The following is a 109,228-nucleotide window of genomic DNA, read 5'->3' on the forward strand; positions in this document are numbered from 1 at the left end:
ATCCAATATTGCCAGATTGTCATTCATCGTGAAGTCAGCACGGTCTTGCTTAACCAATTGAATCGCTTGCGCCATACCATCGACAGGAACGATTTCTGCGCCGTAGCGTTCTGCAAGCTCACCATAGTTGCTGCTCAGTGATTGCGCAGTACGCAGACCTTTTAAACCTTCCCACGAGCTATAACGATTGTCATCAGTCGGTGCTAGTACAACCGCGCCCGACCAGCTATAAGGCATGGCTTTGTCATACTTAGCCAAACGCTCAGGCGTGGTCAAGCTTACTTGATTGGCCACCATATCGAAGCGTTTTGAGTCAAGACCTGCCAGCATAGCATCCCACTGGGTCTCTTTAAATTCGACGTCTACGCCTAGTTTATCCGCAACCGCACGTGTCACTTCGACATCATAGCCAGTTAGCTTGCCACTCTCATCATGATAAGTGAATGGCGGATAAGTACCCTCTGTACCGACGTTGATGGTGCCACCATTATTGATACGTTGCAGCAAATCAGAGCCACCCGTCGCGGCACTGTCTGTCGCATTGGTTTCTGCTTCATTGGTAGTAGACTGACCACAAGCGGCAAGTAGCATAGTACTGGCGGCAAGTGCTAAAAGAGTACGACGTTTCATAAGACGTCCTTATAAGAGTGAATGAATAATGCAAAAAGGTATCGTGCCAATAAAACCATAGCAACAAATAAGGATAAGACCAGCACAGGCAAATACTATAATAAAGTATTTGCGCCGCATTATTTAGCTTTGGCTGCTCGATTTGAGGATGCTCAGCATATTTTTCAATACTGTTTCTATATTATCTTTGAATTTTTGGACATTTTTTAGGCAGATATTAACGTTATTATTGCCAATTAAATAGCCATTTATTCATATACTAGCGCACTTCAGAAAGAATAAACGTACAAAAACAGTGAGCATGCGTAAGACTATTATAATTCACCGGAGAATTGATAACGATCGCCTGCATGCCACATCTTCACAAAGGTCAATACTCGACCTGCTGAATACGTCTGACGACGCAATACCAATGTCGGCGACTGCGGTGCGATTTGCAATAGCGCAGCTATCTCATCTGGTGCCGCCAGTGCACGAATGGTATAGCGACCGCGCTCCAGTGGACTTTTGGCAATGAGATAATCACTGGTATTGACCACACTAAAATCCTGCTCAATAAATTCTGGCACCTTTTGAGCAGCCACCCAGCGCTCTTCGAACTGTATGGGCTGACCATCCGCAAAGTGAATGATTTTTACCTCGTATAAAACAGCAACGTCGCTAATACTATCTGCGCCAGTACTGTCATCCATTACGGTTGTATCAGCGTTTGTGTTAGCGCTTGTATTAGAAAACTCAGCTACTTCATTAATATCAAATTTACGCCGTAATTCATCATCCAACATCGCAGCCGTAAGTATGCGTTTACTTACCACTTGCGCCTGATAATCACGGTTGGCAGATTTTAAATCCTGCGCGATATTACGCACTTCTACAAAAGTGTGATTGAACTGCTGCTGGGCGACAAACGTCCCCGACCCTTGCCGGCGCTCCAATACTCGCTCTTCGCTCAGCTCTTTTAGCGCACGATTGACCGTCATACGCGATACGCCAAATTCTTTTGCCAACGCCATTTCTGTAGAAATTGCATTGCCCGCTTGCCATTTACCAGAGTGTATATTGTCTAATATGGCGTTTTTAATGCGCTGATATGCCGGAATCGTCTTTGTCATGTCCGTGTTTAACCGTTAGTTTCACCAATAATAATAGCGCCATAATATCACGAGATAACGTCATGAACCTTGGCAAAACACTGTGACATTTATCTATCTACCAAAACCCTCACAAAAATAATTGAGTCATTTATAAAAAATTGCTTGCATGAAAAAAGTATCTTTGATAATTTGTATATACAACTTTACAGCAGTGCTAAAAAATCTGCGTCATCTAATCGATGTTCCGCTGAATTTATAGACTGACGGTAAAACACTTACTTTGATTACTTTATCGTCTTAACAGATATCACAAGGATATGATAATGACTACTGACCATGGAACCAATAAAGAGACTAAGCTGACTCGCCGTGATGAGAGCCGCGAAATCGCCGCGCCCACTGGCAGTACTCTACATTGCAAAAGCTGGCTGACCGAAGCGCCTTATCGCATGCTGCAAAACAATTTGCATCCTGATGTGGCCGAAAACCCTAAAAGCTTAGTCGTCTACGGTGGTATCGGACGCGCAGCCCGCAATTGGGAAAGCTACGATCAAATCTTAGCGTCATTAAAAGAATTGGAAGACGATGAAACTTTATTGGTGCAATCTGGCAAACCAGTTGGCGTGTTTCAAACGCACGAAAATGCACCGCGTGTATTGATTGCAAACTCTAACCTTGTGCCGCGCTGGGCGACGTGGGAGCATTTTAACGAGCTCGATCGCAAAGACTTGATGATGTATGGTCAAATGACGGCTGGTAGCTGGATTTATATTGGCACCCAAGGCATCGTGCAAGGGACATATGAGACCTTTGTGGAAGCAGGTCGTCAGCATTATGATGGTAGCTGGGCAGGTCGTTGGATTTTAACCGCTGGGCTTGGCGGTATGGGCGGCGCACAGCCACTAGCCGCGACCTTTGCAGGTGCGACTTCATTAAACATCGAATGTCAACAGTCTAGTATCGATTTCCGCTTGCGTACTGGTTATGTCGACAAGCAAGCAGATAACCTTGACCATGCTTATGAACTGATTAAACAACATACCGATGCGGGTGAAGCGGTCTCTATAGCCCTACTTGGTAATGCAGCAGATATCTTGCCAGAGATGGTCAAGCGCGCCAATGCTGGCGGTATGAAGCCTGATCTAGTGACCGATCAAACCTCAGCGCATGACTTGATCAATGGTTACTTGCCAAGTGGCTGGACAGTGGAAGCATGGAAAGCTGCACAAGAAGATTCAGAGCAACATGCAGCATTAACCAAAGCCGCCGCTCAGTCTTGTGCCGTACACGTACAGGCGATGCTAGACTTGCAGGCAATGGACATTCCAACGACCGATTATGGTAATAATATCCGTCAGGTGGCTTTTGATGAAGGCGTTAAAGATGCCTTTAATTTCCCAGGTTTTGTCCCCGCTTATATTCGTCCGCTGTTCTGCCAAGGCAAAGGCCCCTTCCGCTGGGTGGCGCTGTCAGGCGATCCAGAAGATATCTACAAAACCGATCAAAAAATTAAAGAGCTGTTCCCTGAAAACACCCATATCCATCGCTGGCTCGATATGGCAAAAGAGCGCATTCAGTTTCGGGGTTTGCCTGCCCGTATCTGCTGGTTAGGATTGGGTGAGCGTGACAAAGCAGGGCTCGCATTCAATGAAATGGTCAAAAACGGCGAGTTAAAAGGCCCTATCGTCATCGGCCGCGACCACTTGGACACAGGCTCAGTGGCTAGTCCAAATCGCGAAACGGAAAGCATGAAAGACGGCTCAGATGCGGTATCTGACTGGGCATTATTGAATGGTATGCTCAACGTCGCAGGCGGCGCAACTTGGGTATCGCTGCATCATGGCGGCGGCGTTGGCATGGGTTACTCGCAGCACTCAGGTATGGTCATTGTCGCAGATGGCACTGATGCCGCTGCCAAACGCTTGGCGCGGGTACTGGTCAATGATTGCGGCTCAGGCGTTATGCGTCACGCCGATGCAGGCTATGAGCTGGCGATCAAAACAGCCAAAGATTATGGTCTAAATCTGCCGATGATTAAGTAGCATCACCTTTATCCTTATAAGTGATTACTTGACATAAGGATATCATCGACATTTTATCAAGGAGGATAATATGATTGAGCAAAATACGACATTAAATCTCAAGGATGCAGTAGCGACACCAACTGAAGCGCTACTGTCCAAACCTGTAGCGTTACTGCAGTTGATAGTCTTTAGTGCTATCGGTTTGGTCATGTTTTTTGTGCCATTTACCATTGGTGAGAAAAGCACGATTTTGTTCGATCATGGGGCAACTTATCTGGTCACTCAGCAGCATACATTGTCTGTGACGTTGTTGTTTTTACTGATGATCTTTGGGGTAAGCAAGCCATTTATAGACGGCTCATGGCGTAAAAACATCACCCACATGATTATGACTGCTTTTAAAATCATTGGTCTGATACTGGCAGTGATGTATGTTGCTGACGTAGCGCCTGCCTTTATGATGGAAAAGGACATGCTGCCGTTTTTGTTTGAAAAACTGGCATTACCAGTCGGTATGATTGTACCGCTTGGCGCATTAATTTTAGCATTTTTGGTGGGTTTTGGTTTGCTCGAGATGGTCGGTGTGCTCATGCAGCCGATCATGAAACCTATCTGGAAAACCCCAGGTTCATCAGCGATTGATGCGGTCGCATCCTTTGTTGGTAGCTACTCTATCGGGCTGCTCATTACTAATCGTGTCTACTTGCAAAAGCAATATTCAGCGCGCGAAGCCATTATCATTGCGACTGGCTTTTCGACCGTATCAGCGGCATTTATGGTCATTGTTGCCAAAACGCTTGGTCTAATGGAGTTTTGGAACCTGTTCTTTTGGTCTACGCTAGTGATTACCTTTATCGTCACTGCGATTACTGCTCGTATTCCACCCATTAGCCTTGTTGATGATAGCGTTGAACGTCCCACTTTAGACCATAAACGTGGTACACGTCTGGCGGCAGCATTTGATTTGGGTTTGTCCACTTCACGCCGTGCCACTGACCTAAAAACAATCTTATGGTCTAACTTTCGCGATGGGCTGACGATGGCAGCGGCGATTGTGCCTTCTATCATCGCGGTTGGCTTGACAGGATTGATATTAGCAAAGTATACGCCTGTATTCGATGCTTTAGGCTTGCTTCTTTATCCATTTACATGGCTTAGCGGCTTACCAGAGCCTCTGGTTGCCGCCAAAGGTATGTCAGCGGGATTGGCTGAAATGTTCTTGCCAGCACTGCTCCTCAGTGAGGCTGATATATTGACTCGCTATGTTGCAGGGGTCATCTCTATTAGCAGCGTGTTGTTTTTCTCTGCCATGATTCCTTGTGTGCTTGCCACTGAAATACCATTATCTGTCGGCAAAATGGTCATTATCTGGTTTGAGCGTGTGGTACTCAGTATTTTATTGGCTGCCGCATTCGGACATCTAGCCATGTACTTCAACTGGATTGGCTAAAGAAACAAATTTAATAACAGGTATTACGTTAACTAAAAACATTTAAAAAACGTCATTTCAACAAAGACATGAATCAAAAATAATATAACCCATATGTCTTACAATACTAGGATCACCCTATGAACGATATCAAACAATTAATGCTACACCCTCGCCAGCTTAGCTTTAAGATGCTACGTGATATCTATGAGCAGCCTGTCATATTGACATTAACTGAGAGTGCTTATGAGGCCATCGATGCCTCACATGAAGATGTGCGTACCATCATTGCACGAGACAAAAGCGCATATGGTATCAACACTGGTTTTGGCCTGTTAGCAAAGACCCGTATCAGTGATGATCAGCTTGAGCTACTTCAGCGCAACTTGATCGTTTCTCACTCAGTAGGCACTGGTGAAGCACTTCCTGCCAGCGTGGTACGACTGATTATGGTGATGAAAGTGGCCAGCCTAGCACAAGGTGTATCAGGCGTACGCCGCGAGGTAGTGGACAGCTTACTTGCCTTAATCAATAATCAAATCACGCCAAACATTCCGGCTAAAGGCTCTGTTGGTGCCTCTGGTGATTTAGCGCCTTTATCACACATGACGCTTGCAATGATGGGTGAAGGTGACGTGTTTGTCGCTGGCGAAAAAGTGCCTGCAGCAGAAGCGCTAGCCCAGCATGGACTTGAACCAATTATCCTAGCAGCCAAAGAAGGTCTCGCACTTATCAACGGCACGCAAGTCTCAACCGCATTGGCATTACGGGGTTATTTCTTAGCGCGTGACTTGCTGGAGACAGCGACTATCGTTGGCTCCCTGTCAATTGATGCGGCCAAAGGATCGGACTCACCATTTGATGCGCGTATTCACGAAGTACGTGGGCATCATGGTCAAATTGAAATCGCCAAAGCTCACCGTCAACTCATTAAAGGCAGTGCCATTCGCGCCTCGCATGACGGCGAGCAGGATGACCGAGTACAAGATCCTTACTGCCTGCGTTGTCAGCCGCAAGTCATGGGTGCCTGCCTTGACATCATTAACCAAGCAGGAAAAACCTTATTAATAGAATCTAATGCGGTGACCGACAACCCACTTATCTTTAATAACGAAGATGGTCCTGTAGCCATATCAGGAGGTAACTTCCATGCTGAGCCAGTCGCTTTTGCCGCTGATATTCTGGCCTTGGCAATCGCCGAGATTGGTTCTATGTCTGAGCGCCGTGTCGCTTTGCTAATCGATGCGACGCTGTCAGGTGGTCTACCGCCGTTCTTGGTCGACAATGCTGGGGTAAACTCAGGCTTTATGATCGCCCATGTGACCGCAGCCGCACTGGCATCGGAGAACAAATCTATCGCTCATCCGGGTAGCGTTGACAGTATCCCAACCTCAGCCAACCAAGAAGATCATGTGTCAATGGCGACCTATTGCGCACGCCGCCTATACGAGATGGTACAGAATACTGCCACCATTATCGGTATTGAGCTATTGGCTGCCGGTCAAGGGATTGATTTTCATCGCGGATTAGAGACTTCAGAGCCTTTAACAGTGGCACACCAGAAACTGCGTGAGAAGGTGACTTTCTATGACAAAGATCGCTACCTAGCGCCTGATATTGAAGCGGCCAAGCAGTTGGTATTAGACGGTACGCTTGCTGAGCACTGGCAGTCATTACGTAGCGACTGGTATGAGCCTAAATAAGCGTTAGATAATTGAAAGGAATTAGCAATGGCCATGACGATAATTAGCACAACCGTGAGTCATACAGCGGCTGACATGACACTATGGACAGGCCGTGCAGAGCCATTTGAGACGGCGCGTGCCCGCTACTGGTATCAGCTCGCAAAGCCTTACGAGGATCAAAATATTGGGCTAATTGGCTTTGCTTGCGATCAAGGGGTTAGGCGCAATCAAGGCCGCGTGGGTGCACGAGCTGCCCCGCCTCTGATTCGCCGAGCGTTTGCGACACTGCCGGTCATCGCTGAGTTGCAAAAACGTTTTGATGGTCAGTTATCAACATTGCTAGGTGATGCAGGCGATATCTATTGTCATGACGATGATGACTTTGCTGCGCACACTCTTGAACAAGCTCAGCTCAAATATGCGGATAAAGTGAGCGCTATCGTCAAACAAGGCAGCTTACCCATCGGGCTTGGCGGCGGTCATGCCATCGCTTATGGTAGCTTTTTGGGATTGTGGCAGGCATTAGAAAATGAAAGCGAAGCAAATGCCACGCCTACCATCGGCATCATTAATTTTGACGCCCATCTTGATATTCGTCAATCTGATGTGGCGACTTCTGGTACACCGTTTCGCCAAATTGCCGAGCATCTTGACGCACATGTTCAGCCCTTTCATTATTGCTGTATTGGCGTCAGTCGGTTCTCTAACACGGCGGCGCTGTTTGATCGCGCCGAGCAATTGGGCGTGCATATCATCAGTGATGAAGACTGCCATTATCAGCCTCGGCAGATACTTGCCGATCAGGTTATAAGCTTCATCAATCAAGTTGATGTGGTTTATCTGACCATTGATATGGACTGCTTGCCTGCCAGTGTTGTGCCTGGTGTGAGTGCCCCAGCTGCTTATGGCATTGAGCTTGGTTTTGTTGAACGCATGGTAAAAACCATTATGGCTACTGGTAAAGTAAAAATGGCCGACATTGCCGAGATTAATCCCACCTTTGATATTGATGCGCGTAGCTGCAAAGTTGCGGCAAGACTATTAGCGACTATTATAGAGCAGCATTTACTGACTCTACAAATAAAGACTTATGAATAAAACTTTAAAGATGAATTTTATATATTCACCTGACTATCAGTATTAAGCAGGAGCTTATTATGAACAACTCTAGCGCACAGATACTCGACAAATCTATCAATACTACAGATGATAAAGACATCCTAACATCGTTTGACCACATCATTATCAATGCCAATCTTGCGACTTTCTCAGTGCAGTATGGTTCTGGCATGTATACAGATGAACATACAAATAGCATCCCATATGGTCAATTAAACAATGCTGCTATCGGTATTAAAAATGGCAGCATTGCTTGGATTGGTGAGCACAATCAAATCACTGCTCATCTGACTCACTATCAAGACCACCAAATCACAGACGTAGATGGTAAATGGATAACTCCTGGACTTATCGACTGTCACACTCATATCGTCTATGGTGGCAATCGCAGTAACGAGTTTGAGGCACGTTTGCAAGGCGCTAGTTATCAAGACATTGCGGCACAAGGTGGCGGCATTGTCTCAACTGTCACTGCCACCCGCGCTGCCAATATTGAGTCGCTATTTGCACAAAGTGAGAAACGCTTAATAGCACTTATGAAAGAAGGCGTCACCAGTATCGAAATCAAATCGGGCTACGGCTTAGATTTAGACACGGAACGCAAAATGCTCACGGTTGCTCGCCAGCTTGGTGACAAGCACAATATCCATGTGAGCACCACTTATCTAGCAGCGCATGCCCTACCACCTGAATACAAATCTCACATGCAGGACCGCTCGGATGATTATATCGAGCAAGTGTGTACATGGCTACCAATTCTACATGCAGAAGGCTTAGTCGATGCAGTCGATGGCTTTTGTGAAAATATTGCCTTTAGCACTGAGCAAATCAGACGCGTTTTTGAAGTCGCGCGCTCATTAAACCTACCAGTCAAACTGCACTCTGAGCAGTTGTCTGATATAGGTGGCACCGCCTTGGTTGCTGAATATAAAGGGCTATCAAGCGACCATTTAGAGCATTTATCAGAAGACGACATCAAAAAAATGGCGGCCAGTGATACCGTTGCAGTTCTATTGCCCGGTGCATTTTATTCCCTGCGGGATACCAAATCGCCACCCATTGAGGCATTACGCAGGCACCAAGTACCTATCGCTATTTCAACTGACTGCAATCCTGGCACCTCACCGCTTACCTCATTATTGCTTGCGATGAACATGGGCTGTACGCTATTTTGCTTAACGACTGAAGAAGTTTTGGCAGGCTCAACCGTTTATGCAGCACAAGCGCTGGGGCTATCTAATAAAGGTAAAATAGAAGTTGGCTGTGATGCAGATTTGGTCTTATGGGATATCGCCCGCCCTGCGGATTTGGCTTATCAGATGGGACTAAACCCTATTAACGGTATTATGGTTCAAGGCAAGTGGCGTGAGACAGTATAGCGAATTTATCTAACTACTCACATTAAAAAAGCCCCAGTCATTGAATGATTGGGGCTTTTTTAATAATAAATGCACAGCTTTGCTATCTCATTTTCAAAAAACTGAGTAACAAGAAAAACGACTATTAGCGATATCTATCATATCTGTCTGTCTGTCTGTCTAACTTACTTAGCTATTTCTTAAACTTATTGTTAAATACACTGCCAGTATTGGCATCAACATTTAGCCAAACGATACTATTACCTTTGAGGATATCAGCTTCATAATAGGACGCATGATCACTATAATCTCGGTCGTTTTTAAACTCAATCTCGATAACACGGCCGCCCGATTGTTTTTCAGCAATTTTCATTGCCTGTTTAACATCAATCTTCGCTTGTTTAAGTGCCTTATAATCTACCAGATCATCACTGTCTAATCGTTCCACATCCGTACTAATCACTCTACCATTCATGGCGTCAATTTTGATTTCATAGTTTCGGCTACTGGTTACAAATTCCATCTCATACACACCGCCTTGCGCTTTATCATCATCGTGATCAAAGCTGGCACTCATCAATAGACCAGATGACTTTTTCGCCGCAATATTTATTGCTTGTTGTAAGCTTATTCTACTGGCTTTGGCGGCTTGGACCTCACTTGCTAGCGGTTGCTGCGTAGATGCATAGATTGTCGTAGTTAACATAGCCGCACCCACTACTACTGCAGCACGAGTACTCAAAGTCGTTAGCGAAAATGGCTTGAAAGTCTTGCTCATAACGGTCTCCACAAAATTAATCTTATTGAGTGTTCTAAAATTATTATCTTTTAAAAAACACATATTATCAATAGGTCAATCGTATCACTTCATAAAAACCACTTTGACTGTCCACGGTAGGGTTCATCCATAAAAAACGCGCCTATCGTTAAAACAGACGCGTTATTCGTTAGTAGGTGGCTATGATAAAAGTGCTTAGTTTAAAATACCGTAAGCGACCAATGCATCAGCAACTCGTTTAAAGCCAACGATATTTGCACCAGCCATATAGTTGATATAGCCATTATCCGTTTGACCATACTGTTCTGAGGCATCAGCTGCACAGTCATGGATATTTCTCATGATATTTTTGAGGCGCAAGTCGATTTGCTCAAAGCTCTTATACTGACGGACTGAGTTTTGTGACATCTCAAGCGCAGACACTGCTACACCGCCCGCGTTTGCGGCTTTACCTGGGGCATAATGCACCCGGTGCAAACGAATATAGTCGATGGCTTCAGCAGTCAATGGCATGTTGGCACCTTCGACAACGTATGTAATGCCATTTTCAACCATGAGCTTGGCATCTTCTTCATTGACTTCGTTTTGCGTCGCTGATGGAATCGCGATGTCGCCTTTGAATTGCCACGGCTTTTGCTGCGCAAACCACTCTCCACCATAAACATCGACGTACTCAGCCAACGGTTTGCTTTTTGCTTTTTGTGCCTTGAGCCAATCAATTTTTTCTTGATTCAGACCCGCTTCATCATACAAAGTCCCTTGTGAGTCTGACACAGTGACGACGATGCCGCCCAGCATATGGGCTTTTTCAGCAGCATGTAATGAGACGTTACCAGCACCTGAAACCAATACTCTCTTACCTTTGATATCGTCATTTTGCGCCGTAAGCATGTTTTCTAAGAAATACACCGCGCCATAACCTGTCGCCTCAGTACGCATCAAACTGCCACCGAAGCCAACGCCTTTACCGGTCAAAACACCGCCATATTCGTGCGTTAAATTCTTATACATAGCAAACATATAGCTGACTTCACGCCCACCCACGCCAATGTCACCAGCGGGCACATCGATGTCTTTATTCACATAGTGATGTAGCTCACGCATAAAGGCATAGCAAAAACGGCGGATTTCACTGTCTGTTTTGCCTTTGGGATCAAAATCAGAACCACCTTTACCACCGCCCATTGGCAATCCAGTCAAAGCGTTTTTGAATATTTGCTCAAAGCCTAAAAACTTCAAGACAGATTGGTTGACAGTCGGATGAAATCTCACGCCACCTTTATAAGGACCTAAGGCATTGCTGAACTGGACACGCCAGCCGCGGTTAACCTGAACTTCACCTTGGTCATTTTCCCAGTTAATACGAAAAGCAATAACGCGGTCAGGCTCAACGAGGCGCTCAAATATTTTAAAAGTATCATATTCTGGGTGGGCGTCGTATAACGGCGCAATCGTAATTGCAACTTCTTTTACCGCTTGAACGAATTCAGGTTGATGGGCGTAACGCGCTTCGACTTTTTCGATGGCCTGACTGATACTCATATCTTTTCCTTAGGGTAAAAATGGTGATCGTGCTTACTTACACCGATGTCACGTCGTATGACAACAAACGAGAGGATTGTAGACACTGGTGTAAAACTGAAATTGCCCCGACACGCTGGCTTGTGTAGAGACAAATGGGATTAAAAAAGCTGACTGAATTTATGCCTAGATGCCACATTCAGAGACAAGAACATTTTTTATCCCATAATATATATCATTTTTGAGGCGTATAAGTCTAGTAAATATCACCATCATGAAAAGTTATAAGCGATTTTTATTGACACAGTCTAGAGTACGCCTTTACATAGCACCTTGAGACGCCGACTGATGAGCTTACAGATCTCATTGATTGTGCTAAAAATAGTCCTGTATTACTAAAAAACCTTCCTTTTCCTAATCGGTAAATAAATCAAATATTAATGGAAATTTGTGTATTGATAACCGTTAAGTAAAGACGAAAGGTCAATAACCAGCACCAAACGGTATAAAAAACCCGAAAACTTGGCTTTTTGCTTGAGCTGATGTATATCAATATTGACAGCAAGGGTTTATAATAGCCGACTTAGTCAACATTTATTCTCCACCATTACTAACTGTTATTTTATCAATTGAATAACCCGTCATAGAGAAAGCGATATGCGTACAGATTCATTCCAGCAAATCTTGGAAGACCTAAACAGCTCATCAGCCGATGTTGAAGCATCTGCCCTTATTTCTAACGATGGTCTGATGATTGCCTCAGCACTACCAACGGGCGTTGATGAAGACCGTGTTGGCGCTATGTCAGCGGCTTTATTGTCATTGGGTGACCGCGCAGGTCGTGAGTTGGCACGTGGTAGTATCGATCGCATTATGATTCAAGGTGAAAAAGGCTACGTGATTATGACCTCATCTGGAGATGAAGCGGTACTTACTATTATGGCAAAACCGAATGCAAAACTTGGTTTGATATTCTTAGATATCAAGCGTGCCTCAGAAGCCCTTGCAAAACTTATCTAATTGTTAAATTTGGATTTTTGTCGATAACATATTTTTTATTATTTAACGTCATATAGCACATAGCGCGACTGATAAATATGACTTTAAATCAAAATGAAGTGACTGTCTCATAAAAAATATTTAAGATGGCACACATTATTTGTATGGAATAATGGCCTGATAAATATTGGGACAACGACTGAGCTGAAAGGCAACATGATGTTATCGACAACTACCATACCAGATTGGTTTTTTAATCATTATAAATATAACGATAAATAAAGGAGATTACGATGGGTTCTCCAATCCCTGATGCACATAAGCCTGATATGCCCGCTGAGCAGATTACTCTGACTTATTATGATGGTACATCGCGGACTGTCTATGATACTGGTATTGAACGCCCTTATCCTGATGGCAAGCTGATTGTATCGCGCACCGATTTGGATGGTGTGCTGACTCACGTCAACGATGCTTTTGTCGAAATCAGTGGCTAAAGCGTTGATGAGCTTATTGGTCAGCCACAATCTATTTTACGCCACCCTGATATGCCAAAAGCCGCTTATAAAGATTTGTGGGATACCGCAGCGGCTGAGCAAAAATGGCATGGCTACGTTAAGAATTTATGCAAAGATGGTAGTCACTATTGGGTCTATGCAACCGTTGTGCCAAACATTCGTCGCGGCGAAACAGTGGGTTATACCTCGGTACGCCGTAAGCCATCGCGTAGCAAAATCGAAGCTGCTATGGCTCAGTATGCCCAAATGAATCAAAATGAGGAAGGCTAAATCATGACGACACACAATATGTTAATCGCCCCTGATTTTTCTCCTGAGCGTTTTGCAGGCTGGCACATGTTTAATATTTTGATTCAAAAACGTGCCAACTTAAATATGCATCTGAATATACCTACCTCACATGCTGAACAAGAGCAAATCATTGAGGCAGGTGACATTCAAGTTATCTATGCCAACCCATTTGATGCAGCTACTTTGATCCGTGAACAAGGCTATCGCGCTGTTGCACGCCCTATCGGCAAATCGGATGAGATGGTCATTGCTGCTGCGGCAAACAGTGATATCAAGCGCTTAGAAGACATTAAAGCGGGTGCGACCGTAGCAATGGCAGACAACCGTGATGTTAAGCTGATTGGCTTACGCTTGCTAGAAGCTGTGGATATAGAAGAGTCTCATCTTAACTGGGATATCACTGAGACTTATCAGGCAGCCGCCCGTAAAGTCATCAAAGGTGATGCTCAAGCGGCTTTTTTCTTGGCAGAGATTTTTCATAGCTTTTCACGCTTGACCAAAACTCAGCTGTCGGTGTTGATCGAAAGTGATTTGGCAGATATTAGCCATGTATTATTGATTAAAGATGGTTTTCCTGATACAGAAATATTCATGAATGCGATCCTGAACTTGCATAATGATGACGATGGTAAAGAAGCATTGGCTGAACTTGGCATGCCTCAAGGGTTTGAAGCCATGGACGAAGAAGATGCTGAATTTATGATAGATTTGATGCAAACTTTACTTGATTAATTATTAATTACTACTTATTAATTGGCACGTTGCACCGTTTCGCTTAGTGAAGTCATAGCCTATTGTCGCTCAATAGTGGCTATATCATTTTGACCATACGATATTAGCCATAAGCTGTTAGCCATACAATAGACACTATGACTTAAAGGACACTATTATGTCTGATTTAGACCTTATCAAAGAAAATGAGATGGAAGCGCGCCGAGTATTTCGTTTATATTCGCGTAAAGTGTTTTTGGCACCCAATAACCGTCATTTTCATGAACAACGTATCAATGCCGCATTACTTTTAACCGAAAAAGAGCCGCTACAAGGTGCCGTCGCAGACTTTTTTTATGGCTGTTGGTATGACATTCCTTACGATGTAAATAATCTGTTTACGCGTATTAAAGATCGCTTGTACCCTCATGTCCAGCAAGGGTTTCGCGACTGTATTAGTAAGAAGCGATATATTCAACGCAATAGTATGCTGGCGACTCGCTGGAGTGTCCTGATATCGCCGTCTCTCAATGAGCAAAAACAGCGATTGCTTATCAGTAGCGATGACGCCAAAGAAATATCCAAAGACATCACCGCTGAGCTCATGCAGGCGCGTGAAGATAAGGATTGGGGCACGATTGAGCAGATCGAAAACGAATTCTTTGCTCACTGTATCGCTCGCAATGATCGACTTGCCTTCTCGTTAGTATGGTTTCGCTTGGGTAAAAGCGACTGGCAGTTCGATGAGCGCTGGAACAACTGTCAACAGCATCTTGATCAGACCATCAAGACCTAATTTATCGCCGATTTAACCCTTTCATCACAATGGTAGCCGCTATGTCCTCTTACTTAAATGCTGATAAAACGTATCTAACCCTCACTCCAGCCGGTATTTTTGAGGCATTTTCACAAAGTGAGCCCACTGATGAACAGCTGTCATTACAAGACTTAATGTCCTATGGGGAGACGTTGCTCGCCGCTGATTGGCTTGAACGTTATTCTGACGAATGGCTACAGAGCTTTATAGAACACGGCTGGATCGAAAAGCTGTCTTTGTTGTTACCCGCACCCAATCTGCCGTTGGACCAGTTTTTACCGTATGTGGTTGCCAGCTTATCCGGTAAACGCCGTGCCGCTATTGGCTCTGATGAAGGGTTTTGCCTAGCACGAATCGGTTACAGCCAAGAAGAAGCGGACATGCTAAGTGTTGCAGCTGCTGACTTTTCAGGCTTTATGATTCGCCAAAAACAACGTGGCTGGGCGGTCGAAAGCCAAGCCATCTCGTTTTTTCAACAAGTTGACTTGTTGATTCCTGAGACCAGCTTTGTGTTCTTATGGATTGATGGTTCAGGTTACGCCCTCATCATCGATGGCGAGCCTTTGACTAATAGCCGCGCCTTTGTTGAGATGGTATGGGCATTGAAAACATCTGGATTAAGATTTCTTAGTTAATTCAACCAAACCACTTGATATATCAGTATGACACGCTGCCATACTGACCAGTGCGCTTATATCAAACCAAGCGCACTTCTTTCAATCTCTCACATCTGCTTTACTTTCAATATATTTTTTTCTTTCATCTTCTGCTGTAGCCGATTTAATACGATTTGTATACAAGGATAAAGTACTACAAATTGCACTTAGCCTTTACGCATGGTTAAGATGTGATATTCAAATAAATTATGAAATAAAAAAAAGACGCTTTAAATAGCGTCTTTTTTATTTGTTGCTAGGGCGTGTCCTCATTTCAAAAATGGTGATAAAAATGAGTTAAATTGCCGTCAAACAAGGAAAATAGCGCAGATAATATCGGGATATTAACCAGCTATTTAACGATGTTTGGCAAAATTTAGCCATTTTTAGCCCGTTTAGATATGATCAATTGAATTGAGGATACGCCCTAGAACTAAGCTTATATATTGCGCACCACAATTGATTGTATACGTGAATACATAATTAAGGATATGCCATTAGATATCAACTCGACGGCTAACAGTATGCCAAGAATATACGTTGCTGATTGCGGATAACTGGTAAATATCATGATAGCCAATATAATCGAGAGCAGCCCTGAGAGTAATATTGGGACAAAAGCCACTGTCCGACGGAGACCGAAAGCAACAACAACTCTGACTATACCTGTTGCCATAAATAAAATAGCAATTACCATGGTCAAGGTTAATATGCCTTGCAACGGATCTTGTAATAATTCAATACCAATCAATACACCAAGTACACCGCCGATGGCCGCCAGCACTTTTCCAGTGGTGCTATGTGCTCGAAATAGGGCAATGAACTGTAAAACACCCACCAAAAGAAATATAAAACCTGCTAACTGCTCAGCGGCTAAAGTGGCACTAAGAGGATTAAAAAATGCAAAGATACCGCCAAGAATACTAATGATGCCAATGACTAACCACAGTGTACGATTCATAAGACGACCTTATTTTACATTTAATAGAAAATAAATTATATCGCAAACCTTACCTTGTGTTGTATAACGGTAGTAATATCTTCGAGTAGTCCTGTTAATATCAGAGTGTGGGCATTGATTTGTGGTCACAAGCCTGCTAACTGATTGTTCCACTGTTGCCGTGTAATGTTATACAGTACATGCTCAGCCAGCCGATGGTTAGGGTCAAGGGCTGGATGGTAGAAGTTGGCTCGGGTATTCATCATGCCAAGGCGCTCCATAACCAATTGCGAGCGCTTATTGATAACCGCTGTGAATGACACAACCTCATCGAGCGACAGCTCAGTAAAAGCGAAATTCAGCGCCGCACGTGCCGCCTCGGTAGCATAGCCCTGTCTCCAATAATCTTTATGTAATCGCCATGCAATCTCGACAGCCGGGGCAAAAGACATATCTGCGTGAGTATCATTCAAGCCAACAAAACCGATAAAATCATCATATGTTTTGGTGCTATTTTTTAAACATACTGCCCAAAGCCCCCAGCCTTGATTAGCGATAAGCTGCTGGCATTTACTAGCGATGATGTCACTTACTTTAGGCGTTAATAACTTGGGAAAATACTTCATTACCTCAGGATCAGCATTTATTTCAGCAAAAACAGCAAAGTCACTTGCTTGCCATTGCCTAAGGTAAAGACGTTCTGTTTCTATCACATTTATCATTTTTATCACTTATGGATTGACACTGTTAATACTATTTATCCAGCCAGCCTTTTTGCTTGGCATGAGCAAGTTGCTCAGGAGTATCGATATCATAGCTCAGTTGATTATTAACAACGGTACTTATCTGACTGGGCGGCAAACCTCTAATTAAATAACGCAGCCCTTTATCGCCTACCAGCAATGCTTGCCACTCTCTGAGTAAATCACAATCAATCGTTAAAGGTAGTCCGATAACATTTTGCTTTAATGCAGTGGCAGCAGACGTTTCATTTAAACTCCTATTATTTAAATGCTGCCAGCTACCATAAGTACTTGCCACTACAGACCGCTTATCTGCTAGCAGTTTTGCCAAATGCTGCTCATCGAGTAAAACTTGATCAACACCCATAATGACGACGCGCTCGATTAATGAGCTTGTCAACTGCGTGACTGCCTCAATAGCCAAAGTCAAACTATACGCCATACCTATTTCAGGCGTAGGATTTACGACCATTTGAATCATAGAGTACTGAAAAGCCAATTCATTCATCGCACTGGCTATTAATGGTTGATTATCAGGAATGACTATAATAATTGCTTGCGGTTTTGTAGAAAGTGCGAGTTTGGTCATGAAGCAAATTAAGGGTTCGCCATCTTTACACAGTAACTGTTTTGCTTGACCTAAACGCAGGCTCAGTCCACTGGCTAATATAATCACTGCATGATTTGAAAGATTTAAAGGATTTGTTGGCTTTAGATGAATAGGCATTGAAAGATATGAGTCGCTGCTCATGACAAACTTATCGATGCACGAGCACTTGTAGCAGTCGTCTCTATAGAATCAGTATGCGTAGAAAATAGCGTTGTAAAGTTAGTATTTGAAAGATGAGTGTCTGAGTTTTCTGCTGATAGGTTTTGATTATGCACGACCGCATTGACTTGTGCCATGATACCCAGTGCTAAGGCTTCAGGTCCATCTCCGCCCAGCTTATAGCCAATCGGATAATGCAGTTTTTTGATACCTAGGTTTAAACTGGCAGGATTTGTAAACCTTGTACTAATTTCTTCAATTAAGCGCTCGGTACGGTAGCGTGGTCCTAGTTGTCCAAGATATTTATAGTGATTAGCATGCTCTAATAATACGCCAAGGCGAGCACGGTCTTGGCTGAGACTATGCGACATCAAAGAAACGGCAGCATTTTTACTTAGTTTTAGTAAAGTGTCACTATCATTTAACGCCAGTACCATCACGCTATCTGCCTGAGGAAAACGCCGCTGCGTAGCATATTGCGCTCGACTGTCTACCACTGTCACATGCCAATCTTGCAGCTTTGCCATCGTAACTAGCGGCATCACATCATTGCCAGCACCACAAATCAGCAAGCGAATTTGTGGTTGTAGGCACTGAATCAGCCATTCTATGGCTAAATCGTCATTGTCATCTTTTACAATGACGTACTCAGCATTTTTATGGAGCAGTTTATATTCGGATAAAATTTCAACTGCATTGATAACTGTGCTTGAAGCATTAGATACCACTTTATCTGAATTATTAGCGTCGATAGCGGTGAGTTTTCCTAACTTGATATAATTATCTAGGTTAAGACGCAAACCAATTTGAAGTTGAGAGTTTGGATTATTTTGGTTATTAAAATTGATTGTAGAGCGGATTAAAGTTGCTACCGTTACCGGCTGCTGAGACTGACGAACCTGACTGATGACATTTAACAAAGGCATTGCCGTTGCCAACCGTTCAAACAACACGTGTACGCGCCCATTACAGCCTAATCCAAAATTTAACTCGTCCAAATCAATATCTTGTTCATCGTATTTATGATCTGTGCCCTTATTATCACTGCCTCTATCAAAGTCAAAATCATCTTCTGATACTCTTGCTGGCACATTACCATTTGCAGCATATTCGATATCATCACCCGTTTGGTAAACTTGCACGTTTGCACCATCACGTGTGAGCCAAAAAGCACGTTTGATAATATGTGGCTCCAAACAGCCGCCGCTAATCATCCCGACCGAACGACCATCTTCACAGATGAGCATAATCGCGCCTGCGCGGCGATAGGCTGACCCTTCGGTACGCACGACGGTTGCTAGTACAGCATCAACCTGTTGTTGCTGAGCCTCACGTGCCAGCTTAAGAATATCAGCAATTTGATTCATAACGCCTCTTACTTTAATTATTGATGTCTATATACAGTCTATATCCATCATGACCAACTTATAAAACCCGCTAACGAATACAATTAGCGGGTTTATATTGTCCATCTATTTGACTAAGAACCTACTCTGGTAGTTCATAAAGTAATTTCTCGAGGGTAATAGGAAAGTCATAAACTCGTACACCCACGGCGTTGTAAACGGCATTAGCAATAGCAGCGGCAGCACCGGCAATCGCCGTTTCACCTATACCTTTTATGTGCATTGGATTGGTATACGGATCGTCCTCTTCTACCAAGATAACATCAAGCTGAGGGACATCCGCATTGACTGGGACATGGTATTCTGCAAGATTATGATTACATAGCCGACCGTCACGCTTATCGTGAATCACCTGCTCCATCAACGCAGAACCAATACCAAATACCATACCGCCGTAGCACTGCGAGGTCGCGGTTTTGTGATTGAGGATACGCCCTGCTGCAAAGGCACCAGTCATACGTTTAACGCGTATCTCACCAGTCACTCGGTGTACAGCGACCTCGGCAAAATTAGCACCAAATGACGCTTGGCGATGACTTTTTGCATTTTTACCCGGTGCAATTTGACCTTTGGCACTGAGTTTTTGGTCATCATATTGAGCGACGATATCGGCTAATAAATGAGTCTGGAAATTACTAAAGTCATATTCTTTCGATTCAATTAGTGAGATTCCTGTTATTTCAGCTAATTTGTCTTTTAAATCAGCCACTTTATCTACGATATTATCGCCCAAACCTGCTACTTTTTGTTTTCCTGCTTCTATAACGGTTTCTGCAAAGTTAGCATCATGCTCACCTATCTGCTTAATTTGACCGTTATCCAGCTGAATGGTGTCAGGGTATAGACCGACTTTTTCTGCGATCATTTCACGTAGCTGCTGACAAGCAAGGTAAATACTACTGCCTGAACTGGCAGCGCCCATACTGCCCCCTGAGCCTACCGCAGGTGGCAAACTGGTATCACCAAGCTTCATTTCAATATGATCTATTGGTAGCCCTAATAAATCTGCAGCAACCTGAGTAAATACGGTATAAGAACCTGTACCGATATCGGTCATGTCTGTCTCAATCACAGCTTTGACGCCTAGTGCTTTTGAGTTATCTATTTGCAGGGTCGCCCGTGCTTCTGATGGCGCTAAGCTGTTGCCGCGAGCTGCCGCTGCCATACCCATACCCATCCACCAATCACCTTCTAAGCGACTGGCAGGCTTAGCATTGCGTTGATTCCAGCCAAACTGTTCAGCTGCTTGATCGATACAAGCGATGAGCTTACGCGTGGAAAACGGGACACCTTTACTAGGATCTTGCTCAGGCTCATTACGACGGCGCAGCTCGACAGGGTCTAGGTTGAGTTGCTCTGCCAATTCATCCATCGCACACTCAAGGGCAATCTGCCCCACTGCTTCACCGGGGGCACGCATTGAGCCTGACAATACTTGGTTCATATCTACTTGCTGATAATTAACTCGGCGATTATCACCGCGATACAGATAATGCGTAGAGAGCGCTGCTGGCTCAAAAAAGGCTTCTCCTGGCAAATTACTAGAGACCGTCTCATGAATCATGGTGTCGATAATACCATCTTCACTACAGCCAATTGCGATGCGTTGACGCGTGTTTGAGCGTCTAATCGTTGCCTCCATTACTTGCGGACGTGTCATAGTGATTAACACGGGACGACCCAAGTCCTTTGCAGCTAGTGCGGCGGCTATCGATTCTGGAGAAATCCCAAGCTTGCTACCAAAACCCCCACCGACATAACGAGCGATTAATTGCACATTATCTGCATCCAAATCCAATGCATCAACGATTTGCTTTTTGCATGAAGCAAGCATCTGATTAGAGGAGTACATGATCAGCTTCTCACCTTCCCAGTGAGCAAGCGTTGCATGAGGCTCCATCGCTGCGCTGTTTTGACTTGGCGTATGATAAAAGCGGTCAAGGGTTACTGCAGCATTTGCGAGGCTTTGTTCTGGATTACCCTTTTCTGAATTTTTATCCGAACCTTTTTTTTCATTAACGTTATGAGCATTTGGCAGCTCTGTCGTAAAGTTCAATGCCGCCTGCTCAGTCTCATCCTCATAAGTCACTTTGAGAGCTTTTGCACCTTCGGTCGCCGCCTCAAACGTCTCAGCAATGACAACCGCAATCGGCTGACCATGATAAAAAATTTCACTAACGCCTTGCTTAGGTGATTTGGTTGCACCGCCCTGTTGGGCATTGCGTAAAAAGTGCTCAGGATCGGTCACCACTTTAATAATATCAGGAATAGCCTCTAAAGAGCTGCTATCAATTTGCTTAACACGCCCTTTAGCAATGGTTGCACTCACCAAGACACTATAGGCTTGATTGTCTAAATGAATCTCTGCCGTATAAGGTGCTTGACCACTGACCTTGAGTGACCCCTCAACTCGGTTGATGGGTTTGCCCACCAATTTACTCGCTGTTTTATCAAAAAGCGACTCAACAGGCTCATTCATCATCATTCCTTTGGTCGGTTCTGACGGAAATACTGAGTCCAATAATGACATGATTATGCTCCCTTGCCCGCTAATGCGCGTTGAATAACTTGTTTGAGTAGACGACGAGTCAGCGGTATTTTAAAATCGTTTTGACCACTACCTTTAGCCTCTTTCAGTAATAAGTCCGCTGCTTGTTTAATGATATTTTCGTTGCCATCAGTACCCATTAACAACGCCTCAACGGATTCGTTACGCCATGGCTCAGTCCCAATACCGCCGAATGCTAGGCGAACTGTGTCCAAACGCCCATTATCAGTCACGTCTATGATCGCGGCACAAGACACTAAGGCAAAAGCATAGGACGCGCGATCACGCACTTTGCCATAAGTGTGGATACCGCTGACAGGCGCTGGCAACACAACATGAGTGATAAGCTCACCAGACTCTAAAATGTTTTCGATATGTGGCGTGTCTTTTGGCAAACAATAAAAGTCTTTAATCGCGATTTTACGCGTTGAACCATCCGTTTTTAACGTCTCAACAGTGGCATCTAATGAGCGCATCGCGACGGCCATATCAGATGGATGCTGGGCAATACAGGACTCGCTAGTACCCAAAATTGCCAACGTACGATTTTCGCCACGTATCGCTGGGCAACCAGAACCTGGCTTGCGTTTATTACAGGCGCTGTCTGTCTGATAAAAATAATAACAACGCGTACGCTGTAATAGATTACCGCCCGTCGTCGCTCTATTACGCAACTGTCCCGTCGCACCTGCCAAAATCGCCCGTGATAGCACTGGGTAATTGGCAATCACCTCAGGATGCGCGGCCAAGTCGCTATTGGTCACTAGCGTACCGATGCGTAGGCCACCATCTGTAGTCTTCTCAATTTGAGCTAATGCTAAGCGAGTGATATCCACCAGCTTAACTGGCGTTTCAATCTCTAACTTCATCAAATCTAAAAGGTTGGTACCCCCTGCGATAAATGAGGCGTCTTTTACACTAGCAGATTGGGCTGCCTGCTCTGGCGCGGTAGCACGGCTATACTCGAAACGTTTCATGAGCGATCTCCTAACCTGCTAGTTGCCGTCTTATTCTTCATAGATTGACTACCTAGCTGCGCTTCACTAGGTGGTGGCGACCAAATACCCGTCACCTCTGATTTTTGTACTGCGTCAGTTTTAGATGAATTATTCATTTCATTTTCTAGTATTTGTGAAATGGCCTTAATAATATTGGGATAAGCAGAACAGCGGCAAATATTGCCACTCATACGCTCAGCGATTTCTTGAACCAGCAACCCATTAGGATTTTGCAAATCTGTAGTGACATGACTGGGCCAGTTTTGTTTAATTTCATCGATCAGCGCTGTTGCTGAACAAATTTGCCCAGGGGTACAGTAACCACATTGAAACGCATCATTATCTTTAAAGGCTTGTTGCAACGCTGACAAAGATTCGGGCATGCCAATACCTTCAATCGTGGTAATGTCATCACCATCGTGCATAACTGCCAAGGTCAAACAGGCATTGACCCGACGCCCATTGATAAGTATGGTACAAGCGCCGCATTGACCATGGTCACAGCCTTTTTTAGGCCCCGTAATTTTGAGGTGCTGACGACAGACATCGAGTAAGGTCGTGCGTGAATCAAGATTGTCGAGCTGATAATCTTGCTTATTAATGGTTAAGTTCAAGGTAGGCATGCTGGCTTCTCGCTGGCAGATAATCAGAAAAAATAGGGTTAAACGCTTCTTAAAAGTCGCGCTAATCGATTTATTATGACTTATCAAAAACGTTGTTTTGTTTTTACTTTGTAGTTATTACAGTGTAGTTTTTAATCTATGAAAACTTTACTTCTAACTATTCTATCTCGCTTATTCACTATCAATTTTATAAATGAAACTCAAAAACTCATTTTATTAGCAAAAAAATAGCGCTATAAACATGCCGTTTATAACGCTATTTGAGTTCAATATAGTCAGTTAAAAATACCAGTCGGGCATTACGCTTTAGTAATTATGCTCGCTTCACTCAATCGAGATTTTGGCAAATCTGCATTAAAATCGTCTTCACTACGATAACCAAGTGAGATAACGGCAACGGCTGTGTAGCCTTTGCTACGTAGCTCAAACTCTTCATCGAGTGCCTTTAGATCAGCGCCTTCCATCGGTACGGCATCAATGCCTAAAGTAGCAGCACCCAGCAATAATGCACCCATATTTAGATACACTTGCTCGACCAGCCAATGTGGCTCGTCTTTTTGCTCATAACGGCGAATGTCCAAAAACATTTTGCGCACTTGATGCATTTGCTCTTTGAATTTTGGTTCTGCGAAGCGACCATCCACCTCTTCTTTATCCAATACTTCATGCAAAAATTCATCATCAGCATAGATACGACTACAGAAAATGATAACGTGTGAGGCTTGCTCTACCTTTGCCGTGTTGAAATCAAACATTCCGGTGGTGCCTTTAGCAATTCGCGCCTTGCCAGCCTCATCATCAGCGATCACAAAATGCCAAGGCTGAATATTAGTGCTTGATGGGCTAAGTCGCAGGATATCCTTTAAACTTTGAAAGTCTGCTGCTGATATTTTTTTATTGGCATCAAACTCTTTGGTGCTGTAACGCCAGTTCATGGCTTCAGTGATGTTTTTCATTTATGACTCCAAGATTTTTAGTACCGCCACTTTAAGTAAAAACCCGTTTGATGACCGTTACAGATTGGTTAAGTAGTCACCTATTTTGTTATTAAGTCACTTATGCGTCAGTACATTGCTGAGTTATTTGAGCCGCCATTTGAATAGTTATTTAAGCAGATACTTAGTAGACAGAGACTCATTAAACAGTAACTTAGACGATATTGTAATTGTCCCCTCATTCTCTTAGCATTGATAATGAGCATTGATTTATAAGGCGGTCGACCACAGACAGCTTATATATAAAATAAATACTGAATTAGGCAGATAGATATGGAACATTCAAAGCAGTTACCCTCAGAGCAGCCACTACGCATCGATATCGTCTCAGATGTTGTTTGTCCTTGGTGCGTCATTGGTTACCGCCAGCTGGCAGAAGCCCTCAAGCAAACCAACACCGAACACGAGATTCACTGGCATCCGTTTGAGCTTAATCCAAATATGCCAAGCGCAGGACAAAATATGCGTGAACATATTATGGAGAAATATGGGTCGAGCAAGCAAGAATCTGATGCTAGCCGTGCTCGATTAATGGAAGCGGGTAATGAGGTTGGCTTTACGTTTAACTTTAACGATGACACACGTATGCACAACACGTTCAATTTGCATCAATTATTGCACTGGGCAGATCAGCAAGGTCGCATGCATGACTTAAAGCAGGCGTTATTCATCGCTCATTTTACCAATGGTCGCAATATTTCTGACAATGCTGTGCTTGCTGATATCGCAGCAGAGATTGGACTAGATCGTGATGAGGCACTAGCCGTATTAGCAGACCAAAGGTTCGCTAAAGAGGTGCGCGCAGAAGAGCAACATTGGCAACAACAAGGCATTCAAAGCGTGCCAGCGGTAATTCTTAATAAGCGCCATCTGGTTAGCGGTGCGCAAGGCGTGGAAAATTTCAAGAATATCTTGCAGCAGTTGGCTGACATGCCAGACTAGGTTTTTTGGCAAGATTTCGTTTGCTATTCATAAAAGGATCCCTTATGTCTTCTGATACATCTCTCCCTATTATCGTGTTTGATGTCAATGAGACGCTACTCGACATTACCACTCTTGAGCCATTATTTGCTCGCCTATTTGGCAATAAGATACTACTAAGAGAATGGTTTGCGCAATTGCTGCTATATTCACAAACCATGACGTTATCAGGACTTTATACGCCTTTTGACGAGCTTGGCGTCAGCGCCTTACAGATGACCGCTGATATTCATAACGTTAGGCTGATAGATAGCGATATCGACGAATTAAAAGAGCGTATGAGCAAAATGCCTGCTCACCCTGATGTAGTACCAGCATTAACCAAGCTGCGTGAGGCAGAGTTTCGACTGGTAACGTTGACCAACTCAGCAAATAGCGCTTCCCCGACCCCGCTTGAAAAAGCCGGCATCAGCCATTTTTTCGAACAGCCCTTTAGTGTTGAGGCTGTCGGCAAATTCAAGCCTGCGCCTGAGACTTATCAAATGGTCGCTCATGCATTGTCTGTTGACGTATCGGATTTGTGCCTTGTCGCTTGTCATCTTTGGGATACAATCGGCGCGCAAGCGGCTGGCTGCCAAGGGGCGTTTCTCACGCGACCGCACAATGCTTTATTATCAGCGCCAAACGTTCCAGCGCCAGACTTTGTAGCAGCAGATCTAACCACGCTTGCCGAACAAATAATTTTTTCCACTAAAAATAATTGCCAATGCCAAAAAATGCCGCCCTATATAAGGACGGCATTTTTGGTTTAACATACTGCTACTTTATGAGGCTAAATCTATAATCACTATTATTAATAATGATTTTTAAAAATGAATAACCGTACGGATACTCTCGCCTTTATGCATCAAATCAAACGCTTCGTTGATATCCTCTAATGGCATGGTATGGGTAATGAAATCTTGTAGTGGAATCTCACCAGCCAAATAACGCTCAACATAACCTGGTAATTCACTGCGACCTTTTACGCCGCCAAATGCTGAACCGCGCCAGACGCGACCAGTCACTAACTGGAATGGGCGAGTCGAGATTTCTTGTCCAGCACCAGCGACACCGATGATGACCGACTCGCCCCACCCTTTATGGCAGCACTCAAGCGCCGAACGCATGACATCGACATTACCGATACACTCAAATGAATAATCAACGCCGCCATCAGTCAATTCAACGATGACTTCTTGGATTGGCTTGTCGTAGTCTTTTGGGTTAATACAGTCAGTCGCGCCAAGCTTTTTAGCCAGCTCAAATTTGCTCTCATTGATATCAATAGCAATGATACGACTGGCTTTTGCCATTGCCGCACCGATGACCGCTGATAGACCAATACCGCCGAGACCGAAGATTGCGACCGTCGCACCCTCTTCTACCTTGGCCGTATTCATCACTGCACCCATACCCGTGGTGACACCGCAACCAAGCAAGCAGACTTCTTCTAGTGGTGCTTCTTTGTTCACTTTCGCTAAAGAAATCTCAGGCAACACGGTATATTCAGAGAAGGTTGAGCAGCCCATATAATGATAAATTGGCTCACCGTCTTTATAAAAACGCGTGGTGCCATCTGGCATTAAGCCTTTACCTTGAGTCTCACGTACTGCTGAGCACAGGTTGGTTTTGCCTGATAGGCACATTTTACATTCGCCACATTCTGCTGTGTATAAAGGAATGACATGGTCGCCAACTTGCACACTGGTGACGCCTTCGCCGATTTGCTCAACGATACCGCCACCTTCATGACCCAAAATTGCTGGGAACACGCCTTCTGGGTCTTCACCAGATAAAGTAAATGCATCAGTATGACAGACGCCGCTTGCCACGATTTTTACCAATACTTCGCCTTTACGGGGCAGCATCACATCCACTTCTTCGATAGATAGTGGCTCATTTGGACCCCAAGCAATGGCGGCTTTTGATTTAATAAATTTATCTGACATCGTTATCTCTCTTTTTAATTCATTTTATGGGTTATTAAGCGCAGACCTCTATTCAGCTTATCTTGCTTGTTGAATGGAGGCAAGCGGCAGTTGTAGCAGTCTGTAAAGCTTTATACTGACTATTATAGTTTTTTCTATAGCGATAACAATGTGCTATATTTGCAAATATCTTTTACACAGTGGTAATAATCATGCGCTGGGATGGTATTAGCGAATTTGTTTATGTAGCAGATTACGAAAGCTTTACGCGGGCGGCAAAAGAATTGGGCATTTCTACCGCGCAAGTCAGTCGGCAGATAAGCGCGTTAGAGAAGCGACTGAATCTTAAACTGCTGTATCGCACGACGCGTAAGGTATCGCTGACTGAAGAAGGTCGCGTGTTTTATCAACATTGCCGCGGGGTACTCGATGGCTTGGATGCCGCTGAGCAAGCAGTAAGCAATTTACAATCAAAGCCGCAAGGTAGGATTAAACTGACCGCTCCTGTCACTTATGGCGAGCAGCAATTATTGCCACTGGTCAATGATTTCATGGTGCAATATCGCGATATCGAAGTGACGGCGTTTTTGAGCAATCAAAAAATCGACCTCATTGATGGCGGTTATGATTTGGCGATTCGTATCGGAAAATTAAGTGATTCGACGATGATGGCAAAAAAGCTTAGCCGTCGTACCAATTTCGTCTGTGCCGCGCCTGCTTATCTCGAAAAATACGGCATACCACATTCTTTAAGCGATCTGAGTCAGCATAACTGCTTACTTGGCACGCGTGACTATTGGCACTTTATAGAAGATGGCAAAATAGATGCTAAAAAAAACGCTGATAAAGAAAAAAACCTGCGCGTGTCTGGCAGTATTCAATATAACAGCGGTCACAGTCTAGTAGATGCGGCGTTAAAAGGTCTGGGTATCGTCCAGCTACCTGATTATTATGTGCAAAAATACTTAGCATCAGGTGAGCTGGTCAGCTTACTGAATAACTATCGAGAGCCTGAAGAAAGTATCTGGGCCATCTATCCACACAACCGTCATTTATCGCCAAAGATTAGACTGCTCGTCGATTATCTAGCAGAGCATTTGGTTTAGCTATGCGTTTTGGCTTAGGCATTCTTTAAGGTCTGTTGCAATGCAAGACTTTACTATGCGCGGTTTATTACGCACAATGCTACTAAGCACAAGGAATATTATGGTTCACACTAAATATTCGATGTTGTCAGCCATCATTCGCTGAATAAACAATGACAATAAAAGGACTTTTCATGCTTAAGATTCTCTCTATCGCTGCCCTAGCATTGGCCGTATCCTCCTGCGCCAGTGTTGAAAATATTTTAAACGCGCCAGATAAGATGCCATCAACGCCAAAGACGATGACTGCTATCAATGCCGAAAAAGGCTTGGTTACGCTGCAAAGTAATCATTCCGTTCAAGATACTGCGGATAAGTTGGCAGCGATTATTGAAAGCAAAGGCATGAAAGTATTTGCACGCGTCGATCATCAAAAGAACGCCCAAGGTGTCAACTTAACATTAAGACCGACGCAAGTGATTATGTTTGGTAATCCGAAAGCGGGTACGCCATTGATGAATTGCGAGCAAAGCGTCGCTATCGACTTGCCGCAAAAAATCCTTATCAGTGAAGATGCCGATAAAAAAGTTTGGTTGTCGTACAACAATCCTGCATATCTAAAAGACCGCCATAATATAAAAGGTTGTGATACCCAATTAGCGAATATCGCAAAAGCCCTTGATGATGTTAGTAAAGCAGCAGTTGCAAAGTAATACCAAACCCAAAAAATATGATTAGCTGCGTCAGTTTTGCTTGTTCCGCTCGCCTAGCCTACTAGATGTAGTACTTGCACTCGTTTTCCTTGCTACTCTAATTTTTTGAGAAGGTATAAGCGTTGGGTGAAAATCTAAAGATATAAAAAGGTGGGATGCAAAAGCACTCCCACCTTCTATTTGCCTTTAAAAGATTAACGTATTAGCAATCTTCAGATATTGCTACTTGCTCATATAGCGCTGTTTAGATCATGCAACTCTACTTTTAACTTCTTTGCACATTCGATAATCTTTTTTCGACCAGCAGGAATAGCCCCATATTCAATCGCTATTTCTCGCATTTGTACCGTGACGTCATAGTGCGGATAGCTGGCGTTGCGATGGAATAAGCGCTTATCCACTTCAATTAGTGCGGCAAAATCATGCAGCTCTTGCAGGGTATCTGCCAGCATGTGGCACCACTTATAGCCTTTAAATTCTATCTGCATAAAATCCACATATATCGCCATAGAACCGCCTCCTTTATTATCCTTTACCTTTTATCATGTGCTAAACAACGCTTTCACAGAGCAGCCATTAGAACAATTCACTCGCATCTTTCTTTAGCTGTTTGAGTACGGCTTGATATTCACTATGATTGGTTCCAAGTGTGCTTAGACGCCCATAACGGAGCTGACGATAGTCCTGCCTCATCTGCATAATTTTTGCTTGGACAATATCTGAGTGACCGCTATCTGTGAGCTTACTAACTTTACTGCTCTTATTATTACTTTTAGCATTGGTATCAGTACTTGAATCAATTTCTCGCTCATCAACCGCTATTGCCAAGCGCTCAAGCCAAGCCAACTGACCTTCACTTTCATCACGAGCAAGTGATTTATCCACTTTGCCAATACGTTTTGATAGCTGTGCAAGCGGCAGGTCTGCTGGATGCCAACGCTTGCGGCGGCGTTGCCAAATGATAAAGACCAAAATAGCCATGACGGTAATAGCACTCACTGCCAACCAAATAATTTGCTGCATCACTGAGCGGATATTAAACCATTTGAGTAGCGAGTCAGCTTGTTTGTCCTGATCGTAACCGACGACGTCTTTTTGCCAATAATAGCTTGCTTGATCTGAGAGACGGCGTAAGGTTTGTAGCATTTGATATTGCTGATAGCTGATTTGTGCGCTAGCGCCATTGCCGAACATTGCCGCTCCTTGTGCCTGCGTCAGCGCATCCATCCCTTGCTCGACACGCTCAGGCGCGACAAAAGCAGTCGGATCGACACGTACCCAGCCTTGACCCTCAAGCCAAACCTCCGTCCAAGCGTGCGCATCCTTTTGCCGCACCTCCCATACATTACCACCGCGACTCAGCTCACCACCTTGATAGCCGGCGACGACGCGCGCGGGTATGCCAGCGGCGCGCAGCATAAAGGTAAAACTGGAAGAATAATGCTCACAAAACCCCGCTTTGGTGTCAAATAAAAACTCGTCAATACGGTTATTATTCAGCCGTGGCGGTGATAACGTATAACGAAATTCTGTTTGATTAATCCAGCGTTCAATAGCCGCCATATAGCGCACTGGGTCTGAGTCTGATTGCGCAAATAGCTGCTGTGCCAGTGCTCTTGCTTGCGGATTTCCGTCGGCTGGCAAGGCAAGATTCAGACGCCGCAACTCATCAGAGAGTATCGGATCAATACGCATCGGTGCAAATTGCAATACTTCATAACGTAACTGCTGAGTGACGGGCTGATCTTTTAATAAGGTAAAGTTTGAAGTAATACTGACATCTTGGCGCTGGGCAAAAGGATAATCAAGTCCAAATAGCCAGTTTTGCTGCGTCGGCTCTAGGATAATTTCATAGCTGGTAGGCGCAACTTTTACTGAGTCGGGAACAGTTGCAAAGGCATGCTCAATCCAAGATGGCATTTGCGGTGCAGGTCGCCATTGTCGTTGCTGAGGGCTAGGACGCCATGTAATACCGTCAAAGTCGCTAAACACCAAACCACGCCAATATAACTGCTGTTGCGGCGGGCGATTCTCTGCAAACTCTACCCGAAACGCCAGCTCAGTCGATTGTCCTAAATTGGCAAAATCACCGGGTGACATACTGTCGGACACGCCAGTGGTTGCTTGCTGACCTGATAGCTGTACTGACCATAGTGGTGGCAAGCGCGGGAAGAACAAAAATAGCACGACTAATAATGGCAATGCCCCGATACCCAGCACACCCAAAGTACGCAAGCGACCATCACCGTGAGTATTGCCATCATCGTTAAGCGCAATAAATGCCAATAAAATGATAATTGCACCAACAATCACTTCTAAAGTCGTAACAAGGCCTTGATCCATCAAAAACAGCGCGGCAAGAACAAATAGTGATAAATTTAGGACCACATAAGCATCACGCCGTTTATACATCTCCCACAGCTTGCTGATGAGACAGAGCACTAAAAACGCCACGCCCATATCCAGTCCAAACGCTGTATTGTAAGTCAGCCATAGACCTGCCAGCCCCAATAAGAAGCCGAGCATTTGCATGCCTTGATAGACACGTCTTAAATGCGCTATTTTTTTGAACTTAGCTTTTATAGACGGTAGCTGTGCGGTGATGCTGACCACCGCAAAACCTATCAACCAAAACGGCAGATGCGCCGCATGAGGTAAAATAACGGTAATTTGAGCAATTAGTACCCAATAATAAGCAGGCAAGGCGAATAGCTTACGAGTCCATTTTGCAGCGCTATCCTGTAGAGCACGATCAGTGACGTTTTGACCCAGTGCCAACTGCTCAAAACTTACGGAGTTTATCTCTGTCTCATTTGAAGAGTGATTTTTAAAATTGGTCATGGCACTTTCGCCAATCTTAACAAGCAAGTTTGTGCAAAGCCATCGCCTTCACCCATTGGTGCAGTAGAATGGGTATCATTGGGTAAGCGCATATGAAATGTCACGCCCAGCTCACCTAATTTCATCGCCCCATACGCCAGTTGTGCCAGTTTTTGCTCATGATGTGCTGCTGGCATATCCGCATAATCTAACGTTTGCTCATGACCGACTGGATCAGCAAAGTGCTTGGTCAACATGCCTTGACCACGTGCTACATGTCCCCACGATACCCGTGCCAGCGACTCGCCTTCAACGTAGTTATCTAGCCGCTCAAAATCATCTTGACCTTGCCGATATTGCCCACCTGTTGGCAAATCCTCCTGACTGGCAACGGCATACTGCGCTTGCCAATCAAACACTTCAGGTTTTGGATAGACCCAAGCAGTACGGGCAAAATAAACATAGGACCACGCCCTCATGATACCTAACGGATAAACCGTTTTTATTTTTAAGCGTGGTAATTCAAACTGCCCACGATTCTGCGTCAGTACTGGCAAGCGAATAATTTGCTCGCCTTGCAGTCGTGTCACAAGTATCGACTGTTTATTATCAGCGCTATGTTTGATTTTTTTATGGGCTTTTTTATCTGTTTTATTATTAGGCTTGCTACTAGCCTTGTCATCAGTCTGCTCAAAGCTAAATAACAACTGTCGTCTTGGTTGACGGCTCTCACTACGCAACTGCAAAGTCACCCAAACAGGCGCGCCCGCTTCTGCCATAGTCACTTCAAGCAAACGTACTTGCAGACCTGAAATGTGCGCAAAGGTTACATGAAAGCTGATAAGCCAGACGCTGACCAAATAAAAACATAAACCTAATACCAAGTTATTGCCATAGTTAATGCCAGCGATAAAGGTGATGATTAATAACACTGCATATAGCACCCCTTCACGGCTAAAAAAGATATAGACGTTACGCAAATTGAGAGTGGCGCTATCGCTTTTAGGCGCACGCGAGGCAAACCAACGGCTTAATGCTGAAGTGGCTGGTACGGTTAAGGCTTTTGGCAAAAAGCTCATGACTACCCTATCCTTACCATAAAATTGATACTCTCATTCACAATTGGTGATAGTTTTAAAACAAATACACTATGAAACAACAAGCAGCTAAAAAATAAATACTCAGATAATAGTGATTGAAGTAACAACTATTTAAATAACCATCATTTAACTAACAACAGCCACTTCTGCCAATATACGTTGTGCGATGGTCTGTGTCGCCTGCCCACCAGTCACATGCGCTGGGACAAAGCGCTGACCGAGACGAGGATCTGTGACCGCGGCAAACACCGCTTGGATGTCCTCAGGTGTCACTTCCATATGCCCCGATACATACGCATAAGCCTGCGCGGCACGCTGTAGCGACAATACTCCACGCGGTGATAAGCCATGATACTCGGAGCTTGCTCGTGTCTTTGCGACCAATCGCTGCAGATAATCCAAGACCACATCCGCGACATAAACGTGTTTAACACCTTGCTGTGCTAACAACACCGCCTCAGTATCAAGCAGCGCATCTAAATTTTTTAGTAGCTCGCGGCGATCCTGACCTTTTAATAGCTCACGCTCTGCGGTAGGCGACGGATAACCAAGCGACAAGCATAGTAAGAATCTATCTAGCTGCGATTCAGGAAGCGGATAGACACCTGCTTGCTGTAGAGGATTTTGGGTTGCAATAACAAAAAACGGCTGCGGCAAAGGATAGGTTTGCCCATCTTGGGTGACTTGTCGTTCTTCCATCGCTTCTAGTAACGCGCTTTGCGTCTTAGGGCTAGAGCGATTAATCTCATCAGCGAGCAAAAGCTGAGTAAAAATAGGACCTGCTCGAAACTCAAATTGCTGTTTCTTTTGATCATAAATGCTCATCCCCAAAATATCTGCTGGCAGCATATCATTGGTGAACTGTACACGGCTAAAGCTCAAGCCTAATAATTGCGCCAAGCCTTGCGCCAATGTCGTCTTGCCCATACCCGGCAGATCTTGCAGTAACAGATGTCCACCTGCCAAAATACCACTCAGCGCAAGCTTAACCACTTGCGGCTTATCTAACACAATATGATTTAACTGCGCCATAAGTTGGGCAATTTTTTGCTGATTGTGATGATAATCGGCAGCGCTAAAGGTCGGCTTATGAATCACCTCTGCTGCTGATGGATGTGGTGTTATAATGGCTCTATCGATAGCTGCGTGGGTCATAGTCAATTATTGGCTCATTTCTTATGGGATTAGTGTTTCTAGGGCGTGTTCTTATTTTGAAAGTGGTGATAAAAATGAGATAAATGGCAGCCAAACAAGGAAAATAGCACAGATACCATCAAGATATTAACCAATTGTTTGACATGATTTGGCAAAATTTAACCATCTTTAGCCCATTTAGTCGCTTTCGTTTAGCTTGAGGACACGCCATAGATTGGCTATTGCTTTGAGTCATCTTCAGTTATCGGCGCGGCACGAAGCGTTGACAGATAAGCGATGACATCTGCGCGTTCTTGCGCATCGGGCATCGGGTTTGATAGCATTTTTGAGTCTAGCATGGCTTTTTCTGCATCTGCAATATAAGGGTCGAGCGTTTGCGCATCCCATACCCAACCTGATGTTTTTAGCCCGTTACTATAGGTGTAATCTTCCAGCTCAGCGGCGGGCGCACCGTATATATTCATCAGCTGCGGACCTTTTTTGTTGAGCCCCGCATTCAGCTGATGACATTGACCACAAGCGTCTTGATAAATGATCGCGCCGTTATCAGCATCACCTTCCGTATAGATCGGCAATGTCACAGCAGCACGATGATCCGGTGGCGTACTTTCTCCGCAAGCGCTGAGCAATAAAACAGCAGCAAATATACTGCTTATTTGATATTTATTAATGATGGGCATTTTCGGCAATCTTTGGTTAAGGAATGTCAGCTATAGGTGAACAATATAGATAATAAGGTAAGGGTCAAACACATGCAAAGTGGAACCCTCTTCACGTCTAAATAGCTGTTTGTAAAAACATAACGTTATTTATTGGGGCATATCGAGCCAATAAACAACGCTTATAGGACAGTTTGAGTAAGGCTTTTGTAATGTATGACGATAAAGAATTTATGCACTATTAAGCCGTGTAGAGTATTCTATAAATAGGCACTGTTGATAATTGCATATCAAACGCACTCTCAATGACTTTAGGTCGCAACCTTTATCGTACTGCTGGGTTCTTCTAAATAATAGCCTTGTAAATAGCGCGCGCCCACGCTCCAAGCAACGGACATGGTCGCCGCATCTTCAATATAAGGCATCAATACGTCCACATTGACTTCATTAGTACGCATAATAAGTGATTTGACAGTTTCTAAATTGTCTGCTGAATCAATACCATCCACATAGCTACGTGCTAAACGCACCATATCTGGCTGCACAAAACTGACAATCTCTATGGATTTGGCAGAAGAGCCGAAGTTATTGATGCCCATCTGACAGCTGACTTGGCTAAGGGCGGCAAACTGTGTTTTTGCCACTGTAAGATGGTCTGAGACGTCTTTTTCGTTGAATTGCAAGGTGAGCACACCAGCTGCACCGCCCACCGCTTTTATAAGCTGACTGGCAACACTAGGCAGTTTTTTGTCTATCAATGAGGCACTAGTCAATTGCACTAGCAATCTGGCTTCAGGATGTGTTTTACGTACCTCATTGATCTTTTTACAGGCATTGATGAGCACCCAACGATCTATTTTTTCGAGCAATTTATGCGTCTTAGCGACTGCCATAAATTGATCAGGTGTCAATATCGTATTGTCCGCATCCGCCAATGGCAACCGCAGATATACTTCAAAAAAGTCGCTTCGGTCATTGTTAATATCATATATTGGCTGGAAAGATAACTCAAAACGGCTATTGGCAATGGCATCAACTAAAGATTCGGCAAGCGCATGATCATCACTATTGGCATGCTCGCTTGGATCGTACAAATGATAAGTGCCGCCATGATTAGAGGTCTCTATCATAATCTGATTGATAGCATCCATCGCACGTTCGAGCACGATACTTGGCTCTGCTGTATTGGTTTCGATTTTGACAATACCAATACTAACAGTCGTACTGGTCGTACGCTTGTCTACTTCAATGAGCATATCACTGATACGTGAACCAATATGCTTAGCCAGTGTTTCAAGCTCTGTGGTGCTCTTGTCCTCGACCAGTATAGTAAAGGCGGTATCACTAAAACGACTCACATGCCCGTCTGATATCAGCTCATCTAACACATAGGCGACTTGCTTGACGGTCGCATCTACCCCTTGCAAACCTAGACTGCTTCTTATTTTGCCAACATTATCGAGCTGAATATACAAAAGCCCAGCCGTCAGTACACCTTGACGTGCTTGCTGGTACACGATTGCCATTTGTTCTTCAAAGCCGCGGCGGTTGTTGATTCCTGTCAGGCTGTCTTTGCATTCAGCGGCTGCCAAACGCTTAGCGACTTCCGCACTGTTATTATGGTTTTGTTGGATAATAACCTGCGTCACTGGCTCGCCATCTAAGGTCGCGGCTGCCAATTGTAGTTTTGCTTCAAAAGTACTGCCATCCATCCGCTTACTTTCAAAATTGAACTCGACTTCTTGGCGGCTACCTTTATCAAATTGACGTAAAAACTGTTTGAAACCCTTAACGTTATCACCGCCTGCAATCAGGTCAACAACAGGCACGCCTATGGCATCATTCATCGACTCAAAACCAAAAAGCTGAAGATAAGGGTCATTGGCAAAAATATGGATACCCTGATCAATATAGGCGACCGCACTTTTGGAGTTTTTAATCAATACGTTGGCGCGTTGCTCTGCTTCAGAGAGAACATGGCGCAACGTTCTAAGCTCACGACGACTGCGTAAATTATCATGCTGTAGACAGATAGACATCACTACTACCATCTCTTGGTCTACTTTGAGCGATTTGACCATCGTGCCGCTAATAATATCGGGTAGCCCCTCATCGTTATTGGCAGACGCTGCCATCTCTTCATTGAATAGGCAGATCATAGGCAAATCAATACTTTGCTCTTGAACGACGCCCACCACATCGGTGAAACTCATATCATAAGCATTGCCAAACACCAAGACATCCCACGGTTGTCGAAGTGACTTTAACAGCTCCTCTTTATCGTCCAAAAACCCTAAATTGATGGTGTCATAATAGCAACCTAGTAAGTGCACAAGGCGCTCAGCATAGAGCTGATCGTCATCAATGACTAAGAGGTTTAAGATGGACTGAGTGCGCATAAGAAGCCTTTTGGATCTTGTTTTTATGTTTGATACCCTACACCTTTTCCAAGCATTAACCCAGCAAGGAAAATACTATCAGGGATAGGCTTAGCGGTTTTTAGTAGACTGGCATCGTCTTTCGAATCAAGGCGACATCTTGGCGAAGCAAAAACATCGTATAAACGAACATAACTGTATCAGTCATTATAGACAATAACTTGACTGATTGCAGACTAACTTATCATCATTATTCAGTACATTTATTCACTGCTATTATTGAATAATAAATTCAATGAAGTAACCTTTAAGCCAGCATTTATTGACATTACTATTTGACAACTTTCCCATAGACGCTCAAAAAAACTACAGCTGCACCACCTCATACTGGCTGAATTCATCCGTAATCAGCAACCTCTGTCCCAAACGTAAAGAGGTTTGTTTGCTATTAATACGCATAATGACTCTATCATGGGTCTGAAAGTAAGAAGTCGGTACAATCAGAGTGCCAGTGGTTTGTAGTCGCTCATCTCTACCAAGAATAAATGCTGGCACAAAATGGCGACTACGCGTTTCTTTACCTTCTAAACGCAAGCCACAAGCCACTAGCTGATGTCCAAGTACTTGCCACTCGATCTCCGGGTTTTTACTATCAAAATCAAGCCAGCGCGCCACGCCCATCGACCAATCAGGCGGCGTGATTGTATCAGATCGACAGACTAAAAAAAGGCTCATCATATGTAATGCTGGCGGTGCAGTCATCGCAGATGCATTCTCATCAGCCACTATGTTAAGGCTGTCTTTATGAACACTGTTTTTATGAAAGACATCTTCATGAAAGCGGTCTTTATTTAAAGTATCTACTGTTGATGATAGTCGCAGGGTGCGAAATAGTGATAAATCATCATTACGATCAAAGGTTTCACGGGCTAATACGTGGCTGCTGTCTTGTTTTTTATTCACGGTATCATAACGAGGACGCTGCTCATCTGGTAACTCTTTTATAGCGATTAAACTGGTAAAGCTATGCGAATGGCTCACCCGATAATGAATATTATTAAAACCTGTAATCAAAACAGCGTCTTCTTTCGCACTATGTTTAGTCGCTAGGGTGAGCGGCGGCTGTAAATAGCGGTAATTGAGCGTCATCGCTATTTTATTAAGCAAGTGACTCTCAACGCCGTCACCCCCTTCCGTAACTAAAGCCTGTTTGCGTCGTTTAAGATACTCAACCAGCGGGGCAATTTCTATAAATAAACAGTGATAGCGATTGTCGTATGGATTAATTGTAGAGCTGGCCGTCAGGTAAGTTGGCGGATTGTCACTTTGTAAATCAACGAACACGCGGGTCTCGGTGGTTGGCTCAATCGTCGCAACGATATGCTTAGCCCATTCAGGTAACAAACGTTGGACGAGCAGAATATTGGGACGACGCATGGCACGTACATTTAATAGACTGTATAAACAAATTTGGCAATACAGCTGATGAACCGTCTTGGCACGCTGGGTGCCTGCCGTAACACTCATATTAATCTCAGCCGCATGATACTGATAAGCAAGATAATACAGCTGATTGATTTTGTGCCATAAGTAAGATGAGGGTTTTTGATAGCACAGTGCTTCTTCGCCCAATAGCTTCTGGTACATCAGCAGCGTCTGGTAAATAGCAATGGCGAGTGTCGTTGATGAAGACTTATCACCATTAAAATAGCGCTGCCAGCCATTACTTGCAGCGTATTTTCGCTGATTATTGAGCAATGAAGTTTTATGACGTATCACTCTGTCATAGACCATAATCATTGAATAGTATAGCGACTTTATTTGAGCCACATAACCCATTTGAATGTCGCTAAGCGCACCTGTCTCATAAATATAAGACTGTCGCAAAGTGGCAATTAACTGATCTGAGGCGTCTATCACTGTCGCCATAAGGGTAAGACGTTGCGAATCATCGATATTGGCCACACGTAGTACCGTAAGTATTTTTGCTAATTGTTCAGCTTGCTGTGCTTGCGTTTGCGAAGGTAACGCTGCCAACAATTTTAGCAAATAACCTTCTTGGCCATTAGCGGATCGCTTAGAAGCTACTGGCAATGCCTCTGTAGAAGATAGGTGCTCTTGAAACGTCGATAAAGTTATCATCAGTATTCCTAGTAACCTTGAGTAACTTGGCAGGAGGCAAATATTCAACCATGCCGTATGCAACAATACAAGATAAAAGATACAAATCAGCAGCAACCATCAAAATCGACAGCACCCATTTTTAGTAACGATTAAGCTCTATAGCATCATCTAACCGCACGCCCATCTTCTAAAAACCACGCTTTGTTCACTAATTTTTCAATATACCATAGTGCCTATATTAACGATCATTGTAAATATCAATCGGTACTTTGAAAGGTTTATTTGGTAGCTCTCTGACCAGCTTGGGTACCAAATAACCAGGGAGTGCTGCCAACAATGACCAATACAGCTCAATTGCGAAGCGCTCATCATTATCGAAATGTGCGGCACCAGCCACTTTATCCAGAACGTGCAAATAATAAGGCAACACACCAGCAGAAAATAAACGTTGGCTTAATTGCGTTTGAACAGGAACGCTATCATTGATGCCTTTTAATAGCACCGCTTGATTCAATAACGTTATGCCAGCCGCTCGAGCACGTTGCAGATGCTCTGCTGTTAAGGCATCGATTTCATTGGCATGATTACAGTGGATGACCATCACAATATGACAGCGACTTTGAGACAGTCTGGTCAATAACGCATCATCCAAACGCGCTGGTATGACCAGCGGCAAGCGCGTATGTAAGCGAATAGTGGTCAATTGCGGGAGTGACTCTAAAGTATCTAGCCAAGCAAACAGGCGTCTATTTGTTACATTCAGTGGATCACCGCCACTCAAAATCACCTCATTAATCTCAGGGTGTGCGGTAATGTAATCAATGATATTTTCTTTGGCATCAGCCGTCGGCATATTGGCACTATAGTCAAAATGCTGACGGAAACAGTAACGACAATGAATGGCACAAGCACCTGTCACGGTCAATAATACTCTGGATTGGTACTTATGCAGCATACCTTTGACTGGGTTTTGCGTATTCTCGCTCAAGGGATCTGCCACATAGCCCGTTACCTTGATTTGCTCGCGCTGATCAGGCAATACTTGTCTCAGTAAAGGATCATTGCTATCGCCGATATTCATTTTTGCCACAAATCCACGTGGTACGCGCAGCTCAAAATGCTTAGGTACATAAACCTCTGCACGCAATGATTCTAGCTTTAGGATGCTTAACAGCTCATCGATAGAGGTAATGGCCTCGGATAATTGCGTTTGCCAGTTTTTTTGTGTGATTAAATGGTTTATCATGACAACCTAATACCTGTGCCCAAAAGTCGCTATTATACGCGCTTAGTGCGTAGCCTATCAAAGCATACGACCTATCCTTTAAACACTTAGCGTAATAAGCGATTTTAACGCAGCTAGCTATTCATTCCCTTATCTACCACCCTATTTATAACCCCTAGGAGTTTCTTGTGGCAAGTTTTTCTACTAATGAATTTAAAGCTGGTCTAAAAGTCATGCTCGATGGCAACCCTTGTGCCATTCTTGAAAATGAGTTTGTCAAACCAGGTAAAGGTCAAGCCTTTAACCGTGTTAAATTGCGCAACCTTCGTAGTGGTAAAGTATTGGAACAAACCTTTAAGTCAGGCGATAGCTTAGAAGCTGCTGATGTCATGGACACTGAAATGAACTATCTATATAACGATGGTGAGTTTTGGCATTTCATGCACCCTGAAAGTTTTGAGCAGATTCAAGCGGACAAAACAGCGATGGGCGATTCAATAAAGTGGCTAAAAGAAAATAGCAATGCACTATGTACCATCACTTTATTCAACGGTGCTCCTCTTTCAGTAACACCGCCTAACTTTGTTGAGTTGCAAATCACTGAAACAGATCCTGGTGTGCGTGGTGATACTTCAGGTGGTGGCGGCAAACCTGCCAAGTTAGAGACAGGTGCTGTCGTCCGTGTGCCATTATTTGTACAACAAGAAGAAATCGTACGTGTTGATACTCGCACAGGTGACTATCAAACTCGCGTTAGCCAATAGTATGTAAAAGTCATAGCGCTCGATATAATAGAACTTACATAATAGAACTTAACAGTTAGCCTCTAGCTGTTATTCCACAAAAAAGCTGAACCACTGATAAAGCGGTTCAGCTTTTTTTATTTATGAATATTGTCTTTGATATTGTCTCTGTAGTTAATTTGATTGAAAAGTATTCCAAAACAACCGAGTAAAATTCATATGAAGTATGTCAAACAAGGTTAACGCTGTGGTTTTTTATAGTGGATGAACTGTCGCTATTGATGACAGCGATGATGGATAACCTTCTATAAATATCTACCAAAACACTACTCTGCTGATGAGTGTTTCTGTATCAGCCAATATTGTACCAATGCATTCAACTGCTCTTGTTTAAAAGGCTTGGTACAGTAATCTTGCATCCCAACTTTTAAATACTTTTCACGCTCACCATCCATTGCATTGGCGGTCAACGCAATAATAGGTGGTAATGATTGAGGATCATAGAGTTCATGCAATTTAATAGTGGCCTGTACGCCATCTAAAATAGGCATATGATGGTCCATTAAAATGACATCATAACGCTCAGGTGAGAGCGCAAAAATTTCAATAGCCTGCTGCCCATCAGTGACATGCGTGACCGTATGACCACTATTATTCAGGGCTTTTTTAGCGATGATGGCATTGACGGTATCGTCTTCAACCAACAATATATGACCAGCACGCTCATGGGTCGGCTCAATCATCGTAAAGTCATTTGACTCTTGCCACATCTCATACTGGTTTTCATCAATAGTCGGTAGCGGTAATAAAACACTGAACGTAGTGCCCACACCCACTTCGCTATCCACATCGATATAACCGCCCATCAAATCAACCAAAGACTTACAAACCGAGAGTCCTAGACCTGTGCCACCATAAAGACGGTGGGTGAATTTATTTGCTTGGTCATAAGCATCAAATATCGCATCCAATGACTCAGCTTTGATACCGACGCCTGTATCTGTGACTTCAATGCACAGGGGCATGACTTCATGATAGATGGTATTACTGATAGCTTCTTGAGCCGTTATTTTGCTGAGATCACTTGCTGAAATACCTTGGGCGCGATATTGGTCAGCGCTGTCGTCGTCAAAACCATCACAATGACAATTGGGTACATGTTTGACATCAATAGTGACTCGCCCGCCCTCACGAGTGAATTTAATCGCATTATTAACAAGGTTTGCTAAAATTTGTTTGAGGCGTACCGGATCGCCTTGCACATAGGGCGATAACGACTCGGTATAATGGTAGTCTAAAATGAGCCCTCGCTGACGTGCTTTGACAGCAAAGAGGCTGACCACCTCATTACATAATGCGGATAAGTTGACAGGAATAGAATCAATGGTCATTTTCCCAGATTCTACTTTCGATAAATCTAAAATCCCGTTAATGATCGCCATCAAATGCTCATTGGAAACTTTGATATTGTCCACGTATTCTTGTTGTTCACTGCTAAGTTTGGTCTCACCAAGCATCTCCACCATACCAATAATGCCATTCATCGGTGTGCGGATTTCATGACTCATATTGGCCAAAAAGTCTGATTTCATCTCATTGGCATGTTTGGCATCACGCTGCTTATCCTGTAGCTGCAAGGCATCTGCCGCCATCATCGCAAATTGAGCCAACACCTTTGCTTTTTGCTCATCAAAGTCATGATTGGGCTTCATATCCATCACACACAGCGAGCCCAAACGATAGCTTTTATTATCCTCATGCAAGATAATTGGCGCACCAGCATAAAACTGTAGGTACGGCGATTCTGTCACTAGGGGATTGTGGCTAAAGCGACTGTCTTTAGTTAAGTCCGGTACTACAAAGACGTCGTTAGAAAGCACGGTATAATTGCAAATAGCCACTTCACGCGTCGTGCGGCAAACACCGCCCAGTCCTTGGACAGATTTTAGATACTGTGTTTCTTCATCCATGAAAGTGATGGTCACAACTGGTACATCAAAAAACAGCTTCGCCAGATCAATTAGACGCTTAAATGCAGGCTCATCATTGTCGTTGAGCACCTGATACTTCCTAAGCTTATTGATGCGTTCTACTTCATCTGCCGCTACTGGGTAGCTGTGTTTAGGTGCGTTCAATATAGACAAGATAGACTCCATTAAATAAGATCAGACGCTCGGCTTGATGCCCGCCTGTTTTATTAATAACTGTAATGCTTCACTCACCATAATCATCGCAACCACCGATGTGACCACTACTGCTGAGCCATAACCACCACACTGCAAACCGCCTGTCTGACAACTCTTATCTACACGTGGTGGCTCTGTAGAGTAGACACATTTGATCCCGAACTTTTCTTTTAGTGTACTATTAATGCCTTTTTCGTGGCGCAGCTTATTGCGTAATTTGGCAAGTAAAGGATCTTGGTAACTGTCACGCAAGTCACTCACCCTAATCTGACTAGGGTCTATCTTGCCACCTGCGCCGCCTGCACACACCAATTTTAATTTATTAAAACGACAATGTAGCGCGATGGCAAGCTTGGCATTCATATCATCTACGCAGTCCAAAATAACCATAGGTCTGCCTTGAGCAACAGCGGCTTTTGCTTCATCGCGACTTGGCAATAAAGTGGCGACGTTTTCTACAGTTAAAAAATCATCGATCAAGTTTAGCGTTACTTTGGGATTAATTTCACGAATACGGGTGGCCATCGCTGCAATTTTACTCTCACCAAAGGTGCTGTCTAGTGCAGGCAACTGCCGATTGACATTGGACGCAACCAATACGTCCAAATCGATCAACGTAATAGTGCCCACTGCCGTTCTTGCCAAAGCCTCAGCTGCCCAAGAACCAACGCCTCCGACGCCAATAACGTATACATGCGCATCGGCAAAAGTAGTGACAGCTGTCGTACCATAAAGAGTGCGCGTACCTTGAAAACGGCGCTCATATTGCACATTGTCTTCGCTCAGCTCTTCTGTCTTTGTAACGTCTTCGGTGCCAATGGACTCTGTCATTATTTGCTCAAATGGTTTTATTTCACTCATAACAGATTAAATGCTCTTTTAAATTATTTTGGTGACGCTTATATTACGTCAATTTCTTTATTCACGGCTATTTCATTCACTATCATATCAATGGCTAGCCATACAATAAACCGTCAGTGACTAAAATATGTGGCACTACGACAGCGGATAATCCCATTTTGTTTGCAAAGCACTGCAACTGTTGTGCCACAATTGCTTAGCAAAACTGGCGGGTGGTACATTGAGCAACTCACTCAAGCTTAGCAACACCCATGGCAAGTTGGCAGGTACATTTCTATTATGTACGGCTCGTGCACTGTCTGATTTTTGAGTTGGCACTGATGAATCAGGGTCAGATATTTGGCACATGATAGGCGTCATATCAGGGCAATCCGTTTCTATCACCAAACATTCAACGCCATAGCTATCAACCGCTGCTTGAATGGCGCGGCGCAGTTTCTTGGCATTGGGATTAGTGATTTGACCGGTAACCCCAAGCTTAAATCCCAACTTAACAAATGCTTTGGCTTCTTGCGTCCCACCACTAAAACTATGCGCGATACCGCCAAGTTTGTGTGCATCGTAATCATGCGCTTTTAGTATGGTCAACGCTTCTGCATGTGCTTTACGAATATGCAGCATCACTGGTAGCTGATGAGTCACCGCCATGTCCAATTGTGCCTTAAAAAATCGTACTTGTTTGGCAAACATGTCAGGCGCTTTCATCGCCTCAGTGAAGGTGTCTAAACCAATCTCGCCGATTGCTAATGGGCGTTTATCAGCAATCCTTTTTGCCATAGCGATTAAATGATCGTCAGTATGCTGTTTGATATAAAAAGGATGCAAACCGACCGCAATATGGCTACTAAAATTTGACACTTTTTGTCTATCGACATTGGCTGTCGTAGGTAATGACAGCGTATTTAACAGGCGTTCAGTCTCATACATCCGCTCAAAATGCTGATATAGATAACCCACTAATATCAGATGGCGCACTCCCTGATTGTGAGCCTGCTGCATCAGTATTTCTCTATCATCATCAAATATAGGGGCATCAAAATGAGTATGCTTGTCTATGAGAGGATAAATAGTAGGTAAGGGCTGTTTGATCATCTTAGGTGAATCGATAGGGGTCATTGATAGACTCCAAAATTAATAGTTTTCAGCGAGGCGTTCCGTGATTTGTCATTCAATAGACATTATTTGTCATTTTGTAGCAATAACCACATCAATGAACACTTTAGAATGGCAACTTTATTTAAAATGATTTCTACAGTTAAAAAATGCCAATCAACAAAAGAGCTTTTGATAAGTAAAGAGACCTTCAACATGCCCTATTAGTATTATCATGATTGGCTTTTACATTGTGCTCATCTGAGTGCTCATCTGATACATTGTGCTCATCTGATACATTGTGCTCATCTAACGGTCTGGTATCAGCTTGTCGACTGCTACGCCGAGGAATCATCAATAAGGCGGTGGCAGCGACTGCTAATAAAAACCACTTTTTAGCATTTTTATGATGTGTCATTGCTTCCACCCCTACCTTTATATCATTATCTGCTATATTTATCAGCAAGTGTTCATACTTACTACTCAATTACTCATTAGTATACTGCGATATAAAAACTGCTATGTTTATCTGTGTTATGAATACGCAAGCTAATGTACGGCGTAGTTTATTTAGTACACCGTGTCTCTATATGCTATAAGAATAGAAGGCGAGCGCTTTATTAACCTATCATTAATAAAGCGCTTTTTTGAGTGCTTAACGGTTTAAAGGGTAAGTTGTCATACCATTATTAGGACTGTCTACTTTGGTAAAACCTTGAGACTGAGACTTTGGTGTCTGATCGCGCTTAGGAACAAGGGGATTGAGCGGCATCAATTCATAATCTGCGCTAACATCGCCATTCCAACCTTCCGTACCGCTCAATGGCAGCTGTTTAATGGTACCGTTTTTATCAATGACCAACTGCAGGACGCGCATTTGGTTAAATTTGCGTTCGGTGACACTGGCGACTGCCCTGCCATCACGTAAAATGGTTGGCTGTAAAAATATGATTAAATTACTTTTTTGCGTCGTGTCATTGTCAGAGCGGAACAGTCGACCAATGACTGGCACATTACCCAAGCCAGGGACTTTCTGTTGGCGTGTGGTGCTGTTTTCACGCATCAAGCCACCGAGAGCAATGGTCTGCTGATCATCAGCCAGAATCGTCGTATTGATGAGGCTTTTATTGGTCACCAAACCAGTAGCATTTCCAGTGCTACCAGGCACGACGGATGAGACTTCTTGCGAGACCTCCAAGCGTACGGTGCCATTGTCGCCAATATGAGGAATGACATTTAGGTTGATACCAATATCCTGACGATCAATGGTTTGAAAGGGATTGCTAGAATCGTTGCCACTGGTGGTAAAGGAACCTGTCACAAAAGGCACGTTTTGACCCACTAAAATACTGGCTTTTTCGTTGTCCAATGTCAAAATTGATGGCATAGACAGCAGATTGGCACTGGTAGAAGAATCAAGTGCTTGCAAGATAGCCCCATAAAACTGGGTGTTTCCCTGACTGTCTTTACTGCTATCACCAATACCAATCAAAGCACCAGCTATCGAGCCTGCTGCTGCACTGATACTGGCGGCACCGCCACCCAACGCCGCGGCAGCAAGTGCTGTAGCACTCGCGCCTACGTTATTGAAGTTTACGACTCCGTAGCCGCTATTGGCATTGCCAAGCGCCCATTGCACACCAAGCTGGGTCGCATCATCACCTGACACCTCTACAATAGCCGCTTGAATCAATACTTGCGCGCGGCGACTGTCCAACTGATTGACCGCATCTTCAATCTCAAACATCAGCTCAGGTGCTGCATTAACGATAACGGCATTTTGGGTTTCATCAGCGATAATACTAAAAGGTCGCCCGCCAACACCTGTACCAGTACTACTCGAATTGGCACCAGAGGTCGCTGAGGTCGACGCGTTGTTAGTCGTGTTAGTGCTAGACTCATTAGTCAAGGTAGCGCCTGTGCTACTGGAATCGTTCAATGATGCCGACTCTAACGAGGACGTTGCTCCAGCGCTATTAATAGATTGATTGGCGAGCAATCCGCGTAGCATATCTGCAATATGACCTGCACTGGCGTATTTTAATCGAAAGACGCGCAGACCACTCAAACGCCTTGTAGGCGTGGTGTCCAATTGATTGACCATCTCTTTGACTTTAGCAATCATCTCCGGACTGCCTTTCACCAACAATCTATCACTAGAGGTGTCAGCGATGACTTTAAGCTGGTTATTACCACCTTGTGCTTGCCCGCTACCAGCGCTTGCAACCAAGGCGCTAATCAATTCCATCATACGTTCAGCATCGACGTGACGTAGTGGTATCACTTGCAAACTGTCATTGACGTTGCTATCTAAATCGCGGATGAGCGACGTCAGCTGATTAAGACTATCTGCACGATCGGACAATACCAAGGCATTGACACCAGGCACGGCAGCGGCATGAGCTGATTGGGGCATAAGCGGACGGATGACACCCAGCACTTCTGCGGCTTGGGTATTGGTTAAATAAATAACACGAGTAGCTAACGCCTCACCAACACTGTCACCGCGTAAATCAACAGCCACGCCAGATTGTTTGGCGACATTATCTGGCACCAATTTGATGGTCGTTCCCGAGTCAATCGCTGCAATACCGTTGACTTGCATCACACTCAAAAACAGCTGATATATTTCGTCACGCGACAAGGCTTTGTTAGAAATCACCGTCACATTGCCATTAATACGTGGATCAAGGACAAAGTTTTGGTCAGTGATGGTTGCCACCTCATTAATAAAGGCTTTGATATCGGCATCTTGTAAGTTGACTTTCCAGCTCTCAGCACTCGCAAGACCCGTACTGGCAGCCCATAATGGTACGGCGAGGCAAAGAGGACGACACAGGCGCATCAGGCGCTGCAAAACATGGTACAGAGGCGTGACTGAAAAATTATGAAAACTTACCATATTGATGATTACCTACAGTGATGTCGCTTAGTATGTACTGGATTTATTGTGTGCTAAGGTGCTCAATGATTGCTTTGCTCACTTAATATTCTGCCCACAATGGCATTATTTAAGTGGCACTATCTAAATACTTGTTTACTTAAAACTTATTTGCTTAAAACTGCTGACGAATGGTAATGACTTGATCGCCGCGTTGCACCTCTATTTGCGCCTCACCTGATTGCTGTACCTGTTGCAGCACACTAGCATCTTGGGCAGGATTACTACCCACGCTTTGACCATTAACCGTTAGCACTTTATCACCTGGCTCAAGCCCTAGGCGATTACGCAGCTTTGCTGGCATTGCAGGCGTCACTTGATAGCTTTCTCCTGCTGCCATAACCCCCATCCTACTCAAATAACTGGCGGGGTTTTCTTGCAATTCTGTGACCGCCTCATCGATAGCAGATTGCGGGCTACTGTCATTGCCTGTCGCAGCGGACTCTTCCTCAGTATTTTGTGTAGGCTGAGGGGCGTTTGGCAACATGCTGTTCTCTGGCAAGCGCTGATTACTGACGGCACCTGCGATCATGTCACTTTGGTCTAACGGCATCGCGGCTGGCATGCTAATGACGGTTTGCTTGTCGCTAGCATCAGCGATGACAACCGAGTTCCAGTCGACAGCGACAAGGGTATAGCCACTGTCTTTTAGCGCATCACCGATTCGATAGTTTTTCACTTCACCATTGACATCCAGTAGTGCCGAGGACATGCTCTCTGGCATTGCTAACAGAACCCCTTTTAGATTGACATTGGGCGGTGGCTGCACTGCTGCTGCAATAGGATCAGGATCTGCAAAAATAGCAAATAATCCACTATAGTCCTTGCCAGATGCCGATGTATTTTGCAAAGGTGTTGGTGGCAACATCGGTGCCAATGGTGCTGCGAGCAACAACCATAGTAATCGAGCCGCTGTCCAACATAACCAAGCAACAGCCAATAACAATACCCAACCTGAGAATCGATTAAGGGTGTTAAGCACAGGTTTTAAAGTTGTAGAAACATTCATCATCTAGCGTGTCCCCAGCCCATTTAGCAGCGGCTGACGCACACTGACGACTGGGGTATCTTGGGGTGCTTGCCCTTTATACTCAGGCATACTTTCTAATAAACGCTGCGTCAAACTGACATCCAACATATTATCGCCATCGATATATAAGTCGCCCAAGCGCTTATCTTGATTGTTTAATAAATTGATATGGAGCAGGTTTTTATTGTTTTTTTGCTCGGCACTTAACTCAGCACGCATCGCAGGCATGGTCAGATAAAAAACCTTGCCACCGCTAGGATAGCCTATCTCGCCGCCGACCCATGTCAACTGACCATCGGCTTGAGTAAAACCAGATGGATTTTTTGTTGAAGCGTTTTCTGCGGCGGCACTTGAGCCAGACTGACGGCCAAGCGAGACATTATTGACCTGAATCGGTGTATTGGGCAATTGCCAATCAACCAAATTTGCCAACGTCTCAGGTGCTATCTTGCCGCTCATATTATCCACTTGCCATGAGTTGGCGCCTATTTTTACTTGTCCATTGAGACGGGTTTGTGCTGAAGTGATATCGACCTCTGCACTTATCTTACCCAATAACAAATGCCATGGCTGCCACGACCATTCTGCCGTACCTGTGAGCGGTTTGGCTGCTAAAGGCATCTGCCAGATAACGGAGCCTTGCCATAAATTACCCGACACATGCTGTACATAAGGCGCTTCGGGAGCATACTTTTCAAGCAGCCACGCCGCTGGCATTTGCAATACAGCAAATAATGCAAATAATACAAACCCAACCAGCCACCACAGCTTACGAGGGCGCTTATGAGACGACGCAGATACTTGGGGCACGGTTGCATAACTCTTATATAAGACAAAAACGTCATTATCATAACAAACAATGGCATACAGATGACAGAAAAAAAAGCCAGTATCTTTTTACCAAAATAATGGCAATAAAGATACTGGCTTTTATCAGCTTCTAAGACGAAAGGACTATCACGATCAAACGCTATGATTGCACACAAATCATGAGAAACAAGCCCAATGATCAGAGTAGATGTAACATGGTGCTTGTTCAAAACAGGACTTATTTAAACAAGCTCTTATTTAGACGAGCGCTTATTTTAAATAGCCTTTAATAAAAATTGTACCTTGCTAAATCTAAACCGACATCATCTTGTTAACCACTACACTATTAGATGGCAAAATCTTCGATACTACGACCTGCTGCTAGCGCTTCAACCAACCACGTTGGCTTGCGACCACGGCCAGTCCATGTTTCTTCGTTGTTGTCAGTATTGCGATACTTGATGCTGCGTTTTTTCTCTAGCGTTTCACCAGCTTTTAGAATTTCTTCGATAGAGGCATTGCTGTCTTCTGCAATTTTCTCAAACTGCATATAAGCGTCATACAAACGCTGATGTTGTTTTTTGGCAATAAGCTGCTGAGCATTTTCAGTGATGGCACGTAGCTCATCAACGTTCAGGTTTTCTAAATCAATGGCGGTATTTTTGCTCATAATAAATCCAACTGTAAGATAAAAAATATAACCTTAATAGACATTATTCACTATTAAGGACTAAGAATGACCTATTCATCATTAAATACAACGATGAATGTCACAAATCGATATTTTTTCAACCAAATAAAATATTGTTAGCCACAATACCTAAGGGCGTAGATAATATAAACAAAAAACCTTGCTATCACAACAGTAGATTATTATATCTTCTATAACAAAGGTCAGTGAATAGTAAAATCGGGTAAATGAAAAACCACTATTTATTTAATATAGTCAATCCAGAATAAAATTGGTACAACCCATATCATGAAACAGCTTAGGTAAATTATTCTCCATCCACCCTTGTCGTAGAAACTTAGCCTGTGCCCATTTTTTTCAATAGGGTTTAAATCAGGGCTGTAAGGCGGTAGAAATAACAAGCGATGACCATGCCTGTTGAGTAATCTCTGAACGCGTTTATGAAAGCTGGCGTTATCCATGACGATTACGCATTTTATTTTAAGACTTGGTATTAGCGTGTTTTTGCACCAGTTGTAGAATATGTCGCCATTGATATTCTTTTCGAAGTAATCAAGTGCAAATAACGCTTTTCATATAAGGCACCAATAACATTGGTGCGTTTTTACCTTGCCAGTTATAGCTATCGATGCAAGGGGTACCAATAGGTGCATAGCCATGAGAGCGGATGGTCTCAGCCTCGAAGCCACTCTCATCCATGTATACAATTGAATAGCCTTGAGCGATGTAGTCGCCCAGTTTACTTAGATATTTAGCTCTGTTTAATGGGCAAGCTTTTGGATGCTCTAAGGTCTTTTTTGACTGATACCAAGACGTTTTAAAGCGGCCTCGATGCCCGACTTACTACAGCCAAAACGCTGTGCTCTCTCGTACATGTAATCGTCTGGATGCTGTTCAACATCTTTTAATAAAGCTTCGTTAGGTATTTTACTGGGTGGTTTATTGCGAGTGAGTTTAATACTAGGATCTTTGAGCCAATTCTGTAGCGTGGCCTTACTAATGTCATAAAATGCACAAGCTTGTCTGATACTCATATCTTGTTGTTCGACACTTTTAATCACTTGAGCACGGAAGTCTGCTGAATAAGTCATAATCTTTTTACTTTTCGCTTGTTTTAAAACTACTGTACCACTTTTATAAAATATCTACTATAGTTATTCGTAAACAGTTATTAATTTTAAGATAAAATCAGTCTCTATAAACAATGTCCTAAAAGCGGTTAAACGAATAACTCAGCAAACATAAATCCATAAAAAAATAGCAACCGATTGTTTCCATATATACCTACCGATTAGTCAAAATCGCCATTGATTAATCATGCTGATCACTAAGCTCATTCATCAAGTTATAGGCTGCTTCGGCGCTCAATAAATAGGGATTAAAATCAATCGTTGTCGAATATTTTAAATAAATCGCCGCATTTTTTTCAGTCGGGGAAGCATAATTCATGGACCATTTAGACCATGCTCGATGTTTTAACTCACGTGTCTCAATAACCTGTAAGTCATGATGACGCGGATCAGCAATTAAACTATATAACAGACGATTGATCTGTGCTCTTGGCCCTTCAATGGTTTGCAAAAAATAATCTTTATTAAATGTCAGCATACCAGTAATGCCATTGGCGGCGTTGTTTAATTGTGCTTGCTGCAAGATTTCGTTGAAGTCGTTGGCCGATACATCTGGGTTGGCACGGCTAGCGTATGTCATGCTCATCAAAATGTGCGCATCTTCCATTGCTGATGTCATATCTTATCTCTTATAAAAAATCATGGATGTGATGGTTTTTTAGCGTTTATAAATATCAGTCAATTAGCCAATAGAAAACCATGGTTTCTTTTTCGTAGCGGCGCTCACTGCTTCTTGCTCTTGAAGGTCTGATAACGTCTCAATCAACATCATGATTTGATTGGTGTTCATCAAATAAGGATTAAACTGAGTACCTGTCGAAAATTTGAGCGCAAGTCCTTTGTTTTCATCGCTCGGAATCAAATATTTCATTGACCATTTACTCCAATGGCGCAGCTCTACTTCACGGCATTCGATGATTTGTAAGGCATGATGCCGATCATCTTTAACCAGTTTTCTGAGCAATTCATTGATGACGGGTCTCGCCCCTTCAATACTTTGCAAAAAATAATTGTGATTGAACACCAAAGCACCCGTAATACCATTGCGCTCATTGTTTTGCTGAGCTTGTGTCAGGATGCGCGTTACTTCACCTTTAGGATTGTCGGTGTTATAACGGCTAATATAAGTTAAACGTAGAATAATATGCTCGCCATGATGCATTTTTAGGCGATTTAATTCTGAAAGCTCAGCTGATTCCACAAAACACTCCAATTAGTTTGCTAAATTTTTCACCTATCACTACCCAGCTACTGTCTTTTATAACCGAGTATTTGTGGTATAAGTCATTTTTTTATAACATAAGTCGCGTATATATTAACGTTGAATTTTTTTGATAAAATCATTCATGCCGCGCGATAAATTACTGCTACTGGTGCTCTGTATTTCTTTGACCAAGCTCAATAATTGCGAGCTATCCGCGCATTGTTCTAAACTCAACAAGTAACCCCAAGCTTCTACTGGTGGGGCGTTTTTCTCAATATAGTTGGCCAACTCTGACTTTATCGTTTCGTAGCTCGCACCAGACAACCTAGCCTTGAAAATACTACTGATTGATTTCTTACCTAATGCTGCCATTTTATTGAGACCTTTATCATTAAAGGTGCGATCAAACTCTGTCTCAATATTTCTTTCAGACGACGATGATTGAGACTGATAAGCCGTCGATGCTTGCGGCGCAGTGGACATTTGAGAGGCAGCATTATCAGCGCCCACTATCTCTATGCACTCAAGCCCTAACAGCAACTCAAATAGTGGTGCAACACCGCCAAAATCGGCAAACATTTTGCTACGATCAAGCGTATCAAGATAGCTTTGATACGTGCGTTTGCCATCGATCATAATGAGCAATGTTCTCGCTTCACGCGGCAATATGCCGAGACTCTGAGATTTAATCTCTTCTCTACCCAAATCAGTTTTTTGAAACACATCACCATCTTTCATTCTTTGTACTCAGCACTAGCAGTAAGGTGGGCACTTTTATAGTCAATTGATTATAAAAGCGTGACAGCTTTAACCTTTCACATTGAACCAACCCTATCGTAAGCGGTCGACCAGATGAATTTTTATTATTTCAGCCATTGAACAGTCAAATTTTGACTTTTTATTGGTTAATAAAAATTACTTTAAATCAAAGTGAGCTATGCTGAAGAAACCGTACAAGTAAACTTGGTAAACTAAGCGTATTAATCGGAGTTTATCATGACCAAGAAAGTAAGAACCTACAGTGACGAATTTAAAGCCGAAGCTGTTAAAAAGATAGCAGACAACAACGGCAATATTTCAACGACCGCAAAGCAGCTTGGTATCGCCATGCAAACCTTATCGAACTGGAACAACAAAGCTAATCAAGGCAAACTTGTAGGAACAGCTCAATACGATCCTGATCTTATGACGGCTCTTCAAGAAATAAAGCAGCTCAAGCGACAACTTAAAGTTGCCGAAGAGGAGCGAGAGATCCTAAAAAAGGCCACGGCGTACTTTGCAAAGCACAGTTAGTCAGGTACGCCTTTATCAAAGATAATCAGCACTTCTTTAGCATCACCACTATGTGCCGTGTGCTAAGTGTTAAGCCATCAAGTTATTACGACTGGCTGAGTCGTGATATCAGTGACCAACAGATACATCGTAATCAGTCTGAGCTACTGGTTAGGGCTGCTCACAGAGAAACTCGTGAGCGCTATGGTGTTGAGCGACTGCATGCAAAGCTCATAGAGCAAGGCCATGATATTAGCTTGTACATGGTCAGACGTATCAAAGAAGAACATGGCATAAAATGCCGTCGCCATAAACGCTTTAAAGTCACTACAGACTCAAACCATAATAAAATGGTTTATCCAAACGTGTTGGATCAGCAGTTTGATGCTAAGCGTCCTAATGAGTCTTGGGTCAGTGACATCACCTATATCTGGACGAATGAGGGTTGGCTGTACTTAGCAGGGGTTAAAGACTTATACACTAAAGAGCTGGTTGGCTATGCCATTAACAAACGTATGACCGCTGATCTAATATGCAAAGCATTGAACATGGCCATCAAGAACAAACGGCCCAGCAAAGAGCTAATAGTTCACTCTGACAGAGGCAGTCAGTACTGTAGCCATGCCTACCACAAGATTATCAAACAGCATCAGTTTACAGGCTCAATGAGCGCTAAAGGTAATTGCTTCGACAATGCACCCATAGAAAGCTTCTGGGGCACTTTAAAGAACGAGCTGGTATATCACGAAGACTATAAAACAAGGTTTACAGCCATCAGCGATATCATTGGCTATATTGAGCTGTACTACAACCAAACGAGGATTCAAAAGGGTTTGGCCTATAAATCGCCAAGACAGGTGTGGTTTGATTATTATCGTCAGGCTGCGTAACTAAAATCTCCCAAGTTTAAGTCTACGGGATTGACGGCAGGGGTCAAAGCCCCACATTTAATATTGTTTGAATTATTGATTCGAGTGGATTATATCAACCCACTTAATGAACCGTTAGCACTAATTAAATCCAATAGAACAGACGGTCTATATAGGATATGAAAGGTAGTTTTCATAAATTTCAATATAAAATTTGATAAAATAATGAGAATAAAAAAATCGATAAACTCAATGAGGCAGGCTACTGTTTATCCGCTTTATCTTCTTACTAAATTGTTTGCCGACCAATAATTAATTTTCTATTTTTTCAAATAACCATCAAGACGCAACTATAAAAACCAACAAACGTTTTAATTTTTTAGCGAGATAATATCGTAATTGACAAAGTCAATCTTTCTTAACGCGCTCACTCTCATACGACCTTTATGGGCACTATAGAAAATTTATTTTTTTAAGTCATTTATCATTAGCCATAAAAAAAACCCTGCCATTGCAGGGTCTTCTATAGATTACTCTTAACAGATAATTCTAAGGTATATCCTCAAAATGGTTAAGTATACAACATATTGTTATTGTATAAGTTAGAACGGAATATCATCATCGACAGGACCGTCTGGCATTGCTGTCGGCTTTGACTGTGCAGGCTTTTGCGCAGGTTGATTAAATTGATTCTGCTGAGCAGGTGCGCTTTGATTGTTAAAGCTGTTTTGACCACCTTGAGCAGCTGACTGGTTGTAACCGCCTTGCTGTGCTGGCTGATTGTTTGCTTGCTGACCAAAGTTGTTTTGATTGCTTTGACTACCTTGATTGCCATAGCCACCACCTTGACCCTGATTTTGACCGCCAAAGCTATTATCACTTTGACCACCAGTCGCACCATCTAGCATTTGCATTTGCTCAGCACGAATCTCAGTGATATAACGGTCTTGACCATTGGGATCTTGATATTTACGGGTACGCAAACTGCCTTCGATATAAACTTTACTGCCTTTACGCAAATACTGCGCGGCAATTTCACCCAAACGATTAAATAGAGAAATACGATGCCATTCAGTCGCTTCTCTTTTTTCGCCACTTTGCTTGTCGGTCCACTGCTCTGACGTTGCAACCGAGATATTGGTCACGCTACCGCCGTTATTAAATTGACGTGCCTCAGGGTCTGCTCCAAGGTTACCGATGATGATAACTTTATTAACTCCGCGCATGATACCGTCCTCTTACTTATGAATAATTTTATGAATCGCTTTAATGATTGTGCAGCTAAGCGCATTCATTAATGATTTTACTGTAATCAATTTTTATTGGAATATCTACAAGCTATCTATTAAAGACGACAATCTATGTCGTTTAGATATATATTATAATTTTTGGGTTTAAAAAACCATGATATTGCTATTTTGCCATTTTATTAAGCGAATTAATACTATTACCAGTTACTGACTCATCAACTCACTCTGCCCTTTATAAACTTATTTAGAATCATTGCTCTCGTTATTGCGATGCATACTCAAGGTGACGCTACCCAGCTCTACGCCAAATTTTTTCATGACTGAGCGATTGAGCATGACGTCTTTATCAACCAAATACATCCAGTCATCAAAATTCACTTTGTAGGTTTTATCTTCAAAGGGTAGCTCTAACAAGTAATTCCAATGCAAGGTATTGCCAACCACTTCCCCTGTTGCCTCGCCAATGACATCGCCTGCTGTGCCTTTCCAGCTACCATCAGCTTGTTTGATCAATCGCCATATACGCTGTGATTTTGACCCATCTGCCCATGCGAACTTCTCATCTAAAACGATGACATTATCGCCTTCGTGCGTGGCATCAATATCGACGTAAAAGCGTTTTTTGACCTCGCCATTGCGACCTTGAAACATGCCCCAACCATCGATTTGACCTGAGAAGAACTCATGCATATCGAGCGTGAGCGTGCTGTTCTGATAGGCTTGGATATTTTGTGTGGCGCAACCTGAGAGTAGTAACGTGGCTGATAGACCAAGACCTATCGAAAATTTAGCCACTGCTCGAAGCGCAACACCGTGCGACAGCACTTTAAACTTACTCATATTAATTCCTTTTAAATAGAGATAAAGATTTAGCGTTCACTTATTAATAATGGCTGTCTATCTAGTCGTTGTCTACTCAGTTTTTGCCTATTCAACCTTATCTCTACTCGCCTAAGTACGTTGTCTATACCCTTTGTTAAATATCTAGTGGACTCTGTGCCAAACTCGATAGCTGCATCCGCGAGTCATCTGTCAATTGTGTTTTGTCCAACTTTAAATAAGCCACTTGTTCTTTTGCCATCACGACCAACTCATCCACGCCATCTACCGCAAGCATTTGCCGTGACCAGTCCTGAATATTGATGTCTTTAGGAATGGTCACAGTAGTACTCGATAGATAAGGTGGCTGAGCAATCGGAATGATAATGAGTAGCGCCACGCCCATAATGACGGCTAAAATACCCCACGCCAGCAAATTCGGCTGACTTAATAACAAACCACCCATCGCACCACCAACGAACGCACCAAAGAACTGGCTAGATGAGTTAAGCCCCATCGCTGTGGCTTTATTGGCAACTGGGGCGCGCTTAGATATCCATGAAGGAATCGTTGCCTCAAGCAAGTTAAAGCCCATAAAGTACAACAACAGACCTAGTATAATACCAACGCCAACCTGACTGCCAATGGCCAATATCGCTAAAGCAGCGGTCATCAGCGCAATCGCGCCTAAGAATACTTGGCGCATTTTGCGTTTCTTTTCAGCGATGATAATAAAAGGAATGGCAACGGCAAAACCAATAAATAATAACGGCAAATAAACCAAACCCTGCTGACGTACCGATAAGCCCAATACCTCATTAAGCTGATGCGGCAAGATAACAAAGATGGCGGTCATCGTTAAATGCAGGGCAAAAATACCAATATGCAAACGGTTTAAATCGCCAATCTTTAGCACTGTCGCTAACTGCTGCCCGATCGATTTATTATCAAGATTATGCTTAAGCACCCGTAGCGGCGTTGGTACAAATAGTAACAACAACATCGCCAAAACAGCGAAACCAGCGGTTAACCAAAATAACCCTGAGATACCAAGCGAGCCGACCAATAAAGGACCAAAAGCAAACGCCAACATAATTGAGGTAGCAATGGTCAAACCCATGGTCGCCATTGCTTTGGTACGCATCTCCTCGCGCGTCACATCAGCCAATAATGCCATCAATACCGCAGATACCGCGCCACTACCTGCCAGCGCCCGACCAATGATAACCTCGTAAATATCAGTCGCATTGGCGGCAATGATACCGCCGAGAGCAAATAAGATCAGTCCTAAAAAGATAATCGGCTTACGCGGGAATTTATCCGCAGCCAAACTCAAGGGAATCTGAAATATCGCCTGCCCTAGACCATAAATACCGACCGCCAAACCAATCAAAAATGGCGTCGCGTGCGTATAATTGTCACCATATACAGAAAACACAGGCACAATCATAAACAGACCAATCATCCGCAAAGCAAATATACCACCGACCCCGAGGATTGCCCGTTTCTCTACGCTATTCATACTTGCCTCACTGGTTCGTCATTGCTGATTTATCACTACTGCGCTGCTTATACTATTGTGATGCTATCAAGACTTTAGCTACAAATTAAGCCCACTAGTATAAGACATTCGCCGTTTGCTTGCCGAGACTTTTGTCTTATTGGTGCAGTCTCCTATACCGTCTCAACCCAAGCCATTCATATTACGCGATTATTTTGTTACCAACTGCATCGGATGCGCAATCACACCTTGAATAATGCGGTCGCCATGACAATAAAGTAAGGCGTCATAAATATTATTGCTCGTCAGCTAGAGCGATCGCTTAGATGACAAACTCCTCTATAAAATGACATTTTGGTCAAAACCATGACAAAAGGTGACTACTACTTAACATTGATTTAATTTAGATTTGCTTAGTCATACGAAAACCAATCACCTCAAAGGCTGTAGAATAAGAAAACAGCAAAATGACCGCCAAGCAGCATACTGCTCAGCAATTATAAAAATTAAAACAGTAAATTAGGCATCTATAGCTCTCACTTCATCAACGTATGAACACTGTATAAAAATATTATTTATAACAAAATCTTTGATAATAAAACTATTTATAACAACATTATAAATTTACAGAATATCCACGTTTTTAACCAATCATTCTATTGATCTATATTTACCTTTTAATTTGAGATATTTTCAATCCCCTTTTAGCAAATAGGAAACCTAACACCGATGGCACACGAGTATATTAAGGTTCGCGGCGCACGCACTCATAATCTAAAAAATATCGATTTAGACATTCCACGCGACAAGTTCGTGGTAATTACAGGTTTATCAGGCTCTGGTAAATCATCATTGGCATTCGATACTTTGTATGCTGAAGGGCAACGCCGTTATGTCGAGAGCTTATCGGCGTATGCGCGTCAATTCCTCTCACAGATGGAGAAGCCAGACGTCGATAGTATCGAAGGTTTGTCGCCAGCAATTGCTATCGAGCAAAAATCGACCAACCATAACCCGCGCTCAACGGTCGGGACGATTACTGAGATTTATGACTATTTGCGCCTGCTCTATGCGCGTATCGGTACGCCCTTTTGCCCTGAGCATGGCGAGCCAATGGTCGCGCAGTCGGTGACTGAAATGGTCGATCAAGTCATGGCGCTGCCCGATGATACCAAGATCATGATACTTGCGCCGGTTATTCGTGAGCGTAAAGGCGAGCATACTGTGTTGCTTGAGCAATTAATTGGTCAAGGTTTTGTACGTGTGCGCGTCGATGGCGATGTCTACGATACTGATGAGCTACCAACGCTCGATAAAAAGAAAAAGCATACCATCGAAGTCGTCGTTGACCGCTTTAAAGTCCGTGATGATTTAGGTAACCGCGTCGCTGAAAGTCTAGAGACGGCGCTACGTCTAGGACAAGGTCTGGTGACGCTGCACTTTATGGATGGTAATCCAAAAGAAGGCGGTGACGAAAATCAAGTTATGTCTGCTAAGCACTCTTGCCCTGTTTGTGATCGCGCCGTGTCTGAGCTTGAACCGCGTATGTTTAGTTTTAACAATCCCTACGGTGCCTGCCCAAGCTGTGATGGTCTCGGTAAACGTCAGTATTTCTCTACCGAAAAGCTGATTACCCATCATGAAAAATCGCTCAATCAAGGCGCGATTAATGGTTGGGATAAGCGTCATGCGTATTACTTCGGTTTGCTCTCTACCGTTTGTAATCATTTTAAAATCGATATGGACGCACCGTGGCAAGAGTTACCAAAAGCGCAGCAAGATATCATCATGCAGGGCTCAGGTAAAGAGAAGCTGACCTTTAACTTTACTGATGAGCGCGGTCGCAAGACCAATAAGACTGTACCATTTGAAGGTGTGCTGCCTTATTTAGAACGCCGTTATGCTAAAACCCAAAGCAATCTTGTGCGTGATGAGCTGGCAAAATATTTGGCGGATACTACTTGTAACGTCTGTGATGGTGCGCGCCTCAATGAGATTTCACGCAATGTCCGCGTTGATGACCAAACCATCGCCCAAATCGTCAAGCTCTCTATCGGTGATGCTGCTGACTATTATAAAACGCTAAAAATTGGCGGTCATAAAGGCGAAGTCGCAGAGAAAATCTTTAAAGAGATTAATGAACGTCTAAACTTTCTCGTCAGCGTTGGACTTGATTATCTATCACTTGCGCGCTCTGCTGAAACGCTATCGGGCGGTGAAGCGCAGCGTATCCGTCTTGCCAGCCAAATTGGCGCAGGACTAATGGGCGTGATGTATGTGCTTGATGAGCCATCGATTGGTCTACATCAGCGCGACAATGATCGTCTGCTAAAAACTCTAACGCGCTTACGTGATTTGGGTAATACCGTACTGGTCGTTGAGCATGATGAAGACGCCATTCGCCAAGCAGATCATGTGATTGATATCGGTATCGGTGCAGGCGTACACGGTGGTCATATTATCGCTCAGGGTACGGTCGATGACATCATGGCGAATAAAGAATCACTGACTGGACAATATATGTCTGGTAAGAAGAGAATCGAGATTCCAGCCATTCGGCATAAAGCTAAAACTATAGATATGGAAGTCAAAGGTAAAGCCAAGCCGAAACAAGTACCGATGACTATTGAGCTCAAAGGCGCATCCGGCAATAACTTACACGATGTTGATTTGACCTTGCCAATCGGTATCATGACTTGTATCACTGGGGTTTCGGGTTCTGGTAAATCTACCCTCATCAACCGTACTTTGATGCCATTAGCCGCAACGCAATTGAATAATGCCTCAACGCTCATCGCCGATAAGCATGACAGCATCAGCGGTCTTGAGCATCTGGACAAAATGGTTGACATCGATCAAAGCCCAATTGGGCGTACGCCGCGCTCAAACCCAGCGACTTATACGGGTGTGTTTACCCCTGTGCGTGAGATGTTTGCCCAAACTCAAGAAGCGCGTGCTCGTGGTTATAAGCCGGGCCGCTTTAGTTTCAACGTAAAAGGCGGACGCTGTGAGATGTGTCAAGGTGATGGTCTCATCAAGGTCGAAATGCATTTCTTACCGGATATGTATGTGCCGTGTGATACCTGTGAAGGCAAGCGCTATAACCGCGAGACTTTAGAGATTCACTATAAAGGAAAAAGTATCGCTGACGTACTCGATATGACTGTAGAAGATGCCACTGAGTTCTTCTCAGCCATTCCAGCGATTTATCGCCGCCTGCAAGCATTGATGGATGTTGGACTCAGCTATATCCGTCTTGGTCAGTCTGCGCCAACGCTATCAGGCGGTGAAGCGCAACGTGTCAAACTGGCGCGTGAGCTTGCCAAACGTGATACTGGGCAGACGCTGTATATCTTGGATGAGCCGACCACTGGTTTGCATTTCCATGATATCGATAAGCTGCTGCATATCTTGCATACCCTACGCGACAAAGGTAATACTATCGTCGTCATCGAGCATAACTTGGATGTTATCAAAACAGCGGATTGGGTGATTGATCTTGGCCCTGAAGGCGGTAAAGGTGGCGGACTCATTATCGCGGAAGGTACACCAGAGGAAGTGGCAGAAGTTAAAGGCTCATATACGGGTGAGTTCTTGAAGCCAATGCTTAAGCAAGCGATGAAAGAAGTGAGTTAATCGAATTTAGGTAATAATTAATGAAAGGCTACTCTTTAGGGGGTGGCCTTTTTTGTTAGGTTAGGTTTTGTATTCAATGCTAATATAGACAATATTTTAAGAACATCTGTAAGGTAATAAGTGATGGCAAATGTAGCAAATCTAGAAAAGAAGCTTTTAGAGCTTATCAATAATAAAGACTCTTTTGCTGTTGCTTTGACTGGTGAATGGGGTATTGGTAAGACTCGTTTTTGGAATGACTTCTACAAGGAAAACCATACAGATTTAGGAGTCAGTAAATATTCTTATGTTTCACTATTCGGCATTGATTCAATAGATGCTCTGAAGTTCGAAATTGCACTTAGTACTCATGATACTACACAAAAGAAGGACTACCTTACTGGACTAAAAGGTATATTCAAGAAAGGCTTGGATGCTATAGACTTACCAAAACTTGAAGGTACAGGCGTCACTCTATCTCTTGGTAAAGGTTTAATTAGCAGTGCCATTACCAGTCTTATTGGAGACACTTTGATTTGTATCGACGATATTGAAAGGCTATCTAAAAATATAGATATCAAAGATATGATGGGGTTAGTTAATCACTTGAGCTTAGAAAAAAACTGTAAAGTAGTAGTAATATTACATGAAGGTAAAGCAGACAAAGACTTTAGAGAATATAAGGAAAAAGTGTTTGATGAAGTGTTAACTTTAGATAACTCACTATCTATCATCAAAGAGATAATCATAAATAATGAGCTTTTTCCTATATACGAAAATTTTTATCAAACTATGAACATCAAAAATATAAGGTTTTACCAGCGAGTTGAAAGAACTTTGAAAGCTATGAGCCTTTCCTAAAAACTGTGTAACTGCTTATAATCCACTAACCGGAGAATAAGCAATGACTACTCAATCTGACATTAAAAAACTGGCCGAGCAAATGGCTGGTAGCATGAAAAGCTTTGATGACATCAAAGACTTCCAAAAGCAGCTCATGCAATCCTTTATCGATACTGCCTTAGAGGCTGAGATGGAAGACCATCTCGGCTATCCCAAGCATGAAAAGGCGGATAAACCTAATAAGCGTAACGGTCACACTAAAAAGACCGTCCGCAGTGACACAGGCGATCTTGAGATCTCCACCCCAAGAGACCGTCATGGTGACTTTGAACCTACACTCGTGCGCAAGCATCAAACCCGTATTAGTGGCCTTGATGACAAGATCATATTCCTTTACGCCAAGGGTCAAACCACCACCGAGATCGTAGAGAGCATTAAAGAGCTCTACGATGTCGACATCTCAAGCTCTCTTGTCTCAAGAGTCACCGATAACATATTAGAGGACATCACCGCTTGGCAGAACCGGCCGCTGAGCAGTGTTTATCCTATCGTCTATTTGGACTGCATCGTCGTGAAGATACGTCAAGACAAGCAGATCATCAACAAGGCGATCTATCTGGCCTTAGGCGTGGGACTCGACGGCAGAAAAGAGCTGCTTGGTATGTGGCTCTCAGAGAATGAAGGCGCTAAGTTCTGGCTAGGCGTTCTCACTGAACTACAAAACCGCGGGGTACAAGATATCCTCATTGCCTGTGTCGATGGTTTAAAGGGCTTCCCTGATGCTATCAACACCGTTTATCCAAACGCTCAGGTTCAGCTGTGTATCGTGCATATGCTGCGCTATTCAATGAAGTTTGTGCCATGGACGGATAAGAAGAAAGTAGCGGCTGATTTAAAAGCCATCTACGGAGCTGATACGCTTGAGATAGCCGAGGCCAATCTTGAACACTTTGATGAGACTTGGGGCACAGAGTACCCGCACGTGGTCAAGTCTTGGCGCAATAACTGGGAGGGCTTAACGGTGTTCTTTAATTACCCTAAAGACATCAGAAAAGCCATTTATACCACCAATGCTATTGAGTCTTTAAACAGCGTGATTCGGACAGCGGTGAATAAGCGTAAGGTGTTCCCCTCTGATCAGGCAGCATTCAAAGTGGTGTACTTAGCCACCCAGCAGGCATCCAAAAAGTGGTCGATGCCAATCCGTAACTGGACGTCTGCTCTGAATCGTTTTATGATTATGTTTGATGATCGTATCAGCAGGCATTTAATCTAAATGGCAGTTACACAGAATCTGGGATGGTCTCAAAGCTATACTAGATAATTCAGACGACGACCTGTCTCTCACTAGTAAACAACAAATTTTGGAAGCTCTTTTAATTATACGTACGGCTCATGATATGCCTTCTACTTTTGACAATACTATCGATTTTGATTTCTTTGTGAAGTCATTCAGCTCACCTAGAGTCGATGAGCTTCGCGGTTATGACTTTGATCTTGCATTCAAATTAGATGATGAAGAGAAAGTTGAAGTAGCAAGAAAATTTAAGATAATGGATGATGTTATTTCTCAGTTTTATAGCTACTTTGAACTGTCAGGCTGGAGTAAAATAATAACAGACTTACTCATCAACTTAGATGCAGAAAGTGATGTTATCGAAGAATTAAGTCGATCAGATAGACTCACAGAAACTCAATTAGAAAGCGATAGAGAAAAGCAAGGTTTGATGGCTGAATATCGTAATTTAAACTCAGATCAAAGCTTCAATCAGAGACTGTTTGACAATATTAAAGATAGAATAGACAGAGAAGCATTCCCTAGTTTGAGCTTCTATTATAATATACTCGAAAAAAATGCTTCTCCTGATTTAGCCAACCAATTTGAAGCGCTAGTGAAACAATATATAGAAGAGAGAGTTAAGAAAGGACCAGAAGAGTGGTTTGTAGGGGATTATTATCTTAGAACTCCAGTAACTCCTGATATTTTTTATAACTTTCTTTTGCAAACCATTGATGATCAAAAAAAGGGACTGGCTCTAAATACTGATACCAGTACTCTATTCGAAATTTTTATGCGATTTTGCAAACATGGAAATGATAGTGAGGATTTTTTTGAAGCTATACAAAATATTAGTAAAGAAAATTTCAGTTCTGTTGTTTGGCAACCACTTGATGATGGAATAGATAGAATTAGATATATTCAAGAATTACTAAAACACCCTGCTTTTAAAGTTAAGATTTCTAATAAAGTTGAGACTGCCAAATTTAACAACGAAGATAGACTTGATACAGCGATTTGGCATTATCAAGAGCTGGTAAATGCTCAAAAGCCGCCTCCTTTTATCCATCAATCAGTTATTATGCAAAGCAAGTTAAATGAAGTTAAGCGATGGACTCTAGAATTGCTTCAAAAGAGACTCGTAGAGAAACCGAATACTAAAGCAGCTATCGAACATCTTTTAGAACTTACGGATAACTTAGAGAATATATAATCGTAATACTGAATAGCTGTCATGAGACGCGGTTTAGCCCCGATTGTAGCGGTTATCCTACTCAATTAAACGAGTTGCGAGGACTAGATTTTGGATTGGCTACGCGGAGCAAGAGACAGTACAAACCGTAGCCCTCGCCTCGTATCAGTGAGTAGATATGAGCGGAAAGCGGGATTGGCTCCAATACTTAGTTGTTAGATCTCGTACCTCGCCGCTAACCTACTTGACACCCAACACCAAGACGTAAGATGAAATTTAAACCAACCAATTTTCAACATTTATTCGCAAAAAAAGGTAAGTCTTTTGACTTACCTTTTTTGATAACATTTACTTTTGAGAGTATCTACTGAGTTATTTACGTTTAATGGTTCTAGTAGTTACTCCAGTCGTTGCCCCACTAGTTGCGTTAGTAGGTGCTTTAGCCGCCGCTTGATAAACTGGCGTAACCTCAGGTAACAGTGCCTGAATTTTAGCGATACGCTGCCCAGAGTTTGGATGGGTAGACATTAAAGTAGCTATGGTGTTGCTACGACCATTGGCAGCCTCCATTTTTTGCCATACTGCAACGGCAGCTTCTGGATTGTAGCCTGCCTGCGCCATCAAGCGTAGACCACCCGCATCGGCTTGTGACTCCTGACTACGAGAAAATGGCTTATCAAGTCCGTAGTCACTAATCAAACCCAACGCATCATCACTTAACCCTGTTCTTGACTGTAGTTCGGCACCACCTAACTGCAGCGCTAAGCCTGTCAGAATTTTTTGCCCAGCATCTTTTTTACTGTGCTCAGATAGCGCATGGGTCATTTCGTGTCCCATGATTGCCGCGATCTCTGCATCTGTTAACTGTAGCTTTTCTACAATACCGGTATAAAAAGCCATCTTACCACCCGGCATTGCCCAAGCATTTAATTCAGGTGAACGTAGAACAGTGATCTGCCAATCAAAAGGGACGCCTGTTGTATTAGCGCGAACGGCGTAGGGCTTCATACGATTAAAGACGTTTTTCACTCGAATGGCGGTAGCAGAAGTATTATCTACCGCGCCTTGACTACTGGCTTTAGAGACCACTTGAGAGTAACTTTTAGCCGCATCAGTATTTAATGTAGCCGTATCGTACCCTGCCATATCGGCGACCGTAGTACACCCTGCTAAAGTAGTGATAGTAGTCAGCAATAGAGCATTTTTTATTTTATGAAAACTGGTCATTAGACGTCCTGATTGAGAGATGCAATTGAGTTAAATAACTGAGCTAAAGGCAATGAATTGATAGACTTAACATTCCACTATCGAAATTCATGTCTTGCAACACATTAATTGAGAGCGACATATAATTGATAACGTAACTAAAATTCAATCAATATGTAATTATCATGTAAGTAATGTGTCTAAATTATCGAGAAAGAGATTATCACTATATAAAACAAAAGTCTATTAATTTTATAATCTATTATTTGTTTGATATCACAAGCCCCAGCCAACCTCCATTTAACGCCTATAACTTTATTCTTTTAATTAGAGTTATCGCTCAGAGAGCATCCTGCAATAGATCCCACCTACATGAACGCTCGTATCACATTGATCACTCGCGCATCTACCGTACGTTCTATTTTCTCTTTGCCAAAAAATTTTATGATTTATCGTAGCATCAAACATAATGTCCAATAATGTCTGCGCAGCAGCTCCCAGACCCTTTATAATAGCGTATCAATACCAACCAACCTGCGTATCTCACCCATGACCTCTATCAGCTACGTAAAGCAGCAGCGCATTACTAGACTATGCGTGCGCTGCGGCTTACTCCTTATGCAGTATGGCGCTGAGTCTGCCGTGGTGGTGGACTTGTCTAAACGCTTGGGGCTTGCTTTGGGGATGAACAGCGTCGAATGTTCGCTGAACTTTAACGCCATCACCCTGACGACCATCTGTGACGAGCGCTGTATCACCACCACCAGAGACACGATCAATCAGAGCATCAATGTCAATTTATTGGTGCAAATCCAGCAAATTATCAATAAAACCGAAGCCACCGTAGACAGTACCGCTTTGATTGACCGCACGACCCTTGCCTTTGATGAGTTAGATAAGACCGTATACCCAACGTGGCTGGTGGGCATATTTGTTGGTGCGTCTTGTGCGGCGTTTGCGTATCTGAATGGTGGCAGCTGGTCGATTACCGCGGTGACATTTATCGCAGGTATGGTGGCGATGCTGACTCGTATTTATTTATCTAAGCATCATTTCAATCCCTTTATCACCGTTATTGTGACGGCTTTTATCGCCTCTTTAATTGGGGCGACGACCTACTATTTTGATATTGGTAATAATGCAGATATTGCAGTTGCCTCTAGCGTACTGCTACTGGTGCCCAGCTTTCCTTTAATTAACTCGTTCTCAGATATCTTAAAAGGCTATGTCAATATTGGCGTTGGGCGTGCGGTGTTTACTTATATGCTCACCTTATCCGCGTGCGTTGGTATCGTGATGGCGTTGGTTTTACTTCGCATACAGCACTGGGGGTTTTGAGATGTGGTTCATTGAAACTGTTGTGCTTTCATGTATTATTACCCTTGGTTGGACGCTGATGTTTAGCGTACCCAAACGCTATATTTTGCCTTGTTTGCTGATGACTGCTTTTGGCTTCGGATTAAAGACTGCTCTGGTTTATCAACATGTACATATCGTGGTTGCTAGCTTTTTTGGGGCAATGCTTGCCAGCTTTTTAGGCGTGTATTTTTCTAAGAAATATACCTTACCACCCAAAGCACTTATCTCGCCTAGTGTCATTTGTATGATGCCCGGTATCGCCGCGTATAAGGCGATGGTCAGTATGGTGCAGATTGGTTATTTTGGCTTTTCAGACGAGTTATTTAGCCAAATGATGGTGTATTTGTTCGAAGCTTTATTTGTCACCTCAGGATTGGTGCTAGGCTTATCCATTCCCGGACTGTTATTTTATAGACGACGTGCCATTGTTTAAGTAAGTTTAGATGAGTGCAGTTAGGTTTAAATGGAATTATTAGATGTCAGGCTATTTCTGCCTAAATGCTTTTATATTCTGATGCTAGCTGGTACATCCTCATAAGCAAAACCTTGTAAGATTAATAATGATACCCATTACAATAGAGTTCAAAACAACAGAATTAAAAAATAATAGACGGCAAAATTGTACCAATACCCATCAATACGTCCTGAATAAAGAGACTTAACCATGACAAAACATTATGACTATATCGCCATTGGCGGCGGTAGCGGTGGCATTGCTTCCATCAACCGTGCGGCGAGCTATGGCAAAAAATGCGCCATTATCGAAGCCAACCAACTGGGCGGTACTTGTGTGAACTTGGGATGCGTTCCCAAAAAGGTAATGTGGTATGGCGCGCAAATTGCCGAGGCGATTCATAAATATGCGCCAGACTATGGCTTTGATGTGGATGTTAAAGGTTTTGACTTTCAAAAACTGGTGCAGAGCCGTCAACAATATATCGAAAACATTCATCGCTCTTATGATAATAATTTGGCCAAAAATGGCGTTGAAGTGATCAAAGGCTTTGCCAAATTTGTCGATATCAATACTGTAGAAGTGAATGGCGAACTGATTACCGCTGACCATATTTTGATTGCCACCGGCGGTCACCCGATTCATCCTGACATCAAAGGCGCAGAATACGGTATCGACTCTGATGGCTTTTTTGCAATGGATCATTTGCCAAAACGCGTGGCAATTGTGGGAGCTGGATATATCGCTGTTGAAATCGCAGGCGTGTTAAACAGTTTGGGCGCTGAGGTGCATTTGTATGTACGCCAGCACTCGCCGCTGCGCTCATTTGACCACAGTGTAGTAGAGGCATTGCTCATAGAGATGGAGCAAGACGGTATTCAATTGCATACCAATACCACGCTCACGGAAGTCAATAAAAATGAAGATGGCAGTCTGACTTTGTGTACCGAAAATGGCAGCTTAGACACGACAGATTGTTTGATTTGGGCGATTGGTCGTGCGCCATCGACAGACAATATCAACCTGCAAGTGACGGGTGTGGAAACGAACGAAATTGGCAAAATCAAAGTCGATAAGTTCCAAAATACCAATGTTAAGAACATCTATGCGGTCGGCGATATTATCGAAAACAGTGTGGATTTAACACCCGTGGCGATTGCAGCAGGTCGTCGTCTTTCAGAGCGCTTGTTTAACAACAAGCCTAATGAGCATTTGGACTATACGTTGATACCGACGGTTATCTTTACCCATCCTGCTATTGGTACGATTGGCTTGTCTGAAATCGACGCGGTTGAGCGCTATGGCAAAGAAAATATCAAATGTTATAAATCGACCTTTACCTCGATGTATAGCGCGGTGACCCAGCATCGTCAGAAGTGTATGATGAAGATGGTATGCTTAGGCGATGAGGAAAAAGTTATTGGTCTACACGGTCTTGGCTTTGGTGTCGATGAGATGATTCAGGGCTTTGCCGTCGCGATCAAAATGGGCGCGACTAAAGCGGACTTTGACAATACGGTTGCCATTCATCCAACTGGCTCAGAAGAATTTGTGACAATGCGTTAGTTTGATAGAAAGACTGGGCTAAATTAGTAGAAAGGCTACCCTTAATGAGGTAGCCTTTCTTTATAGATAATGACTTGCACTACTTGCTACAAGTCCCTTTTATGCCGAGTTTGAGGTCAGCGATTGCTTCCCTGCCTTCACTTTCAGGTACCAGTTTAACACCCGCACCACCAACAATTAAACCTGGCTTAATATATTGCTTTACAAAGTAGTTATTACCCGCTGTAGTATCAATCATTAAATCGTTAGGCGAAAATTCAGATTCGGTAGAAACTTTGTGCGGCATATTGCCCAGTACTTCATGATAGAAAAAAGTGCCTCGTGCAGTTTCACCAATACATTCATCATCTACCCACACATCTTTCTTTAGAGCCCCACCAACCACACTATTGCTACGATAAATATATAGACCAGCACTGTTGGCACTAGGTGCTTTCACTTGCTTGAGTACGCTAGATACTTCGATATTTTCAGTGGGTACAGAAGCACAACCGGCAAATAGTATTGATGTAATCGTTAGAAAAGCGATTTTTTTTAGCATTTTATTTCTCTAAGAATAAAGTAAATGTGACTTGAAATTTCTGATAATTTTGTTATGAGTAACTTTAAAAAACATAGCTCTGCTTTAATTGCCTAATACCCATTCATCGTTCACTTGATAAACCTTGAAATTGGTCTTGTTAGTGCGGCTCTCCCCCGCGATTGTCTGAGTGATATCAGCGGTACACATATAAGTATTGTCGCCCTCGACAGTGTCACAGTTGATATTCTCGACGCGTTCAAGCTTTGGCATCATACACTCCATCATGCCGCTCATCGCCTTTGCCATCTCATCATTGCCTGCGTTCGCCATCGCATCGTCCATCATACTATTGGCTTGCTCGTATTGTGCCTCGATTAACGCTTCAACTGTGCTTTCAGAAGGTGCATTAGAGCATGCGACAAATAGCGGTGTTAGTAATGCTATGACTGCCAGTTTTTTCAGATTAGTCATCTCAATCTCAATGTATCTATAATGTTACTTCACTATACAGAGTTACTTCTAAATACCCAACTTAATTTTAGAATACAAGTTTAGATTTATGATGAATAGCTTTAATAATTCAATGAGATGAAGGAATTAACGTGCGGTGTATACTGACAGTGCATTCACGATACTGCTATGATGTGGTATTCAAAACCGTTGTGAGATAACTGTGTGGCAGGTGTACTTTTTTATATTACTGATTGGTCTGGGAATTATGACCTTGGCAGCAAGTTTGTTGTTTTTGTTTGCTTATCTGATGTCTGATGACAATGCCACGCGCTTGCCCGCTTTTAACTGGTTCAAGCGCTTAATTATCGTGGCATTTATCCTGCTAAGTGTTGGGCTGTTTATGACCTTTGGTCATTTTTGGGGTTAATAAAATCAGCTTTTAAACATTCAATATTCTTTAATGAACTATTTTTTCCAACTCCAATAATTCTAAATCTTCACGCTTTGGCTCGCCATTATTACCATCATTTGGAAATGGCATTTTATTACCATTTAGCTCATAACCTCGGCGCTGATAGTAAGCCAACAGCTCAGGACGATGACTCAAAATAGACATGGTCAAACGTACAGTTTTTTTATCAGCGGCTTGCCCATCTGACTGTAGATGACGAGTAGCAAAGGTTTCAGCTGCTTGCAATATCACGTTGCCAATGCCATACCCCTGCAACTCTGGATCTACCGCAAACATACCGATGTAGGCTTTGTTGTTTGAATCAGTATCGGTTTTGATATCGACAGCGATACAACCGAGTATCTCACCCGTTTCCTTTCCATCACGGTCGCCCGTTGTCGTTTTTGGATAGACAAAGTAATAGTGATTAGGGTCATTAATCACGGCAGCGAGCTCGGCTGACGTGGTTCGAATACCACCAATCAAATCAGCCTCATTGGTCCAACCTGCGGTCTCGCGATAACAGCGATTTAATAATTGCTCAAGTGCACTAATATCATCGGCGTGCGCTCGTCGCAAAAATACAGACTCTCTCTCCAAGTTATTTTCATCTAGATGTTTTTTATTCATATTATAATTTTTCCTTTCCTTGTTTGTGTTCCTAGATTAAAAAAACTGACCCAAATCGATAGGTCAGCCTTAATAGTAATATGTATCCATCTTGAGTACTAGGGCGATAACGCCAGTGCTTGGTCGATAATATTAAATCCTGCCTTAAGCTGTGCACGCGTTGGCGCATGACCACGGCGGAGCAGTTCAGAAAAGGCAACCAATTCTTTATCACGCCCTAAAGTGCTAGCCGCACTAGCACGTGCGTCTTCCCCATCATCATCAAAGTAGTATTCGATATAATCTAACGTATCTGGTGAACCAAACAAGATATTATTATCGGGTGTCGCAGCATGACCACTATAGCGTAGGCTCTTGCCATATTGCATCGTCCAAAAGAAAGGGATACGCGCGGCGAGCGAGTTGACACTATCATCATTTAATATCGCAGCCGCAGTCACTAAGCCATGTTGCAAGGCCACGCGCCAATGTTCAATGCGCATGCGCCCCATTTGTCCAGAAGCTTTCGCAATATCGCCCAATGCATAAACACCCTCACGCAGCTGCAAATGCTCATCCACTTGCACGCCATCTGTCGCGTTTACTCCCTCGAACAATTCTGTACGTGGTGCTACGCCAGTCCCTAAAATCACGATGTCTGCATCGACTTGCTCACCATTCGCCAGCGTGACACCGCCCACTTGTGAAAAGGTTTGGTTTTCTTCTTCATTCTCAGACGGATTAACAACCCTTTTGACCTCAGTGATTTCATTGACCGTGGCATCAAAGACAAACTGAATGCCATTTTCTTCATGCAGCTTGATCAGCGCATTACTGACGGTTTCGGAGACGATATTTCCCATTACCCGATGATCTTGTCCGATGACGGTAATAGAAGCCGTCGTGCCTGCCTGCGTCAATGCGGAAGCGACCTCCATACCGATAAAGCCAGTACCGATAATAACCACACGCTGGTCATGACTGGCCGCTTTTATCAATTTGGCATCATCCATACTACGCAGCGTATAAACGCCATCAAGCTCTGCCCCTTTAAAAGGAGGAATCTTTGGCTCAGCGCCTGTTGCAACCACTAAAAAATCAGCAGTTTGTCTGTCACTACGACCAGTTTTATCTTTAATGACAATCGTACGTTCATTGGCCAATACTTCGCTGACGGTTTGATTCAAGCGCAAACTAATATCGTGTTTGCTCGCCCAATCTGCACCGCCTAGTAAAAGCTTCTCTTCAGGCATATTGCCCACTAAAAATGCTTTGGACAATAATGGACGGTTATAAGGAGCTTTATCATCAGCACTAATCAAGGTGATTTTGCCGCCATAGCCAGTGTTACGCAGCTGATGCGCCGTCATAAAACCTGCTGCGCCGCCGCCCACGATGAGGGTATGCGTCTCGATAAGCTTATCATTTGCAATCTTTTTGTCTATCTTCGCTGAAGTATTCACCGTTAAGCTGTCGCCATTATCGGTCACTTCATATTGAGTCAAACCTGCTGTCGCGACTGGCTCTAATAGCGTCCCATCGAAGCTATCAAAAGTCGCATGATGCCAAGGACAGACTACGCGATTGCCACAACGTAATCCTGCGCCTAAATCTGCACCTGCGTGCGGGCATTTACCATCGAACGCCTGAAACTCATCGTCGTCGCGGGTGATTAAAATGATACTATCATCATCTTGCTTGTAAGATTTCATACCGCCACTGGCAATATCGGCCTTATTAATAGTCACTGTGTGAATCGTTGCATTGGTCATAAGTCTTCCTTAACAGTTATAATGGTTCCCTGAATCAAACGTGCTGAAAATAACCCTATCGCATCAGCCAGTTTCAACGAAAAACACCATTCTCGATACGTTTATTTAAATGCTTTTTTAAAACGCTATTCATTGATAGTAGCAAGACACTTTCGCACACGCTGTTTTTTTGTATGTTTCCTGCGTTGCAAAACGTAATCGTTAACTGTTAATGCCTATGCTTACCTATTCTTTTTAAATCTTATCCTCAACATAAAAGACGACTTTATGACTTCTCGTGATGACATGACCGATATTAATGCTAGCCCTCAATCCGCTCTTGAAAGTACTCAACCTGATAACGAGTTACCTGCTAATGGGTCGTTTAATAATGAGCAGTTTGATACGGCAAGTATCGATATTACCGCAGCGACGGATACTGCGCAGTTACCGCAGCCTCTTCAACCACCTGTGCAGCAAGCAACCTATAAAGCCAACGCAACAGACTTTATCGTTAGTGAGCTATTGCCGCTCGAATTCACCGATGAAGGTGAGCATTTATGGCTGCATATCAAAAAATTAGGGATGAATACCGCTTATCTTGCCAAACTGCTGTCAGAGTGGGCAGAGATTCCTCTGCGTGATGTTGGTTATTCAGGTCTTAAGGATCGCCATGCATTGACAACCCAGTGGTTTAGCTTGCGAATCCCAAAAAAACAACTGCCAGCTGCTGAGTTTGCACCAGTCGATATCGGAGCCAATGAATCGGTCACGATCATCGACCAGCAATGGCATAACAAAAAGCTCAATCGCGGCACGCATCGCGCCAATCAATTCATCATCACCTTGCGTGATATCCAATTTGCTGATTTTGACACAGCATTGCCAGCACCTGAGCAATTATTATCGGCGAAACAAGATGTCGAACAGCACTTATCAAGCATCGCTATAAATGGCGTGCCAAATTATTTTGGCCCTCAGCGTTTTGGACGTAATGGCAATAATATTAGAGAAGCATTATCGCTGTTTGCGCGCCCACTACAGCAAAGTCGACCACAACCCAAAAAGAGCAAACGCAAGCACGCGCCACGTGAGCAGAATACGATGGAGCTGTCTGCCGCACGTAGCTTAATTTTCAATGAGATATTGGCAGTACGAGTGCGTGATGGCAGCTGGAATACTGGGCTGGCAGGCGAAGTGTTTAACTTAGAGGGTTCAGGATCAATATTTACTAGCGAAGCCATAGACGACACGTTGCGTTCACGCCTTGAGACGGGTGACATCCATCCCACTGCTGCATTATGGGGCAAGGATAATGATAAAGTCAGCGGCATGGCGGCAAGTACTGAGAAAAATGTGATTCAGCAAAATCCGCTACTGGCGCGCTTAGCCAATGGCTTAGAGCAGCGCGATGTAAAAGCACAGCGACGCGCGCTGCGCCTACCTATTGAAGCGCTGTCTTGGGAATGGCAGGATAAAGATAATAAACAAACCTTGGTGCTCAGCTTTACATTAACGACAGGTAGCTTTGCCACCAGTGTCTTGGCAAGCTTAGTAAAACAATTAATATACTAAAACGTATTTGACCCTTCGACTATGGCAGCCAGCTATGTGCCATAGAGCGCCTCAATATTATTATTTTTTGCTACCAACATCTCGTTGGCACTCACCACTTGATCACGGCCACGGCCTTTGGCTTCATACAAAGCCTTATCTGCCATACAAATTAAGCGCTGGCAAATATCATGAGGTAGCTGCACTGCGGGAATTTTACGATTCACGCGTTTGCTACTATACGAGGGGATTCTCTGCGGTTTAGCAAGCGACTGCGATGCATCCTTTTTATTCAGAGTTTCGCAGGCTTGTTTTATACAATTACGCTCACCATGAGTCAGTGTATATAGCCCCAAGCTGGCAGTCACACTAAAGGCTGTATCGTCATCGAGAATGATGACGTGTTTAGCGATAACACGCCGTAATTGTTCAGCAATTATTATAGCTGTGTCGTGCTTCGTATCTGGCAATACAATCAAAAACTCCTCACCGCCATAGCGACTCACGATTGTTTCATCAGTTAAAGACTGCAAGAGCGTCTGCGCGACCTCTACCAATACTCGATCCCCAATCTCATGGCCGTAACTGTCATTGACCTCTTTAAACCAATCCAAATCCAATAAAATAACGCTGATATCTTGATGGTCTTCTACTGACTTCAGCACCTGCTTCATTTGCATCATCCCGTAACGGCGACTTTTGAGTTGAGTTAGCTCATCTTGATTGGCATGCTGCAGAATTTCCTTTTTACTGTCATCTAATATTAGTAACAAAGTACGAAACATATAGATAATAAAAATAGCTTTTGGTAGCGCCATATAAATATGTGTAGAACGCCAAAAAAAAGCGGAAGATCGGCGCAATTGATCAACACTGTCCCAATTTAGTGTGCCATTTTGAAAAATAGAGGCAGAGATGGCGTTTTCGATTGTCGTAATTTCACTATAATTGATATAACTATAATAGGTATCAAGAGGAATGACCGTGAGCGTCATTTGGCGCAGATTGGGTAAAGTAACGCCAAGATAAGGAATAAATGTGACTGCTAGAATGACGGCTGCGTGCCCTAAAAATGCTCTCCATACATAGCGCCGACGTATAAGCATCATCCCCAATATCGCACCGCCGACTAAAGAGACGCCCGCGACCAAGCTACTATGTCCTAGAACTAAAATAACCATTGCAATATAGGCACTATAGACCGTAATTAGTATGCCTTGCCATTTATACAGATTGCTATTGGCTTTTTTGACAGGTGAAAAACGACTGGTCATCCATAATAAAAACAAAGCTACCAGTGTCACGCCGAACCATAGTGGATACAGCAGGGCTATATCGACATAGGTGTCATAAATATCGCGGCGCCACCAAACAAATAAACACCATAGCCAGTGTAAAGACACCTCCATCACCATAAATAAAGCCAGTAATGACGTTTTATCAGCAGCTTGCCACTCAAAAATTGCTTGAGATAGCTTGGTGTAGCCTAGATGAGATATCGATACAGCCATAGTAGGGCTACCGCAAATAGTGAAAGTTATTAAGTCGACATTAAAACCATTAAATAAAAATCAAAAGCCTGAATCAATAATAATAAATGATATGACTTTTTACCTTATACCATTCCCAAAAACTTAAGTAGATAAGAATGCGAGTGTCGGTACTACATTTTGTAAACTAAATGGGAATTGACCCCGACAATTTCATTTGTAAAAATAAATACCACTTATCTAGTGTGGCAATTTCTGTCGCAGTTATCAATCTATTTAGTGCCTTCATGCGTCAATATATGACGCATGATTTTTGGATAACCTGTCAATTGATATTTCAGCTGAGTTAACATTCAAAACTGTACTCAGCAATGAATTCTTGGCTAACAAAACATCGAAAAAGACTGCCAAACTCCCTGCTGCTCAGGGTTCATTGTCGGTACATCACCCAAACGACGCCACGGCATATTGCTACCATGAAAGTCACTGCCGATCGAGGCGACAAGATTGTGGGCAGCGATACTGCGATCGACCATTCTGCGAGTACTAACCGGTTCGCTATTCGACGGCAGCTCACAAGCATCGCCACCAAGACCAGCAAACTCTTCAATCAGTTTACGGACTCGTGTTGCTGAAAGCTGATAACGTGTGGGATGCGCCAAAACCGCCTTGCCACCACAAGCCTGAATCAGCTCAATGCCGTCAGCCATGCTCAGTGCATCAATCGCCACATAAGCAGGCTTATTGTCTGCCAAATACTTATCAAAGGCTTTTTGTACCGTCTTGACTTCACCGCGCTCAAACAATACTTGACCAATATGCGCGCGCCCGACCGCTTGTGGATTGCCGCCAGCTTTATCAAGTACGGCTTGCCACAGCTCATCATAGTTAATATCTAATAGCGCGCTGAGCTTTTCAGTGATTCGTTGACCACGCGTGGCACGGCTATCCTGTAATTGTTGCAGCGTTGCATGCATTTTTTCGCGATCGGTAAAATCTAGCCCCAGCACATGGATGATTTTATTGGTTGATTTATTTTTGCCATACCCACCAATAAGTGTGTGCTCACAGCTTATCTCGACCCCATTAATCAGCTGCATATCGCAGGCAATGGCAGCCGCACGCGCCTCATCAATTCCTGCCAGCGTATCGTGATCGGTCAATGCCAATACATTGACGCCGGCCGCATGGGCGCGCTGCACTACTTCCGTTGGTGCATAAGTACCATCAGAGCAAGTGCTGTGACAATGTAAATCGAATTTCATAAGAGAAGCCTTAGCATTAAAAATTAAAAGTGTAGAAAACAAAAAAATGAGCACATTGGCAATAAGCCGTTATATTTGGCAGTTGTCATGATTATGAGTCATAATCATCAGATATTGCTACGCAGGCCCGTGATATAGCATGATTATCGTGTTGATTGCTTTTTTTTGGCGCAGTAGACGTGTAAACTACCCCATACGTTTTTGTCGGACATCCCCTTTGCTATGAAAGCTTTATTAGACTTTATTCCCTTAATTGCCTTTTTTATTGCTGCTCGCTACAGTGGTATCCTAGCGGGGGCAGGTGCGTTGCTCATCGCCACCATCATCGTTTATGCCATTCATTTTATTCGCCAAAAAGGCACGTTTGATAAACAGCAATGGGTTGTCTTACTATTAACCATTTTATTTTGTGGTGGTACTTTATTATTGCGTGATGATATCTATCTGCGTTGGAAGTCACCCATTATCAACGGTATCTTTGCACTAACACTTCTGGTGAGTGCTGCGATTAATAAACCACTGATGCAACTGGCGATGAAAGATGTTTTTTTGCTGACGATGAGTGGTTGGAAAAAACTCACTCTCGCTTGGGCACTATTCTTCGCCTTTATGGGCATACTGCATTATATCACAGCGTTTACGATGTCAGATGAGGCATGGATTAACTTTAAAACTTATGGCTGGATTCCGATTATGTTGGTATTCGTCATCGCCCAGTTTGCCGTATTAAAAAAGCACCTCAACCCTGCGCTCACGGATAAAACCGTCAAATAATACTCAATTCATCATTTTATAATAGAGCCAATGCTATTTCTAAATGCCAATAGCGACAATCATTAATCGCAATTAGCTCGGGCGCATTAAGCAAAACACTTTAAATTAATCATAATTTTCATTAATCGAGGAAGTCTCATGTCCTTATTTGCCATTATTGGTCATGACGTGGCCAATAGCAGCGCACAACGTCAGATTACCCGCGCTGAACATGTCGAACGCTTGCAAGCTTTAGATCATGACAATCGACTGATTATCGCTGGTCCAACACCCATCGAGCATGGCAAAGGCGAGATGTCAGGCAGCTTAATTATTGCTGACTTTGACTCTGCAGAAGCAGCGCAAGCATGGGCAAACGATGAGCCTTACTTACGTGATGGCGTGTACAGTCACGTAGATATCAAACCCTTTATTCATACATTGCCAAAAGCGGATGACAGCGCATCAGTTAAAGTAGCAAAATCGTGATTCAGTGCCTATCTTTGTTAAAAAGTCGCTCTTATCAGCGTAGCATTGTTAGTATGATTTTTATGGCTACTGTTTCAGCACAGGCTGCGCCGACGGTGACAGCTATCGATGTGGCTGATCCAACACTCACGACACCCGTGCCAGCTCAACCAATATCGACCGCTCAACCAACGAAAAACTCAGTGATGAATATCAGCGATACATTGGCGGCGCAATTACAACCATCTGATAAGGCGTTATCCGATGCCAATCAGCAGCTATTAAGCCGTAATGCACAGTTGCAGCGCGAGTTGAATGACTTGCAAACTCAAGTAAATGTTTTGGTCTACGAGAGCAAAGGTCAGCTTTTTTTATACGGTGCATTTACTGTGTTAATTAGCTTACTGGTCGGTATTTTTATTTCTTGGTTGGTGTTTGTCCGCCGTGAACGCTGGTAATCCGCCGTGAACGCTGGTAACTAGTACCACGCGCTTTTTATTGATTTATCTTATGTGACTGTCTATGTCTAAATCCACGTTCGAATCAAAAGATACTGATACATCGTCGACATCCTCTAAAAACACTCAGTCACTAAGCATTCACTCATCAAATATCACCCCTGCCAAGATTGATTGGCAGATGGATGATACGGGTAATAAAGTGCCTGTATCGGGTGAGTTTGGTGATGTTTACTTCTCAAATGCTGATGGTTTAGCGGAATCGCGTCATGTGTTTTTGGCGCACAATCAATTGCCTGAACGACTGACCAATCTTGCACCAAAGCAATGCTTTACGATTGCTGAATTGGGCTTTGGTACTGGACTGAATTTTCTCGCTACGTGGCAGCTATGGCGACAGCTGCGGGATATACACCCTCAATTAGCAACTGCAAAACTGCATTTTATTACCACTGAAAAGTTCCCGATACCCCTTACCGACCTTACCCAAATACTTGCCTTATGGGGACAGCGCGCGCCTGAATTGACAACACTAATAGAGCTATTATTGGCGGCCTATCCGCCTCTTATCGCGGGCTGTCATCGTTTGAGTTTCTTTGATGATAATTTGACTTTTGATATATGGTTGGGTGACGCAGCTGAGAGCTTAGCCAAACTATCAAGTAACTCTTCTAGCTCGCATGCACCTTATGTTGACGCTTGGTTTTTAGATGGTTTTGCGCCCTCTTGCAATAGTACCTTGTGGGCGGATAGTATTTTTGCACAAATGCAGCGTTTATCACGACCCAATACAACTGCCGCCACCTATAGCTGTGCCGGTATCGTCAAACGTGCGCTGCAAGATTGTGGCTTTCAGATTAAAAAAGTGAAAGGCTTTGGTCGTAAGAACGAAATGCTAACGGCGATCATGCTGGATACCATAAATTTAACTGACAATAATAATGGCAACAATAGTAAAGACATAAATAGTAAAGACATAAATAGTAAAGACATAAATAGTAAAGACATAAATAGTAAAGACATAAATAGTAAAGACATAACCTCTTACAATAATGCTAGCACCGCCGCGCCCGACAACGATAGCCAATCTACCAAACCCACTGACAACCTGCCCGCCCATAGCATTGTCATTGGCGCTGGCGTTTCAGGGCTATTAACGGCTTGGTCATTGGCCAATCGTGGTATTCAAGTGACTTTGCTAGATAAATCAGCACCTTTGGCAGGCGCATCAGGCAACCCTCGTGCTCTGCTCGCTCCTAAGATGACGCCCATTCATCATGTCGATGAACATTTGCATACCATAGGCTATCTCTATAGCAGCAGGCTATATCGATGCTTAAATGTAGATGCTGAAAAATTAGGATTAGTGCCAATACTTGAACCAACGGGTGCTCTTGATCTGCTTATGAAAGCCAATATTGGCACAGAGCAAATCGCTGATTACCCCGATGAGATGGCCACCACACTATCCCATGAGCAGGCGCAAACTGTCAGCGGGTTAAAAACACAAGATTTATCAGAGAATTTGTATTTACCGCAGTCTGGCTTGGTCAATCCGCAAGCATTAAAAGATACTATCCTAATGCATCCGCTCATCCACTTTCAGCAAGTAGACGTTAAGAGTATTAGCGAAACAGAAGAAAATGCTTGTATCGAAGGCAATAATCAGGATAAGCAGACGATATCCATTAGCGCTGATAACGTGGTCATTTGCGCAGCTTTTGAGAGCCATCAACTGGACAAGCGTATTTTTGATTGTCGTAAAATTCGTGGTCAGCTTTCTTGGTTTACGCCCACAACCGAACAGCTCACCATATTGCCCAAAATACCGCTTAAATATAGTGGCTACTGTGCATTATTTACCGCGCAAACAGGCGATGCACAATTGAACGATGTTATAGAACAGCACTCTCAGTTTTTATTAGGCGCAAGCTTTATACGTAATGATACAGACATAGATATCCGCACAGAAGAGCATCAGATTAGCCGAGACAAACTAGTGACTGCCATTCCTGAGATGGACTCGATTATTCCAACAGATATTAGTTTGTGGCAAGGACGAGCGGGGATTCGCACGCAAACGCCTGATTATCACCCCATCGTTGGAGCGTTAGCAGACAGCAAAAGAATTTGGGTAATGAGTGCGATGGGTGCTAAAGGGTATGCCATTGCACCAATATGTGCTGAAGCGTTAACAGATATGATGTTAGGAGCATTTGCCCCCTTATCAACAGCGATGCTTGCGCGCCTGTCGCCAAATCGTACGCGTTTACAAACACCGCTTACTTGAGATTTTTAGTCAAAGGTTTAATCAGTGCCTTCCATTCTAGATTTAACCGCACCAAAAAGTGATTTTCCAGTGTCAGAGTCGCGGGACTCTTGATGACCAATTTTAGTACTACTTTGAGTATCAGTCGTAATCATTGGTGCAGTTAAAGTGCGAATCTGTGCTTCGTCACGGGTGTTTTTTTGGATGGTCACTGCAGCAAATAAACTCATGGTAAATGCCATCATATAAAAGCCTTTTTCACTTAAGCTTAAACTTCCCGCATTCATCAAACCAATAGCGATTAGCGCAATGGATAATCCAAGAGCCGCCCAGCTGATTAGATAATACATATTGGTTGTTGGAATACCTTCACTACGATCACGAAGGGTTTTTTGCAAACTAATTGCTGAATAAAGACCTAGCGCCAGCACCGCTATATAATAGCCTTTTTCATTTAATAACATACTCTGTGCATTCCATAAGCCAAGTAAATACGCTAGGACACCCACCAACATCACCGCCCAAGAAGTCCCGACATAAGCAGTAGTTGGTTTATAAGCGGCTAGCTGACTCTTCGTAATCGTGTCATTATTCATCATCTTCCTTAATTAGAAATAGGCAAGCACTTAGTCGTAAAATATATAGTGGTAAGATACATAATAGCGAGATAAACAGTAGCGAGATACAACTTTTATCGACCGCTATTTTGCCTTAACATAACACAAGCATGTTATATTGTAATCTAAAAACTTTTTTTTAATAAATAGCATTTTTTATGACAGAGTCCCGACATGTCTTTTTTTACCTTACTCATTTTGCTTAGCCTAATTGTTATTGTGCCCATATTTTTTGTGATGAAAGAAAAGTCTAAGCACACACAGATTGCTTCTATACAGCGGCATCAAGAATACTTGGCTTCTGCGAATCTTGTCGCTACCCAGTCTAAAGCAGATATGACTGTAAACAACGAGGTAAATCATGAGCGAGCTAACGGGCTCAGCATGATTAATTTTTCAGCTCGACATCCTTTTATCAAGCTACTTTATGACCAGCAAGTACCTAAGGCGTTTCGATCTGTGATGGATGATATTGGACAACAATATGAGTCTACCCATCATGAAGAAATCACTGAATCACAGCTATTTACCCTCAATAAACTCATCACCACACGTGTTCCAGAATTGATTGGCGACTACTTGAGCCTCGATCAACATTACGCCAAAACAGTCATTATTGATATCGACAAACAAAATACCAGCTATGACATGGTATTAGATCAATTAAACTCGATTTTAGACTTTTCTCAAAAGCTCAATATCCAAAGCCAAAGTGGCGTTGTAGACAAGCTACTTGCCAGCCGTCGATACTTAGATGACGTGTATAAAGAAAGCGGTATGGCAGCCGACAACCTAAAACTGAAATAAGTAATGCCTGTAGATAGTAAGCGAGAAATTGATAGTAATAGCAAATGATGGTCATATTTGACTGTGAGGGATAAATAATTCTACGTCGTTCACTATAATTGAATAAAAAAAAACCAATGGATAGCCGTATTATCATGAAAATCGATGCTCTTACAATTGCAAAATCAAAACCCTATTTTCAGGCGATTTCTGCTATTTTTTTAAGTCTCTCACTATTGAGTGCTTGCCAAAAAACACCAGAGCCTGAGACAGATAACGAAACAACCTCTGAAGCGGCGGTACAAACCACACCCGTGACTACCAATATTAATGTTGATAAGACCGCTGATAATGGTGATGATATCGCAAATTCTGAAGTAAGCTCAGAACAAGATGTAAGCTTAAATGAGCTAGAGAATGACCTTGGTGCAACAGACTCGGCAGCAAACAATACTGCCCCAGCACCAAATCCAGAACAAGCCATTAAAGGCGCGCAAATTACTGATGTCCGTTATAAAAATGCGGCTGGTGAATCACTCTCGGTCGTTTTTGAAACCTCAGCAGCAGGCGTACTCAACGCTATCGTTAGCCTACCGAACAAACCAAAAATGACACTAAGTGCACCAGAAGGTCAAGGCAATAACCCGACTTATCGATCAAGCGATGGCAGTATCCAACTGGTCAGTCATGCTGGTGGCGGCAGTATTGATTTTATTAAAAATAATAAAGTCACTAGCTTTGATGCAGTCAGTGCCGAAGCAGAAGTCATCACTGAGTAATTGATTAAAAAATACAGCTTAGAACCTTTAAAAAGTTACATAAAAGAAATCTCTTAAGCATTAAAAAAGGCGGCAAATATTTATTATATTTGCCGCCTTTTTAATGCTATTAACTTTTCTCTAACCAAATCCAGTTACCTTGCCAAACAGACTGACCAGCCAACTGATTACTGCCCACAGTCCCCAACCAATCACTACAATAACGATCAATCCCAACAGATCAGGAATGTGCAAATACAGCCATGCAATGATAGGATTGTGCCAAAAAGCGCCAAAACGGCTACGTTGCTTATCTTCTAGCGATTGATGCAAAAACGGCCGATCCATGTGCATGGTTTCAGTAATACCATATTCATCGTGCAGATGCTCATGCACGATGCCCAAAGTCTTACGACTGGGGCGAATAAAAATATCGAGCAGCGTTCCAATACCCGGTACGATACCAACGACCATATCAATGAGTGCCAGTCTGACCGCAGGCGTCATTTTATGCGCTGGCACGCCTAACTGACGCCCTAATACAAAAGCATAGCTGGTTAAAGCCAGTCCCGCTAAATCTCCTGCCAGCGGAATCGTTGAAAGCGCCGCATCTGCACCCATGCCTTGCTTGGTAAAAGGCACACGTACCAGCGAATCCATCGTATTAGCAAACTTAGCCAATTTACGCTCGGTGGCGATCACTTGTTCGCGTGTTAATCCGTGCTCAGCTAGCTTTGCTTGATAATCGATGACAGGTGCATTGGCATCAGAAGATTTTTTCGCTTTTGACTTTGAGAGCTTCTTAAAGTTATCCATTAAAAGTCGTCCATAGGCAAGCGATTGCAATGAGAGCAAAGACGTAACGCCCTACCCATATATTGGCTAAAAACGCCTGAAAACAGGCTCTTGCATTACGAGTAGCACAAGCTCTATTTTGCTTAGCAAACATCATCGCCACTAACGCCAAGCAAAATACTGGCGTCAGGCCTAAGCTTGTCGGTGCAAAGTAATGCCAAATGACCGCGCCCATAATAAGCAAAAACAATGTTTGTAACAGCGAGATAGTAATCACATCATAGCGACCAAATAATATCGCCGTTGATTTGACCCCAATTTTTAAATCATCTTCACGGTCAGCCATAGCATATTGGGTATCATAAGCCACGGTCCAACACATATAAGCAATAAACAACAACCAACACCAGATATCAGGCGCGCCTTGTATCGCCACATACGCCATCGGTATCGCCCAACCAAAAGCCGCTGCTAAAAACACCTGCGGCAAATGGGTAAAACGCTTCATAAATGGATAAATGAATGCCAATAACACTGCGCCAAGCGACCAGTAAAATACGGCTATCGGCAAAAAGAACAGCAAACTGGCGCTGAGTAATACCAATACTAAAAAAGCAGCGATTGCTTCTTTAGCAGACAGACGCCCATCAGCTAATGGACGTCCTTTGGTGCGGGTCACATGACCATCGACCTTACGATCGGCAAAATCATTGATCGCGCAACCTGCCGCCCGCATAAAAATTGCGCCAAGCGCAAAAATCACCAACATCTTAAGACTTGGTAGACCCGCACTTGAACCTTGCTGTTGCGCTTGACCCATCGCCGCCATCATTACGCCCCATAGCGTTGGCCATAATAATAGCTCAATACCTACTGGTTTATCAAAGCGCGTCAGCTGCAGGTAAGCTTGTAGTTTGTCGTTAAATGTCATGGCTTTTTATTATCATTAATAGAAGGTTTTTTTGTGCGTGTTTGCCTACTTTTTCGGCAGCTCTTATATGAAGTGCTATTACATTGAATTATTAATACATTGGCGAGCTACTGAATTTGCTGCCACAATTTGTTGGCCTCGATGAGCGACAGCTCAGGATATTGTTTACGTAAAGCTTTAATGGCAGGGATTTTGTCTTTTTGTGCGGCTTGTTGACGCAAAAATGCCACATAATCTTCAGGACGACTGAACTCTTTTAAACGGGCTTCTAGCCTTAATATTCGGGTGCGCAAAATAATGTTTATTAATAATAATCCTGCACCCATGATCCAAATAATTAACGTCGACATTCCCTGCTCCTAGATCCAATCACTCTAAATTTTACAAATATGGAGTTGCTAACTGCGCACTCTAAGCTCAATAACTGAGTCAAATAACTTAGTTCAACAGCTAGGCGCATTTATTATGATGAGAAACGGCTATTAAACAAAATAACCATCAAAGCGTACGGCTTCGTTATGCCAGCTCTCACTTGGTTGTTGATGCGCAAGTAACGGTGCAAATTGCGGACGCTTAACGACCACGCGCCCCTGTGTGTTTGTGTTCTGTCCCTTTTGACGGATGACTGCTTGCGCACTTTGTAGCAACTGTTCTTCTTGTTCTAGCGTTGGTGGGCTAGCCAATTGGTGTAAGGCTTGCATATGCTTGCCTACTTTAGCGCCTTTACCCGTTTTGCTATCTTGATAACTGTCTTCCGGAAACATAGGATCCAGATAAACTACATCGACTACTTTCATATCGATTTCTTTAGTGTCATCTATCGCATCCGCTGCTAGACTTGCAAAATAGCCAAGCGCATCGGTATTGATAATATGCAGACGGCTCATCAGCTTTTGCCAATTTGCTAGCCCACTCATACGCTGCTGCTCTACTAACAATAACAATGCCATCAAGGGCTGCTGCTCGAGCATGATGACCTGAGCGCCCGTACTGGCTAATATCAAACTGTCATGACCAAAGCCTGCTGTGGCATCGATAACATGACTGTCAGATGTGATTTTGACTGCTTGTAATAATAACTCAGACTTACGCCCCGCACTCACCACACGGCGTTGCAGCTTATCCCATTCTGGTGCAACGCTTAACCCATCGCTCAGCCATGATAGCTTATTTTTTTCATCCAACAACAAGATAGGTTGGGTAGCTGTCTGGCTTAACTGCTGGCGACGTTTTTGACTAAGCTTATCGGTAAACAGCTCAAGGTGTAAAATAATGGGCAGCTGATGTGCGATTATCAACGCTTGTATATCTGCAACCTGACTATGCTGCGACTCGCTGACATAGTATAGTTGGCAGTTCATAATGTTACTACTCTCTTTGAACCCTTGGCGTGAAGCGGTCATCTCTACTTTCCTATTCGCGGCTTATAGACCCAATCCTACAATCGGCTCTAGCCTGCCATTTGATAACCAAAACCCCAAGCCGCTATTAATACAATGATGCCAGTAATAATGCGTAACCATGCAAAGATTTTAAAATCACGACGACTGACCCATTCTACTAGCAAACGGATACAGAGTAAGGCGACGATAAATGACACCACCGTACCTATACCTAATACCAGCCAATCCTCGCTATTGGTCAATACATCATGATGCTTCAGCAAATCCAATAATGCCGCGCCCACGATGACTGGAATACCCAAAAAGAAAGAAAATTCAGCGGAAGCTTTACGTGAAACACCGAGCCATAGCGCGCCGATAATTGTCGCGCCTGAGCGCGATGTTCCCGGTATCAATGCCAGACATTGCAGCAGACCAATCATCAACGCTGTTTTTAGACTGACGTCTTCTGCTTCTTTCGCAATAATCGTTTTAGGGCGATTTTCTACATAGAATATCAATAAGCCACCGATAATCAGCATAATTGCCACGACGATGGGATTGAATAAATATGATTTAATCTCATCAGCGAAGGTGAAGCCAACGATCATCACCGGAATAGTCGCCACAATCAAGCTAAGTCCTAGCTGGCGTGGATTACTCATGCTTTCAGCTTTGCCTGTCAGCAGACCCATCAGCGCTTGCCATAGTCTGTCCCAGTAATCATAAATGACCGCTAAGATAGCGCCAAGCTGCACCACTACCACAAATAAATCGACTTTTTCTTTGGTCCAAAAGCCCATCAAATCCGCTGATAAAATCAAGTAGCCAGTGCTAGAGATTGGTAAAAATTCAGTGATACCTTCAACGATACCCATGATAACAGCTTGAATTAATAAAATGATATCCACGATGGCTTTCCTAAATATGGATCTATTGGCTAATAGCGTTTTAGAGTATTTTTATATTTTGTATAGCGCTGATAATGGCTGGCATTAATATGACGGTTACGCCTTACCTTGTTCTTTAAGTGTTTTCCACGCTTGATTGCGCAGATACTTTGGTAACGCTTGCGAGGCTTCTGTGCCGCCTGTCGCCATAAATTGAGCAACACCAAGCTGCCCTATCACAGTAGCGTCAGGGTGAATATCTGCCTGAATGATCTGACCGTCGTGTAATGTTAATAACGGCGCACCATTGCCAGCAATGGGAATATTAAGCACGGTCTGGCTGTCATAATCGAGCAACTGCTCGGTATCTTCGCCATTTCCTTGATTAACCGCCTGCATAAGGTTGTCTATTAGCACATATTGCCCAAAATACACTTGCTGCATACGCGCATCAAGGGCGCTATACACTTCGGTCACACCATATTTTTGATACGCTGCTTGCGCAATCGCTTGTAAGCTTGAGACTCCGACACAAGGAATATCATGGGCGACAGACAATGCTTGTACTACTGCCGTATTAATCCGTATGCCACTAAAGGCACCAGGACCACGGTTAAATATCAAGGCTTGTAAATCAGCAAGGTTGAGCTTAGCCTCGGACAAAGCGGCGTCAATCATTGGCAGAATTTGCTGGGTTTGCTGGCGTTTACCCGTCTCCGTATGACTCGATAGCACTTGACCACTGACATCTAAAATCGCGATCGAACACTGATCAAACACGGTATCCATTGCTAAAAACATCATAACCTCGGCCTATTGACTTAGCATTATAAAACAGCGCCTATCATAGCATTTAGGATAGGCAAATTTTATTAATTTCTAAATTTTCATACTTAATCCATCAATATTTATGGGAACATGACAGACATAAAAAACCCCAAAGCGACTTGCACCTTGGGGTTTTCATTAAGAATTGAATACTATAGCAATCTAAGCATCTATCAATTAAAAACGGGTTTTAAACTTTTTTGGCGCTTGATTCTGCATTTCCTGCATTTGTTTTTGCATCTCTTCGGTGCTTGGCATGTTGTTTGGATCCAGACCCATCTGCTTAGCCATTTGTTGTGGATTTACATCCTTGACGCCGCCTTGCTGACCGCCGCCACCAAATAAAGGACCGCCACCGCCGCCACCTGCAGCACCGCCACCCATTAGCCCTTGCATCGACTTCATCATTTTACTGATGCCTTCAGGCTTGGAGATCATTTTCATCATTTTTGCCATTTGCTTGTGTTGTTTGAGCAAACGATTGACGTCTTGAATCTCACGTCCAGAACCTGCGGCAATACGGCGCTTACGGCTTGGATTAATTTTATCGGGATTTTTGCGCTCAAATGGCGTCATCGAATTAATCAACGCTTCCATCTCACGTACTTTTTCTTCTGGCTTGGCATCCTCGACCGCTTTTTGCATATCCGAGCCGCCCATACCTGGCATCTTATCTAAGAAGCCTGCCATGCCTCCCATGCTTTTCATTTGTTGGAACTGGGTCAATAGATCCTCAAGGTCGAAATCACCGCCCTTTTGCATCTTTTTCGCCATTTTTTCGGCTTTATCACGGTCGATTTTTTGTTCAACTTCTTCGACCAAACTCAGTACGTCACCCATACCAAGAATACGTTGAGCGATACGTTCAGGATGGAACAGCTCTAACGCGTCTAATTTTTCACCGCGACCTAAAAACTTAATTGGTTTGCCAGTAATCGCACGTACAGAAAGTGCCGCACCACCGCGCGCATCACCATCAGTCTTAGTTAAAATCACACCCGTTAATGGCAGCGCATCATTAAAGGCTTTGGCAGTATTTGCCGCATCCTGACCCGTCATCGCATCGACGACAAATAACGTTTCAGACGGATTGACCGCTGCAGTTAACGCCTTAATTTCAGCCATCATAGTCTCATCGATAGCCAGACGACCAGCGGTATCAATAATCAAAATATCTTGGTACTGAATCTTTGCTTCTTCGATAGCACGCAGCGCAATATCAATCGGGTTTTCGTCGCTACTTGAATTAACAAACTTGGCATTCACTTGACCTGCCACTTGCTCAAGCTGAGCAATCGCCGCTGGACGATAGACGTCAGCGGATACCAGCATCACTTTTTTCTTATGGCGCTCTTGTAAAAACTTCGCCAATTTACCAGCCGTGGTGGTTTTACCCGCACCTTGCAAACCAGCCAATAGATAAACAACTGGTGGCTTACCCGTCATCTCAAGCTGCTGATTAGCACTGCCCATCATCTCAGTCAGCTCGTCATGGACGATTTTGACAAAGGCTTGCCCCGGTGCTAACTCTTTGAGTACTTCTGCACCAAGCGCTTGCTCTTTGACGCGCTTTACAAAGTCACGGGTGACGGGTAGCGCGACGTCGGCTTCTAGTAGCGCCATACGCACTTCACGCAGGGTATCTTTGATGTTGTCTTCGGTCAACTGCCCAGTACCGACGATATTGCGCAGGCTCGACGATAAGCGTTCTGTTAAGGTATCAAACATAAATAACTCTCGGTTAAAATAATTCTTGGTGAAAACAATATTTACTTAAAATAATGCTTACTTAAAATAATACTTAGTGAAACTGGCTTCAGCTCAAATAGCGGATAAATATTCTTAGGGAATACTGTAAAGTATTTAATCGTATCTTCATAAAAACAATGATAAAAAACAGTATATTATCAACACTATAGCACCAAGACGACGCCAAAATTATAATGATTTTGCAAATACAGCATTACCAAAGCTTGGCGCGGCGCTTTATGACTTATAGACAATCGCTTTACAAGCTAGGCATATGAGCGCTTATTCAAGCAAACTTGGCCAAGCATTTATAAGGAATAAGCAAGTTGGTGCTCAATTGGCACCCATTTTATGATAAATTGGACGATTATTCTAATCATTCCGATAATACCACTTTAGCATTAAATTGAGCGGCTATTTTGCGCTCAGTATGAGATGAGGCATTATATCTGTGCACTTTGCATTCTTACTTGCTAGCCTAGCCTATATCTTAGTCAGCGCTTACCTTAGTTGGGCACTGACTCGGGATAAGCCTATCCATAAAGGCATCAGTTTGGGATTATTGATGGTCGGCATGCTCGCGCATGCGGCGCTACTTTATCCTTATGTTGTTACGCTTTACGGGCTAAACTTTAATCTTTTTAATATCATTAGTCTAATCAGCTTATTCTTTTTGTTCTTCTATTTTTTATTTTGTTTGTATCGCCCTATCGTCAGTCTGGGCATACTGGCAGCGCCAACAGCATTGGTAGGGTTAACAATTGGCTATATTGGCCGTGCGCCTTATCAACCCATTACAAATATCAGTATTGGGCTTGAAGCTCATATATTACTATCACTTGCCGCCTATTGTGTGCTGCTGATGGCAGCGGTGCAAGCGCTATTTTTACGCCTACAAATACGCGAACTCAAGCACCACTCTATTCATCGTTTTTGGGTGAATAAACTACCGTCACTACAAAGTATGGAGAGTCTATTATTCGATATGCTATTGGTCGGTTTTGTCCTACTAAGTATCGCATTGGGCATTGGCTTTATCTATGTAAAGGATTTGATGGCGCAGCATATTGTGCATAAGACCGTGTTTAGCCTGCTGTCTTGGTTATTGTTTGGGGCGCTACTGGTCGGTAACTGGCGTGCTGGATGGCGGGGCAAACGTGCCGCCAATATGACTATCTATGCTTTTATCCTATTAGCCATCGGCTTTGTGGGCAGCAAGTTTGTGTTAGAGATGCTGATATAAAATCAGCGCTGCAATAGCAATAGGTCCAGAAAAAAGCCGTGAGTATTAATGAATAATACTCACGGCTTTTTTTAACCTTCTGTTAACCAGCACTTCTCAATTTGAACTCGCTCTAATTAAATGCTAATTAAAAACCACGGTTTTATTACCCGCTACAATCACGCGGTTTTGTACATGCCAGTTCACAGCGCGTGCCAAGACATTACGCTCGATATCACGACCAATAGCGCGCAGCTCCGTCACACCTTGACGGTGAGTGACTCGGTGTACATCTTGCTCAATGATAGGGCCTTGATCAAGCTCAGCGGTGACATAATGCGCGGTCGCGCCGATGAGTTTCACACCTTTATCATAAGCCTGACGATAAGGATCAGCTCCCACAAATGCAGGCAAAAATGAATGATGAATATTAATGACTTGCATCGGCCATCGCTTGACAAAATCAGACGATAATATCTGCATATAACGCGCCAACACTAGCAAATCATTGCCTTCCATCAACTCATGAATTTGCTCTTCTGCCTCTGATTTATTGTCTTTGGTCACTGGCACATGATGGAAAGTAATACCGAAGTTCTCTACCGATTGGCGCAAGTCTTCGTGATTACTAACAACAGAGGTAATCTCGCAGTCAAGTAAACCTCGCTGATGCCGCCATAACAAATCCAACAATGCATGATCAAACTTTGATACTAAAATGCCAACTTTCGTCTTAATCGCATTATCATGTAAACGCCAAGCCATGTTATGGCGCTTGGCTACCGTATGCGCAAAACTGGCTTCAAAATTCTCAATAATCTCGCTTAATCCTGCTAAAGCAAACTCTAAACGCATAAAATATTGACCACCCTCATGAGCAGTTGAATACTGATCGAGAGTAATAATATTAGCACCATAGCGATGAATAAACTCAGATACCGCTTGCACAATACCGGCTTGATCGCGGCATTTAATCAATAGCGTGGCAGTATCGATTGCCGTCTTGTTAGACAGGTTACTAGATAGTTTATGAGATGAGTGTTTTACTGAAGTAATCGTCGCAGTGTCTGACATAGTGCGCCCAATCAAAAAATTAAACTTGCTACTGACTTTCAATACGGTCATTAGCATAGGAAACCGACTATTCTAATCGCTTTTACCTAACTTTGCTGATTGAGTTGGTTGTATTTCGTTATTGAGATTATAAATACAAAAACCCCCAACGCAGGGTTGGGGGTTTTGTTAACTAAAGCTAATACTATCTAGAGCTAGAGCAACTTAAATCAGTACCAAATGGGCTATTAGTATTTGGACGTAGCGGTATACCAATATCAATATCATCTACTGATGCTGGGAAGTCTATCACTCTAGCCTGTTGCGATTCGCTACCATCTACTCGTGTATTTACGGTAACACTAGCTCTGTACCAGTTTGCATATTGTTTTGGGTAACGTATAGAAAAATCAACTCTTCCAGAGTCATCTGTTATGAAGTTAAAACTCTGATTAGAGTCAACCGTTTGGCCAATATTATTGAGTACTGCTGCTACATTAACAGGATCCAGCTGCCCATTACCATTAACATCTTCATTAGAATCTAAAATACCATTGCTATTTTTATCTTCATTCTCGCAAGTAACTGCATTTTGCTGCCAGAAATCTGTTTCAAAAATATTGTTTCTTATAATATTAAAATAACCTTTCAAATAATTTTCTGGAATCAAATTTATAGATACTTTTTGATTGATAGCAGGCTTACCAGTACTATTAAGAACACTAACAGATCCTTTACGGAAATAATATATTTCACTATCGTCAGAGGATACCTTGTCAGCAAAAGCAAAACTAATATATGTGGATTTAGTTTGAACTGTAATTTCAGAAGTATCCAAAATAGTATTGACTGCCTTTTCTTGACCATTCGGTAATTTAATTGACTGTACCTGAGCTTTGATAGTAACACCATTTGTACTAGTTGGGTTTTGTCCTGCATTATAAACCACTGTAGCTACACCACTATCATCAGTATAAGCAAAACCTTGCCCCAGACTTCCACCCGATGCATCTCTAATAGTAGTAAATTGCACGATAGCATTTTTTACTGGAGCATCATTTTTATCCAAAACCCTAGCTATCACTGAGGTAGAACCACCAACACTTACCACAGCACGCTCAATCTGTAGAAGCAGCTTGCTGGGTTCAACCGACACAAAGCTTAGCGCAGTTTCTTTACTGTCGTTACCGTATTCTGCTCTTACAGTTGCTGTACCAGGTACGTTTGAATCAATATAAAAATCAATTTTTCCATTATTGACGATTAATCCACGGCGTGAGCTACCTTGAGCATCATTAGCAGAGGTCAATATTTCACCTTTATTGGTTGATACATATACCAGATCACCATTTGAAGCATTTGGAACATTCAAAGTGATTTTTTGTTTATTACCAACGACAATATCAGCAGTTTCTGAAAAGCTCATAGTTGAGCTGTTTGCTGATACTACTGTTAAAATATCAGGAATTCGTTGACTTTTTTCAGTTCCTTTGACCTCAATGCTAAATAGGTAACCAACATCTGCTATCTCTAAATTAGCAGCATTTAAATCAAAAATAAATTTACCGTTCTTATCTGTTGTACCAGTTGCTGCTTCTTGGTCATTGCTGTATAAAATAACACTAGCATTAGCAACAGGTTTAGTTGCACCATCTAGGATTTGTCCAGATACACTGAAGTTGTCGCTAGCCTCTACCAAATTCTTGGAGGAAACGACATTGCTTGTGCTAGTACCAGAAACCAAGATAGGAAGGGTTTGTTGAATAATTTTATTATTTTCATTAGAAACTACAGTTAATAAACTTTCATGATTCAATTGCGAATCAATACCTACCGTATTTTGTAGTAACTCAACAGCAATCAGGCCTTGATCATCAGTGATTTGATTGGAAGTACTGCTTAAGGATAAACCATACAAAGAAGCATCATCAATATTTATAATGACAGGAACATTGCTGACAATACCGCCATTTTCGTCCGTTACTCTAATATTAACAGTAGTTTTATCACCACCTGTTAATAGCTAGTTTTTTTCAGCTGATATATATATTTCGCTTGCATTAGTAGGAGAAGTACCTACATCTTCGCCATTATCAGGCTGCTCAATCCCTAAATCAGGCGCTGGCGCAATTGTATCTGTACCATCACCACCACCACATCCAGCTAGAGTTAGTGATATTGTTAACGCCGTAAGCTGAAATAATTTAGAGGTAAAAGGTAATGAGCTATATGACATGTTTTGGACTCCGCGTCAGCAGTAATTTATTCGAGCAAATAAACAAAAATCATTACACAGAATCATAATAGATTGGTAATGATACATAGATTTACATTAACACCCGTTGTATTAACAGATTGTATTAAATATATAACAGCAACTTTACTGACTTTTGTCATAACTTACAACTAAAAATTAATTTTTACTATTAGATAATCAACAACATAGCCAGTGAATTTCAGGGTATAATAGCCATCCTTTAGGTCGACAATAATCATAAAAATATTTGAGTATTCATCACTTTTATGGTATAAATGTCGGCTTTAAAATTTTCTGAATTGGTACGCTTGTTATTTGCCTTTAGATAACAGCAATATCAACTCAACATTCATATAGTTTTGTTTGGTGCAAAGCTGCCGCTTGCTGTGTCCATGCCGCAAAAACGTGCAACTTGCCCAGACTGGTATGAGAAAAACTCATACCTCATAGATTAGGAGTTCGCCATGTCTCGAGTTTGCCAAGTGACTGGAAAGCGCCCTATGGTGGGTAATAATGTTTCGCACGCAAACAACAAAACCCGTCGTCGCTTTCTACCAAACCTTCATAACCATCGTTTTTGGGTAGAGTCTGAAAATCGTTTTGTACGTCTACGTGTGTCTACCAAAGGTATGCGCACTATTGACAAACTTGGTATCGATAAAGTGTTAGCAGATATGCGCGCACAAGGTCAAAAAGTATAAGTTAAGACTGGCAGCTTAATATCTCGATAATTTTCGTCGTTTAAGCTGCTTTTCTGCTACATCTTATGTAGCTACTTAATATTTTAGATCCGTACCTATCGTTTGAAGACCCCTCATTTACAGGAAAGCTATCATGAGAGATAAAATTAAATTAGTATCAACAGCTGGTACTGGGTATTACTACACCACTACTAAAAACAAACGCACTATGCCTGGCAAAATGGAAATGAAGAAATTCGATCCAAAAATTCGCCAGCACGTGATGTTTAAAGAAGCTAAAATCAAATAATTGCTATAATTTATAGAATATATTTTCATAAATACTTTCTATAAATAAGTTATTTGAAAAAAAGGGTGTATCAATTGATATACCCTTTTTTATGCTTGCTACTTTTCATGATGATTATTTTAATTGACTACTAGCCAGCTTAACAGCAACTCATCACTAACTATAGTGCGTCGGCTCTTTGTCATAAACATGCGCATGCCATTGGCTCATCTGCTTTTGCATAATGACCTGAATCGCGGCATGAATCATATGCTGACCTATCGCTTGGGTGTCACTACCGAGCAGCTCTTTAAGCTTTTCAGAAAAATCAATGGTCATCAGCGGCGCTTCGTCTTGTTCCGCGTCACGTAACAATAAGCGACCATCTTCTGCCTCTACCAACTCAAGGGTAGTCTCTTTGGCAAATCCTGCAAATTGATCCGTACTTTCGTTATCTACTTCTATATCATTATCGATATCGTATGGCATGAATTGGTTCCTCATTGTCCCGTCTAATACTTGCAAGAAAAATCGCGCGTCGCAACATTATTGTTTTACAGTAATACGGGTAAAACTATCTTAGTCATACAATGGACGCTTTGGTCTTGAAATTCAAGGCTTGTCACATAAGTCTTATACATATAGGCTTTTTGGGTGTGCTATCACTGATAGTATTAGCGCCAGTAGCGTAATTTTGCCACAGTAAATAAGAAGGCAACAAACATACCGAGATAATACATGAGCTTTAACTCTAATGTCGGATCTCGATATTTAAACGGTAAGGCTACAGTGGCGGTGGCGGTCGGAAATATCAACAGCATAAGCAGCCAGTTTTCGATGACATTGAGCCAACCTTGTAAATCAGTACCGTTACGCAATGATGCTAGCCCTAGCAGCAAACAGGCGATAATTAAGCTGGTGAATAAGCCATTGGGTAGATCTTTTGGATAGATGATATTGGCAATCTTGGTCGGTATGATTCTCATGTAAAATTCCAGTCACGCTTGTAGCGCGTGACTTAATAATTAAAAATTGTGTAAAAACAGCCTATCATAAATACTGCAGTGCACTCTTTACCAAACAGCTTTATCTCTGCTCATAAGACTCTAACTGTAAGTACCCATTAACCAAAGCATCGATATACAAGAGGTTAAATAACCCAAGCTAATGGCATTCCAGCTCTCTATATGCATGCCTTTAACTTTGTTAAGTATCTTCGAACCTAGCCAAAAAAACAGGGGAATGCCCAGCATAAATGCAGGCACAATGACCGCAGCATGACGTAATACTTCACCAGTATCATCACCCACCATTAGCCGAAAGCCGTAACCTGCCAAACTTAGAACCAAGGCAAATACAGCCAAGCCAATAGTAATACCCTTTGGCACCAAGCTGCGTTGCTGTGTCTCATTCTGAATTGGCTGCTCAGTGATTTGCTCTGACTCAGGTGATTCTGACGAATTGATTGAGTTTTTTGTGTCCATATTTCACCTTTACGTAACTTACCGTTATGCATCGTTATCCGTTATACAGCACATTTTGCTACTATTCTTTTATGACAAAAATGACTGACGAACGCATTTATCGATCACATAAGACCGTAGTTATTCGTTACCATTAGCCAAAGCCAGCTCAGCACGCATAGCATCAATAGCCACTTTATAGTCATCTTGGTTAAAGATCGCCGACCCTGCCACAAACATATCAGCACCCGCTTCGGCAATGGCTCGGATATTACTGGCTTTGATACCGCCATCTACTTCTAATCTGATATCACGACCACTGGTGATGATGCGCTGACGGACTTGGCGCACTTTTTCTAACGTCCCTTCAATAAATGACTGACCGCCAAAACCTGGGTTGACGCTCATCAATAAAATTTGATCTACCTTGTCCATCACATAGTCTAAATAATGTAATGGCGTTGCGGGATTCAATACTAAACCACATTCAGCACCGCCATCTTTGATCAGCTGTAAAGAGCGATCAATATGCCCACTGGCTTCTGGATGAAAAGTGATAACACTCGCGCCTGCTTCCAAGAACTGCTCAATCATGCCGTCAACTGGTGAGACCATCAAATGCACATCGATTGGTGCATCGACCCCATAATCACGCAGCGCCTTACAAATCATACTACCAAAGGTGAGATTGGGTACATAATGGTTGTCCATTACATCAAAATGAATCACATCAGCACCTGATTCCAACACCCTTTCAACTTCTTCACCTAAACGTGCAAAATCAGCTGAGAGTATTGATGGGGCGATAAGATAAGGTTTAGAAGGAATAATCATAGTTGAGCTACCTGATTCTGTTGAAATAAAATACGAATAAAATAAAAAGAAACTAAGTACTGGCTTAAAAAGCTGTGCCTTTAAAGCAATAATATTAAGAACTCAAACTATTAGCGCTGCTTATACTGGGTTTTGCAATAAGCACGACCGACATCGAAGCCTCGCTTAGCTTGGTGTTTGGTAGCGCGATTGCTCACGCGCTGACGCCATAAGCGAAAAGATGACGGCTTTAGCGCTTGGCGCATCAGCTTAATCACGCCTGCTTCATTGAGACCATAGCTATGCTCTATCGCCGCAAACGGTGTTCTGTCCTCCCACGCCATTTCTATCACTCGTGAGACTTGCGCGTCATCTAGCACTTTATCACCTGACTCATTGACTACGGTTGCGATAAGCTCATCGGATTTATCAGCGTTTGATTGCTCGCCATTTGCGCTCGCATGAGTATTATTGTGCTGCTTATTCTTTATCGCGGCATCCATATCAGCTTGCATCATTGCTAATGCCGACTGGGAACTAGTAACGTATAACTGATAGTCAGGCGCTGACTGCTCACTTGATTTAGCTGCGATTAAATCTTGACAACTTGCCATAAAAGTACCTTTTTAATCTTAAACAGTATAATGAAAAACACAGTAATATTATGGATTAGCCAAGCTGTGCCATACGCCAATGATGTTCGATATGATCGTTAATCACCGTTTGAATAAAATAGTAGCTATGATCGTGACCTGCCTGATAACGCAAGGTTAAGGGCTGATTGGCTTTGTCACAAGCGCGTTGTAATTTGGTGGTTTGCAGTTGACCCTCTGCTAAAAAATTATCAGCCGCGCCTTGATCCACCAAGATACTTGCATACTGCTGCCCCGATTTTTCAATCATCTGCGCAGCATCTGCCTGCGCCCATCGTGATTTATCATCGCCGAAGTATTCTGTATAAGCGGCTTGCCCCCATGCCGACTCACTGGCCGCGCACACAGGCGATAAAGCTGAGACACTAACAAACTTGCCTGGAAACTTAAAGCCCAATAGTAATGCTCCGTGCCCGCCCATCGAATGCCCTGTCACGCCAATACTGTCAATAGGAAATTCTGAGCGTAACAAGTCATATAACTCATCAACGATGTAGCTTTGCATATTAAAATGCTCTGACCATGGTGCTTGCGTCGCATCAACATAATAGCTTGCGCCCTGACCGACAAAATAACGCTCATCATTTGGCACTTCATTGCTGTCACTACTTCGAGGTGATGTATCAGGGGCGATAAATATCATACCAAGCTCGCTGCATTTTTGCTGAAAATGCGCTTTGTGGGTGACATTATCAGCATTGCAAGTGAGACCTGATAAATATAGAATCGCAGGACAACGGCGACCAGCAAGCGCTTCATCTGGCAGATAAATGCTAAAGGTCATCGGCGTTTTGGTCGATAATGATTGATGGCTATAGTAATGCTGCTCACCATCGAAACAGCGGTTGACGCTGATCTGAGTGATTTTTGAGTTAGTAGATAGACTGTGTTTATAAGAGTTGTTCATAAGCGACATCCTTTTTATCCAAAGTAAAGTACACGATGACTTATAAAAAGCATTGGTAAAGTAATACTAGTACTTCTCCAAACTCACTTAGTACTCAATCATTATACCATTCACAAGAATTAAAGTAGTAAGGAAAGCGAGTGTCAGTATTACAGATTCTAGACTGAACGAGCTTAATACAGCTCATCGTGATTTTTGGGTTGTGGGTTTTGGGTTTTGGGTTTACTGTTAATTGACAGTGATCGCAGTATTAGCCACTGGCTGACCAGAAGCACTATCCTCTACGATATTAATGGCGATAGAATCACTGTCATTAATAATGCTGGCGACTGGTGGTCGGGTTTTATCAAACAATACTTGTTCGAACGCTGGCAAAGCAGTCTCCATCAGACTACCAATCACCATCTGCGGCTCTGATGGTTCAAAACCCATCGCACTTTCACGCTCATTCACACGCAAACGGGCATCTTTAAAGGCAGATTCAAAACTGGTATTGCCACGCAGGCTTTCAGCAAAAAACGCTTGCCCAAAATAGGTCATCTCAGCTGTGTTGGTACAGCCAAACGATGCCTTATCCGCCGCTGATGCGGTAATCACCACCGTGGTTGGAGAGGCCAATTCATCGATAAATGAGCCTGAATAGCAAGCAGATACCACAATCAACCGCCAGCGAATACCTGAAGCGTCTAGCGCCTCCCGTAACCATGCGGCATCTAGATTCTCCATTGCTAATGGTGGATTTGCTAATTGAATGATATTTTCGTTGCCGTGTGAAGACAAGGTTAGGAATAACACATCCTCATCGGCATTCATCTGCTGACCAATTTTCTTTAGTCCACGCAGAATGCTGGTTTTGGTAGCGATTGGCTCATCAAGCCAACTATAAGTATTGTTGATCAACGAGAGTGAATGTCCACTAGTACCAAAACGCACATCGAATAGCTCACGCACTTTATTAATCTCAGAGCGAAAAACATCTTGGCCAGAGAATCCTGCCACACCCATAAAATACCAGTCGGTCTTGCCTGAAGTGCTGGGATCGATACTATTTAATGCTTGCTGTAACAAACGAGGCTGCTCATATAATGCTGCTTCGGCTAAAACAGGCTCTACAGGAATCTGCTTAAATATAGGTTGATCCGCGACATTACGCTGCCAAATCGTCAACAGTGCGACTGCACCTACCAATACAATGACCCGCTCCCACCACGGTATGCGTAGACGACGAGAAAAAATCCATAATAACGCGAGCGTCTGCCATAAAAACAGTACCAAAAACAGTATGGGTAAAAGTGAATAGCTCCAATCTGGCAACCAACCATAACTGCCCAAAAACTGCACCAAACTTTGTAATAATGCAGATAAGGTATCAGCCACTAACCACAATACCACGGGCACAAACACCAACGTTTGATTGCCAGAACGCCGTGCCAAAATGATGCCGCCCAATAAAATTATCATCGGCCAAATCAAGTAGCTGACCAACCCTTGCTCATTAAAGATACTGCCATTTTCCGCGGCCAACCACGAAAACAGTACATTACTACCGAGCGCTAAGAGTGCAAAGACAGCAAATTGAATAAAGGTCGGTTTTACCCAAGAAAACGCGCGCGTCGACCCTACTAGCATCCACAAGGTTGCAATAATATTGGCAGCGAAATTGAGCGAAAAACGCTGAAGCGATACGGTTTTTAACGACGCAAGTGACAAAGACTTAAACCTCTAGCCAGTCGAGAAAAGAAAGTGAGTTGATGATGATTTTTGGTGTGGCAGCTACCTACGAAATGTCATTAATTCACATTTTTTATATAGCATATGGACATCAAGATTACATGCAATTCACAATGAGATGGTTTTAAGAGACGAATAGCAAAGACTAAAAATATGACTAAACAGTTTAGCTCGCTAATATAACGCGATTGTAACGGATTGTCGGTCAAGAGGATAAGGCTGATTTGTAAAATTCGCTTAAATTTGGCTAAGAACATATAAAAAAGGAGGTCTTGAATCCAAGACCTCCTTTTTTCTCAATAATGACTGTATCAAAGACTCACTACTATCTCATCAAAAGCTCATTCACACGTTTTAGATAAGCGGCTGGATCATCTAACTGACCGCCATCTGCTAACAATGCTTGGTCAAAAATTACTTGGGCCAATTTATCAAAGTCGACGTCAGATTGCTCGCTAGTCTCTAACTTTTTAATCAATGGATGATCAGGGTTGACCTCTAATGTCGGCTTGCTTTCTGGCACATCTTGACCCATTTGTTTAAGCATCTGAATCATTTGTGGTGATAGCTCACCTTCCCCAACGACCAAGCAGGCAGGACTATCAACCAAACGCGTTGATACTTTAACGTCTTTGGCACGTTCGCCTAACGCTGCTTTAAGTTTATCAACGACTGGCTTCATGGTTTCTTGCGCTTTTTCAGCTTCCGCTTTTTCGGTTTCGTCTTGCAAGTCGCCTAAATCTACTGCACCTTTGGCGATATTTTGTAGCGGTGTCTCATCAAATGAGGTCAAGAAATTCATCGCCCACTCATCAACACGGCTGGTCATCAAGATAACCTCAATGCCTTTCTTTTTAAACAGCTCTAATTGTGGGCTATTTTTAGCAGCCGCTAGATTATCAGCCGTTAGATAATAGATGGCTTTTTGACCCTCTTTCATACGCGCTTTATAGTCTTCAAAGCTGGTCGTCACACTATCCTGAGTACTGGTCGCATAACGCAGCAATTTGGCAATACGTTCTTGATTGCCCATGTCTTCGCCAACGCCTTCTTTGATAACATCACCAAATTCAGCGTAGAACTGCGCAAATTTTTCTTGCTTATCACTGTCTTCACTGTTGGCAAGACTTGCTAGCAACGTCAAAATACGACGGGCGTTACCATCGCGGATAGACTTCACATCACGCGACTCTTGTAATAGCTCGCGGCTGACGTTCAATGGCAAGTCGGCTGAATCAATGACCCCTTTGACGAAACGCAGGTACATTGGCAACAGCTGCTCTGCCTCGTCCATAATAAAGACGCGCTTAACATAAAGCTTTAGGCCATGCTGCTGGTCACGAGTATACAAATCGACAGGGGCTTTTTTCGGAATATACAATAGCTGAGTATACTGCACACGACCTTCGACACGGTTATGCGTCCATGCTAGTGGCGCATCCATGTCATAGGTGATATTTTTATAAAAATCGATATATTCTTCATCTTCAATCTCAGATGCCGTACGTGTCCATAGCGCGCTGGCTTTGTTGATAGTTTCCCATTCATCGGTCAATACCATCTCGCCACCAGCAGGTGCGTCGTCGTTCTCATCTTCTTTGACATCTTCTTGCCAAATTTCTTTACGCATCTGAATCGGCAAGCTGATATGGTCTGAGTATTTATTAACCAACTGCTTAATTTTGCCACGGTCTAAATAGCTGTCTTCGCCCTCACTATATTGCTCTTTTAAATGCAAAGTAATGGCGGTGCCACGAGTTTCTTTCGTGATAGGCTCAACGGTAAAGCTACCTGTACCGTCTGATACCCAGCGCACGCCTTGATCCGCAGGCTCACCCGCTTTACGTGTTTCGACGCTAATCGTATCGGCAACGATAAAACCTGAATAGAAGCCAACCCCAAACTGTCCGATTAATTGACCATCTTGCTTTTGTGATTCAGACAGCTTGTCTAAAAATGCTTTAGTGCCAGATTTAGCAATCGTACCTAGGTTTTCGATAGCATCGGCTTCATTCATGCCGATACCGTTGTCGGTAAAGGTAATGGTTTTGGCGTCTTCGTCGACCGCAATGCGAATTTTTAGCTCGCCATCATCTTCATAAAGACTGTCATCATTGGTCGCTTCAAAGCGCAATTTATCACAAGCATCAGAGGCGTTTGAAACCAGCTCACGCACAAAGATATCAGAATTAGAATAAAGCGAATGGGTGACTAGATGCAGCAGTTGCGCCACTTCCGCCTCAAAGGTATGTTTTTTTAATTCAGGGCTGCTTTTATTAACATTGATGCTATCAACTTTTTGGTTATCAACTGGGGTCTGTTCACTCATAAAAAACTCCTTTAATTTATGTCAAAAACGTATCATAAAATAGCAATCATTTGACTGTCTCTACTCATCTACAAATTAAGCAGTTCAATTTCGAATATCGCTAAGCTGTTTATACTAATAGGGGCGCAGCAGAAAATTTCAAGCTAAAAAGCACAATTCAACAAAAACACCGCCCTAGTTTCCTAAGGCGGTGTCGTTATATCGATAATAGGTTTAGCAAATAGATTTAGTAATACGTTTTTAGGTAAAGCTATCAACTATAAGCAGCTAGGCAAATGCAGCGCTGGATCTGACTCACGAGCATTCATAGCATCTTCAACCGTTAAGCCTAGTGCTTTGGCAACGCCTGCGCCATAAGCGGCATCACACCAGTTACAGTTGCGAATGTGGCGATATTGAATAAAGTCCGGCACACCAGCCATATTATTCGCTGTGTTTTCGAATAGCACTTGTTGTTGCTCAGCACTCATCAAATTAAACAATGCACGAGGTTGGCTAAAATAATCGCTATCGTCTTCACGGAAGTCATAATGCGCCGCATAGCCGTCAATTTTTAATGGTGGCTCAGCATAATCAGGCTGCTCTTGCCACTGGCTAAAGCTGTTTGGTTCATAATGCGGGCGACTGCCATAGTTATCATCGACACGGCCTTGACCATCACGATGATTGCTCATCACAGGGCAACGCGGCTTATTGACCGGAATCTGTTGATGATTGACACCAACACGATAACGCTGAGCATCGGCATAGTTAACCAAGCGGTTTTGTAGCATTTTATCCGGTGAAACGCTGATCCCCGGTACCAAATTACTTGGGGCAAATGCGGCTTGTTCCACATCGACAAAGTAGTTGTCAGAGTTTTTATTTAACTCAAACTCACCCACTTCAATCAGCGGATAATCCCCTTTTGGCCATACCTTGGTCAAGTCAAACGGATGATAAGGAACGGTATCCGCCTCAGCTTCTGGCATGATTTGCACATACATTTTCCATTTTGGGAAATCGCCATTTTCGATGGCATCGTACAAATCTTTTTGATGACTCTCACGATCAGAACCAACCACCTCTGCCGCTTCTGCGTCGGTTAAGTTCTTGATGCCTTGTTGCGTGCGGAAATGGAATTTTACCCAAAAACGTTCTTTGGCCTCATTCCAAAAACTATAGGTATGCGAGCCAAAACCATGCATATTTCTGTACGAAGCTGGCAGACCGCGATCACTCATAACGATAGTAACTTGATGTAAGGCTTCAGGTAATAAAGTCCAAAAGTCCCAGTTGTTGGTCGCCGAACGCATATTGGTACGTGGATCACGTTTGACGGCTTTGTTTAGATCTGGGAATTTGCGCGGATCACGTAAGAAGAACACAGGTGTATTATTTCCCACCATGTCCCAGTTACCTTCTTCGGTGTAGAATTTCAAAGCAAATCCGCGAATGTCGCGCTCGGCATCAGCCGCGCCGCGCTCACCTGCGACGGTACTAAAGCGCGCAAACATCTCAGTCTGTTTACCCACTTCGCTAAAAATATCCGCACGGGTATATTTAGTGATGTCATTGGTCACGGTAAAAGTACCAAATGCGCCAGAACCTTTGGCATGCATACGGCGCTCTGGAATCACTTCACGGACGAAATTTCCTAACTTTTCATTGAGCCAAACATCTTGCGCCAATAATGGGCCGCGTTTGCCTGCAGTCATGCTGTTTTGATTGTCTGCCACTGGTGCGCCATTGCCCATGGTCAATTGGGTCGGTGCATAAGGACATTTTTTATCGCTCATATCGTTATTTATATCATTGTTCATAGTCATACTCCTGTGAATAGCAAATGGATTAAAGTACAAAATCTATTCTGAATACGCTTCTATTAATAGTTCCAGAATAGTTGTCAGCTTGTTCGAAAAACGGTTTGTTTTTTTCATAGTAATGTCTAATGACAGTCATGTTCTGTGGTTAGTTACTATTACAACCCATTACCATTGATTTGTATAATTAATTAATTACATGCTTTCGTTTTGTTTTTCAGAACCACTTAACTTGTTTTTTACTCATCCAAATACTTTACTCCTTAGGATGGTTGTTATTAACATCGATAAATATTAACAGTGCAAGCACTCTCTATTAGCCTTGCTATCACTTTTTTAAAGCGAATTGACCGTATCAAATAGAGCTTAATTAAATACCACAGAGCAATTAACGCGGCATCGGACGAATCGTCAATATTTGCTCACTACGACCAAAAGGGCCATTGATGTCATGTAACACAGCGCTCGTTAAGCCAATGCCATCATTGCCATACTGCTGCACCGCTTCGATGCCAAGCCAGCAACCTTGCGGCGCGCGATGCATATGAATTTGCAAATCCGTATTGGGAAACATCCATTCTAATTCTGACAAGCCAAGCCCAAGGCGCGGCACAACGCCATTGGCCGTGTCGACCATGCCCAATAGATGCACCAAGTCATCAGTTGGCTTGCCCTCGATCATCTCCACATCATTAGTAATCCAGACCATACCGCGTCCTGGGCGACGCTGCGTATCATCAGCGACCAAGCGCACACTCTCAATAAACCCGCCCGGCCAGCCTTTCATGTCTTCCCAAATGGGCAACTCTTCGGGCTTATGTACCGCTTTTTGGTCTTCAATGCCTGCAATATCGCTGGTATCTTGGGTCATTAGACGCCATGCCCGCGCGATAATCGCATCACGACCGCGACTGCTCATGACTGCTTCAATAAGCTCAATGGTCTTGCCCGGACGAATACAACGCGTGGTAACGGTAAAGTCATCCAGTGGAATCAATCCTAAGATATCTAGGCTGATACGAGCGATACGCATGTTTTCTTGCGGCGCATAACCGTTGAGCTCAGCTGTGAGCAATCCTGTCGCTGGCGCCATATGCTGTTCATGCTCATTCCAAGCCCCTTGGGCATGTTTGGTTGGCTGATAATGTGCGACGTTGACGCCGTCTTCTCGCTGTTCGCGTTTGATAAAGTTATAATAAGCTGGCATGACTGTCCTATGATTTATTTGATAAGCTCTTGTTGTTTTAATTTAAGAACCTGTCGACTCTTAATGACAAAAAATAATGCAACGACCATCGCAGCAATTAATACGCCATAAAAAACATTCTTTTCTCGCATAAAATGCAGAATATTACTGCCTAACACGAATCCCACCACCACGATGACAAACAAATTCACTTTCAATTGCTTGTTAACCTCACCGAGAGTAGCTTCTGCCAATACAAATCCTTTTTTTTGCTTTTTCATTTTGCATTACCTACTATACATTACCTATCAGATGTCTTGTACAAAGCCTTATCTACTTACCCACTTGGGTGACTGGGATACGCAAGGCTTTAGGCAGACTGAAAGTGACATTTTCTTCGATGCCTGATAGCTCACTCGGTAAATCACCACCCCAATCTTGCAGCTGCTGTAGCACTTCTTGAATCAGTACTTCGGGTGCTGATGCGCCAGCGGTGACGCCGATACTCTGCACACCATCTAACCAGCTTTTATCCATCTCACTGGCATTGTCGATTAAATACGCACGGCAATTCATCCGCTCAGCCAGCTCACGCAGACGATTAGAGTTTGATGAATTGGGCGAGCCGACCACTAAGACCACCTCACAGCGACTGGCTAAGTCTTTTACCGCATCTTGGCGGTTTTGCGTGGCATAACAGATATCGTCTTTGCGCGGACCTTGGATACTAGGGAATTTTTCACGCAGTGCATCGATGACGCGCGCTGTGTCATCCATAGATAAGGTCGTTTGGGTAACAAATGCCAAACGTTCGGCATTTTGTACACTCAATGCTGCCACATCGGCTTCGTTTTCAACCAAATGAATGTGACCGCCGTGGCGACGGTTAAAGCGCCCCATCGTGCCTTCCACTTCGGGATGTCCAGCGTGCCCAATCAATACCGCATCCATACCCTCTTGCGCAAATTTAGCGACTTCGATATGTACCTTAGTGACCAGCGGACAAGTGGCATCAAATACGGTCAAATCGCGGCGCTCAGCCTCATCTTCGACAGCTTTTGATACGCCATGAGCAGAAAAAATAACGATAGAGCCATCTGGCACTTCATGAAGTTCTTCCACAAAGACCGCACCGCGATTGGCCAAATCAGAGACGACAAATTTATTATGTACCACCTCGTGACGGACATAAATGGGCGGTTCAAAACGTGTCAATGCTTCGTTCACAATCGCAATCGCGCGATCCACACCAGCACAAAATCCACGTGGATTGGCAAGATAAATTTGCATAAGAGGGTATGGATGCGGTATTGATTGGGCACGCTGGACATCCCGAAGTGGAAGGCAC

At 43.2% G+C, this 109,228-nt stretch carries 104 protein-coding genes (1 of these 104 only partly in view); 36 read left to right on the forward strand and 68 right to left on the reverse strand.

The features are described 5' to 3' along the window. Nucleotides 1-630, reverse strand: the 5' portion of a protein-coding gene (locus JMV76_RS11105; RefSeq protein WP_201502727.1) for an amino acid ABC transporter substrate-binding protein. It extends 207 nt beyond the left edge of the window; 630 of the gene's 837 nt are visible here — the first part of the coding sequence; it begins with the start codon at nucleotides 628-630; the stop codon falls past the left edge of the window. A gap of 314 nt (nucleotides 631-944) precedes the next feature. Beyond that, the gene (locus JMV76_RS11110; RefSeq protein ID WP_201502728.1) at nucleotides 945-1,742 is read right to left on the reverse strand and encodes a UTRA domain-containing protein; all 798 of its coding nucleotides are present in this window, start codon (nucleotides 1,740-1,742) and stop codon (nucleotides 945-947) included. 305 nt (nucleotides 1,743-2,047) lie between these two features. Between JMV76_RS11110 and hutU the strand changes: the two genes are divergently transcribed. The 5 genes from hutU to hutI all read left to right on the forward strand — a co-directional run bounded on the left by hutU (nucleotide 2,048) and on the right by hutI (nucleotide 9,360). Continuing rightward, complete coding sequence (gene hutU, locus JMV76_RS11115) at nucleotides 2,048-3,766, forward strand: urocanate hydratase (RefSeq protein WP_201502729.1); 1,719 nt, start codon at nucleotides 2,048-2,050, stop codon at nucleotides 3,764-3,766. A gap of 70 nt (nucleotides 3,767-3,836) precedes the next feature. Continuing rightward, the gene (locus JMV76_RS11120) at nucleotides 3,837-5,198 is read left to right on the forward strand and encodes a YjiH family protein (protein ID WP_201502730.1); all 1,362 of its coding nucleotides are present in this window, start codon (nucleotides 3,837-3,839) and stop codon (nucleotides 5,196-5,198) included. A gap of 119 nt (nucleotides 5,199-5,317) precedes the next feature. Beyond that, nucleotides 5,318-6,880 (forward strand): histidine ammonia-lyase, encoded by a 1,563-nt coding sequence (gene hutH / locus JMV76_RS11125; RefSeq protein ID WP_201502731.1) that lies wholly within the window; start codon nucleotides 5,318-5,320, stop codon nucleotides 6,878-6,880. Nucleotides 6,881-6,907: 27 nt separating this feature from the next. Further along, a complete protein-coding gene (gene hutG, locus JMV76_RS11130; protein ID WP_227690318.1) occupies nucleotides 6,908-7,960 on the forward strand; it encodes a formimidoylglutamase in 1,053 nt (350 codons plus the stop codon). A 59-nt stretch (nucleotides 7,961-8,019) separates the two neighbouring features. Beyond that, nucleotides 8,020-9,360 carry an imidazolonepropionase gene (gene hutI, locus JMV76_RS11135; protein ID WP_201502732.1) on the forward strand — a complete coding sequence of 447 codons (1,341 nt, stop codon included), beginning with the start codon at nucleotides 8,020-8,022 and terminating at the stop codon, nucleotides 9,358-9,360. A gap of 172 nt (nucleotides 9,361-9,532) precedes the next feature. Here hutI and JMV76_RS11140 read toward each other — a convergent pair whose 3' ends face one another. After that, nucleotides 9,533-10,117 carry a PepSY domain-containing protein gene (locus tag JMV76_RS11140; RefSeq protein ID WP_201502733.1) on the reverse strand — a complete coding sequence of 195 codons (585 nt, stop codon included), beginning with the start codon at nucleotides 10,115-10,117 and terminating at the stop codon, nucleotides 9,533-9,535. Nucleotides 10,118-10,312: 195 nt separating this feature from the next. Continuing rightward, the gene (gene gdhA / locus JMV76_RS11145) at nucleotides 10,313-11,659 is read right to left on the reverse strand and encodes an NADP-specific glutamate dehydrogenase (protein WP_201502734.1); all 1,347 of its coding nucleotides are present in this window, start codon (nucleotides 11,657-11,659) and stop codon (nucleotides 10,313-10,315) included. Between the two features lie 636 nt (nucleotides 11,660-12,295). Here gdhA and JMV76_RS11150 point away from each other — a divergent pair. The 6 genes from JMV76_RS11150 to JMV76_RS11170 all read left to right on the forward strand — a co-directional run bounded on the left by JMV76_RS11150 (nucleotide 12,296) and on the right by JMV76_RS11170 (nucleotide 15,609). Next, on the forward strand, nucleotides 12,296-12,658 hold the full coding sequence (locus JMV76_RS11150) for a roadblock/LC7 domain-containing protein (protein ID WP_010201036.1): 363 nt from the start codon (nucleotides 12,296-12,298) through the stop codon (nucleotides 12,656-12,658). A 272-nt stretch (nucleotides 12,659-12,930) separates the two neighbouring features. Continuing rightward, nucleotides 12,931-13,134 carry a hypothetical protein gene (locus JMV76_RS15100; RefSeq protein WP_265090296.1) on the forward strand — a complete coding sequence of 68 codons (204 nt, stop codon included), beginning with the start codon at nucleotides 12,931-12,933 and terminating at the stop codon, nucleotides 13,132-13,134. 15 nt (nucleotides 13,135-13,149) lie between these two features. Then, nucleotides 13,150-13,425 carry a PAS domain-containing protein gene (locus JMV76_RS15105; protein WP_265090301.1) on the forward strand — a complete coding sequence of 92 codons (276 nt, stop codon included), beginning with the start codon at nucleotides 13,150-13,152 and terminating at the stop codon, nucleotides 13,423-13,425. 3 nt (nucleotides 13,426-13,428) lie between these two features. Further along, nucleotides 13,429-14,178 (forward strand): PhnD/SsuA/transferrin family substrate-binding protein, encoded by a 750-nt coding sequence (locus JMV76_RS11160; protein WP_201502735.1) that lies wholly within the window; start codon nucleotides 13,429-13,431, stop codon nucleotides 14,176-14,178. A gap of 157 nt (nucleotides 14,179-14,335) precedes the next feature. After that, the gene (locus JMV76_RS11165; protein ID WP_060491697.1) at nucleotides 14,336-14,953 is read left to right on the forward strand and encodes a hypothetical protein; all 618 of its coding nucleotides are present in this window, start codon (nucleotides 14,336-14,338) and stop codon (nucleotides 14,951-14,953) included. Nucleotides 14,954-14,994: 41 nt separating this feature from the next. Next, nucleotides 14,995-15,609, forward strand: a complete 615-nt coding sequence (locus JMV76_RS11170) for a hypothetical protein (protein WP_045444387.1) — start codon at nucleotides 14,995-14,997, stop codon at nucleotides 15,607-15,609. Nucleotides 15,610-16,069: 460 nt separating this feature from the next. Here JMV76_RS11170 and JMV76_RS11175 read toward each other — a convergent pair whose 3' ends face one another. The 8 genes from JMV76_RS11175 to nfsB form a co-directional block, all read right to left on the reverse strand. Continuing rightward, complete coding sequence (locus JMV76_RS11175) at nucleotides 16,070-16,591, reverse strand: HdeD family acid-resistance protein (RefSeq protein WP_087814292.1); 522 nt, start codon at nucleotides 16,589-16,591, stop codon at nucleotides 16,070-16,072. Between the two features lie 125 nt (nucleotides 16,592-16,716). Next, the gene (locus tag JMV76_RS11180; RefSeq protein ID WP_201502736.1) at nucleotides 16,717-17,292 is read right to left on the reverse strand and encodes a GNAT family N-acetyltransferase; all 576 of its coding nucleotides are present in this window, start codon (nucleotides 17,290-17,292) and stop codon (nucleotides 16,717-16,719) included. A 31-nt stretch (nucleotides 17,293-17,323) separates the two neighbouring features. After that, nucleotides 17,324-18,064: a nucleotidyltransferase family protein gene (locus tag JMV76_RS11185; protein WP_201502737.1), complete on the reverse strand. Its 741-nt coding sequence runs from the start codon at nucleotides 18,062-18,064 to the stop codon at nucleotides 17,324-17,326. Continuing rightward, nucleotides 18,061-19,449, reverse strand: a complete 1,389-nt coding sequence (locus JMV76_RS11190) for an XdhC family protein (protein WP_201502738.1) — start codon at nucleotides 19,447-19,449, stop codon at nucleotides 18,061-18,063. The genes JMV76_RS11185 and JMV76_RS11190 overlap by 4 nt, the downstream gene beginning before the upstream one ends. 121 nt (nucleotides 19,450-19,570) lie before the next feature. After that, nucleotides 19,571-22,018: a xanthine dehydrogenase family protein molybdopterin-binding subunit gene (locus JMV76_RS11195; RefSeq protein WP_201502739.1), complete on the reverse strand. Its 2,448-nt coding sequence runs from the start codon at nucleotides 22,016-22,018 to the stop codon at nucleotides 19,571-19,573. 2 nt (nucleotides 22,019-22,020) lie between these two features. Further along, a complete protein-coding gene (locus JMV76_RS11200; RefSeq protein WP_201502740.1) occupies nucleotides 22,021-23,013 on the reverse strand; it encodes an FAD binding domain-containing protein in 993 nt (330 codons plus the stop codon). Continuing rightward, nucleotides 23,010-23,657, reverse strand: coding sequence for a 2Fe-2S iron-sulfur cluster-binding protein (locus JMV76_RS11205; protein ID WP_201502741.1), 648 nt, complete (start codon nucleotides 23,655-23,657; stop codon nucleotides 23,010-23,012). The genes JMV76_RS11200 and JMV76_RS11205 overlap by 4 nt, the downstream gene beginning before the upstream one ends. Before the next feature lie 299 nt (nucleotides 23,658-23,956). After that, nucleotides 23,957-24,613 (reverse strand): oxygen-insensitive NAD(P)H nitroreductase, encoded by a 657-nt coding sequence (gene nfsB / locus JMV76_RS11210; RefSeq protein ID WP_201502742.1) that lies wholly within the window; start codon nucleotides 24,611-24,613, stop codon nucleotides 23,957-23,959. Nucleotides 24,614-24,925: 312 nt separating this feature from the next. Between nfsB and JMV76_RS11215 the strand changes: the two genes are divergently transcribed. Continuing rightward, the gene (locus tag JMV76_RS11215; protein ID WP_201502743.1) at nucleotides 24,926-25,594 is read left to right on the forward strand and encodes a DsbA family oxidoreductase; all 669 of its coding nucleotides are present in this window, start codon (nucleotides 24,926-24,928) and stop codon (nucleotides 25,592-25,594) included. A 44-nt stretch (nucleotides 25,595-25,638) separates the two neighbouring features. Further along, nucleotides 25,639-26,385, forward strand: a complete 747-nt coding sequence (locus JMV76_RS11220; RefSeq protein ID WP_201502744.1) for a haloacid dehalogenase type II — start codon at nucleotides 25,639-25,641, stop codon at nucleotides 26,383-26,385. 54 nt (nucleotides 26,386-26,439) lie between these two features. On the opposite strand, the gene JMV76_RS11225 is transcribed toward JMV76_RS11220, so the two are convergent. Then, nucleotides 26,440-27,564: an S-(hydroxymethyl)glutathione dehydrogenase/class III alcohol dehydrogenase gene (locus tag JMV76_RS11225; RefSeq protein ID WP_201502745.1), complete on the reverse strand. Its 1,125-nt coding sequence runs from the start codon at nucleotides 27,562-27,564 to the stop codon at nucleotides 26,440-26,442. Between the two features lie 191 nt (nucleotides 27,565-27,755). Between JMV76_RS11225 and JMV76_RS11230 the strand changes: the two genes are divergently transcribed. Then, nucleotides 27,756-28,649 carry a LysR family transcriptional regulator gene (locus JMV76_RS11230; RefSeq protein WP_201502746.1) on the forward strand — a complete coding sequence of 298 codons (894 nt, stop codon included), beginning with the start codon at nucleotides 27,756-27,758 and terminating at the stop codon, nucleotides 28,647-28,649. A gap of 173 nt (nucleotides 28,650-28,822) precedes the next feature. Beyond that, a complete protein-coding gene (locus JMV76_RS11235) occupies nucleotides 28,823-29,341 on the forward strand; it encodes a DUF302 domain-containing protein (RefSeq protein ID WP_045453285.1) in 519 nt (172 codons plus the stop codon). A gap of 230 nt (nucleotides 29,342-29,571) precedes the next feature. Here JMV76_RS11235 and JMV76_RS11240 read toward each other — a convergent pair whose 3' ends face one another. From JMV76_RS11240 to epmB, 8 genes are all read right to left on the reverse strand, one after another. Further along, complete coding sequence (locus JMV76_RS11240; RefSeq protein ID WP_045453287.1) at nucleotides 29,572-29,850, reverse strand: DUF4031 domain-containing protein; 279 nt, start codon at nucleotides 29,848-29,850, stop codon at nucleotides 29,572-29,574. 67 nt (nucleotides 29,851-29,917) lie between these two features. Continuing rightward, a complete protein-coding gene (locus tag JMV76_RS11245) occupies nucleotides 29,918-32,182 on the reverse strand; it encodes a transglutaminase family protein (RefSeq protein WP_201502747.1) in 2,265 nt (754 codons plus the stop codon). Further along, entirely contained in the window at nucleotides 32,179-33,240 is a 1,062-nt protein-coding gene (locus tag JMV76_RS11250) for a DUF58 domain-containing protein (RefSeq protein ID WP_201502748.1), read from the reverse strand. Before JMV76_RS11250 ends, JMV76_RS11245 begins: the two co-directional genes overlap by 4 nt. Nucleotides 33,241-33,387: 147 nt before the next feature. Continuing rightward, nucleotides 33,388-34,416 carry an AAA family ATPase gene (locus JMV76_RS11255; protein ID WP_265090302.1) on the reverse strand — a complete coding sequence of 343 codons (1,029 nt, stop codon included), beginning with the start codon at nucleotides 34,414-34,416 and terminating at the stop codon, nucleotides 33,388-33,390. 218 nt (nucleotides 34,417-34,634) lie between these two features. Next, nucleotides 34,635-35,096 (reverse strand): c-type cytochrome, encoded by a 462-nt coding sequence (locus tag JMV76_RS11260; RefSeq protein ID WP_201502749.1) that lies wholly within the window; start codon nucleotides 35,094-35,096, stop codon nucleotides 34,635-34,637. Between the two features lie 290 nt (nucleotides 35,097-35,386). Next, nucleotides 35,387-37,474, reverse strand: a complete 2,088-nt coding sequence (locus JMV76_RS11265) for an EAL domain-containing protein (protein WP_201502750.1) — start codon at nucleotides 37,472-37,474, stop codon at nucleotides 35,387-35,389. A gap of 345 nt (nucleotides 37,475-37,819) precedes the next feature. Then, nucleotides 37,820-39,595: a hypothetical protein gene (locus JMV76_RS11270; protein ID WP_201502751.1), complete on the reverse strand. Its 1,776-nt coding sequence runs from the start codon at nucleotides 39,593-39,595 to the stop codon at nucleotides 37,820-37,822. Nucleotides 39,596-39,815: 220 nt separating this feature from the next. Next, entirely contained in the window at nucleotides 39,816-40,823 is a 1,008-nt protein-coding gene (epmB, locus tag JMV76_RS11275; protein ID WP_201502752.1) for an EF-P beta-lysylation protein EpmB, read from the reverse strand. Nucleotides 40,824-40,990: 167 nt separating this feature from the next. Between epmB and efp the strand changes: the two genes are divergently transcribed. After that, on the forward strand, nucleotides 40,991-41,566 hold the full coding sequence (gene efp / locus JMV76_RS11280; protein WP_055124654.1) for an elongation factor P: 576 nt from the start codon (nucleotides 40,991-40,993) through the stop codon (nucleotides 41,564-41,566). 305 nt (nucleotides 41,567-41,871) lie between these two features. Here the strand turns inward: efp and JMV76_RS11285 are convergent, their stop codons facing one another. From JMV76_RS11285 to JMV76_RS11350, 14 genes are all read right to left on the reverse strand, one after another. Beyond that, the gene (locus JMV76_RS11285) at nucleotides 41,872-43,689 is read right to left on the reverse strand and encodes a GAF domain-containing hybrid sensor histidine kinase/response regulator (protein ID WP_227690320.1); all 1,818 of its coding nucleotides are present in this window, start codon (nucleotides 43,687-43,689) and stop codon (nucleotides 41,872-41,874) included. Between the two features lie 21 nt (nucleotides 43,690-43,710). After that, nucleotides 43,711-44,562 carry a tRNA threonylcarbamoyladenosine dehydratase gene (locus tag JMV76_RS11290; protein ID WP_226950193.1) on the reverse strand — a complete coding sequence of 284 codons (852 nt, stop codon included), beginning with the start codon at nucleotides 44,560-44,562 and terminating at the stop codon, nucleotides 43,711-43,713. Nucleotides 44,563-44,727: 165 nt separating this feature from the next. After that, entirely contained in the window at nucleotides 44,728-45,708 is a 981-nt protein-coding gene (locus JMV76_RS11295; protein ID WP_201502755.1) for a TatD family hydrolase, read from the reverse strand. Nucleotides 45,709-45,895: 187 nt separating this feature from the next. Beyond that, nucleotides 45,896-46,102 (reverse strand): hypothetical protein, encoded by a 207-nt coding sequence (locus tag JMV76_RS11300; RefSeq protein WP_201502756.1) that lies wholly within the window; start codon nucleotides 46,100-46,102, stop codon nucleotides 45,896-45,898. A gap of 237 nt (nucleotides 46,103-46,339) precedes the next feature. Beyond that, the gene (gene gspD / locus JMV76_RS11305; protein WP_201502757.1) at nucleotides 46,340-48,586 is read right to left on the reverse strand and encodes a type II secretion system secretin GspD; all 2,247 of its coding nucleotides are present in this window, start codon (nucleotides 48,584-48,586) and stop codon (nucleotides 46,340-46,342) included. A 154-nt stretch (nucleotides 48,587-48,740) separates the two neighbouring features. Beyond that, nucleotides 48,741-49,637, reverse strand: a complete 897-nt coding sequence (locus JMV76_RS11310) for a type II secretion system protein N (RefSeq protein WP_201502758.1) — start codon at nucleotides 49,635-49,637, stop codon at nucleotides 48,741-48,743. Next, nucleotides 49,638-50,465 carry a type II secretion system protein N gene (gene gspN, locus JMV76_RS11315; RefSeq protein WP_201502759.1) on the reverse strand — a complete coding sequence of 276 codons (828 nt, stop codon included), beginning with the start codon at nucleotides 50,463-50,465 and terminating at the stop codon, nucleotides 49,638-49,640. A 346-nt stretch (nucleotides 50,466-50,811) separates the two neighbouring features. Then, nucleotides 50,812-51,135: an H-NS histone family protein gene (locus JMV76_RS11320; protein WP_045453321.1), complete on the reverse strand. Its 324-nt coding sequence runs from the start codon at nucleotides 51,133-51,135 to the stop codon at nucleotides 50,812-50,814. Between the two features lie 263 nt (nucleotides 51,136-51,398). Beyond that, a complete protein-coding gene (locus JMV76_RS15255) occupies nucleotides 51,399-51,692 on the reverse strand; it encodes a transposase (RefSeq protein ID WP_201502796.1) in 294 nt (97 codons plus the stop codon). 16 nt (nucleotides 51,693-51,708) lie between these two features. Beyond that, the gene (locus JMV76_RS11330) at nucleotides 51,709-51,855 is read right to left on the reverse strand and encodes a hypothetical protein (RefSeq protein ID WP_201502760.1); all 147 of its coding nucleotides are present in this window, start codon (nucleotides 51,853-51,855) and stop codon (nucleotides 51,709-51,711) included. Nucleotides 51,856-51,941: 86 nt separating this feature from the next. Beyond that, a complete protein-coding gene (locus tag JMV76_RS11335; RefSeq protein WP_227690081.1) occupies nucleotides 51,942-52,247 on the reverse strand; it encodes an IS630 transposase-related protein in 306 nt (101 codons plus the stop codon). A gap of 220 nt (nucleotides 52,248-52,467) precedes the next feature. Beyond that, entirely contained in the window at nucleotides 52,468-52,905 is a 438-nt protein-coding gene (locus tag JMV76_RS11340) for a BLUF domain-containing protein (RefSeq protein ID WP_201502761.1), read from the reverse strand. Nucleotides 52,906-52,968: 63 nt separating this feature from the next. Then, on the reverse strand, nucleotides 52,969-53,487 hold the full coding sequence (locus JMV76_RS11345; RefSeq protein WP_227690322.1) for a BLUF domain-containing protein: 519 nt from the start codon (nucleotides 53,485-53,487) through the stop codon (nucleotides 52,969-52,971). Nucleotides 53,488-53,601: 114 nt separating this feature from the next. Further along, nucleotides 53,602-54,213 (reverse strand): hypothetical protein, encoded by a 612-nt coding sequence (locus JMV76_RS11350; RefSeq protein ID WP_201502762.1) that lies wholly within the window; start codon nucleotides 54,211-54,213, stop codon nucleotides 53,602-53,604. Nucleotides 54,214-54,486: 273 nt separating this feature from the next. Here JMV76_RS11350 and JMV76_RS11355 point away from each other — a divergent pair. Then, nucleotides 54,487-55,652, forward strand: a protein-coding gene (locus JMV76_RS11355; RefSeq protein WP_201502763.1) for an IS3 family transposase whose coding sequence is annotated in 2 segments (ribosomal slippage) — nucleotides 54,487-54,745 and nucleotides 54,745-55,652 — 1,167 coding nt in all. Because the reading frame shifts where the segments join, the coding sequence is not laid out codon by codon here. Between the two features lie 581 nt (nucleotides 55,653-56,233). Here JMV76_RS11355 and ssb read toward each other — a convergent pair. The 3 genes from ssb to JMV76_RS11370 form a co-directional block, all read right to left on the reverse strand. Continuing rightward, on the reverse strand, nucleotides 56,234-56,857 hold the full coding sequence (gene ssb, locus JMV76_RS11360) for a single-stranded DNA-binding protein (protein WP_201502764.1): 624 nt from the start codon (nucleotides 56,855-56,857) through the stop codon (nucleotides 56,234-56,236). 264 nt (nucleotides 56,858-57,121) lie between these two features. Further along, entirely contained in the window at nucleotides 57,122-57,721 is a 600-nt protein-coding gene (locus tag JMV76_RS11365) for a DUF3833 domain-containing protein (RefSeq protein WP_201502765.1), read from the reverse strand. 136 nt (nucleotides 57,722-57,857) lie between these two features. Then, the gene (locus JMV76_RS11370; RefSeq protein ID WP_201502766.1) at nucleotides 57,858-59,222 is read right to left on the reverse strand and encodes an MFS transporter; all 1,365 of its coding nucleotides are present in this window, start codon (nucleotides 59,220-59,222) and stop codon (nucleotides 57,858-57,860) included. A gap of 708 nt (nucleotides 59,223-59,930) precedes the next feature. Between JMV76_RS11370 and uvrA the strand changes: the two genes are divergently transcribed. From uvrA to JMV76_RS15260, 5 genes are all read left to right on the forward strand, one after another. Further along, on the forward strand, nucleotides 59,931-62,837 hold the full coding sequence (gene uvrA, locus JMV76_RS11375; RefSeq protein ID WP_201502767.1) for an excinuclease ABC subunit UvrA: 2,907 nt from the start codon (nucleotides 59,931-59,933) through the stop codon (nucleotides 62,835-62,837). A gap of 123 nt (nucleotides 62,838-62,960) precedes the next feature. Continuing rightward, the gene (locus tag JMV76_RS11380) at nucleotides 62,961-63,677 is read left to right on the forward strand and encodes a P-loop NTPase fold protein (RefSeq protein ID WP_201502768.1); all 717 of its coding nucleotides are present in this window, start codon (nucleotides 62,961-62,963) and stop codon (nucleotides 63,675-63,677) included. A 43-nt stretch (nucleotides 63,678-63,720) separates the two neighbouring features. Continuing rightward, nucleotides 63,721-64,935, forward strand: coding sequence for an IS256 family transposase (locus JMV76_RS11385; RefSeq protein WP_201501528.1), 1,215 nt, complete (start codon nucleotides 63,721-63,723; stop codon nucleotides 64,933-64,935). A gap of 124 nt (nucleotides 64,936-65,059) precedes the next feature. After that, nucleotides 65,060-66,151, forward strand: a complete 1,092-nt coding sequence (locus tag JMV76_RS11390; protein WP_201502769.1) for a hypothetical protein — start codon at nucleotides 65,060-65,062, stop codon at nucleotides 66,149-66,151. A 21-nt stretch (nucleotides 66,152-66,172) separates the two neighbouring features. Next, on the forward strand, nucleotides 66,173-66,220 hold the full coding sequence (locus tag JMV76_RS15260; RefSeq protein WP_372814928.1) for an archaellin/type IV pilin N-terminal domain-containing protein: 48 nt from the start codon (nucleotides 66,173-66,175) through the stop codon (nucleotides 66,218-66,220). A gap of 282 nt (nucleotides 66,221-66,502) precedes the next feature. Here JMV76_RS15260 and JMV76_RS11395 read toward each other — a convergent pair whose 3' ends face one another. Next, nucleotides 66,503-67,357, reverse strand: coding sequence for a M48 family metallopeptidase (locus tag JMV76_RS11395; RefSeq protein ID WP_045454217.1), 855 nt, complete (start codon nucleotides 67,355-67,357; stop codon nucleotides 66,503-66,505). Between the two features lie 528 nt (nucleotides 67,358-67,885). On the opposite strand from JMV76_RS11395, the gene JMV76_RS11400 reads away from it, so the two are divergent. From JMV76_RS11400 to gorA, 3 genes are all read left to right on the forward strand, one after another. Then, nucleotides 67,886-68,674 carry a threonine/serine exporter family protein gene (locus JMV76_RS11400; protein WP_201502770.1) on the forward strand — a complete coding sequence of 263 codons (789 nt, stop codon included), beginning with the start codon at nucleotides 67,886-67,888 and terminating at the stop codon, nucleotides 68,672-68,674. A gap of 1 nt (nucleotide 68,675) precedes the next feature. Then, nucleotides 68,676-69,128 carry a threonine/serine exporter family protein gene (locus JMV76_RS11405; protein WP_055124673.1) on the forward strand — a complete coding sequence of 151 codons (453 nt, stop codon included), beginning with the start codon at nucleotides 68,676-68,678 and terminating at the stop codon, nucleotides 69,126-69,128. Between the two features lie 231 nt (nucleotides 69,129-69,359). Further along, nucleotides 69,360-70,715 (forward strand): glutathione-disulfide reductase, encoded by a 1,356-nt coding sequence (gorA, locus tag JMV76_RS11410; protein ID WP_201502771.1) that lies wholly within the window; start codon nucleotides 69,360-69,362, stop codon nucleotides 70,713-70,715. Nucleotides 70,716-70,794: 79 nt separating this feature from the next. On the opposite strand, the gene JMV76_RS11415 is transcribed toward gorA, so the two are convergent. After that, nucleotides 70,795-71,256 (reverse strand): DUF2846 domain-containing protein, encoded by a 462-nt coding sequence (locus tag JMV76_RS11415; protein ID WP_201502772.1) that lies wholly within the window; start codon nucleotides 71,254-71,256, stop codon nucleotides 70,795-70,797. An 84-nt stretch (nucleotides 71,257-71,340) separates the two neighbouring features. Beyond that, nucleotides 71,341-71,709: a hypothetical protein gene (locus JMV76_RS11420; RefSeq protein ID WP_201502773.1), complete on the reverse strand. Its 369-nt coding sequence runs from the start codon at nucleotides 71,707-71,709 to the stop codon at nucleotides 71,341-71,343. A gap of 247 nt (nucleotides 71,710-71,956) precedes the next feature. On the opposite strand from JMV76_RS11420, the gene JMV76_RS11425 reads away from it, so the two are divergent. Next, nucleotides 71,957-72,118: a hypothetical protein gene (locus JMV76_RS11425; RefSeq protein WP_227676031.1), complete on the forward strand. Its 162-nt coding sequence runs from the start codon at nucleotides 71,957-71,959 to the stop codon at nucleotides 72,116-72,118. A gap of 30 nt (nucleotides 72,119-72,148) precedes the next feature. On the opposite strand, the gene JMV76_RS11430 is transcribed toward JMV76_RS11425, so the two are convergent. Further along, nucleotides 72,149-72,772 carry a GNAT family N-acetyltransferase gene (locus JMV76_RS11430; RefSeq protein ID WP_201502774.1) on the reverse strand — a complete coding sequence of 208 codons (624 nt, stop codon included), beginning with the start codon at nucleotides 72,770-72,772 and terminating at the stop codon, nucleotides 72,149-72,151. Between the two features lie 98 nt (nucleotides 72,773-72,870). Beyond that, nucleotides 72,871-74,523 (reverse strand): FAD-dependent oxidoreductase, encoded by a 1,653-nt coding sequence (locus JMV76_RS11435; RefSeq protein ID WP_201502775.1) that lies wholly within the window; start codon nucleotides 74,521-74,523, stop codon nucleotides 72,871-72,873. Nucleotides 74,524-74,790: 267 nt separating this feature from the next. On the opposite strand from JMV76_RS11435, the gene truD reads away from it, so the two are divergent. Next, nucleotides 74,791-76,077, forward strand: coding sequence for a tRNA pseudouridine(13) synthase TruD (truD, locus tag JMV76_RS11440; protein WP_227690324.1), 1,287 nt, complete (start codon nucleotides 74,791-74,793; stop codon nucleotides 76,075-76,077). Nucleotides 76,078-76,109: 32 nt separating this feature from the next. Here the strand turns inward: truD and JMV76_RS11445 are convergent, their stop codons facing one another. Further along, nucleotides 76,110-77,567, reverse strand: coding sequence for a GGDEF domain-containing protein (locus tag JMV76_RS11445; protein WP_201502776.1), 1,458 nt, complete (start codon nucleotides 77,565-77,567; stop codon nucleotides 76,110-76,112). A 362-nt stretch (nucleotides 77,568-77,929) separates the two neighbouring features. Beyond that, complete coding sequence (locus JMV76_RS11450) at nucleotides 77,930-78,811, reverse strand: PHP domain-containing protein (protein ID WP_201502777.1); 882 nt, start codon at nucleotides 78,809-78,811, stop codon at nucleotides 77,930-77,932. A 222-nt stretch (nucleotides 78,812-79,033) separates the two neighbouring features. Here JMV76_RS11450 and ispZ point away from each other — a divergent pair, with 222 nt between their 5' ends. The 4 genes from ispZ to mnmD all read left to right on the forward strand — a co-directional run bounded on the left by ispZ (nucleotide 79,034) and on the right by mnmD (nucleotide 82,780). Continuing rightward, the gene (gene ispZ / locus JMV76_RS11455) at nucleotides 79,034-79,585 is read left to right on the forward strand and encodes a septation protein IspZ (RefSeq protein WP_045444273.1); all 552 of its coding nucleotides are present in this window, start codon (nucleotides 79,034-79,036) and stop codon (nucleotides 79,583-79,585) included. Nucleotides 79,586-79,723: 138 nt separating this feature from the next. Then, nucleotides 79,724-80,053 (forward strand): YciI family protein, encoded by a 330-nt coding sequence (locus JMV76_RS11460; protein WP_045444270.1) that lies wholly within the window; start codon nucleotides 79,724-79,726, stop codon nucleotides 80,051-80,053. A gap of 62 nt (nucleotides 80,054-80,115) precedes the next feature. Then, the gene (locus JMV76_RS11465) at nucleotides 80,116-80,490 is read left to right on the forward strand and encodes a hypothetical protein (RefSeq protein WP_227676030.1); all 375 of its coding nucleotides are present in this window, start codon (nucleotides 80,116-80,118) and stop codon (nucleotides 80,488-80,490) included. A gap of 181 nt (nucleotides 80,491-80,671) precedes the next feature. Further along, the gene (gene mnmD, locus JMV76_RS11470; RefSeq protein WP_227690346.1) at nucleotides 80,672-82,780 is read left to right on the forward strand and encodes a tRNA (5-methylaminomethyl-2-thiouridine)(34)-methyltransferase MnmD; all 2,109 of its coding nucleotides are present in this window, start codon (nucleotides 80,672-80,674) and stop codon (nucleotides 82,778-82,780) included. 17 nt (nucleotides 82,781-82,797) lie between these two features. Here the strand turns inward: mnmD and yiaA are convergent, their stop codons facing one another. Next, nucleotides 82,798-83,358 (reverse strand): inner membrane protein YiaA, encoded by a 561-nt coding sequence (gene yiaA, locus JMV76_RS11475; protein WP_227678899.1) that lies wholly within the window; start codon nucleotides 83,356-83,358, stop codon nucleotides 82,798-82,800. 192 nt (nucleotides 83,359-83,550) lie between these two features. Here yiaA and JMV76_RS11480 point away from each other — a divergent pair, with 192 nt between their 5' ends. Together JMV76_RS11480 and JMV76_RS11485 are read left to right on the forward strand one after the other, a co-directional pair. Beyond that, on the forward strand, nucleotides 83,551-84,183 hold the full coding sequence (locus JMV76_RS11480; RefSeq protein WP_201502779.1) for a hypothetical protein: 633 nt from the start codon (nucleotides 83,551-83,553) through the stop codon (nucleotides 84,181-84,183). 134 nt (nucleotides 84,184-84,317) lie between these two features. Continuing rightward, on the forward strand, nucleotides 84,318-84,941 hold the full coding sequence (locus JMV76_RS11485) for a hypothetical protein (RefSeq protein WP_227690326.1): 624 nt from the start codon (nucleotides 84,318-84,320) through the stop codon (nucleotides 84,939-84,941). Between the two features lie 120 nt (nucleotides 84,942-85,061). On the opposite strand, the gene JMV76_RS11490 is transcribed toward JMV76_RS11485, so the two are convergent. The 7 genes from JMV76_RS11490 to ffh all read right to left on the reverse strand — a co-directional run bounded on the left by JMV76_RS11490 (nucleotide 85,062) and on the right by ffh (nucleotide 91,474). Further along, complete coding sequence (locus JMV76_RS11490) at nucleotides 85,062-85,736, reverse strand: DUF4112 domain-containing protein (protein ID WP_227676601.1); 675 nt, start codon at nucleotides 85,734-85,736, stop codon at nucleotides 85,062-85,064. Then, the gene (gene ubiA, locus JMV76_RS11495) at nucleotides 85,729-86,646 is read right to left on the reverse strand and encodes a 4-hydroxybenzoate octaprenyltransferase (protein WP_201502780.1); all 918 of its coding nucleotides are present in this window, start codon (nucleotides 86,644-86,646) and stop codon (nucleotides 85,729-85,731) included. The genes JMV76_RS11490 and ubiA overlap by 8 nt, the downstream gene beginning before the upstream one ends. A 107-nt stretch (nucleotides 86,647-86,753) precedes the next feature. Further along, on the reverse strand, nucleotides 86,754-86,996 hold the full coding sequence (locus tag JMV76_RS11500; protein ID WP_045444258.1) for a hypothetical protein: 243 nt from the start codon (nucleotides 86,994-86,996) through the stop codon (nucleotides 86,754-86,756). Nucleotides 86,997-87,128: 132 nt separating this feature from the next. Beyond that, nucleotides 87,129-88,049: a class I SAM-dependent methyltransferase gene (locus tag JMV76_RS11505; protein WP_227690328.1), complete on the reverse strand. Its 921-nt coding sequence runs from the start codon at nucleotides 88,047-88,049 to the stop codon at nucleotides 87,129-87,131. Nucleotides 88,050-88,096: 47 nt separating this feature from the next. Then, nucleotides 88,097-88,939 (reverse strand): undecaprenyl-diphosphate phosphatase, encoded by an 843-nt coding sequence (locus JMV76_RS11510; RefSeq protein ID WP_201502781.1) that lies wholly within the window; start codon nucleotides 88,937-88,939, stop codon nucleotides 88,097-88,099. A gap of 96 nt (nucleotides 88,940-89,035) precedes the next feature. Continuing rightward, a complete protein-coding gene (gene tsaB / locus JMV76_RS11515) occupies nucleotides 89,036-89,719 on the reverse strand; it encodes a tRNA (adenosine(37)-N6)-threonylcarbamoyltransferase complex dimerization subunit type 1 TsaB (RefSeq protein WP_201502804.1) in 684 nt (227 codons plus the stop codon). A 204-nt stretch (nucleotides 89,720-89,923) separates the two neighbouring features. Then, entirely contained in the window at nucleotides 89,924-91,474 is a 1,551-nt protein-coding gene (ffh, locus tag JMV76_RS11520) for a signal recognition particle protein (protein WP_055124688.1), read from the reverse strand. 472 nt (nucleotides 91,475-91,946) lie between these two features. Between ffh and JMV76_RS11525 the strand changes: the two genes are divergently transcribed. Further along, on the forward strand, nucleotides 91,947-92,738 hold the full coding sequence (locus JMV76_RS11525) for a cytochrome C assembly family protein (protein ID WP_045454168.1): 792 nt from the start codon (nucleotides 91,947-91,949) through the stop codon (nucleotides 92,736-92,738). Between the two features lie 123 nt (nucleotides 92,739-92,861). Here the strand turns inward: JMV76_RS11525 and purU are convergent, their stop codons facing one another. The 3 genes from purU to JMV76_RS11540 all read right to left on the reverse strand — a co-directional run bounded on the left by purU (nucleotide 92,862) and on the right by JMV76_RS11540 (nucleotide 96,006). Next, nucleotides 92,862-93,791 (reverse strand): formyltetrahydrofolate deformylase, encoded by a 930-nt coding sequence (purU, locus tag JMV76_RS11530; protein WP_227678896.1) that lies wholly within the window; start codon nucleotides 93,789-93,791, stop codon nucleotides 92,862-92,864. Between the two features lie 184 nt (nucleotides 93,792-93,975). Next, nucleotides 93,976-95,688 carry a carboxypeptidase regulatory-like domain-containing protein gene (locus tag JMV76_RS11535; protein ID WP_201502782.1) on the reverse strand — a complete coding sequence of 571 codons (1,713 nt, stop codon included), beginning with the start codon at nucleotides 95,686-95,688 and terminating at the stop codon, nucleotides 93,976-93,978. A gap of 105 nt (nucleotides 95,689-95,793) precedes the next feature. Next, nucleotides 95,794-96,006, reverse strand: a complete 213-nt coding sequence (locus JMV76_RS11540; protein ID WP_201502783.1) for a hypothetical protein — start codon at nucleotides 96,004-96,006, stop codon at nucleotides 95,794-95,796. A 485-nt stretch (nucleotides 96,007-96,491) separates the two neighbouring features. Between JMV76_RS11540 and rpmB the strand changes: the two genes are divergently transcribed. Both rpmB and rpmG read left to right on the forward strand, forming a co-directional pair. Next, complete coding sequence (rpmB, locus tag JMV76_RS11545; protein ID WP_010201401.1) at nucleotides 96,492-96,728, forward strand: 50S ribosomal protein L28; 237 nt, start codon at nucleotides 96,492-96,494, stop codon at nucleotides 96,726-96,728. 133 nt (nucleotides 96,729-96,861) lie between these two features. Next, nucleotides 96,862-97,017, forward strand: coding sequence for a 50S ribosomal protein L33 (gene rpmG / locus JMV76_RS11550; protein ID WP_045444249.1), 156 nt, complete (start codon nucleotides 96,862-96,864; stop codon nucleotides 97,015-97,017). 156 nt (nucleotides 97,018-97,173) lie between these two features. On the opposite strand, the gene JMV76_RS11555 is transcribed toward rpmG, so the two are convergent. The 12 genes from JMV76_RS11555 to ispH all read right to left on the reverse strand — a co-directional run bounded on the left by JMV76_RS11555 (nucleotide 97,174) and on the right by ispH (nucleotide 109,170). Then, nucleotides 97,174-97,485, reverse strand: coding sequence for a hypothetical protein (locus JMV76_RS11555; protein ID WP_045444246.1), 312 nt, complete (start codon nucleotides 97,483-97,485; stop codon nucleotides 97,174-97,176). A gap of 185 nt (nucleotides 97,486-97,670) precedes the next feature. After that, a complete protein-coding gene (locus JMV76_RS11560; protein ID WP_045444243.1) occupies nucleotides 97,671-97,982 on the reverse strand; it encodes a hypothetical protein in 312 nt (103 codons plus the stop codon). A 120-nt stretch (nucleotides 97,983-98,102) separates the two neighbouring features. Further along, the gene (locus JMV76_RS11565) at nucleotides 98,103-98,480 is read right to left on the reverse strand and encodes a hypothetical protein (protein WP_045454163.1); all 378 of its coding nucleotides are present in this window, start codon (nucleotides 98,478-98,480) and stop codon (nucleotides 98,103-98,105) included. A gap of 120 nt (nucleotides 98,481-98,600) precedes the next feature. Beyond that, nucleotides 98,601-99,293: a ribulose-phosphate 3-epimerase gene (gene rpe, locus JMV76_RS11570; RefSeq protein WP_045454160.1), complete on the reverse strand. Its 693-nt coding sequence runs from the start codon at nucleotides 99,291-99,293 to the stop codon at nucleotides 98,601-98,603. Nucleotides 99,294-99,403: 110 nt separating this feature from the next. Continuing rightward, nucleotides 99,404-99,685, reverse strand: a complete 282-nt coding sequence (locus JMV76_RS15205) for a TIGR03643 family protein (RefSeq protein WP_374190061.1) — start codon at nucleotides 99,683-99,685, stop codon at nucleotides 99,404-99,406. A gap of 256 nt (nucleotides 99,686-99,941) precedes the next feature. Then, nucleotides 99,942-100,832, reverse strand: a complete 891-nt coding sequence (fghA, locus tag JMV76_RS11580; RefSeq protein ID WP_201502785.1) for an S-formylglutathione hydrolase — start codon at nucleotides 100,830-100,832, stop codon at nucleotides 99,942-99,944. A gap of 228 nt (nucleotides 100,833-101,060) precedes the next feature. After that, nucleotides 101,061-102,542 carry a C13 family peptidase gene (locus JMV76_RS11585; protein WP_045454157.1) on the reverse strand — a complete coding sequence of 494 codons (1,482 nt, stop codon included), beginning with the start codon at nucleotides 102,540-102,542 and terminating at the stop codon, nucleotides 101,061-101,063. Nucleotides 102,543-102,888: 346 nt separating this feature from the next. After that, nucleotides 102,889-104,892: a molecular chaperone HtpG gene (gene htpG, locus JMV76_RS11590; protein WP_227690330.1), complete on the reverse strand. Its 2,004-nt coding sequence runs from the start codon at nucleotides 104,890-104,892 to the stop codon at nucleotides 102,889-102,891. A 257-nt stretch (nucleotides 104,893-105,149) separates the two neighbouring features. Further along, a complete protein-coding gene (locus JMV76_RS11595; RefSeq protein WP_193008674.1) occupies nucleotides 105,150-106,670 on the reverse strand; it encodes a catalase in 1,521 nt (506 codons plus the stop codon). 412 nt (nucleotides 106,671-107,082) lie between these two features. Further along, nucleotides 107,083-107,901: a thioesterase family protein gene (locus JMV76_RS11600; RefSeq protein ID WP_201502786.1), complete on the reverse strand. Its 819-nt coding sequence runs from the start codon at nucleotides 107,899-107,901 to the stop codon at nucleotides 107,083-107,085. A gap of 14 nt (nucleotides 107,902-107,915) precedes the next feature. Then, nucleotides 107,916-108,161, reverse strand: a complete 246-nt coding sequence (locus tag JMV76_RS11605) for a hypothetical protein (RefSeq protein WP_055124696.1) — start codon at nucleotides 108,159-108,161, stop codon at nucleotides 107,916-107,918. A gap of 52 nt (nucleotides 108,162-108,213) precedes the next feature. Continuing rightward, nucleotides 108,214-109,170 (reverse strand): 4-hydroxy-3-methylbut-2-enyl diphosphate reductase, encoded by a 957-nt coding sequence (gene ispH, locus JMV76_RS11610; protein WP_045444223.1) that lies wholly within the window; start codon nucleotides 109,168-109,170, stop codon nucleotides 108,214-108,216. Nucleotides 109,171-109,228: the final 58 nt, after the last annotated feature.

Source organism: Psychrobacter cibarius, assembly GCF_904845955.1.
Classification (GTDB): Bacteria; Pseudomonadota; Gammaproteobacteria; order Pseudomonadales; family Moraxellaceae; genus Psychrobacter; species Psychrobacter cibarius_B.

Coding starts and splice junctions, on each gene's coding strand:
- JMV76_RS11110 (WP_201502728.1), bottom strand. CDS start 1,742: ATGACAAAGACGATTCCGGCATATCAGCGCATTAAAAACGCCATATTA.
- hutU (WP_201502729.1), top strand. CDS start 2,048: ATGACTACTGACCATGGAACCAATAAAGAGACTAAGCTGACTCGCCGT.
- JMV76_RS11120 (WP_201502730.1), top strand. CDS start 3,837: ATGATTGAGCAAAATACGACATTAAATCTCAAGGATGCAGTAGCGACA.
- hutH (WP_201502731.1), top strand. CDS start 5,318: ATGAACGATATCAAACAATTAATGCTACACCCTCGCCAGCTTAGCTTT.
- hutG (WP_227690318.1), top strand. CDS start 6,908: ATGGCCATGACGATAATTAGCACAACCGTGAGTCATACAGCGGCTGAC.
- hutI (WP_201502732.1), top strand. CDS start 8,020: ATGAACAACTCTAGCGCACAGATACTCGACAAATCTATCAATACTACA.
- JMV76_RS11140 (WP_201502733.1), bottom strand. CDS start 10,117: ATGAGCAAGACTTTCAAGCCATTTTCGCTAACGACTTTGAGTACTCGT.
- gdhA (WP_201502734.1), bottom strand. CDS start 11,659: ATGAGTATCAGTCAGGCCATCGAAAAAGTCGAAGCGCGTTACGCCCAT.
- JMV76_RS11150 (WP_010201036.1), top strand. CDS start 12,296: ATGCGTACAGATTCATTCCAGCAAATCTTGGAAGACCTAAACAGCTCA.
- JMV76_RS15100 (WP_265090296.1), top strand. CDS start 12,931: ATGGGTTCTCCAATCCCTGATGCACATAAGCCTGATATGCCCGCTGAG.
- JMV76_RS11160 (WP_201502735.1), top strand. CDS start 13,429: ATGACGACACACAATATGTTAATCGCCCCTGATTTTTCTCCTGAGCGT.
- JMV76_RS11165 (WP_060491697.1), top strand. CDS start 14,336: ATGTCTGATTTAGACCTTATCAAAGAAAATGAGATGGAAGCGCGCCGA.
- JMV76_RS11170 (WP_045444387.1), top strand. CDS start 14,995: ATGTCCTCTTACTTAAATGCTGATAAAACGTATCTAACCCTCACTCCA.
- JMV76_RS11175 (WP_087814292.1), bottom strand. CDS start 16,591: ATGAATCGTACACTGTGGTTAGTCATTGGCATCATTAGTATTCTTGGC.
- JMV76_RS11180 (WP_201502736.1), bottom strand. CDS start 17,292: ATGATAAATGTGATAGAAACAGAACGTCTTTACCTTAGGCAATGGCAA.
- JMV76_RS11185 (WP_201502737.1), bottom strand. CDS start 18,064: ATGAGCAGCGACTCATATCTTTCAATGCCTATTCATCTAAAGCCAACA.
- JMV76_RS11190 (WP_201502738.1), bottom strand. CDS start 19,449: ATGAATCAAATTGCTGATATTCTTAAGCTGGCACGTGAGGCTCAGCAA.
- JMV76_RS11195 (WP_201502739.1), bottom strand. CDS start 22,018: ATGTCATTATTGGACTCAGTATTTCCGTCAGAACCGACCAAAGGAATG.
- JMV76_RS11200 (WP_201502740.1), bottom strand. CDS start 23,013: ATGAAACGTTTCGAGTATAGCCGTGCTACCGCGCCAGAGCAGGCAGCC.
- JMV76_RS11205 (WP_201502741.1), bottom strand. CDS start 23,657: ATGCCTACCTTGAACTTAACCATTAATAAGCAAGATTATCAGCTCGAC.
- nfsB (WP_201502742.1), bottom strand. CDS start 24,613: ATGAAAAACATCACTGAAGCCATGAACTGGCGTTACAGCACCAAAGAG.
- JMV76_RS11215 (WP_201502743.1), top strand. CDS start 24,926: ATGGAACATTCAAAGCAGTTACCCTCAGAGCAGCCACTACGCATCGAT.
- JMV76_RS11220 (WP_201502744.1), top strand. CDS start 25,639: ATGTCTTCTGATACATCTCTCCCTATTATCGTGTTTGATGTCAATGAG.
- JMV76_RS11225 (WP_201502745.1), bottom strand. CDS start 27,564: ATGTCAGATAAATTTATTAAATCAAAAGCCGCCATTGCTTGGGGTCCA.
- JMV76_RS11230 (WP_201502746.1), top strand. CDS start 27,756: ATGCGCTGGGATGGTATTAGCGAATTTGTTTATGTAGCAGATTACGAA.
- JMV76_RS11235 (WP_045453285.1), top strand. CDS start 28,823: ATGCTTAAGATTCTCTCTATCGCTGCCCTAGCATTGGCCGTATCCTCC.
- JMV76_RS11240 (WP_045453287.1), bottom strand. CDS start 29,850: ATGGCGATATATGTGGATTTTATGCAGATAGAATTTAAAGGCTATAAG.
- JMV76_RS11245 (WP_201502747.1), bottom strand. CDS start 32,182: ATGACCAATTTTAAAAATCACTCTTCAAATGAGACAGAGATAAACTCC.
- JMV76_RS11250 (WP_201502748.1), bottom strand. CDS start 33,240: ATGAGCTTTTTGCCAAAAGCCTTAACCGTACCAGCCACTTCAGCATTA.
- JMV76_RS11255 (WP_265090302.1), bottom strand. CDS start 34,416: ATGACCCACGCAGCTATCGATAGAGCCATTATAACACCACATCCATCA.
- JMV76_RS11260 (WP_201502749.1), bottom strand. CDS start 35,096: ATGCCCATCATTAATAAATATCAAATAAGCAGTATATTTGCTGCTGTT.
- JMV76_RS11265 (WP_201502750.1), bottom strand. CDS start 37,474: ATGCGCACTCAGTCCATCTTAAACCTCTTAGTCATTGATGACGATCAG.
- JMV76_RS11270 (WP_201502751.1), bottom strand. CDS start 39,595: ATGATAACTTTATCGACGTTTCAAGAGCACCTATCTTCTACAGAGGCA.
- epmB (WP_201502752.1), bottom strand. CDS start 40,823: ATGATAAACCATTTAATCACACAAAAAAACTGGCAAACGCAATTATCC.
- JMV76_RS11290 (WP_226950193.1), bottom strand. CDS start 44,562: ATGACAGAGTCCATTGGCACCGAAGACGTTACAAAGACAGAAGAGCTG.
- JMV76_RS11295 (WP_201502755.1), bottom strand. CDS start 45,708: ATGACCCCTATCGATTCACCTAAGATGATCAAACAGCCCTTACCTACT.
- JMV76_RS11300 (WP_201502756.1), bottom strand. CDS start 46,102: ATGACACATCATAAAAATGCTAAAAAGTGGTTTTTATTAGCAGTCGCT.
- gspD (WP_201502757.1), bottom strand. CDS start 48,586: ATGGTAAGTTTTCATAATTTTTCAGTCACGCCTCTGTACCATGTTTTG.
- JMV76_RS11310 (WP_201502758.1), bottom strand. CDS start 49,637: ATGATGAATGTTTCTACAACTTTAAAACCTGTGCTTAACACCCTTAAT.
- JMV76_RS11320 (WP_045453321.1), bottom strand. CDS start 51,135: ATGAGCAAAAATACCGCCATTGATTTAGAAAACCTGAACGTTGATGAG.
- JMV76_RS11330 (WP_201502760.1), bottom strand. CDS start 51,855: ATGGATGAGAGTGGCTTCGAGGCTGAGACCATCCGCTCTCATGGCTAT.
- JMV76_RS11335 (WP_227690081.1), bottom strand. CDS start 52,247: ATGACTTATTCAGCAGACTTCCGTGCTCAAGTGATTAAAAGTGTCGAA.
- JMV76_RS11340 (WP_201502761.1), bottom strand. CDS start 52,905: ATGACATCAGCAATGGAAGATGCGCACATTTTGATGAGCATGACATAC.
- ssb (WP_201502764.1), bottom strand. CDS start 56,857: ATGCGCGGAGTTAATAAAGTTATCATCATCGGTAACCTTGGAGCAGAC.
- JMV76_RS11365 (WP_201502765.1), bottom strand. CDS start 57,721: ATGAGTAAGTTTAAAGTGCTGTCGCACGGTGTTGCGCTTCGAGCAGTG.
- JMV76_RS11370 (WP_201502766.1), bottom strand. CDS start 59,222: ATGAATAGCGTAGAGAAACGGGCAATCCTCGGGGTCGGTGGTATATTT.
- uvrA (WP_201502767.1), top strand. CDS start 59,931: ATGGCACACGAGTATATTAAGGTTCGCGGCGCACGCACTCATAATCTA.
- JMV76_RS11380 (WP_201502768.1), top strand. CDS start 62,961: ATGGCAAATGTAGCAAATCTAGAAAAGAAGCTTTTAGAGCTTATCAAT.
- JMV76_RS11385 (WP_201501528.1), top strand. CDS start 63,721: ATGACTACTCAATCTGACATTAAAAAACTGGCCGAGCAAATGGCTGGT.
- JMV76_RS11390 (WP_201502769.1), top strand. CDS start 65,060: ATGCCTTCTACTTTTGACAATACTATCGATTTTGATTTCTTTGTGAAG.
- JMV76_RS11395 (WP_045454217.1), bottom strand. CDS start 67,357: ATGACCAGTTTTCATAAAATAAAAAATGCTCTATTGCTGACTACTATC.
- JMV76_RS11400 (WP_201502770.1), top strand. CDS start 67,886: ATGACCTCTATCAGCTACGTAAAGCAGCAGCGCATTACTAGACTATGC.
- JMV76_RS11405 (WP_055124673.1), top strand. CDS start 68,676: ATGTGGTTCATTGAAACTGTTGTGCTTTCATGTATTATTACCCTTGGT.
- gorA (WP_201502771.1), top strand. CDS start 69,360: ATGACAAAACATTATGACTATATCGCCATTGGCGGCGGTAGCGGTGGC.
- JMV76_RS11415 (WP_201502772.1), bottom strand. CDS start 71,256: ATGCTAAAAAAAATCGCTTTTCTAACGATTACATCAATACTATTTGCC.
- JMV76_RS11420 (WP_201502773.1), bottom strand. CDS start 71,709: ATGACTAATCTGAAAAAACTGGCAGTCATAGCATTACTAACACCGCTA.
- JMV76_RS11425 (WP_227676031.1), top strand. CDS start 71,957: ATGACCTTGGCAGCAAGTTTGTTGTTTTTGTTTGCTTATCTGATGTCT.
- JMV76_RS11430 (WP_201502774.1), bottom strand. CDS start 72,772: ATGAATAAAAAACATCTAGATGAAAATAACTTGGAGAGAGAGTCTGTA.
- JMV76_RS11435 (WP_201502775.1), bottom strand. CDS start 74,523: ATGACCAATGCAACGATTCACACAGTGACTATTAATAAGGCCGATATT.
- truD (WP_227690324.1), top strand. CDS start 74,791: ATGACTTCTCGTGATGACATGACCGATATTAATGCTAGCCCTCAATCC.
- JMV76_RS11445 (WP_201502776.1), bottom strand. CDS start 77,567: ATGGCTGTATCGATATCTCATCTAGGCTACACCAAGCTATCTCAAGCA.
- JMV76_RS11450 (WP_201502777.1), bottom strand. CDS start 78,811: ATGAAATTCGATTTACATTGTCACAGCACTTGCTCTGATGGTACTTAT.
- ispZ (WP_045444273.1), top strand. CDS start 79,034: ATGAAAGCTTTATTAGACTTTATTCCCTTAATTGCCTTTTTTATTGCT.
- JMV76_RS11460 (WP_045444270.1), top strand. CDS start 79,724: ATGTCCTTATTTGCCATTATTGGTCATGACGTGGCCAATAGCAGCGCA.
- JMV76_RS11465 (WP_227676030.1), top strand. CDS start 80,116: ATGGCTACTGTTTCAGCACAGGCTGCGCCGACGGTGACAGCTATCGAT.
- mnmD (WP_227690346.1), top strand. CDS start 80,672: ATGGATGATACGGGTAATAAAGTGCCTGTATCGGGTGAGTTTGGTGAT.
- yiaA (WP_227678899.1), bottom strand. CDS start 83,358: ATGATGAATAATGACACGATTACGAAGAGTCAGCTAGCCGCTTATAAA.
- JMV76_RS11480 (WP_201502779.1), top strand. CDS start 83,551: ATGTCTTTTTTTACCTTACTCATTTTGCTTAGCCTAATTGTTATTGTG.
- JMV76_RS11485 (WP_227690326.1), top strand. CDS start 84,318: ATGAAAATCGATGCTCTTACAATTGCAAAATCAAAACCCTATTTTCAG.
- JMV76_RS11490 (WP_227676601.1), bottom strand. CDS start 85,736: ATGGATAACTTTAAGAAGCTCTCAAAGTCAAAAGCGAAAAAATCTTCT.
- ubiA (WP_201502780.1), bottom strand. CDS start 86,646: ATGACATTTAACGACAAACTACAAGCTTACCTGCAGCTGACGCGCTTT.
- JMV76_RS11500 (WP_045444258.1), bottom strand. CDS start 86,996: ATGTCGACGTTAATTATTTGGATCATGGGTGCAGGATTATTATTAATA.
- JMV76_RS11505 (WP_227690328.1), bottom strand. CDS start 88,049: ATGACCGCTTCACGCCAAGGGTTCAAAGAGAGTAGTAACATTATGAAC.
- tsaB (WP_201502804.1), bottom strand. CDS start 89,719: ATGTTTTTAGCAATGGATACCGTGTTTGATCAGTGTTCGATCGCGATT.
- ffh (WP_055124688.1), bottom strand. CDS start 91,474: ATGTTTGATACCTTAACAGAACGCTTATCGTCGAGCCTGCGCAATATC.
- purU (WP_227678896.1), bottom strand. CDS start 93,791: ATGTCAGACACTGCGACGATTACTTCAGTAAAACACTCATCTCATAAA.
- JMV76_RS11540 (WP_201502783.1), bottom strand. CDS start 96,006: ATGTCATATAGCTCATTACCTTTTACCTCTAAATTATTTCAGCTTACG.
- rpmB (WP_010201401.1), top strand. CDS start 96,492: ATGTCTCGAGTTTGCCAAGTGACTGGAAAGCGCCCTATGGTGGGTAAT.
- rpmG (WP_045444249.1), top strand. CDS start 96,862: ATGAGAGATAAAATTAAATTAGTATCAACAGCTGGTACTGGGTATTAC.
- JMV76_RS11555 (WP_045444246.1), bottom strand. CDS start 97,485: ATGCCATACGATATCGATAATGATATAGAAGTAGATAACGAAAGTACG.
- JMV76_RS11560 (WP_045444243.1), bottom strand. CDS start 97,982: ATGAGAATCATACCGACCAAGATTGCCAATATCATCTATCCAAAAGAT.
- JMV76_RS11565 (WP_045454163.1), bottom strand. CDS start 98,480: ATGGACACAAAAAACTCAATCAATTCGTCAGAATCACCTGAGTCAGAG.
- rpe (WP_045454160.1), bottom strand. CDS start 99,293: ATGATTATTCCTTCTAAACCTTATCTTATCGCCCCATCAATACTCTCA.
- fghA (WP_201502785.1), bottom strand. CDS start 100,832: ATGAACAACTCTTATAAACACAGTCTATCTACTAACTCAAAAATCACT.
- htpG (WP_227690330.1), bottom strand. CDS start 104,892: ATGAGTGAACAGACCCCAGTTGATAACCAAAAAGTTGATAGCATCAAT.
- JMV76_RS11595 (WP_193008674.1), bottom strand. CDS start 106,670: ATGAGCGATAAAAAATGTCCTTATGCACCGACCCAATTGACCATGGGC.
- JMV76_RS11600 (WP_201502786.1), bottom strand. CDS start 107,901: ATGCCAGCTTATTATAACTTTATCAAACGCGAACAGCGAGAAGACGGC.
- JMV76_RS11605 (WP_055124696.1), bottom strand. CDS start 108,161: ATGAAAAAGCAAAAAAAAGGATTTGTATTGGCAGAAGCTACTCTCGGT.
- ispH (WP_045444223.1), bottom strand. CDS start 109,170: ATGCAAATTTATCTTGCCAATCCACGTGGATTTTGTGCTGGTGTGGAT.